Origin of the sequence: Roseobacter sp. OBYS 0001 (assembly GCF_019654895.1) — a bacterium.
GTDB classification, from domain to species: Bacteria; Pseudomonadota; Alphaproteobacteria; order Rhodobacterales; family Rhodobacteraceae; genus Roseobacter; species Roseobacter litoralis.
Genome location: NZ_BPES01000001.1, coordinates 229,863 through 345,205, shown reverse-complemented (window position 1 = coordinate 345,205; position 115,343 = coordinate 229,863). Strand labels below are relative to the sequence as shown.

Below are 115,343 nucleotides of genomic sequence, written 5' to 3'. Positions count from 1 at the left end.
ATCAGCTGGTTACAGTAGGGCACCGTACGGTGCCGTTAACCATTTATCCGCGCATTCGCTTTTACAGCCTGCGTTTCAGCACACGCAATGTTGGTTTTCAGAACTCTTGAAAGACCCAACGCGTTGCCTCAATTGCCGGAGCTTTGCTCCGCCTGTTCAGCTTCAATCCGACGCCACTGTGCAACGTTGCGGTTATGCTCTGCCAGCGTCTCCGCAAAGGCATGACCGCCCGTCCCATCTGCTACGAAAAAGATATAGGGCGTCTCCAGCGGCGCCGCTGCAGCCTCAAGACTGGCAAGACCCGGATTGGCAATCGGCGTGGGCGGCAGCCCCTCGATCACATAGGTATTCCACGGTGTGGCGGCGCGCAGCTCACTGCGCCGCAACCCGCGTCCCAGCACGCCCTTACCTTCGGTCACGCCATAAATAACGGTCGGGTCCGTCTGCAGCCGCATACCACGGTTTAAACGGTTGACGAATACGCTCGCAACCTGACCACGCTCGTCTGCAATCGCAGTTTCTTTTTCAATGATCGACGCGAGGATTAGCAATTCCTCCGGCGTCTCAATGGGCAAATCTGGCTGACGGTTTTCCCAGACTTCAGCAACACGCCTCTCCTGCGCAGACCGCATCCGCTGCAAGACATCCTCGCGCTGATCCCCCGGACGCACCTCATAGCTGTCGGGTGCCAGCGCGCCCTCGGCAGGCAGCGTCTCAACACTCCCCTCCAACACATCCATCGCCTTCAGCCCTTCGACAATTTGCCAGGACGTAACACCCTCCGCGAGGGCCACACGAAACCGGGTCCCTGCCGCGGCTTTGCGGTCCGTGTAAATCTCCGGCACGTCATCCGTGGCAGGATTGAAATTGGCCATCTCCTCGAACTGGTTCGTTTGCGGGTTCAATTCGCGCAACTGTACGCCGACGCGGTTTACACCGATGCGGTACACAACCTCTGTTCCGCAGGTGCTGGCCCCCCCTCGCGTCACGGTATCGATGATCTGCGCCATCGACGCACCGGGCGGCACCAGATAGCTGCCCGCCTTCAGCTGGTTGGCTTTTTCGGCGTATTCCGCGCCCATCCGGAAAATTGCACCCGAGGTCACAGCCCCGCTCTCTTCGAGTGTTTCGCTGATGCGGCGCATCGTTGATCCACTGGGCACTTCTACACACATCGCCTCGCTCAGAGGGCCCGCGCCATCATATTGGGTCTTGCCCCATAAAATGACACCGCCCACCATGAACAGCAGAACAATCAGCATCGTTACAGCGTTAGAAGCGATATGCCGCCACATCAGCCGGTTTTCCCGAAAAGAACGCTCGCGTTTGTGCCCCCAAACCCAAAGGAGTTGCTGAGCGCCACATTGATTTCGCGCGGTCGCTTGGCATTGGGTGCCAAGTCAATCACCGTCTCGACTGCCGGATTGTCCAAATTGATCGTTGGCGGTGCCACCTGATCCCGAATGGCCAAAATCGAAAAGATCGCCTCAATAGCGCCTGCAGCCCCCAACAGGTGGCCCGTCGCAGATTTGGTTGACGACATTGTCACCTCACTGGCATGCGCGCCCATCATCCGCTCAACCGCGCCCAACTCTATCGAATCAGCCATCGTCGATGTGCCATGCGCATTGATGTAATCAATGTCCTCAGGCGCGAGACCTGCGTTGCGCAGCGCGTTGCGCATGGAACGTTCGGCCCCCTCGCCATCCTCTGACGGGGCCGTGATGTGATACGCATCACCGGACAATCCATACCCCAAAACCTCTGCGTAGATCTTGGCACCGCGCGCCTTGGCGTGTTCATACTCTTCCAACACGACAATCCCGGCCCCCTCGCCCATGACGAAACCGTCGCGGTCTTTGTCATAAGGGCGGCTCGCCTTTTGAGGATCATCTCCGCGTTTGGTGCTCAGCGCTTTGCAGGCGTTAAACCCGGCGATGCCAATCTCGCAGATCGCCGCTTCAGCCCCGCCTGCGATCATCACATCCGCATCCCCATGCTGGATCAGACGGCTCGCATCCCCAATGGCATGGGCACCGGTCGAACAGGCTGTCACGACCGAATGGTTTGGTCCTCTGAATCCATATTTGATGCTCACCTGACCGGAAATCAGATTGATCAGCGCTCCCGGCACAAAGAATGGCGATACGCGGCGCGGGCCTCGTTCCGCCATCATCACGGCCGTGTTTGCGATGGAATTCAACCCACCAATCCCCGAGCCGATCAGCACGCCTGTGCGCTCAAGGCTCTCGCGATCTTCTGGCGTCCAACCGGCATCTTTTACCGCCTGTTCAGCAGCCGCCAACCCAAACAGGATAAAGGTATCGACCTTGCGCTGCTCTTTCGCGGACAGATAGGCATCAGCGTTGAATGTCCCGTCCGAACCGTCACCCAAGGGCACTTCGCAGGCGTATTGTGTGACAAGCCGACTGGCATCAAAGCCCGTGATCGGACCCGCCCCGGATTTCCCCGCAAGAATTCTTGACCAGCTCGCCTCAACACCATCAGCTAATGGTGTGACCAAACCCAAGCCCGTGACAACTACTCTGCGCATGGTATTACCCCCGTGTAATTCTGCTCCCCCTTACCTTGAGCAGTTGTTTCTGTGCAAGAGCCCTTGGAACCTTGCACCTCAGGAACACCCGTTACTGCGGCGGCCCTTTGCGCTCAAAAAGGCGTACCGGACTGCCCTGATACGATACCTCCCGCATCAGCGCATAGCCCATTTGCTCTGCCAAGGTGAGTGACCCGGTGTTGCGCGGATCGATCATGCAGACAAGACGTCCGGTGATCACCCGGTCGAACCAATCATGTGCCGCACTTACCGCTTCGGTTGCATAGCCTTGCCCATGGGCGTCCGGTGCCAACACCCATCCCGCCTCCGCTGCATCGTCAAAATCAGCGCCGAGACCGCGTTTTCCGTAGAAAAAGCCGACCTGCCCTGACATCTCCGGGGCACGATGGCGCAGGATCGCCCATTGACCAAAACCCGTAATCTGCCAATGACCTGCATGCTTAAGGAACGCATCCCACGCCTTGCCGCGTGGCCAGGGCTCTTTGTCGATATACTTCACGACTTCCGGCATCGCCCATATCTCGGCGAAGCGGTTGAAATCTTCAGCCCGCATACCGCGCAGCGTTAAGCGGTGCGTATTTATCGTCGGGATCGTGCGCGACATGGTAATCTGCCTCTGTTCGCGGTGCGGAGCTTTGCGCCCTCTGCCTTACAACAGAAACATTTATGTGGAGAAATTCAACCCTTTGGCGAATCTGATTAAAAAAAAAGCGCCTCTCCGCAAGGGAGAGGCGCTTTTTGAAGCTGTTACGCCAGAAAACGTCCGATAATTAACTCAGGACGCTTCGGTGATGAACTTAACCGCATCGCCGAAGGTTTGGATCGTTTCAGCCGCATCATCCGGAATCTCGATGCCGAACTCTTCTTCGAAGGCCATTACCAGCTCGACGGTATCAAGGCTGTCTGCGCCCAAATCGTCAATAAAAGACGCACTTTCGACCACCTTGTCTTCTTCGACACCAAGGTGCTCCACAACGATTTTCTTCACGCGATCTGCGATGTCGCTCATAATAGTCCCTCATTCATTCGGGCCAGCACTGGCCCCTTTCGGTTGCTCACTTACCGAATTTACCCGGTTATGCAAGCGCATGCCCCAAAGGGCGGCTCGATCCCCGTTCCTGCATCGAGATGCCTGTCTGGAACGGGTCTTTACGCGGTAACAAATGCTACCATCACGTTAAATTCTGCGCCCCCTTTATCACAAGCTGCAACGATGGCAAACGCATTGTGCATCCTGTTCTGGTTGCGCGCCTGCGCGTGCTACAACATGGCCATGCCGCCGTTCACGTGCAAGGTCGTTCCCGTGACATAGCCCGCTTCGGGGCTGGCGAGATATAAAACACCGGCCGCAATCTCGCCTGCGGACCCCATCCGACCAGCGGGGATCTGCCCCATGATCGCAGCTTTTTGCTCATCCGTCAGCTTGTCCGTCATCGCCGTTTCAATGAAACCCGGTGCCACGGCATTCACCGTAATGCCACGGCTCGCGACCTCATAGGCGAGGCTTTTGGACATGCCGACCATGCCCGCCTTGGACGCCGCATAATTCGCCTGTCCGGGATTTCCCGTCGCCCCCACGATGCTTGAGATGTTGATGATGCGGCCCCAGCGCGCCTTCATCATGCCCCGCATTACACCTTTGCACAGCTTGAACGTGGCCGTCAGATTGACATCAATGACGGAATTCCATTCCTCATCCGACATCCGCATGAACAGATTGTCGCGCGTGATGCCCGCGTTATTGATCAGAATATCCACCGATCCCATCGCCGCCGCCGCTTCTTTCGGCAAGGCCTCAACCGCAGCCATATCGCTCAGGTTGCAGGGCAGCACATGCGCCCGCTCGCCCAACTCCGCCGCAAGCGCCTCAAGGGGTGCCACGCGCGTGCCAGACAACCCCACCGTTGCCCCCGCACCATGAAGCGCGCGCGCGATATCCGCGCCGATTCCACCTGATGCCCCGGTGATCAGGGCCGTCTTTCCTGTCAGATCAAACATCTATTCTTCTCCCTTCAGGCATTCACTGCCGCTTTGATATCATCGGGGGTGCCGATCGCACGTGACACACTGTCTTTTGCGATGCGCCGGATCATCCCGCTGAGGGCTTTGCCCGCGCCGATCTCCCAGAATTCTGTCACGCCCTGCGCGGCCATCCATTCGACCGAGGTTTTCCAGCGCACCTGCCCTGTCACCTGATCAATCAGCAGTTCCTTGATCCGGGCAGGATCCCCCACGGCCGTTCCCAGCACATTCGCCACCAAAGGCACCTGTGGCGCTGACATCTCGACCTCTTCCAGTGCCTGCGCCATTTCTTTCGCCGCCGGTGCCATCAAGGCACAATGGAACGGTGCCGAGACCGGCAGCAATAGCGCGCGTTTCGCGCCTGCCTCCTTGGCCAGCACGATGGCGCGTTCAACGGCGCCCCTTTCCCCCGATACCACGTTTTGCGCCGGATCGTTCTCATTTGCGATCTGGCAAACCTGCCCTTGTGCAGCGCGTGCGGCGACGTCCGTCGCCGTGTCGAAATCCAATCCTAGCACAGCCGCCATCGCCCCTTGCCCCACGGGCACCGCACGCTGCATCGCTAGCCCGCGCGTGCGCAACAGCCGCGCCGCATCGGCAATCGAGAACGTCCCTGCAGCGGCCAAAGCAGAATATTCCCCAAGGCTGTGGCCCGCCACAAAAGACAGTTTATCAACGCCGATACCCTCAGACGCCAAGGCTCGGATCGCGGCAATTGACGTGGCCATCAACGCAGGTTGTGCGTTCTGCGTCAGCGTCAGGGTTTCGATATCGCCCGCCCAGATCAACGCACTCAGCTTTTCGCCCAAGGCATCATCCACCTCATCAAACACAGCCTGCGCGGCCGGATATGCTTCGGCCAGCGCGCGCCCCATGCCAATCGTCTGCGCGCCCTGACCGGGGAAAACAAATGCAATGCTCATGAAATCTGCCCTTCGGTTTTCTATACTGCCTCCCGATTAGCCTGCCCGCACCCCGAGAGCAACGGCCAGTCGCACCGCGCTGGCAGTGCCTGCGCTACATCTTTGCGCAAACCCTGTGCACCACAACAGATTGCCCTGCCCGCTCAAGCGCCTACACTACTCATAATTGCACACCGACCGGAGAAGCAGGATGACCCTTTCCAACACGACACAGCATTATGGAAGCGTGGCCAAGACATTTCACTGGCTCACTGCCTTGCTGATCCTGACGCTGATACCGCTTGGCATCTTTGCCAATGACCTGCCCTATGAGACTTCGGAACAACTCACGCGCAAGGCATGGTACTTTTCGCTGCACAAAACGCTCGGCGTGACAGTGTTCTTTGTGGCGCTCGCGCGCATCATCTGGGCCATCAGCCAGCCCAAACCCGCCCTGCTGCACGCCGATCGCAAAGTGGAAAGTCTTGCGGCGCAATCGGTGCATTGGCTGCTTTATGGTTCACTGCTGCTGGTTCCGATGTCGGGCTGGGTGCACCACGCCGCGACCTCCGGGTTTGCACCGATCTGGTGGCCCTTGGGCCAGAACCTGCCGCTGATCCCGAAATCAGAGGCGCTCGCCGGGTTTACGGCAGGCTTGCACATCGTCTTCGAACGCGTGCTGGTCGTGTCGATCTTTCTGCACGCCGCCGGCGCGCTGAAACACCACTTCATCGACCGTGATAGCACTTTGCGACGGATGCTGCCCGGCACCCCGCAGGTGCCCGCTGTCAACGCGGGCCACGCCACGGTGCTGCCGCTGGCCGTTGCCCTGGTCATCTGGGGCGGTGCGGTGGCGACCGGGGCTGGCTTGGGTCTTTATGAAAAACACGACGGCAGTGTTCAGGCCGCCGCCCTCGAAGCGGTGCAGTCGGATTGGGTCGTACAGGACGGCACCCTTGAAATCACCGTGCAGCAGCTCGGCTCGGCTGTGACCGGCAGCTTTGCCGACTGGACAGCGGCGATCAGCTTTGACGAAACCGTGCAAAGCGGCCCTGCGGGATCGGTGGATGTGGTCGTCTCCATCGGCTCGCTGACGCTGGGGTCGGTCACATCCGATGCCATGGGCAGCGATTTCTTCAACGTCGAAGGTTTCCCGACCGCCAGTTTCAATGCCACAATCGAGCGGGGCGAACAGGGCTATGCGGCAATCGGCACGCTGACCATCAAGGGCACCACGCTTCCCGCCACCCTGCCCTTCACGCTCGATGTGTCCGACGGTGTCGCAACAATGCAGGGCGGTTTGCAGATCGACCGCCGGGATTTCAACGTCGGCGAATCACAAAAGGATGAAAGTGCTGTGGGCTTTGGGGTGAATATTGCCGTCAGCCTCACCGCCAGCGAAAGCGACTGAACGAAAAAGGCCGCGCTGTCATGGCGCGGCCTTTTCAATCGTGTCGGTATATGGGTCGATTATTCCGCCTGAAGCGCTTCAATCGAGATTTGCACCGTGACCTCATCACTCACCGCAGGCGCGAAAGCGCCAAGCTCGAAATCAGACCGCAGCAGCGTGGTTGTGGCATCAAAGCCCAGCGTGGGCGTCCCTTGCTTGGGGCCAAACGGGTATGGGCCGGACTTGTTCAGCACCGCGTCCAGCACCACGGGTTTGGTCACGTCGTTCATGGTGAGATCGCCTGTGATCTTCGCAGTGTTCTCTCCGGTGACTTCGATGGATGACGACGTGAAAGAAATCATGTCTTCGTCAGTTGCACCGAAAAAGTCTTCCGACATGAAATGTGTCTCGCGGTCTTCCCAACCGGTAAACATGCTCATTGTTGGCATGGAGACTGCAACGCTGGACCCGGCTGGGTTTTCTGCGTCAAACATGATTTCCCCTTCGAAACCAGAGAACATGCCAAAGGTTGTTGAAAACCCGAGGTGGTTATAACTGAACAGAACCTGGCTGTGGCTGGCATCCAGAACATATTTGTCTGCTGCAGAAGCAAAAGAAGCTGTTGCAGCAAGTGCTGCCGCTAGAACGAGAGTTTTCATCGCCGATATCTCCGTGTTGTTGTGAGATTAAAACATGGGGCAGATGGTGCCAAAAACAAATGCCGTTCACGAACAGGTTATGCGCAGATACGAACACAACAGGTCGGTTTGGTGCTTTTTGTGCGAAAATAGCCACTCGGGCCAATGCAAATGCAGATCGCCAGCACCCCTTATCTCATGTGCGCGCGCAGCCTTGCGTCATGACAGAAACCGTGTATACGCAGCACTTCCTTTTGCAAGAATTTTGAACCGCGCAGTCTCTCGTGGTGGGGCCGCAAAAGGGGAAAGCCCTGCCTTTGAAATGCGCCCTGATATAAATAAGGAAGACACATGCCTTTATACGAGCATGTTATGATCGCACGTCAGGACCTGTCGAACACACAGGCCGAAGGGTTGATCGAACATTTTGGAACCGTCCTGTCCGACAACGGTGGCGCACTCGTGGATCACGAGTACTGGGGCGTCAAAACGATGGCGTACAAGATCAACAAGAACCGCAAGGGTCACTATGCATTCCTGCGCTCTGATGCGCCTGCACCGGCCGTCCATGAGATGGAACGCCTGATGCGTCTGCATGATGATGTGATGCGCGTTTTGACGATCAAGGTTGATGAACACGCGGAACTGCCATCGGTTCAGATGCAGAAGCGCGAAGAGCGTGGCGACCGCCGCGAACGTCGTTGATCGACATTAGGATAAGGACATAAACCATGGCTACCAAACCATTTTTCCGCCGTCGTAAGGTCTGCCCCTTCTCAGGCGACAACGCACCAAAGATCGACTACAAAGACACCCGTCTTTTGCAGCGCTATATCTCTGAGCGTGGCAAGATCGTACCGTCCCGCATCACCGCAGTTTCCGCCAAAAAGCAACGTGAGCTGGCCCGTGCCATCAAACGTGCCCGCTTTCTGGCCCTTCTGCCCTACGCAGTGAAGTAAGGAGAACATCATGCAAGTTATCCTTCTGGAACGTGTCGCAAAATTGGGCCAAATGGGCGAAGTTGTCGACGTCAAACCCGGTTACGCACGCAATTTCCTTTTGCCGCAGGGCAAGGCCCTGTCGGCCTCAAAATCCAACATCGAAGCTTTTGAGCAGCAGAAAACGCAACTTGAGGCACGCAACCTTGAAACGCGCAAAGAAGCTGAAGCACTCGCAGCCAAACTTGATGGACAACAGTTCATCGTGATTCGCTCGGCCTCTGATTCTGGCGCACTTTATGGTTCGGTCACGACCCGTGACGCCTCCGAGGCGGCAACCGAAGCAGGCTTTTCTGTCGACCGGAAACAGGTTGTGCTGGCCCCGATCAAAGAGCTCGGACTGCACGACGTCCAAGTGGTTCTGCACCCCGAAGTGGACGCGACAATTCAGTTGAATGTCGCGCGTTCCGTTGAAGAAGCTGAACTGCAAGCCTCTGGTAAGTCCATTCAGGAACTGGCCGCCGAAGAAGAAGCAGCCGCTGAATTCGAAATTCAGGAGCTGTTTGACGATATCGGTGCCGCAGCCTCGGAAGACGAAGATCTGGCGGACGCTGCTGGTGTTGCACCCGCAGATGAAAGCGAAGACGAAGATACCGCGAAAGCGTAACTTTACGTATTATCGATACTGAAAGGCCGGGATGTCAGTCCCGGCCTTTTTTATGGGGCCACACAATTCGCGCCACCACCGCCATTAGCCGGATAGAATGTTTGCACGATCAAGGTTCTTTTTGTTTACGCCGCTGTTCTGACAGCCCAAACGTACAAACGATATGAAACACCAGATACTTGCGCAAAATGACGCAATACCTTGTTTCGCGCGCTGGTCACATCATATTTCCTGACAGAAACAGGAGGAATTGATGTTCGACAAATCAACGGCCAAAGACCCAGACGCCTTGATCCACCATACACCACCCAAAGACGTCCGCGATCGCTTTGCATTGCGGTTGGTCAAATTCATGCGCGTCTTTGCAGACAAGTTCTTTGCAAAGCGTTACGGGCACCGCGCCGTTGTGCTGGAAACAGTCGCGGCGGTTCCGGGCATGGTCGGTGGCATGTTGCAGCATCTTAAAGCCCTGCGCAGGTTGCGCGATGACGAAGGATGGGTGCGCGAACTTCTTGATGAAGCCGAAAACGAACGCATGCATTTGATGACATTCATCAAAGTAGCCGAACCCAGTCGGCTGGAACGCTACCTTATTATCGCAGGGCAAGGCGTGTTCTTTAATCTGTATTTTGTGCTCTACCTGTTTGCGCCGCGCACCGCGCATCGCGTCGTCGCCTATCTGGAGGAAGAAGCCGTCATCAGCTACACGCAGTATCTGGAAGAAGTTGATGCGGGCCGTGTTCAGAACATAGCGGCACCGCAAATCGCCATCGATTATTGGAAGTTACCGCCGGACGCTCGGCTCCGTGAGGTCATCATTGCCGTACGCGCTGACGAAGCCGGCCACAGGGATCGCAATCACGAAATGGCAAACGAGCTGGCGTCCTCCGCCTAGTGATCGCATCGCCCCCCATTCACGAGGGAGGCGATGGACGGCCTTGTGCCGCGCCGTCAATCGTCGGTGGTCATCATCTTCCAGATCGCCGCGCCGATGGCAGCACCGATCAGGGGGGCAACCCAAAAGAGCCAGAGTTGGCCCACCGCAGGGCCCTCTGCAAATAGCGCAACACCGGTTGAGCGCGCCGGATTGACCGAAGTGTTGGACACTGGAATCGAAATGAGGTGGATCAACGTCAGCCCCAGACCGATTGCGATGGGCGCAAATCCCGCCGGGGCACCTGAAGACGTGGACCCCAGAATGATGATCAGAAAGAACGCGGTCAGCACCACCTCGATGACCAGTACAGACATCATCGAATACCCCTGCGGCGAGGCTTCGGCGTAGCCATTGGATGCAAATCCGCCAACGCCCTCAAATCCGACGCCGCCCGATACCACCACAAACAGAACAGCCGCCGCCACGACCGCACCCGCGACCTGAGCCGCCCAATATGGCAAGAGGTCCTTGGCATCAAACCGGCCGCCAATCATGAGACCCAGAGACACCGCAGGGTTGAAATGCCCGCCTGAAATATGGCCCACCGTGTAGGCCATCGTCATCACCGTCAGGCCAAATGCAAGGCTCACACCAAGCCAGCCAATGCCTACATCAGCAACGCCAGCGGCCAAAACAGCGCTGCCGCAACCTCCGAATACCAGCCAAAACGTGCCGAAAAATTCGGCCAAAAGTCTCTTTGTCATCGCGCACCTCTTTGCAATTCAAGTGTATGGTGCGTTCAACCTTAAACTGAATGAATTTCAAATCGCGACGGGAAAAATAAAAAACCGGCATCATTTCTGACACCGGTTCTGATAATCGACTGAAGGAGAGTGGTTTACTCTTCTTCGAGCGCCTCAACAGCTTTCTGAAGATCGTCCTTGGAGACTTCTTTTTCCGCTACCTTTGCGCCCTCGAATACATGGTCAACGACCTTGTCTTCGAAAATCGGCGCGCGCATTTGTTGCTGCATCTGCTGGTTTTGCTGCACGAACTCAAAGAACTGACGCTCCTGACCAGGGTATTGACGCGCCTGATTCATGATCGCCTGACTCATTTCTGCGTCCGTTACCTCGACCTCTGCCTTCTGACCAATATCGGCCAGCAGCAGGCCAAGACGCACGCGGCGTTCAGCCAGTTTTGTGTGTTCATCCGTCGGCGTGATTTCCGGATGGTCATGCCCTTCGACGTCCGGGTTTTCCTCGTGCCAGAGTTGGTGTGCGATTTGACCCGCTTCGGCACTGACCAGTGATGGCGGCAAATCAAAGTCGACGATATCATCCAAGGCATCGAGCAACGAACGTTTCATGATAGCGCGTGCCGCACCCGCATATTCTGCTTCAAGACGCTCTGCAATCTGACCTTTGAGGGCCGCGAGATCTTCGGCGCCGAACTTCTTTGCCAATTCGTCATCAATTTCCGCTGCGACAGGCTTTTTGACCTCTTTGACGGTGCATTCAAAAACTGCTTCCTTGCCGGCAAGGTTTTCGGCTTGGTAGTTTTCCGGGAATGTAACGGTAACCGAGGTTTCGTCCCCCGCCTTGGCGCCAACCAGCTGCTCTTCAAATCCCGGGATGAACGAGTTTGATCCAAGCACAAGAGGATAATCTTCAGCCGCACCGCCGTCAAACGCCACATCGTCGACTTTACCCAAGAAATCCATGACGATCTGATCGCCGTCCTTCGCCTTCGAACCCTTTTTGCGGCTTTCGAAATTCTGCGCCGTTTCCGCCAGATTGCCCAAGGCTTCGTCAATCGCTGCGTCATCCGCTTTGACGGTCATTTTTTCAAGTTCGATCGTGGAAAAATCAACGTCAGGAATGTCCGGAAGCGCCTCGTACGACATCGACACTTCGATATCGTCGCCTTCTTTCCAGTCCTCATTGGTCATCTTGACCTCAGGCTGCATCGCCGGGCGATCGCCACAGGCTGTGAAATGGTCGCTCATCGCGCCGTCAATACTTTCCTGCATCGCTTCGCCCATGACCTTCTGACCGAACTGCTTTTTCAGCAGCGCCATGGGCACCTTGCCCTTGCGAAAGCCTTTCATTTCAACTTCGGGCTGGGCTTCTGCCAGCTTTTCGTTGACTTTGGCATCCAGTTCCGCCGCGGTTACTTTGATGGCATAGCCGCGTTTCAAACCTTCGTTCAGCGTCTCGGTAACCTGCATATGTGCTCCATAGGGTAAGGCGCGCCAGACAGACGCGGATATCAAATTTCCGCTCTTCTATGTGCGTCGCAGCCAAGGTGCAAGAGGCTGCGAACCGATAAACCCCAAAGGCCGTGCTGCTTGTGAATACATCTCAATGTTCTCGCCTCATTCACATGGCTCACGATCACACGGATTGAGCAATCGCAAGCCTACCCGGCACCTGAGACGACACGGAACCTACCAGCGCATCACAGGCTTAATTACCTGCGTATCCCGCAACCACCTGCAAGAGCTTGAACGCGGTTGCAGCATCGTTTTCCACGACTGCCAGAAATTCCTCTGCGCCAATACGCAACGCCATCACGTCAGATTTTGCTCGCATCGTGAGCGCACGCGGTTCGTTGCGGATGAGACCCAATTCCCCGACCAGCTTGCCCGGCTCGACCGTCGCAATCAGCGTCTCATGCCCCTCATCCGAGGGTTTCAGCAGGTTTGCTTCACCAGACAGGATCATATATGCGCCGTCCGTTGGATCATCGCCCTTGGAAAAAATCGTATCCCCTGCTTCGGCCTCAAACCACTTCGCCCCGAAGGCAAGCAAACGCAGTTGACGACGGTTCAAGCCCGAGAACAGATCGGTGGCCTCAAGCGCTCGTAACTTGCGCTGCAAATCCGCACGCGCCACCGAGTCTTCTGGGGTGTTTTCAATGGGTTCTGCTGCTTGCATGCGCCCTTGCACGATTTCAAGATGAACATCGAACCTCTCGACATCCTCGAAACGGTCCGAAATATAGATCATCGTGGCATCGGGTAACAGTTTTCGGATATTTTTATGCGCTGTGACGCGTAGATCCATGTCATAACTGGTGAGTGTCTGCTCCATGATAAGTATATCAGGGCGCTTGATCGTAGCGCGCATCACCGCGAGCGCCTCGGCAAATACGGCAGGTAGGTTCGATCCGTTCAATTCAAGTGGAACATCATAAATCAGATCAATGACCTGCGATTTCAGCCCCTCTTCCTCCAGCACTTCCGACACGCGCCGTCGCACATCATCCGCCCGCGCGCCTGCACTGTCAGACAACTTGCCAAAAAGTGCATTCTCAAGAACGGATACACCTTCTGCCACGCGTGAGGGGTCAAGGGGCGCATATATGTCACCCAGCGAGTCCATGAGTTTCTCGCGGTTTTGAACGCGTTGCGTCACGATTTGCTGTTTCATTGTTTCGGTAAAGGCAGGGCCGATCTGCTCGGCGGTTATTTGTGCCGGGATGGTCATCAAAACAGCTTTATCTGCTTCCGACAGACGCTCCAGCGGCTTGTCTTTTGCCGAAGCTATGACCTGTAAAGACTTCTCAAAAAACGCAGGTTCAAGACCAAGCTTACGGAACAATGGGTGTTCGGTTCCGTCTTGGCCAAAAGTCTGGGCCAGCAATTCGATGACGTCTTTGGCAAGCGACAAAAGACTGCTTTCCAGATTGAGCCGCCGCAGAAGTGCGAAAAATTCGGTCTGTTGCGCCAATTGATCCTGTGTCATCGCCTGCCTGAGCGTGGCAAAAATCAAATTGCTGGTCACGGGCAATGCCGGGTTGTAGGCCTGAGGATCAAATCGGTGTACGTATTTTTCCAGCGCCGCCTCTTTCAGAGCGGCCCAGACTATGGGACGACATTCGACCAACTTTTGCTGCAAATCCGTTGACACTTCACCTGTTACGATCTGATCCAGGGATTTGCGGTAGATGGGCCCGTCCGATCCGATTGCATCAATAAGTGTTAACCACCAGCGGCGCAGCGCTTCTTTGTCTGCTTCTCCCGCCCGATCAGGATCAATCCAATCTGTGTCAGCCAGGTCCGGGCTGTTGCCTGATGCCAATGCTTCTGTGATCGTATGTTGCTGATCTTCCGTTGGCTTTTGTGGCAAAGCCTGAAACATCGACATCATCACGTTATCGCCAAATGAACCGCGAAAAAGCGCGGGATGCGATGTGGCGTGACCAATCCGGTGCGCGAGCGTTGTCTGGTGTAGACTGCGCAACGCATGACCGTTGATATGGATTGTACCGCTGAGGGGCATGACCTCTCTGGTCAGCACATCGGCGAGGGCTTGCCGGTCTTCCTCGCTTTGCGCCTCAATCGCGACCAAGGCGCCGGGTGGCGCATTCAGTGTGATCCCTTCCAGCACCATGTTACCATCCGCATCCATCACATTGACGTCTTTCATGGCCAGATCGCCATTCAAGCGCACGTCAGTGGGGGACTGATCATGTATCAGGGTCTCATCAATGACACCTGTGGGCGAGAATTTATCAACGACGGTTTCCCATCGCAGACTCATATCCTGCGCCTGATTGTAATAGGCCAAAAGCTCTTTCCAGGGTGAGCTCAGGTCTTTGTAAGCCGCCAAGGCTGCAACCAGAGCACCAAGCGATACAGCGCCTTGAATAACGAGATACCCCCCCACTGCAAAAAAGAAAAACGGCGTCAGTTGCGTGATGAAGTTATTGATAAACTTCATAAAGAACTTCTTTTGGTAGATACGAAACCGGATCGCGTAGACGATCCCCAACCGCTGCGTGACCAGAGCGAGACGGTAACGCCATCCACCGTTTTGGCGCAAATCGCCGACACCATTCGCCGTCTCGCCAATCAAAGCCGCAAGCGCGCGTACCTCTTTGATCCGGGCCTTGTTCATGATGTTGATCTGGCGCTGTAATTTTGGGATCAGCCAGGCCTGCAGCGGGATCAAAGCAATAGCAGCCAACCCAAACCAAACGCTTTGCAAGAATAAAAACATGAGGATCGTCAACATTTGTCCGGCTTGCAAGACAGGCTGCGCCAATGCATCCCCCATCATCCCACCCATAGGTTCTGTCTCACCGGTAATCATTGCGACGAGCTCGCCTTGCGATGTGCGCCGAAAATACGGTTTGGGGAAGCGCAGCATCCGCTCTATCAGACCATACCTCAGCCGGCGCAGCATTCGTTCAGACAACACACCCTTCATTGTGTTGATTCGCATTTTCAGCAGGCCATGCACCAGTACCGACAGCAAGAAAGCCATGCATAAGAGCCAAAGGAACTGGACCTGAGTAAACTCAAAACCCGCAACCGAAATGACTGCCATCTGAGAGCCAATTGCATCGTTGATGATCCGCTTGGGTAACTCGAGGGTCAAATACAAGAACGGGAACAGTGTTAATGTCACTGCCAAAAGAATGAACTGGTCGCGCTTTGAGTGGCGCCAAATGAACTTGAACAATGTCTTTTCGATAGAACGCACCCCCATGCGCGCGTCTGCCAATCATGAATAGCATCAGCTTAACGGGGTAAGGCGCGATACAGCAAACCTTTTACGTCGGTTTTTAGAATCTTGTCGCGGCCAGACACGGGCGAAACGACACCGGTCTATGCGGACAACTTTGGCCTGTTGTCAGTAATTCCTAGCGTCGATGCGGGCTCGAACTAGCACGCTCAGGGCGTCAGATGTTCGGTTTCACGCTGCTGAGCGTCGCCCGGCAATAAAAGACAAGGCACTAAAGGTGGCATCCATCAAGACGCGTTCTGTTATGATCGATTGTTCAAATAGCGAAAGCCGACCGATCAAAGCCCACCGATCCGCTAAAGCCATGGCGCAGTTCAAAACCATGGCGGTGCAGACCCACGTTTGACAGCGGGCCCACACTTCTCGGATCATTCAAAAGAATGCTTCTGCATTCAGACCGATCGTCATCGCGCCAATGGGTTGACCGGTTGCCGGATCGGACAGCGTAATGGAAATCTGACCTTGATAGCTTTGCGTGCTCTCGTCGAATTCAATGGCATCCACGAACACTGCACCGGCGCCTGCGCCGTAGGTTTCGGTGAATTTCGCTTCATCACCCTGCCAATAGTCAGAGGTGACATCGCTTGCCGCAACATTCAGACCCAAGGCATCCATGACAAATATTTCAGTGATCCGTCCGCCCGACGCCTCAACCTGCTCACCCAGAAAGGTGGAAAGATCGCGCCCCATAACGTCGCTGATCAAAGGCTGATCCGATTGTCCGACCTGTGCACGCCAGGATGTGTCCCATTCGATGACCTGTGCCTCCGAACTTCCGGCGGTTTCAGCGTTTTGAGAATTGATTGCATCAACAACCTGCGCAGATTGCGCCCAACTCATAACGTCAGCCTCGACAAATGCGCGCATTGCAGGCGGTGCATCCACCGCTTGAGCAAGACTAGCTGCAAAAACCAAAGGTGCGGACAGCAAAATAGTGCGAAACATATTCAGGTTCCCTCATTAATTAAATGGCCGGCCAACATGGCTTGGCTACTGCCGCAAAATAGGCAGGTTGAGTTTAATACGAGGTAAAAGGGTTCAGATTTCGGCGCGAAATCCGGTTGCGACAACAAATTTCTCTGAACTGTCCTGCCGCGAGGCGGGCGGTTTTATATTCGAAACTTTTGTAAATCGTTGTTTCAACAGCTTTTGCAGCTCGCCCTCTGCGCCACCAGCAAGCACTTTTGCCACAAAGGTGCCGCCCTCTTCCAAAACATCAAATGCAAAATAAGCCGCAGCTTCACACAGGGCAATAATGCGCAAATGATCCGTTTGCTTATGCCCGGAGCTTGAGGCAGCCATATCAGACATCACCACAGCGGCCTTGCCGCCCATCCACGCCCGCACTTGCTGATCCGCGTCATCAGCCATGAAATCCAACTGGTAAAGGTCGGCACCCGCGATCGGCTCCATCTCCTGCAAATCGACACCCAGAACACTGCCCTGCGCCTTGCTTGTCCGCTCCCCCAGCGCATTCACGCGTTTAACGGCAACCTGACACCAGCCACCGGGCGCACAACCCAGATCAACCACACGCGCGCCGGGCACCAGAAAGCGGAACCTGTCGTCCAGTTCCAGAATCTTATAGGCCGCACGACCGCGATACCCCTCAGTGCGCGCGCGTTTGACGTAAGGATCGTTCAATTGTCGTTGAAGCCAGCGTGTTGAGCTGAGCTTGCGCCCACGCGCGGTTTTGACCTTAACTTTCAGATCGCGCTGCCCACGCCCGGATGTATTTTGACTGCCCGGTTTTTTCACCATCAGAACGCTCCGTCCTCCAACACACCCTGCGCGCTCATCTGAGCATAAAGCAGCCCTTCGCGTAGGCCGCGATCCGCCACAGATAACCGGTCCGTCGGCCAACAGCGCATCAGCGCCTGCAAGATCGCAGCACCCGACATGATCAGCGCGTGACGGTCCGCCCCGATGCGCGGATCCGCACGCCGCCCATCCGGCCCCAAGGCGAGGTATGAGCGTATTACACGGTCAATCTGATCTGTCGTCATATGAAGACCATCCACCTTTTTACGGTCGTACCGTTTCAGTCCCAAGTGGCTTGCCGCAACCGTCGTGACAGTGCCAGAGGTGCCGACAATCTGAAATTTTTCCTGCGGTTGCGTATTATGATAGGGTGCAAAGTCTGACAGGTTTTCCTCAAAAAACCAACTCATCAACGCAAAGCGCGCCGCATCATCATCCACGTCATTGAACTGATCCCGCAACGTCGCAACGCCCAAAGGAACCGAAATCCAGTCGACAACACGCGCCGCGGGCACATCACTCAACCCTTGGGCAAACCCAGCGTTGAGATGCATGATAGAGCGTGTCCGATCATTCTTGGGGACATCCTTGAGGTCAATCCAGACCAGTTCGGTGGACCCACCGCCAATATCGACCACCAGAAGGTTCTCGGTACAGCGACTGACCAGCGGCGCGCAGGAGATCACGGCCAGTTGGGCTTCTTCCTGCGCCTTGATGATATCCAGACGCAGCCCCGTTTCGCGTTGCACACGACGAATGAACTCATCCGCGTTCTGCGCACGGCGACAGGCCTCGGTCGCGACCAGACGCATGTATCGCACCTTGTTGCGCTTCAGTTTCTGCTGGCACACGCGCAATGCCTGAATGGTACGAGTCATGGATCCGCGCGACAAACGCCCGGTTTTTTCCAGACCAGCGCCCAGTTGCACCGATTTGGAAAAGCTGTCGACGACATGAAACCCGCTGCCTTCTGGCTGCGCGATTAACATGCGGCAACTATTTGTACCCAGATCAAGGGCTGCAAAAAGCTCACCTGATCGGGGCGGAACTGGCGCGGGGCTCAGAGCCGTCTTACTTTTGAGCGCGCCCGCACCTTTGTGACGCTGTGGCGCCATGGGTTGCGCCTTTCATTTCGAGTTAGGTTTACGCTAACGGCTGTGTGTCTGCTGCGCAAGCGCGGGCGCACCCTTTCCTTTGGTTTTCGCAGTCAGTCCATTGTCAAAAGTACCGTGCATGGAGGGGCGCGCATGCCTCTCGCTGGGCATTTTCCGATCTGTTGCAAACCGCCACGTCGCGGACAGGGCCTATTTTGTCGAAATTCACCCGTATCCGACAAAGTCGGATCGTTAGACAGGATAAACAACAGGTAGGAATCACGATGCCCGAAGTCACGATTGTATATTGGCGCGATATCCCCGCTCAGGTGATTGTGGGAAAAGGGCGTCGCGGATCAAAACGACCGCTGCCAGAGCGGTTCGAGCAGGCGATCGACCGTGCGGCCATGAAGGTTGGCGCAGGCGATACGGATGCCTATCTTGCAGAATGGCGCAAGGCAGCACCTGTGGAAATGCCGGGAACGCCGGATGAGATTGCAGATGCCGAGGCCGCCCGATTGGACGCTGAATTTGACCGCGCGCGCCTCAAGGCGCTGATTGATAACGATGGTTGGGCCTGAATCTGGCCAATCTGATAGATACACTCCTGTCTCGAAAGGAACGCCTTGTGGCATTGTTGAATTTCAAGCGCAGAGATGCGTCCGCCTCCCCCTCCGTGAACCCAGCGGTTGAGGCCTTTCTGCGCGACTACTCTATCGAGGTGATGCCGCGCACCGCCGAGAAAGTGGAAGATTTCCGCAGTTTGCTGCCCGAGGGCACGCGGGTTTACATCGCCCACATCGAAGGGACACCCATTCAAGAGATGGTGGCAACGGCAAAGCGCCTCAACGAAGACGGTTTTGCGGTGATGCCCCATTTTCCTGCCCGGATCATCAAAGACCGCGACATGCTGAAAGACTGGATCGCAAGGTATCAGGGCGAGGCGAATGTTTCACAGGCGTTGTTGCTGGCAGGTGGCGTAGACTCCCCGCACGGTGATTTTGACAGCTCCATGCAACTGATGGAAACGGGTCTCTTTGATGAAGCCGGCTTCAAACGCCTGCATGTTGCGGGCCACCCCGAAGGCAACAGGGATATTGACGCAGATGGGTCGATGAAAAATGTCAGCGCTGCATTGCGGTGGAAAAACGATTTCCAATCCAGAACAGATGCACAACTGGCCATCGCCACGCAATTTGCCTTTGATGCCAAGCCAATTATCAAATGGGCAGACGGTATTGCTGCCGAAGGGATCACCCTGCCCGTTCACATCGGCATCGCCGGTCCGGCCAAGCTGCAAACGCTGATCAAGTTCGCGATTGCCTGTGGCGTTGGCCCATCGCTCAAGGTGCTGCAGAAACGCGCGATGGATGTCACGAAACTGCTTCTGCCCTACGAACCGATGGACGTCGTTTCGCAATTGGCAGACCACAAGGCAGCCAACCCCGATTTTAACGTCACGCATGTTCATTTCTTCCCACTCGGCGGGATCAAGACAAACGCCAACTGGGCCATCGAAAACGGCGGATCCTCCGCAACACCGGCAAACGCCTGATCCAAGGACTTATCCCTGATGACAAAGACAATCGTCGAATCAAAAACCAAGACTGCGATCATCGGGTTTGATCAGCCCTTTTGCGTGATTGGGGAACGCATTAACCCGACAGGGCGCAAAAAACTGGCGCTTGAACTGGAAGCGGGCGACTTTTCCACCGTCGAGGCGGATGCAATTGCGCAGGTCGCTGCGGGGGCAACCGTGCTGGACATTAATTCGGGCGCTGTGTTCTCAAATAAAATGGCCGAAGACGCGCGCTATGCAGATAACAACTTCGTCGAACCTCCTTTGATGCGCGAGTTGATATTGCGGGTGCAGGCCATTGTTGACGCGCCTCTGTGTATCGACAGCTCGGTGCCTGGCGCGCTGGAATCGGGCCTTGAGGCCGCCGAAGGTCGCCCCTTGCTGAACTCCGTCACCGGGGAAGAAGAACGGCTGGAAGTCGTTTTGCCATTGGTCAAGAAATACAACGTCCCCGTAGTGGCCATTTCAAACGATGATACAGGGATATCGGAAGATCCGGATGTGCGCTTTGCAGTCGCAAAGAAGATTGTAGAGCGTGCCGCTGATTTCGGCATCCCGGCGCATGATATCGTTGTTGACCCGCTCGTGATGCCCATCGGTGCAATGGCAACAGCTGGCCATCAGGTTTTCACGCTTGTGCGGCGTTTGCGCGAAGAATTAGGCGTTAACACCACGTGCGGCGCCTCCAACATAAGCTTTGGCCTGCCCAATCGCCATGGCATCAACAATGCGTTTTTGCCAATGGCCATGGGGGCAGGCATGACGTCCGCGATTATGAACCCGGTGGCCCTGCCCGTTCCGGCGGCTAAAATCGAAGCCAAAAAACTGGAGCTCGCCGCAGCAGGCGTGGTGTTTCCTGACGACATGGAGCTGGAGGTCTTTTGCCAGTTGACGGGTTTGGGATCGACCCAACCGCGCCCCGGAAAAGAGATGGAAGCCATTCGCGCTGCCAATTTCCTGACCAACAACGACCCGCATGGTGGCGCCTGGATCGAGTTCAACAAGGAAGCCCCCAAGCCCGGTCAGGAAGGGCGCGGACGTGCAGGTCGCACCGGTGGTCGCCGTCGTCGCGCCTGATCCGCTTTTTGAACTGACGCCTTACCGACCCCCGGCAATCACAACGCCGGGGGTTTTTTTATTTGGAATCAAGGATTTCACAAGTATTCAATCCCTAGGAGGTTTTTTTCGCACTAAATTTTTCTGCTAGTAACGCCGTTTTAACGGACTGCCCCCTAAAACGAGGAACAGATCAGAACTGCGCTAATTTGGAGACCGGTATGTACATTTCGAAAACCAGCACGTTTGCGGTGATAGAATGAGCGAACCAATAGTTTTAGACACCAAATTGGATCTGGCAGCGGCATCCGGTTTGACGACGACCTTGCGAGACTGCAAGGACAAGGAAATCGTTTTGGACCTCACAGAGGTAAAACATTTTGGAGCCTTGTGCATGCAGGTGGTGATATCCGCTGCCGCCACAGCACAATCTGAGAATCGCAAAATTTCGATCACAAACGTCTCCGATCGCGTCCTCGATCAGATGCGCGTGATGGGAATGACACCAGAATCCATGACAAGGGGGCGTCCATGACACTCGAAATTCTCGCGGTAGATGACAGCCGCACGATGCGTGATATGATCCGCTTGGCCCTCGTACCCGCGGGCTTTACAGTCCATACCGCTGACGACGGCATTCACGGCATTGAAGTGCTTGAGGGGCTTGAGCCTGATGCCATTATTACAGACATCAACATGCCTCGCATGGATGGTTTTGGGTTCATCGACGCCGTCCGCGAACAAGACAAACATCGTGCCACGCCAATCCTTGTGCTTACAACCGAAGCCGCACCCGAGTTGAAGGCGCGCGCACGGGGTGCTGGCGCCACTGGGTGGATCGTCAAGCCGTTTGATCCCAACAAACTCGTCAAAGCGCTCCAAATGGTCGCTGGGTAAGAGGCTGCAAATGACTGATTCAAACGATCCAATGGCGGAAATCCGCGCTTCTTTCTTTATTGAATGCGAGGAATTGCTGGAAGCGCTCCAGGATGGCCTCGAAGCTCTTGATGATGGCGCGGGTGATCCCGAGACAATCAACGTTGTTTTTAGAGCAGTTCACTCCATCAAAGGCGGTGCCGGGGCATTTGGTTTGGAGGCGCTTGTCAGGTTCGCACATCGCTTCGAAACAGTTCTTGACGAAATCCGTGCTGGGCGCATGGTCGCGGATGCAGATGCGCTTAAACTGTTCTTTCAGTGCTCAGATCACCTTTCAGATTTGGTGCGCACCAGCCGTGACGCGGGCACGCTGCCAGAGGAGGAAACGGCCAAGCTCCTTTCGCAACTGGATGAACTACTAGGTGAAAACGGCGCGCTTCCTAATGAGGAAGAAGTCGAAGAGGAAATTGATTTTCAACCGGCTGTTTTGTCTTTCGATCTCGATTTGGGCGACGGTGATGACGAGGAAACCATCAACCTGCTTCCCCCTTTGAGTTTCGACGAAGAAGAGAGCTCGTCGCACTCTAAGTATGAAATTACGTTCAAACCTGAAAACGAGCTCTACGAAACAGGAAACGAACCTTTCCAAATTCTGCGTGCCTTGAATGAAATGGGCGAGTGCAAAGTCACTTGTAAAACGGATCAGGTACCTGATCTTGCCAGCCTCGCCCCTGAGAACGCCTATTTATCTTGGTTCATTGAGTTATCAACGGAAGTTGAGGAGGCTGAAATTGCCGCAGCTTTTGAGTTTGTCGAAGGCTTATGTGTTTTGGAAATCAAAAAAGCCGCCGAAAACAAAGCAGAAGAAGAGGATATCGCCGAAACGGGAGCGGTCGCATCAAACCCGACTGACGAATTGGCGGCCCCTGCCCTGACGGAAACACCAGCGCCAGAAGAAGTTCCGCTGGCGGCCGCCCCCCAGCCAGAGCCCGACACCGCAAAAGAGGTCGCCGCGCCAAAGAAGGCAGAACAGAAAACGCCACCCCCTGCCGCGCCGGCTAAATCAGTTGTTCGCGTTGATCTGGACAGGATTGAACGTCTGGTGAACCTTGTTGGTGAATTGGTCATCAACCAAGCGATGCTCTCTCAAAGCTTGGAAAGCTCAGGACTGTCTCCCCACTCCGACGCTATGAATGGACTTGAAGAATTTCAGCGACTGACCCGGGACATCCAAGACAGCGTGATGATGATCCGCGCGCAGCCTGTTAAGTCTCTTTTCCAACGCATGTCTAGAATCGTTCGTGAATCTTCGGCTGCTGTCGAAAAAGATGTGCGCCTTGTCACCAACGGCGAGGGAACCGAAGTCGATAAGACAGTAATTGAGCGGTTGGCTGATCCACTGACCCATATGATCAGAAATGCTGTCGATCATGGTTTGGAGACAACAGAAGCGAGGTTGGCGGCTGGAAAGCCAGCACAAGGCCAAGTCAAGCTTACTGCTGCACACAGATCGGGGCGGGTGGTCATCGAAGTCGCGGATGATGGGGCCGGTATCAACCGACCGAAGGTTCTGCAGATTGCCATCGACAAGGGGTTGATCCCAAAGGACGCATCGCTGTCAGAAAGCGAAATTGACAACTTACTATTCTTACCCGGCTTCTCGACCGCGGCAGTTGTATCCGACTTATCCGGTCGCGGCGTGGGGATGGACGTTGTGCGGACGGCGATACAAGCCTTAGGTGGGCGCATTACAATCTCGTCAACACCAGGGTCAGGGACAACCTTTTCAATCTCGTTGCCACTCACACTGGCGGTACTGGACGGAATGGTCGTTCAGGTTGCCGACGAAACACTGGTTCTTCCGCTGAACGTAGTAATCGAAACACTGACACTCAGCAACGATGACGTTGAGATGGTCCGGCCCGGCGCAAACGTTGTGAGGGTAAGAAGCGGCTTTGTGCCTCTTTTCGATTTAGGAGAGGAATTAGGGTACAGGGGTCCAATCAATGATTATGAAGGTTCCGTCGTTTTACTGATAGCCCATGAAGACGAAAGTCGCGCGGCGCTCGTAATCGACAGTATCCAAGATCAGCGGCAAGTCGTAATCAAAGGTCTGGACGATAGTTTTTATCGCGCCCCAGGAATTGCCGCAGCCACTATTTTAGGCGACGGCCAGATCGCTTTGATCTTGGACACGTCAGACATCATCACAAACGCCATCGGATCTAACATACCTGGGCATGGTTCTACTCTATCAGGAGCGACAACATGAGTGACAAAGATACGCCGGAGACCTTGGAACTCCTGACTTTTCAGCTCGCTGATCAAGAATACTCTTTAGATATTATGTCGGTAAGAGAAATTCGCGGATGGACCAGAACAACACCGTTGCCCCACGCCCCGAGCTACATGAAGGGGGTAATCAATCTCCGTGGAACAGTATTACCTGTTATGGACTTAGCGCAACGATTGGGTCTAAGCCCGAGAGAGCACACTGACCGCAATGTTATAATCGTTGTGAACCACGAAGAAAGCATGACTGGACTTCTTGTCGACGCCGTGTCCGACATAATTGCATTAACTGTCGATGATCTACAGCCACCGCCAGAGATGCAGCCAAGTGCAAGCCAGAACGTGGTCAGCGCACTTACTTTGATCAACGAACGAATGATTCGCGTCTTGGATCTTTCTACAATTGTTTCCAAAGAACAGAGTAGCGCAGCATAATGATCGATAAACTGGAAACCGCTGGTTTAGATGAGACCAGTTTCAAATCTATTGCAGAACTAGCCTACAAGGAAAGTGGTCTGCAACTAGTCGCAGAAAAGATGTCAATGATACAATCGAGGCTGCGGCATCGCCTTAAAGCAGTTGGCATCGACAGTTTCCCGAAGTACGCGCAATTCGTATGCTCGGACAATGGTATTTCCGAACGACGCGAAATGATTTCTGCATTAACGACGAACGTATCACACTTTTTCCGGGAACAGCACCACTTCGACATCCTGCAAACGAAAGTGTTACCAGCGAAGATAGATGTACTACGGAAGGGTGGTCGTTTTAGAGTTTGGTCAGCCGGATGTTCCAACGGCCAAGAAGCATATTCGATCGCAATGGCTTCTTTGGGCAGTTATCCTGAACTATCTCAACTCGATTTTAAAATATTGGCTTCAGACATTGACCAAAAAGTGGTGGACTTCGCATCTGAAGGCACATATCCGCAACGACTTTTGTCTGGAGTGAACCAAGATCGGCTAAAAAAGTACTTTTCTGAATGTCGCGACGGAAATGAGTCGTCGTTTCAGGCCAAAAACTTGATAAAGTCAACAATAACTTTCAAAGAGCTGAACTTGTTGTCCGACTGGCCAATGAAACAGCAGATGGATGTAATTTTCTGTCGCAACGTCATCATTTACTTTGATGCGGTCACGCAAAATTCGCTATGGCCACGCTTTAGAAAGCAGCTGAAACCCGATGGCTTTCTATTTCTTGGACATTCAGAGCGGATTTCAGACCCCGATTTGTCGGGTTTCGCGAACCAGGGCCCGACGACCTACCGACACAAGAACGCACATGAAGAATTAGCTTGTAAGGAAAGAAAATGTCTCTGAGAGATCAAATACGCATTTTGGTTGTAGATGATATGTCGACTAGCCGCGGGCTGATTACACAAGCTTTGGACGCATTCGGGGTCCGAAACGTTACCACAGCCGAAAACGGTATTGATGCACTGAAGTCCATCGCGACGCATCCCGTGCACTTGGTAATTTCCGATTACAATATGCCCGAAATGGACGGACTTCAGTTGCTACATCATTTGCGCAGTTCTCCAAAAACAAAAGGTGTGGGTTTCATTCTAATTACCGGACGAGCTGAGCAACAAATCGTTGATCACGGTAAAAAACTGGGGATGAATAATTACCTGAAAAAACCATTTGAACCAGCCGGCCTCAGAAATTGCATCGAGGTCGTGGTCGGGAGATTATAAATGGGAAAAACCTCACAACCAGTTGAAATACAGTCAGTTTTGCAAAAGCTGTCTATTCACCTGGATTTCTTAGCAGGCCGAGTTTTTGAGGTCGAAGAAGAACTTGGGAAACTGATACTAGGGGGGAAAAGCAGTGAGGAGGTGTCGATCACGAAAATTCAGTCTTTGGATTTCACCCGGCAGTCATTGGAGGATTGTGCTATTCTTCTCCAAGTATTGAAGCGTCACGTCTCTGACACTTCCTTTCCGGTGTCTTGCGAAGTTATTTCATCAAATAAATTGAAGTTGAACTCTACCAAATCGATACTCGGATCTTCTCTTACAAATGCCGAAATCGATGCTAGCGGCCAAGTTGATATTTTCTGACGAGTTGACCGAATGTACTTACGTGTCAGAGCGTTCTGAATTGAAATGTATCTCTGTTTCCATCGTCTTTTGACGTGCCCTTATGACGAGAAGCTTTTCTTGGCCATTGGTGCGATATTTGAAGCGCCAAGACTTAGACCCGCTTGTTTTCACCAAGATTAACAGCCTTTCAAAGTCGCTAACTTTGTAAGGCTTTTCGCCTACTTTAAGATTTTTGATCTTGATGTCGCTCAAAGGCATCGAGGGGGTACGCTCATTTCTCAAATTTCACCGTACCCCAAATAATACCCCCTATCTGGGGGTACGAAGCTGGATATCATAATACAGAGTTGGACGAACGGTCTCAATAATATCCATGTAAAACAGGGTTTATCGGATGTCTTTGGGCTTCGATGTACGTTGAAATGGTGCCCCCACACGGACTCGAACCGCGGACCTATTGATTACAAATCAATTGCTCTACCAGCTGAGCTATAGGGGCAGACCGAAAACAGCCAAGCTTTCAGGTCATGGCGTAATTTAGAAATCCTAAAATGCAATTACTTTGTAACCGCCCTCAGAATTCTCAATATTCGCGACGCATCGTTTAGGCGAGGATGTTCTGTTATGCAATACCGATTAGACGGAAAAATTGCCTTCTTTGCGATCAAATTATCATGACACACCTTTGCGACCCGGCAATAAAAACCTTCCAGATGAACAGCCACCCCAACCGTCTGTTACCAAAGCACGCCCTTTCGTCACCGGCACTGGACGACGTCAGCTGGTCCAGTGATGTGCGACGCCTCGGCAAAGCGTGCACCGGCCTGCCGTCAGAGACGGCTCATCGCGCCTGAAACCGGTGCGACACATGCTGCAAAACCGTTTGGCATACCATTCACGTTGCATGGCGCCGACGAATACAGAAGAATACGCACGGATGGCCCGACCCGGTCCAGCGGCCCAAGCCATTGGCGGGTAGCCAATGAGCACAGGTTTTGCGAATGGTGAATTTGGGTCGTGAAATCCGGTCAGGCTCTTGCCATTGGCAGAAAATAGCCCAAGGTTGCAGCGTAAAAATAACAAACACGGGGATTCTGAATGAAACCGACAATAGCAACCATGATCGGCGCGCTGCTGCTGACAACCGCAGCACCACTCAGCGCAGAGACACTGCGGTGGGCGCGCTCCGGCGATGCGCTGACGCTTGATCCGCACGCCCAGAACGAAGGGCCGACCCACACGATCCGCCATCAGATGTATGAACCGCTGATCATCCGCGACGTCACCGGCGCGTTTGAGCCTGCATTGGCCACGAACTGGGCGCCCAAGGCCGATGACCCGAATGTATGGGTGTTCAACCTGCGCGAGGGCGTGAGTTTTCACGATGGTGCGGCCTTTACCGCCGAAGACGTGGTATTCAGCTTTGAACGGGCAAAGCAACCCAATTCCGACATGAAGGAACTGATCGGTTCGATTACCGAAGTGCGCGCCGTTGACGATTTCACCGTCGAGATCGTGACCGACGGGCCGAACCCGATTTTGCCGTCGAACCTGACCAACCTGTTCATCATGGACAAGGACTGGACCGAGGCAAACAACACCGTCAACGTGCAGGATTTCGAGGGTGGCGAGATCACTTTTGCGACCACCAACGTCAACGGCACCGGGCCCTACGTGCTGACCAGCCGCGAGCCGGACGTGAAAACCGTGATGACACGCAATGACGCCTATTGGGGCATCGATCAGTTCCCGATGGAAGTAACGGAAATCGTCTATACGCCGATCCAGAACGCGGCAACCCGCGTGGCTGCGATGCTTTCGGGTGAAATTGATTTCCTGCAGGACATGCCGGTGCAGGACCTCGTGCGCGTGAATGACGTGGATGGGCTGGTGGTCAAACAAGCACCGCAAAACCGAGTCATCTTCTTTGGGATGAACCAAGGTGCGGATGACATCGAGGCGGATAGCATCGACGGCGCGAACCCTCTGGCCGATGTGCGGGTGCGCAAGGCCATGTCGATGGCGATCAACCGCGATGCAATCCGTCAGGTCGTGATGCGCGGGCAAAGCGCGCCGGCTGGCATGATTGCGCCACCCTTCGTCAATGGCTGGACGGCGGACATGGACGCGGAATCCACAACGGATATTGAAGGCGCTAAGGCATTGATGGCCGAGGCCGGATATGCCGATGGCTTCTCGATCCGGCTGGATTGCCCGAATGACCGCTATGTCAACGACGAAGGCATCTGTCAGGCGGCGGTCGGGATGCTGGGTCAGATCGGCGTCACGGTAAACCTTGATGCCAAACCAAAGGCGCAGCATTTCCCGCTGATCACCGATGGCAAGACCGACTTTTACATGTTGGGCTGGGGCGTGCCGACATATGATTCCGAGTATGTATTTAATTTCCTTGTGCACTCCCGCGAATCTGAAATCGGCACATGGAACGGAACGGGTTTCGCCAATGCGGAACTGGATACCATGATCAAGTCGCTGGCCTCCAACACCGATCTGGAAGCTCGCAATGAGGATATCGCCAAAATCTGGCGGGTCGTTCAGGATGAGCAGCTTTATATCCCGATCCATCACCAGGTTCTGAACTGGGGTATGGCAGAAAACGTCGGCATTGAGGTTGATCCTGAAGATCAGCCGAAGGTGAAATACTTCACCATGAACTAAGCGAAACGCGGCGCGCCCTGCCCTTGGGCGCGCCGCTGTTTGTTTGCTTCAGCGCAGGCCACCGCTTTGGCCCGCTTTAGGGATAGAATGTTACGCAGTTTAAGCTTTGCCGCCCTCTTCGCTGTTCTGGCACCTGTTGCGCAGGCAGCTGAATTTACGTGGGCCAGCACGACAGACCCGCAAACCATGGACCCGCATGCGGTCAATTCCGCGCCGGTTCTGGGGTTTCTCAACAACGTCTACGAAGGTCTTGTACGGCGCGGTCAGGACATGGCCATCGAACCCGCACTCGCCATAAGCTGGGAAGCGATTGGCGATGGTGAGGGCTGGCGTTTCAACCTGCGCCGCGATGTTACCTTTCAGGATGGGGCTGAATTCACCGCACAGGACGTGCTGTTTTCCTATGAGCGCGCCGCCAGCGATGCGGCGGATACCAGCAGTTGGTTCGCGCCGGTCTCGGATGTGATCCTTGTCGATGATTTCACGGTTGATTTCATGACCACCGCGCCCAATCCGATCTTTCCCGACAGCATCGCAAACTGGATGATCATGGATAGCGACTGGGCTATGGCAAACGATGCCAACCGCCCGGACAAGGAACGCGGCAACCATGCCACGCTGCACGCCAATGGCACCGGGGCCTTTGCGATCACGAGCCGTGAACCGGGCCTGCGCACCGTGCTTGAACCGCACGCAGGCTGGTGGGGTGCGGCGACCCATAACATCACCCGGGCAGAGTTTACGCCCATCCAGAACCCCGCCACCGCCATCGCGGCATTGCTGTCGGGGGATGTCGATTTCATCAACCCGGTGCCGGTGCAGGATGTCGCGCGCTTGCAGCAGGACACCAATATCAAGGTGATCCAGGGCATCGAGGCGCGTGTGATCATGTTAGGCTTTCCGCATGAGGCAGAAACGTTGAAATATTCTGCTGAGACAACGGACGCCAATCCCTTCACCGACCCGCGCGTGCGCCGCGCCGTGGCCCATGCCATCAACGTGCCCGCGATCCTGCAAACAACGATGCGCAGCAACGCCGAAGCGGTGAACCAATTGGTCAGCCCCGCCATGCGCGGCTATTCTGATGCGCTGGCCGCGCAGCCCCCCTATGACCCCGATGCCGCGCGTGCCCTGTTGGCCGAAGCCGGATATCCGGATGGGTTTTCATTCGGGTTCAAATGCCCCAATGACCGCTATCTGAATGACGAAGCGGTCTGTCAGGCGATCACGGCCATGCTGGCACAGGTCGGCATGCGCGCCACGCTCGATGCGATGCCCGTGCAGAACTATTGGCCCGAATTGCGCGCGGACAATTACGACATGTATCTGTTGGGCTGGTCGCCCGGCACCTTTGATGCTGAACACCCGATCCGCTTTCTGACCGCGACCCCGAATGAGGAAAAGCGTCTGGGCAGTTGGAATTTCGGCGGCTATTCCAACGCGCGCGTCGATGAATTGCTGCCAATGATCCAGTCGGAAATTGACGAGCCTGCGCGTCAGGCGATGCTGGATGAGGTGGCGCAGATCCTGCAGCGGGACACGGCCTATGTGCCACTTTATGTGCAGCCGCTCGTTTGGGGGGCCCGTGCGCATATCGATCTGGTGCAACGGCCTGACAACTTCTTTATTCTGCGCTGGGTCAGCGTTAACTAGGAACATCTGCGGGGCGATCAGGCCCGGCGGCAATTGGGATAGTCACCATCATGCTTGCCTTTATCATCCGGCGTGTCCTGCAATCCGCGCTTGTCTTGCTGATCGTGGGGCTGACGGCTTTTTCGATGTTTCGCTTTATCGGCGATCCGATTGACAACATGCTGGGTCAGGAACGCACGGCGATGGATATCGAACGGCTGCGTGAACAACTGGGCCTCGATCAGTCGTTTCCCGTTCAATATTACAGGTTCCTGCAGGAGGCGGCGCAGGGCAACTTTGGTGTCAGCTATCGTCAGGGACGGCCCGTGGCGGAAATCCTGCTCGAACGCGCGCCCGCCACGCTTGAGCTTGCCGCCGTGTCCGGCATCCTTGCCATCGCTTTCGGCATCGCCTTCGGGGTGTTCACGGCGATCCGGCGCAAGGGGTTCACGGCCAATTTCATCATGTCCGCCTCGCTGATCGGTGTCTCCCTGCCGACGTTTCTGATCGGTATCCTGCTGATCTATATCTTTTCTGTTGAACTAGGATGGCTGCCCAGTTTCGGGCGCGGGGAGGTCGTGCAGATCGGCAATTGGTCCACGGGGCTGCTCACGAGTTCCGGCCTCAAGGCGCTGATCCTGCCCTCCATCACGCTGGGTCTTTATCAGATGACGCTGATCATGCGACTGGTGCGATCCGAGATGCTGGAGGTGCTGCGCCAGGACTACATCCGCTTTGCCCGCGCGCGGGGCCTGCGCGAACGGGCGATCAATTTCCGCCATGCGCTGAAAAATACGATGGTGCCCGTAATCACCGTGATCGGTCTGCAGCTCGGCGCGATCATCGCATTCGCCATCATCACGGAAACGGTGTTCCAATGGCCGGGCGTCGGTCTGTTGTTCATCAACGCTGTGCAATTTGTCGATATCCCCGTTATGGCCGCATACCTCATGCTGATTTCAGTCATGTTTGTCGCGATCAACCTGATCGTGGATATCCTTTATTTCTTTATCGACCCGCGCCTGCGGGTTGACCGTGCGGGAGGGCACTGATGACTGATTTGCCAATAAAGGCGGCAGAGCAATCGCGCCTGCGGGTTTTCCTCGACAGCGACGTTTTCTACATGTTCAAGAAATCGCCTGTTGCCGTGGTCTCTTCAATCGTATTCGGCCTCCTTGTGCTCTCAGCTGTTTTTGCCCCGCTGATTGCCCCGACCAACCCGTTCGATCCTTCGTCCCTCAACCTGATGAATGGTTTCACCGGGCCGATGACCCCGAATGCCTTTACCGGAGAGAGCTTTTTGCTGGGCACCGATGATCAGGGGCGGGATGTGTTTTCGACCATTCTTTACGGGATGCGTGTGTCTTTGTTCGTAGGTGTCGCCGCGGTGTTGCTGGCGATGGTGCTGGGCATCACGCTGGGGTTGATTTCCGGCTATGTGGGCGGCTGGACGGAAACCATCATCATGCGCACGGCTGATGTGCAGCTGACCTTTCCCTCGATCCTCGTGGCCATGCTGATTTTCGGCGTCGCCAAGGGGATCACACCGGTTGAATATCGCGACCAGATGGCCATCTGGGTGCTGATCCTCGCCATCGGGCTGGGGGAGTGGGTGCAGTTTGCGCGCGTCGTGCGCGGTGCCACGATGGTGGAAAAGCGCAAGGAATACGTCGAAGCAGCCCGTCTTATTGGCCGCACGCCTTTTGCCATCATGCTGCGGCACATCCTGCCCAATGTCCTGTCGCCCGTTCTGGTGATCGCCACAATCACGCTGGCGCTTGCGATTATCGCCGAGGCCACGCTGAGTTTTCTGGGCGTGGGCGCACCCGCCACACAACCCTCGCTGGGGACGCTGATCCGCATTGGTCAGGGGTTCCTGTTCTCGGGTGAGTGGTGGATTTTGCTCTTCCCTGCGGTGACGCTTCTGGCACTCGCGCTCAGTGTCAACCTGCTGGGCGACTGGCTGCGCGATGCGCTGAACCCGAGGTTACGCTGATGTCGGATGCTGTCTTGTCGATCCGGGGATTGTCGGTCGAAATCCCCAACCGCAGCGGAACGGTCAAACCGGTGGACGGTGTCAGCTATGACATCCATGCTGGCGAAATCCTCGGCGTTGTGGGTGAAAGTGGTGCTGGAAAATCCATGGCGGGGAATGCCGTGATTGGTCTGCTGACGCCGCCTGCGCATGTGGCAGCCGGTGAGATCTGGCTGAATGGCACCCGCATTGATGGTCTTGAAGGCGAAGAGATGCGCCGGTTGCGCGGCAAGCAGATCGGCATGGTGTTTCAGGACCCCCTCACCTCTTTGAACCCCCTGCTCAGCATCGGCGATCAGCTGACCGAAACCATATTGACCCACCTCGATGTGAGCCGCAGCGAGGCACACAAGCGCGCGGTTGCGGCATTGGAAGAGGTCGGCATCCCCGGGGCCGCCGAACGCATCGACAGCTATCCGCATGAATTCAGCGGTGGTATGCGCCAGCGCGTGGTGATCGCCTTGGCTCTATGTGCCGAGCCGTCCCTGATCATCGCGGATGAGCCCACGACCGCGCTCGATGTCTCCGTGCAGGCGCAAATCATCGCCCTTCTCAAGCGGCTCTGTCGTGAACGTGGCACGGCCGTGATGCTGATCACCCATGATATGGGCGTGATTGCCGAAGCCGCCGACCGTGTGGCCGTCATGTACGCGGGTCGGCTTGCGGAACTGGGCAGCGTGCGCGATGTCCTCACTGCCCCCCGCCATCCTTATACCTTTGGCCTGATGGCCTCGACCCCGCTTGCCTCACAGGGCAAGGCCCGATTGCACCAGATCGAAGGCGCGATGCCCCGGCTGAACAAAGTCCCCGAGGGCTGTGCGTTTCATCCCCGTTGCGCCTATGCGCAAGCCAAATGCAGCGCCGCCCCAAGGCCGCAGATCACGGATGGTGCTGCGGCGTGCTGGTTCCCGATGGCCGCACAAAAGGTATCCTGATGTCCCTGATTTCCGTCAAATCCCTCACCCGCGTCTTTGACGTCTCAAAGCCTTGGTTGAACCGCGTGCTGGAACGGCGTCCCAAATCCCTGCTGACGGCCGTCTCGGAGGTGGATTTCGAAGTCGCAGCACGCAGCACCTACGCGCTGGTCGGCGAAAGCGGGTCCGGCAAGTCCACCATCGGGCGCATGCTGGTCGGGCTTTTGACCCCCACCGCCGGCACGGTCGAGATCAACGGCGTCAACCTTGCCAGTGAAACGGACGCGGGCAAGATCGATGTGATCCGCTCTGACATTCAGATGATTTTCCAGGACCCATTCGCCTCGCTCAACCCGCGCTGGCGCGTGCGCGACATCATTGTGGAACCTGTGGTGGCACGGGGGGGTAACGCGGACGGTCTGGCGGAAAAACTGCTCGAACAAGTGGGCCTGTCCGCTCTGGATGCGGGCAAATTCCCCCATGAGTTCTCAGGTGGTCAACGCCAGCGGATATGCATCGCACGGGCCTTGTCATCCGAACCCAAACTGATCGTCTGCGATGAGCCGACATCCGCACTTGATGTCTCCGTTCAGGCGCAGGTTCTGAACCTGATGAGCGATCTCAAGGATAATTTCGGCCTGACTTACGTGCTGATCAGCCATGATCTGACGGTTGTGCAGCATATGGCGGATCGCATCGGTGTGCTCTACCTCGGCCGCCTCGTCGAAGAAGCCAGCCCGGAGGATCTGTTTGCCAACCCGAAACATCCCTATACGCAAATGCTGCTCGCAGCCGCGCCAAGCATGACCGCCTTTGGTCGCGAGGCCGCCCTGCCCGAGGGCGAAATACCGGACCCCATCAACCCACCGGCCGGATGTGCCTTTCACCCGCGGTGCCCGATTGCCACCGACATCTGCAAAACGCAACGCCCTGCCATGCGGACACTGAACAATACCCGTGTGGCCTGCCATCTGGCGGAATAGCCTGACACAGGGTTCATATCGATACACGGCGTGATGGCCCGTGGCCCCGCCGCCGAAACGTTCGATGCCCTCTCAAGCAGACCCGTAAGGGATGCGGGCAGTTCACAAACTGCCAGTAGGCTGGCGAAAAGAGAGCACGCTTGCCTATTGCTACACATAGATCGGTGCGTTAACTGGCACGGTGTTTGGAGTGCCAATGCGGCTGGCAACGCCGACACCCCCTTGAACCACACCAATGTGAGCTGAGAAAATATGAAAAACTCCAATCGCGATCGCTTTGACGGACGCTTGAAAAATGCATCCGAAGCAAAAAAGGACCTGCTTAAACGGTTCAAGGCTGCTGCAAGCGACCCGGAGAGGCTGGCAAAGCTGGCTGAGAGAGACGAATTGGCTGTGGCGCGCGAGGCAGAACGCAAGGCCGATGCAGAAAAGCTGCGTCAGGAACAAGAGGCTCTCGCGCTGCAACAAGCCGCGGATGCCGAGCGGGAGGCCGCGCAATCGGTAGAGCGCGAAGCGGCGCTTGCGGCGGAGCGTGCCAAGGCCGCAGAAAAAGAACTTGAGGAATTTGCAGCGCTCGAGGCCGAGCGTAAGGCAGAGCGCGACCGTCGCTACGCTGCAAGACGCGCCCGCAAACGCTGATTTGACGGGCCCGCCTGCCCGTCTGAGGCTGAAGATGACAAACCCAAACATGATCAATGCGGGGACAGGGGCCTGTGAAAGCCGGCAACGAAACACCGGCCAACTACGGTGATTTCTTTCAAACGCTGCATATGTCGGGCGGGGAATTTCACCTGACCGCTTTGATAATTTCAGACGGCGAAGCACAGCGTGACACCTCCAGTCAGTTGACTCCGATTTGATGTAAAAGCACGCGATCAAATGCCTTTTCACTACGGGAATTTCAGAGAAAATTAGAGCTTTGATGGGAAATCTTCTGGCCGGAGCAGAGGGGAAACTCATGAGTTCACAGATCAGCACGACGTATATCGTATCATCCCTTGAATGGGGTCCAGTGTGGAATGCGTCCTGTGGTCTGTCGACACGAGGCCAGTGCATATGACACCTGAGAACAATGTCCCGATCCACCTTGATCCCAACCGCGCATTTCATCTTGAAAATGTATCGGCGCTACAGCGGTTCAAGATCCTCGATAGCGCCCCCGAAGCTGCCTTCGATCATATAGTTGAAATCGCCTCACGTGTGTTTTCGGTCCCTATTGTTCTTGTTTCCTTAATCGACCTGAACCGACAGTGGTTCAAGGCAAAGGTCGGATTGGATTTGTGTGAGACGAACCTTGATGTTTCGTTCTGCACGTACGCCGTGCGCCAGAACGATGTGATGGTCATCCCTGATGCAACCAAAGATATTCGGTTCGCGAATAACGAACTTGTAAAAGCGCCCGACGGCATTCGCTTTTATGCAGGCGCGCCGTTGCGCACGACGGATGGTTTCGTCGTAGGGACGTTATGTCTGGTTGATGGGGTTCCGCATCTCGATTTTGGACAGGAAGACCGCGCACTCCTTGCGAAACTGGCGGTTCTTGTTGTGGACCTGATGGAAGGCCGTGCGAGCCACCAGGCGAGTTTGGAGGCAAAAAGCAAGATGGAGGATTTCACGACCGCATCGCTGGATATTTTCTGGGAAACGGATGTCGAGCATCGATTTACCCGGTTGTCCTCCGAAACAATGCTTGGCGTGTCCGCGAGCGCCAATCCTTGGGATGCTGGGCTTGAAAGCATGGTGGGGCACAAAAGATGGGACATCCTGAACGTGGATACGACCCGCGAACCATGGCGATCTCACCTGCAACTGCTGGACGCCCGAAAGCCCTTTCGCGACTTGCGTTATGCCAAGGAATTTGACGGAAAGCTCATGCATTTTTCCGTGAGCGGCCGCCCTGTTTTCGACAAGGACGGCACGTTTCTGGGCTATCGGGGTGCAACACAGAATGTCACGGAGCAGGAGCAGTCCCGACTTGAGGCGGAGCGGTTGGCCAATTCGGACCCGCTTACAGGCCTTGCCAACCGCCGCTGTTGGAACACCGCGCTGCGCGATCGACTGAACGCGGACAAGGTGCCACCCACTGGCATTTTGCTGTTTGATGTAGACCGCTTCAAGGACATAAACGACGCGCTCGGACATGCGGTCGGTGATCGTCTGCTAATCGATATCGCAAAACGAATTGTGAACTGTTCGGTGAAAACATCGCTGGCAGCGCGTTTGGGAGGAGACGAGTTTGCGCTCTTAATCGAGGGCACGAACGAGGAAACAGTGCGCTCGGCCGATTGCATCTTGCAGGCCATGACACGGCCGTTCGAGATTGATGGGCATAACCTGCACGTTGAGCTGTCGATTGGCATAAAGCTTGTGGGCCCTCAGGAACACGAATGCGATCGGATCATGGTCGATGCGGATTTGGCGCTGCGCACGGCCAAGCTCCAAGGACGGCGTCGGCACGTCGTTTATGACCCAAGCATGCGCAAGGAAAACGACAGTCGCATAACTCTCACGGCGCAGTTTGAACGGGCATTGCAGAATAACGAGTTCGAGCTGCATTTTCAGCCTCAAATGCGGCTTTCAAACGATACTATTGTCGGCGTCGAGAGTCTGCTTCGTTGGAATCACCCTGAACGAGGGTTGCTGTATCCCAACCAGTTCCTGAATGCGCTTGAAACATCCGCTTTTGACATTCCAGCCGGTCAGCAGGTGATCGATCTTGCCTGCAAACAAGCGCGGATATGGCAGGATCTCGGCACACCGGTACGCGTCGGGATCAATGTGTCTGCCAGCCAGCTTTACGGGGATAACCTGCCCAAGGTTCTAGACGATGCGATGACCCGGCATGGAACCGCTGCCACGATGATCGAAGTGGAGGTGACCGAGCGTGTCGCCTTGGGGAACGTGGAGAAAATCACCTCTGTCCTGGAGGCCATTCGCGAATTGGGCATAACAATTGCGTTTGACGATTTTGGGACTGGATTTGCATCCCTCAGTTCTTTGATGCAATTTCCATTGGACAGGGTCAAAGTCGATCAACGGTTTATAACAGATTTGCATAAAAACCCGGCCAATACGCGATTGACAAGCGGCTTGATACGCCTTTGTCACAGCCTCGGTTTTGAAGTCATAGCTGAGGGCGTAGAAAAGCACGCACATGAGACGTTCCTGCGCAAGCAGAACTGCGATGAAGTTCAAGGCTATCTTTACAGCAAACCTGTAGACGCACGGCAAACAACAGACTTCCTGATTAAAGGTAAACGGGCGCAAGAAAAGAGGAAGCAGACAGGCTAACAGCCTACCCTGTTGATACGCATGCGCAGCAAGACATGCCGAAAAGATCACTGCGTTTGCCAAGGCCGTTCGTGCTCGCATCAGAATACACGCCTGCCCGGCTTTTGACGTCGTTTACTATTGTGGGAGGCATGCGTCAATGACGTCGCTTTTTGCCAAAAGGAATTCCGGATCAGCTTCGGTAAACACCGTCGGCGCCCGCGATCCGTGGGGCAATACTCTGAAAGGCAATGACCGGGTCTGGACGCATCAAATACCGTTTCTTGCGGTGGCTTCAGGCCCAACTTTCGCCAGTATACACCGCGTAGTTATGTATGGGCTCGTTTGCGCAACAGCCTACATCTCATCAACTCTGCACATTTGTCCGGTAAGGGCTGCGGATCAGTGTTCTCAGCGTGCGGTTCATGTAAATACTGCGATCAATTTATTCGCAGCCGCGCGCCGAACCCACCCGCATCACTGCCGTGTGTCTCCTCTTTGTTGCGGTACATGATACCAAGATAGCAGCATCAAACACGACAGGCCCGATGGGGCCAGTCAGGACGATGCCTTGACCCTAACCTTTAGAGCCGTGCCAACTGATCGCAGCCCGATAGGCTAAGCGCGCTCGAGGAACCGCACCGCAACAAATGATGTGTAGATCATTGATTCAAGGTCAGCGACTCACTGAAAGTTGACGTTTGTTTCCGTTTTGAAAACAATTGGTAAATTTTTCATTAGTTAACGCCCTTTAAACGAACAATTAATCAAAATGCTTCAAAATCGTCGAAATTAGGAGGGTTGTGGTGTTATGAAAGGGGGGCTAAGTGAGTCGAGTTGTAAATAGTTTAAAAGAGTTAAATATGGTACGTTATGTAATGTTTGCCGCTTGTGCAGCGGCTCTATGCGCGACGTCGTCCGTCGCAAGCACAATTTCCGGAGACTTCAGCGGTACGATATCGGACCCACGCGGGACCCATACGACACCGATAAGAGTAGAGGGTCAGAACACTGACACCTTGTATTGGGGCACTCCAAACAGCACCGCGAAAAAAGTAAATAAGTCAGATTCCAGTGTGCTGTCTGTGCATGGGCAATCATTCGACCATAAGGTTTCTGAGTCAGGCGAAATCCTGCTGGGATCGATTTCATGGGTAAACCATTCCAATTGGTTCGCTGGACGGAGATGGAGCAGCGTGTTGTCACTGGACTTGGACTTCGACACAATCGGTGGCGGTGAATCTCGCTCCGTGCAGGTTGGTTTCAACACATACAATTCTATCGACGGTTCGGTAAATACCAGCAAGAACGAAAGAACCGGCAACAGCCCTGATGAGATCAGCGGCTTTTATATAGATACGTCAAATCTCAATCTTCCCATTGCGCTGGATGGCGGGATTAAGGTCATGGACATATTTTTCCGTCTGGACGATGCAGGCACGCCCGGCACCCAAACGGGTTTCCTCCACAATGGACAGGCATCTGGCAGCACCTACGATCAGTCCACAGGTTTGTGGGTAAACCGTGAAGGTGGCAGTTCGACGATAGGCGTTTACGCCTCTGTTGCAGCCGTTCCGTTGCCTGCAGGGCTATGGCTGATGTTGTCGGGTTTTGGCAGCTTTTTGCTGGCACGGCGCTTCAAACAAAAAACCGCATAAAACGCGAGGCGGTTGCTCATGTAACTGTCCGAAACCAAGCGTTTTCACCGTGAGAACGCAGACACATTCAGATCGCCCACACACACTTGATGGGGCATGGTTCCAACTGACGCATCGTCAATACCACGCCCCCCACCCACAAATACGACCCGAAAGGTAATTAAAATGAGAATCTCTGTTTACTCAAAAGCCGCCGTTTTGTCCTCAGCCCTCCTGCTTGCCTCTATGGCTTCGGCAAGCGCAGAGCAGACCAACAGATGGGATATGTGCAACTGGGAGAAAATTCCTGCAAATGTAGTCCAACGGATTACCAATCGCGCAGACTATGATGACATTTTGCGGCGCATGTTTGAGTCCTGCCCTGACAGCGCATTGTCGCTCACAGATCGGCCAACCGCTACGATCTCAACCAGCCCAGGCACGCCCGGAGATCGTGGAGATTCTTCCGATGGTCAAAACGGTGGACAGACCGGAAACCCGGGTAATGGTCCGAGTGGTGGTGACGGCAGCGGACTTCCTGGGTAACTCAGATTTACGCCGGCGCGCTTATCGCTGGAAATAAAAAGGGGCACACAAATACAAACATTTGTGTGCCCCTTTTTTTGCATCACGGAACGTGAACTCTTACCTTTAACGAGAGGCGGTCGGCCGGTCCGAAATAACGCCGCCCGCGAGAACTGCATCCCAGCGGCTTAGCGACTTGGGGTTCTGGAGTTTCAGAAACGTATAGCCGGTTTCTTTCCAAGGCTTGACCTTATTGGTCAGATTATCGAGCACCAGATCACCGCTCTTTGTTCGCAATACCAAAACTGCATGGCTGTTCAACTTACGGTCAAGAACGGTCGCGATCAAAAGCAATTTGGATGGAACGCCTCGTTCGACCAGCATTTTCTTTTTCAGTAGCACCAGATCTTCGCAATCTCCGCCACGATATGAAGGCAATGCCCAATACTCTTCCTTGCCGTATTGGCGCAGGTCTTCGATCTCTCGAACCTCCTTGTTTACGGCTCGATTTACAGATTTTGCGAGCTCCAACTGCTTGGATGTGAGTGTAGAGCCCGTTCCTGACGTAGAACAAACCCAATCATACCTCGCGCACAATCCGTTAAACCCGGACGGCGCTTTCACCGGCTTCTGAGCAACGAGAAACGCGCTGCCTCCATTCCCAGCCGCAGCGACCGGTATAGTGCTCAGTGCGAGCGCAACCCCAACTGCTAAACCCAGCAACAACCCTTTCGCGTTATCTCGTCCTAGGGCAACACTGCGCGCCATCGATCGGTTCTCGGTCGCGCCGAGGCGTTCAATCGTTTTTGCTGATCGGTTCTGCTGAAACGGCACAAAAGTTCCCCTTACCAGTGATCTTAACGTTTATTAATATGCTAGTCTAATCGGGTGGGAAAGTGTTAAGAATGTGCCCAATCTGCGGATGAATTGTTAAAATACGCAATGAATTGCCTGCTTTCTCACGTTCAGTACCGCGATAGGTTAACCGTGACGTGCGACACAATCAAAAGTGGCCGTTCGACACCATGGGTTTTGAAACCAGAAAATACTGAGAGAACACTGGGACGCATGCAGCACCGATGCCGCGCGCCTCGCTACCGACCTGCCCCGCAAGTATGTTCGGAAGAATAAGACCTCGGCTATCTTCTTTGCCGACATAGGCCGCGACAGCCTCAACCAACGCGCTGCGCACCCAGTCCGGAAAATAACCGTCGATCAACACAGATTCAAAATCGATAACCGAACAGGCTGAAATGCAGGCCTGCGCGATGCCATGTGCGGTCTCATCTATCCAGGGAGCGACGTGCGCGCTGAATTTATCCCAGTCCTGAGGCTGCGACCAGAGCTGTTTAGGATCGTGGCCCGTTTGTGTCAGGCGTGTTTCAAGGACATGAAGGGAGGCCACATCCAGCAGCTGCCGCGTCTGCCCGGCCTTATTACCAACCCGAAGTGGCCCAAACGCCCCCGCATTTCCCAGCTTGCCTTCATAGACCGAATTTCCAAGCACGATGCCACCACCGATGAAAGTCGACACGAAAAAGTAGGCGAAATTGTCCATGGCCTTGCCACGACCATAGATTTGTTCGGCCCAGCAAGCGCTGGTCGCGTCATTCACCATGTAAAGCGGCAAATCGGTGAATTGCGCCACTTCGCTTTCAAAAGATACGTCTTTCCACGACAGAAACTCCTCGGGCGTATTGCCGTCCGAAGCGCCCCATTTCCAGATTTCAAACGGGGCGGCGATCCCAATACCACAGAGTTTGCCGGCAAGTTCCGGGCCGATGTGTTCCACCCCATCAAAAAATGCATCCCGGAAGAACGCGAACACCTCATGCGGCAAGGCCAGATCATACTGGATGTGTTTTCTGAACAAGATCTGCCCGTTCAGGTCGGTCAGCAACACATCACTGCCGCGTCGACCCAATTTACATCCAACTGAAATTGCACCCTTTGGATTCAACGCCATCGGAACAGATGGTTTACCCACGCGCCCCTTGGAGGGACGTCCCTTGGTGACCAAACCGTCACCCTCAAGTTTGCGCAGAATAACGGAGACTGTTTGCGCCGAGAGCTTTGTCTTTCGGGCAATCTCGCTGCCTGGCAAATCCCCGTGGCGATGCAATACCGACAGTATCAATCGCTCGTTGTAATCGCGCAGCCCCTTTTGATTGGCCCCGTGATTCAACGCCCTGATGACAGGTGACTGGGTCATCCCGCTCCCTCGCATTACCCGAAGTAAGCTGCAGGAGTGGAGTTAATAAATCAAGTTTACTTATTAATTGACACGCGCTGCGAATTAGAGCACCGTCCGGCGTCAAGCACGTCACACAACGTGTTCACACAATGGTTTGGGAGGATCACATGAAAAGATTTATTGCTGGCACCGCACTCGCTCTGATTGCATCTGCAAGTACTGCCGCCGCGGACGGACATTCGGTTTCCGCCTGCCTGATTACCAAAACAGATACGAACCCTTTCTTCGTTAAAATGCGCGAAGGTGCCGCCGCCAAGGCGGAAGAACTGGGGATCACGCTGAATTCTTATGCCGGTAAAGTGGATGGCGACCATGAAACGCAGGTCGCAGCCATCGAAACCTGCATTGCCAACGGCGCGAACGGTATCCTGCTCACAGCGTCCGATACATCCTCGATTGTCCCTGCGGTACAGCAGGCGCGGGATGCGGGCTTGCTGGTTATCGCACTGGACACACCACTCGAGCCAATCGATTCTGCGGATATGACATTCGCCACGGATAACTTTCTCGCGGGTGAGTTGATCGGCAAATGGGCGGCTGCGTCCCTCGGTGATGCCGCTGCAACGGCGAAAATCGGCATGCTGGACCTGGCTGTGAGCCAACCATCCGTAGGTGTTCTGCGCGATCAGGGCTTCATGACCGGTTTCGGAATCGACGTCAAAGACCCGAACCGCTGGGGCGATGAAGAAGACCCACGGATCGTTGGCCATGATGTGACGGCCGGGAACGAAGAAGGCGGACGTCGCGCCATGGAAAATCTGCTCGCCAAGGACCCGATGATCAACGTGGTTTACACGATCAATGAACCTGCGGCAGCGGGGGCCTATGAAGCCTTGAAATCAATTGGCCGGGAAAATGACGTCCTGATCGTCTCCGTCGATGGTGGCTGCCCCGGCGTGCAGAACGTGGCGGACGGGGTGATCGGTGCAACGTCTCAGCAATATCCGCTGCTGATGGCTTCAAAAGGCATCGAAGCGATTGCCAACTGGGCCAAGGATGGCAGCAAGCCAGAGGCGACAGAAGGCAAAGGGTTCTTTGACACCGGCGTCGCACTTGTCACGGACCAGCCTGTAGATGGTGTGGAGAGCATCGATACCAAAGAAGGCATGGACCTTTGCTGGGGTTGATCCTGCAGCCGCAATAATCTCAATTCACGTTAGAGGGGGGCGCGTTTTAACCCGCCCCCCTTGGTTGTTTTAAACCAGATGTCACGGCATCTCAAAAGGAGAGCCAACAATGTCCGGACCCGACAATTACGAAGCCGCCAGCGCAGATGCTGCGAATGAGATTGCCTCGTTCGATACGGGCAGCAAGGGCTTTGTCAGCCGTTTTCATCATGCGCTGCACACGACCCCTGCCCTCGTGCCCCTGATTGTCTTGCTTGCGTCAATTGCCATCTTTGGCGTTCTGCTGGGCACAAAGTTCTTTTCCCCCTTCGCGCTGACACTGATCCTGCAACAGGTCCAGATCGTCGGGATCGTTGCCGCCGCGCAAAGCCTCGTGATCCTGACCGCCGGTATTGACCTGAGCGTCGGGGCCATCGCGGTGATTTCATCCGTGGTCATGGGACAATTCAGTTTTCGCTATGGACTGCCCGTCGAAGTCGCGATTGTGTGCGGTCTGGCCTTTGGCACGATGATTGGTGCTGTGAATGGCTGGCTGATTGCCGTTATGAAACTGCCCCCCTTCATTGTGACGCTGGGTATGTGGCAAATCGTGCTGGCGGCCAACTTCCTTTATTCCGCAAATGAAACGATCCGAAGTCAGGACATCGCGGAACAAGCCCCTTTGCTGCAATTGATGGGCACGAAATTCAACATTGGCGGTGCCATCTTTACCTTCGGGGTTGTGTTTATGCTCCTCCTCGTTCTCGTGCTGGCCTATGTTTTGAAACACACCGCCTGGGGCCGCCACGTCTATGCGGTGGGCGATGATCCCGAAGCCGCCGCCCTGTCTGGTGTGAACGTCAAGAAGACGCTGATTTCAGTCTATGCGCTGGCCGGTTTGATCTGTGCCTTTGCCGGATGGGCGCTGATCGGGCGGATCGGCTCGGTCTCGCCCACATCGGGACAGCTTTTGAACATCGAAAGCATCACCGCCGTGGTGATCGGGGGTATTTCACTCTTTGGCGGGCGTGGGTCGATCCTCGGCACGTTCTTTGGGGCGCTGATTGTTGGGGTGTTCACCCTTGGGTTACGTTTGCTCGGCGCCGATGCGCAATGGACGTTCCTGCTGATTGGCGCGCTGATTATCGCCGCTGTTGCGGTAGACCAATGGATCAGAAAGGTGGCCGCGTAATGGAACCGATTTTAAAGGGCCGCGGGCTGGTCAAACGCTACGGCAAGGTCACAGCCCTTGATCACTGCGATTTTGACCTGATGCCGGGCGAGATATTGGCCGTCATCGGGGACAATGGCGCGGGCAAAAGCACGTTGATCAAAGCGGTCTCAGGTGCCGTAACACCGGATGAAGGCGTCGTGGAACTGGAAGGCGCGCAGGTCCGGTTCAACTCGCCCATCGACGCACGCAATGCAGGGATTGAGACGGTATATCAAACACTTGCCATGTCACCTGCCCTGTCGATCGCCGATAATATGTTCATGGGACGCGAGCTGCGCAAACCGGGATTTCGCGGCAGCGTGCTACGCCAGCTTGACCGCAAAAAGATGGAAGAGATCGCGCGCGAAAAGCTGACCGAACTGGGGTTGATGACGATCCAGAACATCAATCAGGCGGTCGAGACGCTCTCGGGTGGACAACGTCAGGGTGTGGCGGTTGCACGCGCTGCGGCGTTCGGTTCCAAGGTCATCATTCTGGACGAGCCGACCGCCGCCCTTGGCGTCAAGGAAAGCCGCCGCGTGCTGGAGCTTATTCAGGACGTCAAAAGCCGGGGCATCCCGATCATCCTGATCAGTCACAACATGCCGCATGTCTTTGAGGTGGCAGACCGCATTCACGTGCACCGTCTGGGCAAACGCCTCTGTGTTGTTGACCCCAAAGATCACTCCATGTCGGATGCCGTGGCCTATATGACCGGGGCCACCGTGCCGGACGGAGCCCATGCAGCTTGACTGGGATGTAGAGGCGCTCGCCACGCGGATCACGGCGCTGCCCTTTCGCAACAAAAGGCGGCTGATTGCTTTAGCGGGTCCGCCTGCAAGTGGGAAATCAACGCTGGCGCATGCATTGGCAGATCACCTGCCCAACAGCTGCGCGCTGCCGATGGACGGGTTTCATCTCGACAATAGAATACTGCGGGAACGCGGGTTGATCGCGCGCAAAGGCGCGCCCGAGACCTTTGATGTTGCAGGACTGCAGCACTTGTTGCAGCGCTTACAAAACGAAGACGACGTCGTTTACCCACTCTTCGACCGCCATCTTGATTGCGCCGTGGCAGGCGCTGGCATCGCTGAGGTCAGCGCGACCACCGTCATTGTCGAAGGCAACTACCTGCTTCTGGACGCCCCCTATTGGCGCGATTTACGCGCCCTATGGGATTTCGCCGTCTATGTGTCCGTCTCACCCGATGCTTTGCGCAACCGCCTTCTAACCCGTTGGCACGATCATGGGTTTTCACGTGAGGATGCGCAGGCAAAGGTCGAACAAAACGATATGCCGAACGCTGAAACCACACGTAACGCGTTACTGGCCCCTGATTGCATTATACACGAGAAACCGGCCCCTTAGACCGTGCCCCATGCACGACGGGCTATTTGTACGTGGTGTCGGCAATTTTCAACAGGTCATCGAAGACAGCATTCCCACCAGCGATCACGCGGCCACCCTGTGCAATCATCTGGTTAGCACTTTGATCTTCGATCTGCCCACCGGCTTCGGCAATCAACAACTGGCCGGCCAAACAATCCCATGCGTTCATGTGCTCTTCGATGTAGCCAAGCAACCGACCCGACGCCACATAGGCAAGCGACAGCGCGCCGGACGCATTGCGGTGAAAAACGCCACCCTTTTCCAGAATGGCAAGCACCACATCGGCAGAGGCCTGCGCGGAAATCCGGCTTGAATAGCCGGTGCCAACGGTCCCACGGGTAATCGGCGCGTCGCTCGCACAGGCCATAGGCGCACCATTCAGAGTGGCCCCCGCGCCGCGATTGGCCACAAACATCTCGTTATGCACCGGATCAAAAATCACACCGATCTGCGTTTTGTCTTCGAACACGACAGCCAAGACGACTGTCCAGGCGGGAATGCCGGAGATGAAATTTGTGGTCCCGTCAATCGGGTCAATGACCCATGTATAGCCCGTCGATGATGGTTTTGGCGCGTCTTCTTCGCCGACAATGCCGTCGTCCGGGAAAGCGGCAATAATCATGTTGCGGATGTGCGTTTCGACCGCCTTGTCAGCCTCGGACACAAAATCCTGCGGGCCTTTGTCTTCGATGACGAGGGACCCGAGACGCCGATAATACTCCAGCGCCAGTTCGCCCCCGATCCGCGCAATTTCAACGGCTGCCTGACTTCGGTTGTTCACGGTCACTCTCCTTAAATTCGTTTGGCGCGACACTTACAGTGAATAAGCCTGCAGTCCACCGTTTATCCGCTGAAATCAAAGAGGTTTTACCACTCGGCGGGGTCTTGCCGATCCGCACTGCATGTACCGATGTCACCCCATCGTCGAGGTCACGACACGCCGGGCGATATCCTCAAGGAGAGGCTCCAGATCCACAGTCACTCTTTTTTCGGTCAGCTTGCCGTCAATTGTTAAAAAAGATAGGCCATGCACGAAGCTCCACAACAGAAAGGCCTGATGCTCGTCCTGCGGGGACACCTCGTCCGCCCCACGGCACCGCGCCACTTCTTTTTTGACGACCAAAAACGTGTCATCACCCATCTCGACGAGATCACTGTGATCCCCGTGGTCTTCGGACAGGCCAAACATCAGGCGAAAAACACCCGGTTCGGCCACAGCGAAATTGACATAGACCCGGCCCATACCAACGATGCGTCCCAAAGTGCCGGGCTCGTATTTCTGCAATTCAGCGAGAAGCTGTTCGCGCTGGCGCACCATTCCTTCCATGGCGACCGCGCGCAGCATACCGCTTTTATCAGCGAAATGCTTGTAGGGAGCCGCCGTGGACACACCGGCACGACGACACGCCTCGGACACCGAAAAATGATCCGGTCCTTTTTCCTCGACAAGGGCGCGTGTGGCTTCAATCAGCTGAGACCTGAGATCCCCGTGATGATAACTATCTCGTTTTCCGGCATTTTTACTCTGTTCCATGATCCATTCTTTTTCAGAATACGTAACCCTTGTCAAAGTAAGAGACTCTAACATATGTTAGAGGTGCTAACTTAGGTGAGATTTCATATGGCCCGTACAACAAAACAAACGTGGACGATGAAGGTGCTGAGTATAATGGCGCGCATGATCCTGACCGTCAGTGTCATTGGTATTGCAGGCATTGCCGTCGTTATGGGCGTCGGCCTGTTGAGCGACCGAGCGGGCGCTGTGCCGGAACCGGACGCCGCGCTCCCCCTGCCCGTTCAGGTTCAAACAATCGACATGAAACAGGGCTATACCACGCCACGCCGCTTTACGGGGCAGATCGAAGCGCGCGCAGATGTGTCCCTGTCCTTTGAGCTTGGCGGACGCATCGTCAGCCTGTCGGTCGATGAGGGCGACAGTATCGCAGCGGGGCAGGAAATTGCCCGCCTTGATACGGATCTGCTTGATGCTGAGGCGACGCGGCTCAGCGCGTCCCGTGGGGCGGTTGCCGCGCAATTGAGTTCGGCAGAGGCCCGTTTGACACGCGCCATTGAACTGCAAAGACAGGGTTTCACCAGTCAGGCCGGGCTCGATGATGCATTGGCCGCGCGCGATGAGTTGACCAGCCGCATCGCCGAGATTGATGCCGCACTGAAATCGGTGCAGATCAATCTTGAGAAATCAGTGATCTATGCGCCCTTCGATGGGCAGGTCGGGGCACAAAACGTTGACGCTGCCGAGACGATTCAGGCCGGTCAACCTATTGTTCGATTGATGGAAACCTCCGCCCCCGAACTGCGGGTCGGCCTGCCGCTCGACATCGCCGCGGATGAGCTCAACTCAGTGGAAGTATCCTTTGGAGAGCAGATTCTGCCCGCATATTTATCGCGTATCCGGCCTGACATTGATCCTGTAACGAGGACACGCACCGCGTTGTTTGCGCTGGAGGGGCCGGGCAATATGCTGTTCGGGCAAAGCGCGTCGCTGGTTTTGCGATCAGAGATCTCGGCGCAAGGCGCATGGGTGCCTGTCGATGCGCTGCAATCCGGTGAAGGCAGCGTCTGGACACTGATGCTGGTGGTCGAGGACAAGCTGGCACCGGCTGCCGTGGAAATCCTTCATATTGAAGACCAGCGCGCCTTTGTGCGCGGCACATTCGAGCAGGGCAGCGTTTTCGTAACCACAGGCGCGCACCGCGTGGTGCCCGGCCAGACCGTCAGCATTCTGGCGCAGGAGGGTTAACGCGTGGAAACGCTGACCTTTCGCCACCCCCGGCTTGTCGCACTGATCATTCTAGTCCTCGTCTCGGCTGGATTGTCTTCGTTCCTGTCGCTGGGCCGTCAGGAAGACCCGACCATCACCAACCTCTTTGCGACGATCACGACCCCCTTTCCCGGCGCCGACCCCGCGCGCGTTGAAACATTGGTCACGGCGGAAATCGAAGAAGAGCTACGTGAGATTGCCGAAGTGGACGTGATCGAATCCGTGTCACGATCCGGTGTTTCGGTTGTCTCTGTTGAGTTGTTGCAAACGCTTGATGAGGCCACGATCGAACAGGTCTGGTCCGAGGCGCGGGATGCGGTTGAGGACGCCCGCCGCACCTTTCCCGCCGGTGTCGAAGCCTCAGAATTCAACGCCGAAGGCATCTCCGCCTATTCCGCCGTTGTCGCAGTTACGTCGGATCATGATGGCGTGCCCGCCTCGATCCTGCACGATCATGCAGAGGCGCTCGCGGACCGGCTGCGCACGATCCCCTCGACGCGCGCCGTCGATCTATTTGGCGAACCGGAGGACGAAATCCGCGTTGAGGTTGACCCCCAGCAGGCCGTTGCACTGGGTCTGACCGCATCGGATATCTCAGCACGTATCGCCGCCGCCGATGGCAAGGTGCAGGCGGGGCGGTTGCAGAACAGGGACGTTGATCTGACCATCAACATTTCGGGCGAGATCGAAACGCTGGACCGGCTCGGCTCCGTCGTTCTGCGCGAAAACGAGGGTGGTGCCAGTGTGGTGCTCTCCGATATCGCGCTGATCAAACGCACCGTGGCCGACCCGCCGGAAGAACTCGCGCTGGCCTTGGGGCGACCGGCGGTGCTGGTGGGCGTTTTGGCGCAGGATGGCGTGCAGATTGACCGCTGGATGTCTTTCGTGCGCAAAGAATTGCAAAGCGGTCAAAACGCCCTGCCCCATGGCATCACCGAAACACTGATGTTTGACCAAAGCACCTATACCGCGGATCGGCTGGCCGAGGTCGGCATGAATATGGCCATCGGCGTCTCCCTCGTTGTGGCCGTGTTGTTTGTGACGCTGGGTGTGCGGGCGGCGGCAATTGTGGCCGTGGTCTTGCCCGTTGTCTCTCTGGCGACGCTGGCCAGCATGAACTTTCTCGGCCTGCCGATCCACCAGATGTCCGTCACCGGGTTGATCGTGGCACTTGGTCTTTTGGTGGACGCCGCAATCGTGATGGTCGACGAAGTGCGCCAGCGCCTCGCCCGCGGGATGGAACGCATAGATGCGGTCGGTGACGCCACGCGCCGGTTGGCGGCACCGCTGCTGGCATCGACCGTCACGACCGCGCTGTCCTTCACGCCGATGATCCTGCTGCCGGGTCCTGCGGGTGATTTCGTCGGCGCCATCGCGATTGCCGTGGTGTTGATGTTGATCTGGTCGCTGTTCGTCGCCGTGACCGTCACGCCCGCCCTCGCCGGACGTTTCATGAAACGTGGGACAGGCAGCGGCCTGTCCATCCCCGTGCTGGGCCGCGCGTTTCAAAAGACCATTCAATGGTCCGTCACCCACCCGATAAAATCCATTGCGCTGGCCCTGGTCCTGCCAGCCATGGGCTTCGGCGCTTTCCCGACGCTGACCGCGCAATTCTTTCCCGGCGTTCAGAGGGATCAGTTTTACATCGAAGTGGAAATGCCCCCCGGCACGGCCATCTCTGAAACAGCCAAAGTGGCCGGGGCGATTGACGCGCGTCTTGCGGCGGAACAAGACATCGATCGCGTCTACTGGTCGATCGGAAAATCCGGCCCGGCATTTTACTATAACATCACCAGTGGCCGCTCATCAGAGCCCGGATATGCGCAGGCCATGGTCAAAACCACAGACGCCTACGCCGCTGAACGGTTGGTGCCAGCGTTGCAACAGGCCCTGAACCGCGCACACCCCAAGGCGCGCATCATTGTGCGCGATCTGGTTCAAGGCCCCCCCGTTGCCGCCCCGGTTGAAATCCGGCTGGTCGGCCCGGATCTTGATGTGTTGCGCGCTTTGGGCGATCAGGCCCGCGCTCTGATGGTGGATCTGCCCCTTGTGACACAGGTCCGCTCCGGCGTGACGGGCGGTGCGCCGCAACTGCGCTTTGAGATTGATGAGACCGCTGCGCGGCTGCTGGGGCTGAATATCACCGATATTGCAGCACAACTTCAGGCCGCTTTGGTTGGTGTGACGGGCGGAAGCATGGTCGAAGGCACCGACCAAATGCCGATCCGCGTCCGTCTCACTGACTCGGTGCAGGGCGAAATATCCGCCATGGCGGACCTGCCGATCCTGATGCCGAATGCGGCTGAGCTTTCCGCGCAGGGGCTGTATCCGGCGGTGCCGCTGTCAGAACTGGCCCGCCCTGTCGTTGAGGCGGCAGAAAGCGTCATAACCCGGCGCAACGGGGAACGCGTCAACACCGTGCAAGCCTATATCGTGCCCGGCGTCTTGCCCGAAGAGGCGCTGCAATCCGTGCTCGCCTCGCTTGAGGCTGCGGGGTTCGAAACCCCCGCCGGCTACCGCATCGAACTGGGCGGCGATTCCGATGCGCGGTCAGATACGATCGGCAACTTGCTCGCCTCTGTCGGGCTGATTGTGACGCTGACCATTGCCACGATTGCGCTGACGTTCAATTCGTTCCGCCTGACCGCAGTGGCCCTGATCGTGTGCGTCTTGTCTGCCGGGTTGTCGATGCTGGCCCTTGCCGTGATGCAATTTCCCTTTGGCATCAATGCGATCATCGGCGTGATCGGATCTATTGGTGTGTCGATCAATGCCGCGATCATTATTCTCACGGGCCTTAAGGGAAATGCACGCGCCGCGATGGGCGATACCGACGCCATGGCGCAGGTCGTCACCGGGTCCAGTCGGCACATCATCTCGACGACCATCACGACCTTTGGCGGGTTTTTACCGCTGATCCTTGCGGGCGGCGGGTTCTGGCCACCTTTTGCCGTGGCGATTGCAGGGGGCGTATTGCTGTCAGCCGTTGTTTCGTTCTACTTCGTGCCACCGATGTTTGCCTTGATCTACGCACCCCGCCGAAAAACGCAGGACGCCAGCCGCAACAGCGCGCCAACAGGTGCATCAATGAGGGTTGCAGCCGAGTAACCCTGAGGGCGCCCTGCCGCCTCAGGCAGAAAACAGGCGTCACCAATGCGATCAGATCGACACAATTGCTCAATTGTATACCATGGGGTGCGGCTTATCCGCTCTGTTACGACAAGACGCTGTGGACCTGCGCAGAACGGTCGGTTAATCAACGCCAACTGACATGAAAGGCTTGGAATCTATGTCCGATACAACGACTCCCGACATCATCTACACCAAAGTTGACGAGGCACCGCAGCTCGCATCCGCGTCGCTTTTGCCGATCATCCGCAAGTTTGCAGCCGCCGCCGGCGTTTCGGTGGGGGTCAAGGACATCTCGCTCGCCGGGCGCATCCTCGCCGCTTTCCCCGCGCATCTGTCAGCCGATCAACGCCAAAGCGATGATCTGGCAGAACTGGGCCAATTGGTCAAAACCCCCGGTGCAAATGTCATCAAGCTGCCGAACGTTTCCGCCTCAGTTCCGCAACTGGTGGCCGCCGTAGAGGAACTTCAGTCGCAAGGATATCCAGTGCCGGATTATCCGGAAAACCCGCAAACTGACGCCGAAAAAGAAGCCCGCGCCCGTTACGACGCCATCAAGGGCTCGGCCGTCAATCCGGTGCTACGCGAAGGAAACTCTGACCGGCGCGCCGCGGTCGCCGTCAAAAATTACGCCCAATCCAACCCGCATTCCATGGGCGATTGGTCCAAGGACAGCAAAACCCGCGTCAGCACCATGAGCGCGAATGACTTTCGGTCCAATGAAACCTCGGTGACCCTGAGCGCCGCGCAGGCAGGCCCGGCCAAAATCGAACTGATCGGCGCGGATGGTTCTGTGACAGTTCTGAAAGACGGCATTGATTTTCCGGCAGGCACCGTTGTCGATGCCACCTTCATGTCCGCTAAGGCGCTCTCGGCTTTCCTTGAGGCGCAGATTGAGGCCACCAAGGCAGAGGGTACGTTGTTCTCGATCCACCTCAAAGCCACGATGATGAAGGTGTCCGACCCGATCATCTTTGGCCACGCGGTCAAAGCCTATCTGAAACCGGTCTTTGCCGAATATGGCGATGCTTTTGCAGCCGCAGGTATTAATGCAAATTCCGGCATGGGCGAGGTGCTGGATCGCATCAAGGACTTGCCGCAAGGTGCTGAAATCCTGTCGAAAGTGGATGCGCTGATGCAGCAGCAGCCCCCGATGTACATGGTGAATTCCGACAAGGGCATCACCAATTTGCACGTCCCCTCCGATGTGATCATCGACGCTTCCATGCCCGCGTTGATCCGTGCAGGCGGCAAAGGCTGGGGCCCGGATGGGGCCGAAGCGGATGCAAATTGTGTCATTCCTGACAGCTCCTACGCCGCAGTCTACGAAGAGGCGGTGAATTTCTGCAAAACCAATGGTGCGATCAACCCCGCAACCGTCGGCACCGTGCAAAACGTTGGCCTGATGGCGCAAAAGGCCGAAGAATACGGCTCGCACCCGACCACATTCGAAATTCCCCATGACGGGACTGTGCGCATGAGTGCCGCCAACGGCGATGTTCTGCACGAACATGCGGTTGAGGCTGGTGACATCTGGCGCTCCGCCTCGACGCGCAAAGCGCCGATTGAAGACTGGGTGCAACTGGCCATCGATCGTCAAAAGGCCGAAGGGTGTCAGGCGATCTTTTGGCTTGATGAAGACCGCGCGCACGATGCTGAGTTGATCGCCTATGTGAAACCTCTGCTCGCCGCCGCAGACGTAACCGATAAATTCCAGATCCTCACCCCCCGCGACGCCACGCGCCTGTCCTTCGAGACCATTGACAAAGGCGAAAACAGCATTGCGGTAACGGGCAACGTGCTGCGGGATTATCTGACGGACCTGTTCCCGATCCTTGAGCTGGGCACATCGGCCAAGATGCTGTCGATCGTTAAACTGATGCAAGGCGGCGGTCTCTTTGAGACCGGCGCGGGTGGCTCGGCGCCCAAACATGTGCAGCAACTGGTTGAGGAAAACCACCTGCGCTGGGATAGTCTTGGCGAGTTCTGCGCATTGGGCGAAAGCCTGAAGTTTCTGGCAGATGTCAAAGGCAACGAAAAGGCCCGCGTGCTTGGCAAGGCTGTAGACGTGGCGACCCAAGGCATTCTGGATCACAACAAATCACCCGGCCGCCGGGTCGGTCAGCCTGACAACCGCGACAGCCACTTCTATTTTGCGCTTTATTGGGCGCAGGCGTTGGCCGCGCAGTCCGATGATGCGGAGCTTGCCGCCAGTTTTGCGCCGATCGCGGCGGCACTGGCCGAGAATGAGGCAGCGATTGTGGCTGATTTTGCGCAAGCGCAAGGCGCGCCCGCAGACATCGGTGGCTATTATCACACCGATGACACCAAGACCGCTGCCGTGATGCAGCCGTCACCGGTTCTGAACAAAATCATTGCCTGAGCCACGAATTGACCGCTGAAAAAGCCCCGGCGCGCGACACCGCCGGGGCTTTTTTGTGCCCACCCCGGTGCAGTTAGCTTTCATAGCGGGTGGAGCCGCGCCGGTTGGCATCCACCGGCAGATTGATGTGAAGCGGCTCATGTGCGCGTTCCGAGCAAGCCTGCCGCGGACAAATGTGGCAATTGATGCCGATTTTAGCGATGTTCGTACGATCTTCGATGTTCAGCGGTGCTGCATATCCGATCTGACCCACATGCGCGCGCTCGCAGCCCAAGGTGACCACCCGCCGCCGGTCCGGGGTGTGGCGGCTGACCACGGGTCTGTCCGACGTTCGGCTGATGGTGAAAAACTGACCCGCATCCGGCAATTCCACCAGTTGCGCCACGATACGACCGGGCGAAATAAACGCGCTGTGAATATTCCACACGGGGCATGCGCCCCCTTGCTCTGCGAGGGTAAAGGCCGTCGCGTTGAACCGTTTCGTCACATTGCCGGACGTGTCCGTGCGCAGAAAGAAAAACGGCACGCCCTGCGCTCCCTTGCGCTGCAGCGTGGTAAGCCGCTGGCAGGCTTGTTCGAATGACACACCAAAGGTTGTGGCAATACGGTCGATGTCATAATCCGTCGTCTGAGCGACACGCAGCACTTCATCATAGGGCATCAGGAAGGCGGCGGCGAAGTAATTTGCGAGTTCAACCCGGCAGCGCGCCTGACCCATTTCGGTCGGTATCTGCGCACTGGCAGACAACTGATCCAACAGGCCCGCGCAACTGACCAGCGCCAGAACGTGGGCCAGCTGAAAGTTGCGGTTGATCTGGTCCAGCGCTTCGGACAGTTCAACGCGTCGCTGGTCTTCGGCAAAGATGCGCAGTGCCTCGGGCATTTTGTCCACACTCATGATTTCAACATCTATGCGAAAAGCGTTTTTGAGGTGTCGTTTGAGAGTGCTGTAAAGATCGTCCTGACGCCCGCCAACGGCACTACGCGCAGAATCCGCTGCCAGTTCAAGATCACTGAAGTAATTGGAATGGTTGCGAAAGAAGTCATAAATCGCCGTTTCCGGCGAGGTCATCATCATCTCCGTCACCCCACCTGCCGCCGCCACATTGCGCATATTCTCGCGTAGTTTCGCGTGATTGCGGTAAAGCTGCAAAAACAGATCAACCAATTTGGGCGCATGATCGAGGGCCGCGCGCATTTCCTGCAAATCCGGCGTATCCCCTTCAAAAATGGGATCACGGACCGCCGTGCGCAAATCGGCCAAATGCGTGATTTCGCTATCATTGACGAGGGCACGCCAGTCAATGCCATAGCTTTCAGTCAATTCCATCAACATTTTGACGGAAAGGCTGCGTTGATTGTTTTCAAGCAGATTTATGTAAGCGGCCGAGACGCCCAACTGGCGCGCCATTTCAGCCTGTGTGTGGTTAAACGACCGCCTGAGTTGTCGTAACTGCGGGCCAACAAGTGTTTTTCTCATATTAACAACTTTACATTTTTTAATTTCGTTAATGCAATAATTAACATGGGAACACGTATTTTCGTGAAATATTATTTCGCTCACCTATCTGTTTGCATCAGGAAAGGTCGGGAACTGCCTTTCGTCACGTTCATAAGGGGTGAATACCCCACTGCGGTCTTAGGGAGGACACTACATGACTAACAGCTTTACACGGCGCATCGCACTCGCCATGGCAACCACGGCGGCGCTGATGACGGCAGCACCCGCCATTGCCAGTGACTGGAAACCACAAAAACCGGTCGAGATGGTCATTATGGCCGGCCAAGGTGGTGGTGCGGACCGTCTGGCGCGCCTGTTCCAGTCGATCATTCAAAAGGAAAATCTTGCCTCCATGCCGATCCTGCCGGTGAACAAAGGTGGCGGGTCCGGCGCGGAAGCACTGCGCTATCTCAAGGATAAAGAAGGCGACAACCATGTCATTATGGCGACGCTCAACAGCTATTACACCACGCCACTGCGCACAGACATCGGCGTTAATATCGAAGAGTTCACGCCCGTTGCGCGCATGGCGCTCGACACGTTTGTTCTTTGGGTGAATGCAGACAGCGACATCAAAACGCTGGATGACTACGTTGCGGCCGTGAAAGATGCGGGCGGCACATGGAAAATGGGCGGCACAGGCACAGGTCAGGAAGACAGCCTTGTCACGGCCATGCTTGAGAACGAGTTTGGCATCGAAGTGACCTACGTGCCCTTCAAAGGCGGCGGCGACGTTGCAAAGAACCTTGTTGGCGGACACATCGACAGTTCCGTGAACAATCCGTCCGAAGCGCTCGGCTTTTACAATGCGGGCAAAGTACGCCCGATCGCAGCCTTCACGCCTGAGCGGATTTCGGTCTTCCCCGACACCCCGACGATGGGCGAACTCGGTCATGATCTGGTCTATTGGATGCAGCGTTCGTTCGTAGCCCCAAAGGGCATGGACCCGGCTGCCATCGCTTACTACACAACGATGTTTGAAAAGCTTTCCGCCTCGCAAGAGTGGCAGACATATACGCAGGAAAAGGCCCTGATGGCTGACTTCCTGACGGGCGATGACCTGCAGGCCTATTTCATCGAAGAACGCTCCAAGCACGCTGACCTTCTGAATTCGATGAGCGAAGGGTCGTAACCCTTTTTATCCTCCGAAAAACGAACCAAAAAGGGGGCGCGCAAGTGTCCCCTTTTCTAACCCTCCTAAAATTCAAAGAGATACCTCATGTTGATGGCTGACAGAGTGATCGCCGGGGCCATAATGGCTCTTTCCCTTTACTTCATGTGGCACGCATCAGAGCTGTCCATTGGCTGGAACGGAATGACCGGTGGCCCGGGCGGCGGCGCCTTCCCTTTCTGGCTGTCAGCGATCATGTTTGTCTGTGCGGGTGGCATTCTGATGCGCAGCCTGCGTGGCAGGACCAACTACTCCGGCAATTTCTTTGACCCCGAAACACTCTCCTGGGTCGTGAGCGTCGCGATCGCACTCGCCGTTACGATCGCCCTTATGCCGATAGCCGGTTCCTACATCGCGCTGCCGCTGTTCATGTTCTGGTATCTCAAGATCTTTGGCAAACACAGCTGGACGCTGACTGGTGCTTTGTGCATCTGCACGCCGATCTTTCTGTTCTTCTTTTTCGAGGTCACGCTGAAGATCCTGCTGCCCAAGGGTCTGACCGAACCTCTCTTTTTTCCGCTTTACGCGATGTTCTTCTAGGAAAGCAGACCCATGGAACTTCTTGGTCATCTTTCGGACGGCTTTGCCACGTCCCTGTCACCGCTCAATCTCTTCATCGTCATCATCGGTGTAACGGCGGGTCTGTTCATCGGGGCGATGCCCGGCCTCGGTTCAGTCAATGGCGTGGCCATCGTGCTGCCGATGACCTTTATCGTGCCGCCCTCCTCGGCGATTATCCTGCTCTGTGCGATCTATTACGGGGCCATGTACGGCGGCGCGATAAGTTCGATCCTGCTGGGCATCCCCGGCGCGTCCACCGCTGTGGCCACCACGTTCGACGGTCGGCCCATGGCGCAGCAGGGCCGTGCGGGTCTGGCGTTGATTGCGGCGGCTGTTGCCTCCTTTGTCGGTGGCACAATCTCGGTGGTCCTGTTCACACTGTTTGCCGCCCCACTAGCCGATGTCGCACTTGCCTTTGGCCCGGCCGAAGAATTCGCGCTGGTCCTGCTGGCCTTCACGACTTTCGTGGGGTTAGGCGGCGATGATATCCTCAAGACCATCATCATGATCTGTCTTGGTCTTGCGCTCTCAACCGTTGGGCTAGACCTGATTTCCGGTGATCCGCGCCTGATTTTCTTTGACCAACCCGGCTTTTATTCAGGCATCAGTTTTCTGGTGTTGGCCATTGGCATCTACGGCGTGGGAGAGATCCTGTATACTATAGAGACGTCAAAATCCGCTCCTTCCGTCACCCCCGCGCGTCTGACCTTTCGCGACCTCTGGTTTGGCATCAAAGAGGTGAGCAAACTGTGGAAGACCCTCTGTTTTGGCTCTTCCATGGGGTTTTTCGTAGGCATGCTCCCCGCAGCCGGGGCCACGCCTGCCGCGCTGATGTCCTATGGCTTGTCCAAGCTGATGTCCAAACAACCCGAGACCTTTGGCAAAGGCAACATCGAGGGCGTCGCCTCCCCCGAAACGGCCAATAACGCCGCCTCGACCGGCTCCCTGCTGCCGATGCTGACGCTGGGCATTCCCGGCTCCCCGACCACGGCCTTGTTGCTGGGCGGGATGGTGATGTGGGGTCTGGTGCCCGGTCCGATGCTGTTCATCGAACAACCCGATTTTGTCTGGGGACTGATTTCATCGCTCTATACGGCCAACCTTGCTGCGGTGCTGGTGAACCTCGCGTTGATCCCGGTGTTTGTCTGGGCACTGCGGATGCCTTTCACAGTGTTGTGCACGCTTGTTCTGGTGCTCTGCATTGTCGGGGGCTACGCGCCGAGCCAGAAAATGCATGACGTCTGGCTGATCATCGGGTTCGGCGTGGCGGGTTACCTTTTGCGCAAGGCGGACTACCCGATGGCGCCTCTGGTCTTGGCACTTGTGCTTGGCCCACTGATGGAAAAGAGCTTCCGTCAAACCCTCATCTCCGAACAAGGCAACATGATGGCCTTTATCGAGCGGCCTCTTTCTGGCACCTTTATCGCGATCAGTGTCGTCTTCTTCTTGCTGCCCTTGCTCAAGTACGTCAAAAAGTCGAACCGTTCGCAGAAGGCTTGATCAGAGCCGGAAGTCTAATAAACCAAGGATTATAGCGATGCATACAACAGTGTCTGGTTTCATTTCAGGTCATGCGGATACCGCGCCTGCCTTCGGCTCCCCCACAGCAGAGTGGCTGAGCTATGGAGGCTTGCGCAAGCTGAGCACGAGTGTGCGCGACGCGTTGCACGGTTTTGGCATTGGCCGGGGCGACCGCGTTGCCATCGTGCTGCCAAATGGCCCCGAAATGGCCGCCGCTTTCATCACTGTGGCGCAGGTGGCGGTTACGGCCCCTCTGAACCCCGCCTATCGCGAGGATGAATATGTCTTCTACCTTGAGGATTTGAAGGCCAAAGCACTGATGGTCATGGCAGGCGACGAAGGTCCTGCTGTTAAGGCGGCACGCCGGTTGGACATCGCCATTCTGCGCGTCAGCGTCCCTGACGGTGCTGCTGCCGGCACTTTTGAGTTGTCCTCCGACGCGACCGGTCAGGCCGATACAGCAGCACCCGGCCCGGATGATGTAGCGTTGATTTTACACACCTCCGGTACGACATCGCGGCCGAAAATTGTACCACTCTTGCAATCCAATGTTGCCGCCTCGGCAGAACATATTCGCGCATCACTTGATCTGACGCCAAATGATCGCTGCATGAACGTCATGCCGCTGTTTCACATTCACGGGCTGCTTGCCGCTGTTTCTGCCACGCTGGCGGCGGGCGCGTCGGTCTGGTGCACCCCCGGTTTTGACGCTCTCAAGTTTTTTGGCTGGATGCGCGATGCCAAACCGACCTGGTACACCGCCGTTCCCACGATGCATCAGGCAATCCTGACGCGCGCGGGGCGCAACGCAGAGATCATCGAAACTGTGCCCCTGCGGTTCCTGCGGTCGTCCTCCGCCTCACTGCCTGCGCAGGTCATGCACGCACTGACCGATACCTTTGGCGCGCCGGTGATCGAAGGCTACGGCATGACAGAGGCCGCGCATCAGATGGCATCAAACCCCCTGCCCCCGCGCGCACAAAAGCCGGGAGCCGTGGGGGTTGAGGCAGGCCCCAAGGTCCGTGTCGCCCATGAGATCGAGGATCGCTTGACCGAAGGGACCGGTGAAGTTGTGATTTCCGGCCCCAACGTCACGCCCGGATATGAGGGCAACCCCGAGGCCAACGCCAAGAGCTTTTTTGAGGCCGACGGCGACCGTTGGTTCCGCACCGGCGATCAGGGTGCTTTTGACGAGGATGGATACCTGCATCTGACCGGACGCCTCAAAGAGATCATCAACCGGGGCGGTGAAAAGATCAGCCCGCTCGAAGTGGACGGCGTTCTGCTGGATCATCCGGCAATTGCACAGGTGGTCACCTTTGCCTTGCCCCATCCGAAACTTGGCGAAGAGGTCGCAGCCGCCGTTGTGTTGAAAGAAGAAGCAACCGAGCGTGACATCCGCAACTTTGCCGCAGAGCGGATGGCCGATTTCAAAGTGCCGCGCAAAGTCATCATTCTGGATGAAATTCCCAAAGGGGCCACCGGCAAAATGCAACGGATCGGGATGGCGGAAAAGCTCGGTCTCGTCGAAAGTGCCTGATCGGTCACTTTGCAAGACGTGTTGGTCAGGTTTGCAAACCTGATTGACACAGACAAACCCTTGGCAGTGCGGTGGTATGATCTGAGCGCTGCAAGGGATCTGAAGGAAGAACACCATGAAGATTTGCATATTCGGAGCGGGCGCCATCGGCGGCTATATGGGCGTAAAACTCGCACAGGCTGGCGCGGACGTCAGCCTTGTCGCGCGGGGCCCGCACCTTGCAGCCATGCAGGACAAAGGCCTGACGCTGATCGAGGAAAGCGGCGAAAGCACCGTCAAGGTAACCGCCTCTGACAACCCGTCGAACCTTGGACCGCAGGATTACGTGATCGTCACCCTCAAGGCGCATTCTGTGCCCCCGGTGGTGGATAAAATGCAGCCGCTTATCGGTGAGAACACGACCATCGTCAGCGGCGTGAATGGCGTGCCGTGGTGGTATTTTCACAAGATCGACAGCCCGCTGGAAGGCACACGCCTCAGCAGCGTGGATCCGGGCAATGCGCAATGGGACGGGTTCGGTCCGGACCGCGTGCTCGGCTGCGTGGTCTATCCAGCCGCCGAGGTTTCTGAGCCCGGCACGATCAAGCACATCGAAGGCAATCGCTTTTCCCTCGGCGAACCGGACGGGTCAAAATCTGACCGCGCCATGGCCTTGTCAAAGGCGCTCGCATCCGCAGGGCTGAAAGCCCCCGTGCGCCCCCGACTGCGCGACGAAATCTGGGTCAAGCTATGGGGCAATCTGTCGTTCAACCCGATTTCGGCGCTCACCCATGCAACGTTGGACGTGTTGTGCACCGATCCCGGCACCCGTGCCGTTGCGCGCGGCATGATGGTCGAAGCGCAGGAAATCGCAGAGAAACTTGGCGTCAAATTCCCGATTGACGTGGATCGCCGCATCGACGGGGGGGCGGCCGTGGGCGCGCATCGCACATCCATGCTGCAAGACCTCGATGCCGGTCGCCCGATGGAAATCGATGCCTTGCTCGGCTCGGTGCACGAATTGGGCAAGGTGACGCAGACGCCTACGCCCACAATTGACACGGTGCTTGCGCTGACCAAATTGCGCGCGAAAACGGCCGGGCTTTACGCCTGAGGGAGGGTCGCTATGTCCATCAAGAATGTTCTTGTCGCCTATAACGGGCTGCCCGGTTCCGGTGCGGCCCTTCACGGCGCGGTCACGATGCAAAAGTTTTTCAATGCGCATTTGACCGGCCTTTTTGCGCACGGTGGCTCTCAACTCTCGAGCCAGATCAAACCCTGGATGCCCAAGCGGGTCAAAGAGGCGATCATGGAGGTCGAGAACCAGTCGAATGAAGAAATAGAGAATAGTTTCAGAGAGATATGCGCCGATGTTCCAGCAGATAAACTGCATTGGATTGACAGCGACGGGCCGGTTCAGCAGACGGTCGCAAGCTATGCCCGTCTGTTCGATATTACCGTGATCGGCATGCATGAGACGTCCGATAAGCCCGGCCAGTCGCATATCGAAATTTACCCCGACCGGGTCACATTCGACAGTGGGCGGCCGGTGATGATCTTTCCTGCCGGGTATCGCGGCTCGGTTTTCAACAACAAGGCTGTGGTCGCATGGGATGGCGGACGGGCGGCGGCGCGCGCATTGGCGGATGCCATGCAAATCCTTGAGACCGAAGTGTCGGTGGAAATCGTATCCGTGGGCCGCTCGCCGCTCGCAGGCAGCCTGCCCGGTCTGAACGTGGAAATGGTGCTGGATCGCCACGACGTGAATGTGTCCATCAAGCAGCTCGATCGCACCCGCAAAACCATCGCGGACACGCTGGTGGACTATTGTGACACGTCAGGGGCGGGATTGCTGATCATGGGGGCCTATGAACACTCGCCTCTACGCGAGGGCCTGATCGGCGGTGTGACGCATGACATCGCATTACACGCCAAGATTCCGGTTCTGATGAGCCACTGATTTATCGTAGATAGAAATGGCACCGGGCACGCATCACGCGCCCGGTGCCGTTGGTTTTAGGCCGACAGATCGAAGCGGTCCGCGTTCATCACCTTGGTCCAGGCTGCAACGAAATCACGCGCGAATTTTTCGGCGTTGTCATCCTGTGCATAGACCTCGGCGTAGGCGCGCAGAACCGAGTTAGAACCGAACACCAGATCTGCGCTTGTCGCTGTCCACTTCACCGCACCCGTGGCCCGGTCGCGGATTTCGTAGGTGTTCTCCCCGTCCACCGGATGCCAGCTATAGGCCATATCTGTCAGGTTGGTGAAAAAGTCAGGCGTCAGCTGCCCCTCACGGTCGGTAAAGACACCATGTTTCGCGTTGCCGTGATTGACGCCCAGCACACGCATGCCACCCACCAGGACGGTCATTTCCGCAGCTGTCAACCCCAGCAATTGCGCCTTGTCCAGCGTCATTTCCTCGGCACTGACTGCGTAGTCCACCTTTTGCCAATTGCGGAAACCATCGCACAGCGGCTCCAGCACATCAAAGGATGCAGCGTCGGTTTGATCTGCCGTTGCATCGCCGCGTCCTTGGGCAAAAGGTACGTCAACATCAAACCCTGCGGCTTTGATGGATTGCTCAAGCCCCACATTACCGGCAAGAACGATCACATCCGCAACAGAGGCACCGCTTTCCGCAGCGATCGGCTCAAGAATGCCGAGCACTTTCGCCAGACGCTCAGGCTCGTTGCCGGCCCAGTCCTTTTGCGGCGCAAGACGAATGCGTGCGCCATTGGCACCGCCCCGCTTGTCAGAACCGCGGAAGGTGCGCGCGCTGTCCCACGCGGTGGCTATCATATCAGCCGCAGACAGACCGGAGTCGGCAATGCGCGCCTTGACGGCAGCGACGTCATAGTCCGTGCTGCCTGCAGGGATGGGGTCTTGCCAGATCAGGTCTTCTGCAGGCACATCCGGCCCGATGTAGTTCGCCTTTGGTCCCATATCGCGGTGCGTCAGCTTGAACCATGCGCGTCCGAAGACGTCAGCGAAATACTCCGGATCGGCCATGAACTTCTGGCAGATTTCGTTGTAGATCGGGTCGACTTTCATCGCCATATCCGCATCGGTCATCATGGGCTGGTGACGTTTTGAAGGGTCGGTCGGATCGACCGGCATGTCTTCTTCCTTGATGTCGATCGGCTCCCACTGCCATGCACCGGCGGGGGATTTGGTCAACTGCCACTCATACCCGAAGAGCAGTTTGAAATAGCCCATGTCCCATTGCGTCGGGTGCGTGGTCCACGCCCCTTCGATACCGGAGGTGAAGGCGTTTGTCGCCTTGCCCGAATGCCCGGGGTTTGACCAGCCAAAGCCCTGCGCTTCAAGCCCGGCCGCTTCGGGCTCAACGCCGATGCCATCGACAGCACCGCGCCCGTGTGCCTTGCCCACGGTATGCCCGCCACATGTCAGGGCTGCGGTTTCCTCGTCATCCATCGCCATGCGCGCAAAGGTCTCACGCACATGCTGTGCGGTGCGTGCCGGATCAGGTTGTCCGTTCACGCCCTCAGGGTTCACATAAATCAGACCCATGTGAACCGCCGCCAGGGGGTTTTCCAGGGTGGACGCATCGTCCAGATCACCATAGCGGTTTTCGCTTGGCGCCAGCCATTCGTTTTCAGCACCCCAATAAACGTCCGTCTCCGGACCCCAGATGTCCGCGCGGCCAAAGCCAAAGCCAAAGGTCTTCAGGCCCATGGATTCATAGGCCATGTTACCGGACAGGATAATCAGATCGGCCCAGCTGAGAGCGTTGCCGTATTTCTTTTTGACGGGCCACAACAGGCGGCGCGCCTTGTCGAGGCTGGCGTTGTCAGGCCATGAATTCAGGGGCGCAAAGCGGATGTTGCCCGATCCCGCACCGCCACGGCCATCCTGCATGCGGTATGTGCCCGCCGAGTGCCATGCCAACCGGATCATCAAACCACCGTAGTGTCCCCAGTCTGCAGGCCACCAATCCTGATCCTGCGTCATCAGCGCTTTGACATCCGCCTTGACCGCTTCGAAATCAAGCGCCTTGACCGCCGCGCGATGGTCGTAGTCCGGGTCCATCGGGTTGGTGCGCGCACCATGCTGGTGCAGAATGTCGAGGTTCAGCGCATTGGGCCACCATTTGGTCACGGGCTTGTCCATCGCCGTGTTACCGCCATGCATCACAGGGCATCCGCCGGTTGGATCTACGTTATTTCCGTCCATCACAGTCTCTCCAAAGTTGGTTGGGGTTTCAGTTTGGAACGGTTCTAACAACTGCGCAGCAAAGACACTAATTGATTATTCTGACCATAGTGATAAGTTTTTCTTATGATTGGCCTCACCCTGAAACAGCTCAGATATTTCGACGCCCTCGCCCGCCACAAACATTTTGGGCGGGCGGCTGACTCCTGTGCCATCACACAGCCAGCCCTGTCCTTACAGATCAAGGAGCTCGAAGCATTGGTGGGCGCGCCGCTGGTTGAACGGGCGACGCGCGAAATTCGCCTGACGGCCTTGGGGTCGGATTTCATCACAAGGACCCGCAAAATTCTGCTGAGTATCGATGAGCTGGACGAACTCGCCCGCGCGGCCCAAGGCCCGCTTGCGGGTCGGCTCAGGCTCGGGGTCATTCCAACTGTCGCCCCCTATCTTTTACCTGCGATCATGACGTCATTTGCAGAGCGGTTTGCGGACCTTGATGTCGAATTACGCGAATCCGTGACGCAAGCCCTGATTCAGGACCTTTTGGAGGCCCGGTTGGATCTGGCAATTGTGGCGCTGCCGATTTCGGAACCGGCGCTGCAGGAATTTGCGCTCTTTGAAGAGGATTTCGTGCTGGTCCGCCCGCCGCAGGATGCAGGAAAACCCGTCCCAAGCCCGGAAATGCTGCAGGAGATGCGCCTATTGCTGCTTGAAGAGGGTCATTGTTTTCGCGATCAGGCCCTGTCCTTTTGCAAATCGGTCGACGCGCACCCCCGCCAGATGATGGAGGGCAGTTCGCTCTCGACACTTGTGCAGATGGTCGGGGCGGGCATCGGTGTCACCTTGATCCCCGAAATGGCTCTGTCGCTGGAAACGCGGTCTGCGGATGTGGCGGTTGCGCGCTTTCCCAAACCCGGCCCGTCGCGCACCATTGGCATGGTCTGGCGCAAAACCAACCCCCTGTCCGACCAGCTGATGCAGATTGGGGCCATCGTGCGCGGGGTTGGGCAGAAGGCGCGTGATACGCACCCCCTGCCCCCGGCCAGCGGCGCAAAACGAACGCCCTGATGCAACACAGCGGCAAGAGGTGGCACAGATTAATGAATAATGTCAGACCTCTAGGACGTCAAGCACACGTCAACGTATGTGCGTCGGCCAAATGGCACATCCGCAAGGCAATAGACAACAATACCCATGTTAGTTAACGTTTAAAACCAAACATCCGACCGCCAGAACAACATCACTGGCGCAGCGGACCAATGGGAGGGCACCTTATGTGCGACGTTTTTGCCGGACAGGATCCGGAACGATATAGCTGCACCACACGCCGGTTGCGGCTGAATGGGCAAAGCACCAGCATCAGGCTGGAGAATGCCTTCTGGGAAGTGATTGACGAAATCGCGCAGAGCGAGGGCACAACCGCCCCCTGTTTCATTTCAAAGCTACACACCGAAGTGCTGGAAAAACGCGGGGAACCAAAGAATTTCACCTCACTGCTGCGCTGCGCCTGCCTGAAGTTCACCGAGATGAACCCGGACCGCAAAAGCCTGACGCTGGCTGCTGAATAGCGGCTGCCAGACAGGCCAAAGAAAAAATACGGGGTAGTACGGGAATACTACCCAAGCTCTGCGGCCCTCCTGCACGATGTTTATAGTGAACAACGGGAGGGACCACTTTGGCCAAAGCCATTCATTCCATGATCCGGGTGCGTGACGAAGCTGCATCCGTTCGCTTTTACGATACCGCATTCGGGTTGAAAGTCGCAGACCGGCTGGATTTCACCAATTTCACACTGCTTTACCTCAGCAATCCGGAAACCAGTTTCGAACTTGAACTGACCGTCAACAAAGACCGCACAGAACCTTACGACCTTGGCGATGGCTATGGCCATTTGGCGGTGTCGGTCACGGATATCGAAAGCGAACACGCCCGATTTGAGGCGGCAGGCCTGTCACCGCGAAAGATCGTGGAATTTGCGCCCGATGGGGAAGTCATCGCGCGCTTTTTCTTTGTGGCCGATCCGGATGGCTACGAGATCGAAGTGCTTGAGCGCGGTGGGCGCTATCTGTAATTCAAAGGGAGGATAACATGACAACCACAACCGGCCCGAAAGGGCTTACCCGACGCCAGCTATTGTCGCGTGCGACATCTGCGGGTGCTTCATTTGTTGTCGGCGCGGGGTTTCTTGCCGCACCCGATGGGGCATGGGCGATGGAAACGACCGAGCTGCAACCGGAAACTTTTGCGACACTGGTGCAAATGGCGCGCGATATCTATCCGCATGACAAGGTGGGAGATGCCTTTTACGTGGTGGCCGTGAAAGGCTATGACACCGCCGAGGCCGCACAGGCGGTTGAAGACGGCATTGCCGCGCTGAATGCGGCGGCGGCAGGCAAAGGGCATGCCAGTTACCTCGACATTGGCTGGGAACGCGACCGGGTCGATATCCTGCGCGGCATGGAGGACAGCGCGTTCTTTCAGCAGGTCCGCGGCGGCCTTGTGACCGGGCTTTATAATCAGAAAGCGGTCTGGCCGATCTTTGGCTACGAGGGCTCTTCTTATGAATTCGGCGGCTATATCGACCGCGGATTCAATGACATCAACTGGCTATAAAGGAGATTAGGCACCATGACGGCACCTTTTGATCTCACCGACGACAGCGTTATTGTCGTCATCGGAACAGGCGCGGGCGGCGGCGTTCTGGCAAATGAACTGGCGCAAAAAGGCATCAGCGTTGTCGCGCTGGAAGCTGGCGGGCGCTACCTGCCCGAGGACTATGTCAACGACGAATGGGAAAGCTTTGGGCAACTGGCCTGGCTGGACCCGCGCACGACATCGGGCGACTGGCGCGTGGCCAAGGATTTTTCCGGCCTGCCTGCATGGATCGTCAAAGCGGTGGGCGGCGCGACGACCCATTGGGCGGGGGCAAGCCTGCGCTTTCAGGAACACGAATGGAAGGCTGCGACCACCTATGGCAACGTGCAGGGCGCAAGCCTGCTGGATTGGCCGATTGATGCGGCGGAAATGGCGCCATGGTATGCGCTGGCCGAGGAAAAGCTGGGCGTGACACGCACCGGCGACCGACCGGGCCTGCCGGGCAACAACAACTACCTTGTGTTCGAAAAGGGCGCCAAGGCGCTGGGATACACCGAAGTGAGTACAGGGCGCATGGCGATCCAGTCGACAGATGGTGGCGAACGCAGCGCGTGTCAGCAAACCGGGTTTTGCTTTCAAGGCTGCAAATGGGGGGCCAAATGGTCAACGGCCTATACCGATATCCCGCAAGGTGAAGCGACCGGCAACCTCGAAGTCCGCGAACGGGCCCATGTGGCGCGCATCCTGCACGATGACGCAGGCAAAGTCTCGGGCGTTGAATACTTCGACGCGGACGGCAACCTGCAAATGCAAAAGGCGCGCGCCGTCTGTGTTGCAGGCAACTCGTTCGAAAGCCCGCGCATGTTGTTGAACTCGGCGACGTCGATGTTCCCGGATGGGCTGGCCAATTCCTCCGGTCAGGTGGGGCGCAATTACATGCGTCACATGACAGGGTCGGTCTATGCAACCTTTGATCAGCCGGTCAAGATGTGGCGCGGCACGACCATGGCAGGCATTATTCAGGACGAAGCCCGCCATGACCCCAGCCGCGGTTTCGTCGGCGGCTACGAGCTTGAGACGCTCGCGCTCGGCCTGCCGTTCATGGCCGCCTTCCTTGATCCCGGCGCATGGGGCCGCGAGTTTACCTCCGCGCTTGATGCCTATGAGAATATGGCAGGCATGTGGATTGTCGGCGAAGACATGCCGCAGGAAACCAACCGCGTGACACTGAACCACGACGTCACGGATCAATACGGGCTGCCGGTAGCGAATGTGCACTTTGATGACCACCCCAATGACATCGCGATGCGCAATCACGCCTATCAGCAGGGTCAGGCCGTCTATGATGCGGTCGGGGCCACGCGCACCTTCCCGACGCCGCCATATCCGTCAACGCATAACCTTGGCACCAACCGGATGTCGGAAAATGCCCGCGACGGGGTGGTGAACAAATGGGGTCAGACCCATGACATCCCGAACCTGTTCATCTCTGATGGCTCGCAGTTCACGACGGGGGCGGCCGAAAACCCCACGCTGACCATCGTGGCACTGGCCATCCGGCAGGCCGATCACATGGCGCGCGAGATGTCCGCCGGAAACCTGTAACACCACATCGCCGCATCTAATGGGTGCGGCGATACACCCGCTGATCTGATCCCCCGTTATCCAGCGTTTTTGATCTGGCCAAGCCTCTAGATATGCGGCTTACTGCGCGTTGAAACGTCGCCATGATGTGACGCAACAGGACAGGTGGAGCGTGCAGCCGATGTCAAAAGATCCGTTGATGCAACCCTTTCAACTCAAACATCTGACGTTGAAGAACCGCATCATGACCACCAGCCATGAACCTGCCTATCCCGAAGACGGCATGCCCAAGGAACGCTACCGCGCCTATCACGAAGAGCGCGCCAAGGCCGGGCTTGCCCTTGCGATGACTGCAGGTTCGGCGGCGGTGTCCAAAGATAGCCCGCCGGTGTTCAACAACGTTCTGGCCTATAAGGATGAGGTGGTGCCATGGATCACCGATCTGACCGATGCCTGCCATGCGCATGGCTGTGCTGTGATGATCCAGCTAACCCATCTTGGACGGCGCACGACGTGGAACAAAGGCGACTGGTTGCCCTCCCTTTCATCCTCGCGCCACCGCGAACCTGCGCATCGTGCCTTTCCCAAACTGATCGAAGACTGGGATATTGACCGGGTGATCACCGATTTCGCCGACGCAGCCGAGCGGATGCAGGCCGGTGGCATGGATGGGATCGAATTGCAGGTCTATGGCCATCTGATGGACCAGTTTTGGTCACCGCTCACGAACGATCTGTCCGGTCCCTACGGTGCCGACACGTTGGAAAACCGGATGCGGTTTCCGCTGGATGTCTTGGGGGCCATTCGAAAACGCGTGGGTGAAGATTTCATCATTGGCTTTCGTTTTACCGCCGATGAGGTGCAAAAAGATGGAATTACCCCCGAAGAGGGCCTGCGCATTTCAAAAATCCTCGCCGATGATGGGCGTCTCGATTTCCTGAATGTGATCCGGGGGCGCATACACACGGACCCTGCGATGGTCGACGTGATCCCGGTGCAGGGCATGAGCAATGCGCCACATCTTGATTTCGCCGGGGCGGTCAAAAAGGCGACCGGCCTGCCCACATTCCACGCCGCCAAAATCCCCGATGTGGCGACTGCGCGACATGCGGTGGCAAACGGGCTGCTGGATATGGTCGGGATGACGCGGGCGCATATGGCTGACCCGCATATTGTGCAGAAAATCCGCGAGGGGCGCGAGGACGACATACGCCCTTGCGTCGGGGCCACCTTTTGTCTGGATCGGATTTATCAGGGCGGCGAGGCGCTGTGCATTCACAACGCAGCCACCGGGCGCGAACTGTCCATGCCACACGTCATAGCCCCGGCCCCTGCCCCACGCCATATTGTGATTGTCGGCGCAGGTCCGGCGGGGCTTGAGGCCGCGCGCGTCGCCGCCGAGCGCGGGCACGTTGTCACGGTCTTTGAGGCGCAAGCCGATCCCGGTGGGCAAATCCGGCTGACCATCCAGAACCCGCGCCGCCGCGATATGATTTCAATCATCGACTGGCGCATGGCCCAATGTGCCGCGCGCGATGTGCGTTTTCATTTCAACACATGGGCCGAACCTCAAACCATCACCGACCTGAATCCGGATGTGGTGATCGTGGCGACGGGCGGCCTGCCAAACACCGAACTTTTCGAGGCTGGCCGCGACACACCCCATGTGATCAGCAGTTGGGAGATGATCGCAGGCGATGTGAAACCGGCCGATCACGTTTTGATCTATGATGAAAGCGGCGACCATCCGGGGCTGCAAGCCGCCGAAACAGCCGCCTTAGCGGGCGCAAAAGTCGAGGTGATGACGCCTGATCGCGTGTTTGCACCCGACATCATGGCGATGAACCTCACGCCTTATATGCGCGCGCTGCAGGACAAGGACGTCACCTTTACCGTGACGCGCCGCCTGCTGGATGTGGCGCGCAATGGCAACAAGTTACGTGCCACAATCGGGACGGATTACAGCGATCACAGCTATCAGACCGATTATGACCAGATCGTTGTGAACTACGGGACCTTCCCGCTGGATGAGCTTTACCACGCGCTGAAACCAAACAGCAGCAACCTTGGCGCGGTGGATTATGACGCGCTGATCGCGGGCAATGTGCAGAATGTGAACACCAACCCCGATGGCGCGTTTCAGCTTTTCCGGATCGGGGATGCGGTTTCGGCCCGCAACACACATGCGGCGATTTACGACGCCCTGAGGCTGGTCAAGGACTTGTGAGCACGCATCCGGCGACCCCGACGCACACTCAGTCGCGCTTTGAGGACGCATAGGCTTGCGACGCTGCATAGTAATCGTCAAACCCGATCCGGCTGCGCAGCTCGCCAAAGTCCATCAATCCGGGCCGCTGATCCGCGCGCATTGCGCGCAACGATGTGACCATCGCCTGCATCGCCGCCGCCATCAGCGACAGCGGATAGGCCGCGATGGAATAGCCGATGTCATGCAGGGCCGCATTTGGCAAATCCGGTGTTTCCCCACCTTCGACGATATTCGCCATCTTGGGACCGGGCAGGTTTGAGCAGATATCCTGCATCTCTGTGGTGGATTTAGGGGCCTCCACGAACAGGATATCCGCGCCGAGTTCGGCAAAGACCGCCGCCCGTTCGATCGCCTCGGACAGCCCGTGTTCATGACGCGCATCCGTGCGCGCAAGGATCAGTATGTCGCCGCCGTCTTCGCGCAGGGCATCGCGCGCATCCACCGCCGCCTTGATCCTGTCATATGCCTCTTGTCGTGGCACAACCGCCTTACCCGGCGTGTGCCCGCATCTTTTCGGGGCAAGCTGGTCTTCGATCATCACCGACGCGCAACCGGCTTGTGCAAACCCCGTCACCGTGCGGCGCACGTTCATCGCATTGCCATAGCCCGTATCGCCATCCCCGATCAGCGGAATGTCGATGGCAGTGGCGATATTGCGGGCCTGATCCACGACTTCGCCATAGCTCATCAAGCCCAGATCCGGCGCGCCGATCCGGCTGGCGGAGGCGGCAAAGCCGGACATGAAGGTCAGATCATACCCCTCTTGCGCGATCAGCTTGGCCGAGAGCGCGTCAAAACAACACGGCATCACATGGCATTTATCCTGCGCCAGCAAGGTACGGAGCGTTTTCGCAGCATTCATGACTTCACCATTTGAAAGGGATATAAAGCGCCAGATCCGGCACCACATAAAGGATGCCAACCGTGAACAACATCAGCATCAGGAACGGCCAGACCCCGCGTGCAACATCCGCCAAGGTGGCGCGCGCAACCGATTGTATGACATAGAGGTTTAGGCCCACCGGCGGCGTGATCAGGGCGCATTCCACCATGATCACCATGTAGATGCCGAACCAGATCGGATCGAATCCCAGACCCATCGCCGCGGGCAGCAGCACCGGCGTCATGATCAGGATCATCGACAGGGCCTCAAACACCAGCCCCATCAACAACAGCACGACCGAGACGACCAGAATGAACATGATCGGCCCGTCTATGGTCTGGGCAAGGAATGCCGAAATATCCTGCGGGATGCGATACAGGGCGATGGCCTTGCCAAAGATTTTCGCCCCCGCCACGATCAACAGGATCGCCGCCGTGGTGATCGCGGATTCGCGCACCGCTTCCCAGAATTTGGCCAGCGTCATGGTGCGCAACCAGAATACGGTGATCAACAGGGCCGCAGCAAAGCCAATCGCAGCCGCTTCTGTGGGGGTGAACGCCCCGGAATAGAGACCCACGATGACAAGAGCCGCAAGCGCCACAGACGGCAGGGCGCGCTTTGAGGCTGTCGCGCGTTCGCGCATCGACGCCTTGGGCACCGGCGTGTACCCGCCCCACAGGCGCGCATGCAACATGGCAAAAAGGACAAAGAGTGTGACCAGCACGGCCCCCGGTCCTATGCCCGCCAGAAACAGCGCAATCACCGATTGCTCGGTCACAAACCCATAGACGATCATCGGAATGGAGGGCGGTATGAGAATGCCCAGCGTGCCGCCCGCCGCCAGCAAACCGTAGACAAAGCGTTTTTCATATCCGCGGTTTATCATTTCCGGAATGGCCACCGTGCCAATCGTGGCAGCCGTCGCAACTGAAGAACCGGAAATGGCGGCAAAGAGCGCGCAGCTTAGGATCGTGGCGACCGCAAGGCCACCGGGCCAGTGCCCGACCCAGGCCTGCACGGCGGCGAAAAGATCCCGCCCGACGCCGCCCTTGAGCAGCAGGTTCGACATCAGCAGAAACAGCGGCACCGCCAGAAGGATGAAGCCATCCAAGGTCGAGAGCAGCGATTGCGGCGCCATGAGCGGTGAAAAGCCGCCCAGCAGCAACATGCCAAGCCCCATGCCACCCAGCGCAAAGGCCACCGGCACCCCGACCAGCAAGAGCCCGAAAAGGCACCCCAGAATAAGCAGGATCGTCATTCGTGCGTCGCTCCAAGGCTTGTGGTGCCAGCACCGGGCAGACGGATCAACTCAACAAGGCCTTGCAAGGCGAGCATGCCGAACCCGACGGGTACGGACAGCTCGGCAATCCAGACCGGCAAGTTCAGCAGCGACCCTGTCGTGCGCCCACGTGAAAAGCTCTCGTAGAAGATATGCCAGCCGTAAATCGCGACGATCGAGGAAAACACAATAACCGCCACCAGCGCGAAAGCGGCGCAGAGCTTCTGCGCGCCCTCGGGCAAGAGGTTGGTGACAGCGTTCACCGTGATATGGCGACGCAAAACCAACAGATGCGGCAGCGCCAGAAAACACCCCCAGATCAGGCAAAGCTGACTGAGTTCAGCGGCCCAGATCGTCGGTTTGACAAAGAAGTATCTGGCGATCACCTCATAGGTGAGCATGGCACCCGTGGCAGCCATCAAAATGGCCCCAATGGCACAAAACGCCCATGATATTTTATTTATGACTGACATTTTTTTGCAGAGACGGATGGCCGGTAAGCCATCCGCTTTTCCCTTATATTACAGAGACGTCAGGAGCCACCTGCACCTAAAGCATCAAGGATCTTCTGACCTGCTTCACCCGTTGCCTCAAGGTAGGAATCATAAACAGGCTGTGCGACCTCCTGCCATGCGGCCAGTTCAGCATCTGACAGGTCCACAATGGTCATCCCGTTCTCCTCAGCGGCTTTATAGGCTGCCGCTTCGATGCCGCTCATGCGGTCGCGTACATCGTCTTGCGCCACTTGTGCCGCTGCCTTGATATGGCCCTGCAACTCGGGTGACAGACCGTCCCACCAGTCGTTGTTCACGACAACCACAAATTCGATGTTTGCGTGGTTGGTTTTGGTAATTGTATCCATCACCTCCCAAAGCTTGCGGGATTTGACACCGGATATGCCGGTCATACCAACATCAACCGTCCCACGCTGGTAGGCCAGATATTGCTCCGAGCCGGAAATCAATGTGGGCGCCCCGCCCGCTGCGGTAACAAAGTCACCAAGCGTTTTGCCAAACACCCGCGCTTTTTTGCCCTTCATGTCTTCGGGAGTGCGGATCGGGCCACCTTGTGACAGCAAGATCGCACCACCATAGGCCTGCCAATAGAGAACCTGACCGCCGGTTTTGGCGATTTCCTCTTCAAGCACAGCCCGCACGGGCGACCCTTCGGCCACGGCGGCACGCACCTTGTCCTCAGTGTTGAAGAGGAACGGCATGTAGAACACGTCAACAACAGGCGCATCACCCACATAGCGCGTCAGGGACGCAACCCCGGCTTCAATAGCACCCGAACCGACAGCGGCTGGAACTTCCTTGTCTTTGTAGAGTGTCGCGCTGTCGTAGATTTCCACGTCAATCGCGCCGCCGGTTCTTTCCTCAACCTCTTTTTCGAACAGAACGAGGTTCTCACCCAGGTGGCTGGTCAGTGGCAGCTGCAGCGAGATGCGCATTTTCTCCTGCGCAATGGCCGCACCGCTCACGGCGCTCAACGCAACAGCGCCCAATATTGCATTTCTGAACATTTGTTTCCTCCCTTGAAATCTTCTTTTTGGAGTTGCGACGTTAACGGCGCTTCCGGAACTTGCAACCGTTTATTCGGCCGAACCTCTGCACGGCAGCGCAAAGGGTTATCGCAGCACTGCTTTCAGAAAGGCTTGGGTCCGTGGTTTTTGCGGTGCCGTGAATATCTGCTCCGGTTTCCCCTGCTCAAGGATACGTCCGCCATCCATAAAGCAGATGCGATCCGCCACCTCGCGGGCAAAGCCCATTTCATGGGTCGCAAGCAACATCGTCATACCCTCGGCGCGCAGATGGCGCAAAACGCTGAGCACCTCGCCCACGAGTTCAGGATCAAGGGCCGCCGTAATTTCATCAAACAGCATGATTTCGGGTTCCATGGCCAGCGCACGGATCACGGCGACACGCTGCTGCTGCCCCCCTGACAGCTGATCGGGATACTTATGCAAATGCTGAGCGAGGCCAAAGCGGTTAAACAACGCCTCGGCCTTGTCGGTTCGGGCATCCGCCGATTGTTTAAGCACCCGGCGCGGCGCCAGTTGCACATTCTCAAGCGCGCTCATATGCGGGAACAGGTTGTATGATTGAAAGACGATGCCAATGCGCCGCCGGATCGGGGCCAGAGCAATCCCCGGTTCCGAGATATCCACACCGTCAAGCCAGATTGACCCTTCATCAATCGCTTCAAGCTGGTTGATGCAGCGCAGGAGCGTCGATTTTCCCGACCCCGACGCGCCAATCAGGCAGATCATTTCGCCCGCATGCACATCCAGATCAATACCGGACAGAACCTGATTGTCCGCAAAGGATTTCTGCACGCCGCGCAGCGACAGTTTAGCTTCGGGCATTGCGGTCTCGGTTCAACAGATAGTCGGCGTAGCGCGTGGCGGGCACGGTCACCATCAAAAAGATCACTGCAGCCACCAGATAAGGCGTGAAATTGGCCAGCAGGCTTTTGTAGATGCCCGCCTGACGCAATATTTCGACCGGGCCGATAAAGCTGAGCAGTGCCACATCCTTCTGAAGGGCCACGAGCATGTTCATGTTGGCAGGCACCACGCGGCGGATGGCCTGCGGCAGCACGACATAGCGCATGGTGTCCCGCTCCGACAGGCCCAGACAGATGGCGGCGTTGCGCTGACTGGCATGCACGCTCTCGATGCCTGAGCGCAGCACCTCGGCCACATAGGCCGAGTAGGTCAGCACCAGCGCCACCGTTCCCCAGATGTAGGGTGAATTCCAAGGGCGCGGCAGACCAAGCCCCGGAATACCAAACCCGATCAGATAGATGGTCAGGATCACCGGCACGCCGCGAAACACATCCACATAGACGGCCCCGAATATCCGCAGCGGGAAAAGGGCCGGCGCGCGTGCGCCGCGGGCCAGCGCAATGGCAAGCCCCAGTCCGAGGATCAGCGGCACCGACCATGCGAAAATCATCACGTCAATCATGAAGGCCTGCAAAAGGGTCGGAAAGGTATCGACAAAAACCGACGCATCAAAAAAGCTGGCCTTGACGGCTTGCCAGCCCGGCGCAAGCGGCACAAGCAGGATCATTGCAACCAGCACAAGCGCCGTACTCACGCCCGCAATGCTCAGCGACCGACGCCGCTGGTGGGCCTCGTATGCCTGTCTGCGGTTCACCACCGGCTCACTGGATCAGTGGCACACCGGCTGCTTCCTGCAACCATTGCGCCTCGATAGCGGAAAGGCTGCCATCGGCTTTCATCTCCGTAAGTGCCGCATCAACACATTCCTTCAGCGGGTTGCCTTCGGTCATAAGTGCGCCGAAATGATCAGGGTTCTTGGTTTCATCGGCGGTAAACTGGCCAAGCACCTGCCCACCCTCCAACACAACCGCCCCCAGATAAAGCGCGGTGGGCAGATCAAAGAGTGCTGCATCTATCTGACCCGCTTTCATGGCCTCAACCACATTGACATTGTCGTCATAAATCAGCGTAGGGCTTTCAGGCGCGATCTTTTCCATGACCACCGGCAGCGCGGTCGTGGTCGCGACGACACCCCATTTCAACCGTTTCAATGTTGCCATATCAGCGGTCAGCCCGTCCGCGCCACGCACCAGCACTGCCATCGGTGCGGTGTAGTAAGGCAGTGAAAAATCCACGACTTTATCGCGCTGTTCCGTGATGGAAAACTGCTGCATGTTCAGATCGAAGTCTTTTGCCCCCGGCTGGATCGCCTGATCAAAGGACGTGCGGGTCCAGATCACGTCGCCCTGCATGAACCCCATCTTGCCCGCCAGCGCATAGGCCACTGCCGCCTCGAACCCCTGCCCGCTTTCCGGTGCATCATCCAGCACCCAAGGGTAATAGGCCGGGTTGCCGGTGGCGATGGTCAGCTTGCCCGCGCTGATGGTCTTGCCCTCGTGGCAGCTTTGCGCCTGCGCGCCGCCCACGGCAATCATTGACGCAATGATGGAAATGGCCAGGACCTTATGCATTTCGACTTCTCCCCACTTGGTTTTGATGCTTGGTACTTTTATTGCGGCCCTCATGGTGTCGCGCAAGGGGCAAGACATGACGGAGGGGCCGACATCGGAATTATCCCGCCCGGTGCTGCGAATTCGATCCGGTGGTGGTTGACGCTGCTCAGCGGGAATGCACTAACTGCGCCAACACCAGCACGGGGAATTTCAGCATGTCTGAAGAAAACGAACGTCACAACGCCAAGATGCGCAAGATCAAAGCGGCACGCGACAAGATGATGGAGCAAAAGACCGAACAAAAGGGTCTCATCATGGTGCATACCGGGAAGGGCAAAGGGAAATCATCGTCTGGTTTCGGGATGATCATGCGCTGTATTTCGCACAAGATTCCATGCGCCGTGGTCCAGTTCATCAAGGGCAACTGGGACACGGGCGAGAAGTCGTTCCTGCGTGACAATTATGCGGATGAATGCCGGTTTTTCGTTTCCGGCGAAGGCTTTACATGGGAAACGCAGGACCGGGCGCGCGATATTGCTGCGGCGGAAAATGGCTGGCGGATCGCGAAAGAACAAATCCTCGATCCCGACATTCAATTCGTGCTGCTGGATGAGATAAACATCGCGCTGCGCTATGACTATCTGAACATCGACGAGGTGGTCGATTTCCTGCTGACGCAAAAGCCACACATGACCCACGTCTGCCTGACCGGGCGCAATGCCAAGCCTGAACTGATTGAGGCCGCAGATCTCGTGACCGAGATGACTTTGGTGAAACATCCTTTCAAAGATGGTGTCGTTGCCCAAAAAGGCATCGAGTTCTAGGGTAACGCGCATGGGTCGCGCGATCATGCTGCAGGGCACAGGCTCTGATGTAGGCAAGTCGCTTTTGGTGGCAGGGCTTTGCCGCGCTGCCAAGCGTCGCGGAATATCTGTCGCGCCGTTCAAGCCGCAAAACATGTCAAACAACGCAGCAGCCACGACGGACGGGGGCGAGATCGGCCGCGCGCAGGCTTTGCAGGCTTTTGCCTGCGGGCTTGACCCGACGGTGGACATGAACCCGATCCTGCTCAAGCCTGAAACCGAAACCGGCTCGCAGGTGATTGTTCAGGGCCAGCGCATGACCTCCGTTGCGGCGGGCGATTATGCAAAGCTGAAACCGAAATTGCTCGGCCCTGTGCTCGACAGCTTCAACCGGCTCAAGGCGCAATATGATCTGATCATCGTCGAAGGCGCGGGCAGCCCGGCAGAGGTGAATCTGCGCAGCAATGATATCGCCAATATGGGCTTTTCTGAGGCGGCGCAGGTTCCCGTGCTGCTTTGTGGAGACATCAACCGAGGCGGTGTGATCGCGCAGGTGGTAGGTACGCAAGCAGTGATATCGCGCGCTGACGCAGGAATGATAAAAGGGTTTTTTATCAACAAGTTTCGCGGCGATCCGAAACTTTTTGATGAAGGCTATGAGATCATAAAAAACCATACTGGCTGGCCCGGCTTTGGCGTGCTGCCGTGGTTTGCTGATGCCTGGAAGCTCCCGGCTGAAGACGCCTATGATATCAAAACGCCAACTCGCAAAGACGGCCTACACATCGTGTGTCTGCACCTGTCTCGCATCGCAAATTTCGATGACTTGGACCCGCTGAGCCATGAACCGGACGTACAGATGACCATGCTGCGCGCCGGTGAGGTTTTGCCTGCGGATGCGGATATCGTGATCTTGCCGGGCAGCAAATCAACGCGGGGTGATCTGGCCTTCCTGCGTGCGCAAGGATGGGACATTGATCTGGCCGCGCATCTGCGCCGTGGCGGCCATGTGCTGGGCTTGTGCGGCGGGTATCAGATGCTGGGGCAGTCCATTGTCGACCCTGATGGCATAGAAGGCCCCCCCGGCACGACGGAGGGTTTGGGGTTTCTGGACATCACCACGGTCATGACGCCGCAAAAACGGGTCGCCCGGATCACAGCGAAACACGCGCAGAGCGGCGCGATGTTCCCCGCCTATGAAATTCACGTTGGCCGCACAGAAGGGCCCGACTGCGCCCGCCCCTTTGCTTATGTTGACGGGAAACCCGATGGTGCGATCAGTCAGAACGCGCGGGTCATGGGCACCTATCTGCACGGTATGTTCACGGATGATGCGTTCAGGGCGCAATGGCTTGCACAGTTCGATGTCACGCAGAACGCATCCTACACGGCGACGGTTGAAACCACCCTTGATGCTCTGGCGACGCATCTTGAAGCTCATGCGGATGTTGACGGTATACTGGCGCTGGCGCGTTAGACAGGGCCATTCAAGACCAGCACGGCATCACTGAAAACACAACCGCCCCGATTGACTCCGCGCGCGTCAGGCCACAGACCTTGGTACAATGACCAACACGCAGGACAGACCACCGCATGGAACTCAGCGCTCATCACCCCTATCCCTCGCGACGCTCTGCTGTTGCGGCAGATAACATCGTGTCATCCTCGCATCCGCTGGCCACGCAAGCCGGGGTGTCCATGATGGCGCAGGGCGGAAATGCGGTGGATGCCGCCCTTGCCACGGCGATCACGCTGACCGTCGTTGAGCCGACAGGCAATGGCATCGGCTCAGATGCCTTTGCCATTTTGTGGGACGGGCAGGACTTGCATGGGTTGAACGCATCCGGCCGTGCGCCGGCCGATTATACACCTGAGCGGTTTGCCGGGCTTGATCAGATACCGATGCACGGCTGGGGCTCTGTCACTGTACCGGGGGCGGTGTCGGCCTGGGTGGCGCTGTCGGACCGCTTTGGCAAATTGCCCTTTGCGGCCTTGTTTGAACCAGCGATCCACTATGCGGAACACGGATTTCCTGTCTCGCCCGTCATTGCAAAATTATGGCAGCGCGCGGCAGAGCAACTGGCCGCTCAGCCCGGCTTTGCGGATGCTTTCCTTCCCGGTGGTCGCGCCCAGCGCGCAGGCGAATATTTCCAAAGTGCCGGTCACGCCCGTTCATTGCGACTGATCGCCGAAACCAAAGGGAAAGCGTTCTATGAAGGTGTGCTGGCCGAGGAAATCGCAGCGCATGCGCAGGCTCATGGCGGCGCGCTGACGGCGGCGGATCTGGCGGCGCACAAGGCGGATTGGTGCGGTACGATCGCGCGCGATTTTGACGCGGTAACGCTGCATGAAATCCCGCCAAACGGTCAGGGCATCGCGGCGCTTATGGGCTTGGGTATCCTGTCCCAGACCAACATCCGCGACCTTGACCCTGACAGCGCGCAAGCTTTCCATTTACAGGTTGAGGCCATGAAACTTGCCCTGCGCGACGCCGAAGGCTTCGTGGCGGATGCGGATCACATGACATCCGTCACCGCACAGGACTTGCTGGACGATGCGTATCTCGCAACGCGGGCGGCGGAAATCAATGTGAACACCGCAAGCGACTTTAAATCAGGCGCGCCGAAACGCGGCGGCACCGTGTATCTGAGCGCAGCAGATGCAAGTGGGATGATGGTTTCATTCATTCAATCTAATTATATGGGTTTTGGGTCCGGCGTGGTTGTGCCGAATACCGGAATATCAATGCAAAACAGGGGTTTCGGGTTTTCTCTTGACCCATCACATCAAAATCACATCGCCCCCGGCAAACGCCCGTTTCATACGATTATCCCCGGCTTCCTCATGCGCGACGGCGCGCCCCTGATGAGCTTTGGGGTCATGGGGGGCCCCATGCAGGCGCAAGGGCATGTTCAGATGGTGTTGCGTACGCAACTCTGGGGTCAGGACCCACAGATGGCGGTGGATGCCCCCCGCTGGCGCGTGACGCAAGGTCTCGGCGTCGCATGCGAAACGACCATGGCCCCCGATACGATTTCGACCCTGCGCGCGATGGGGCATGACATCACGCTGGAAACCCCGGACAATGCCTTTGGTTTTGGCGGCGCGCAGCTCATTCACCGCCAGCCGGGGCGCGGGTATGTCGCCGGCTCCGACCCACGCAAAGACGGCTGCGCCATTGGCTTTTAATCCCGCAGCGTCAGGTAAATTTTCGGAACAGCTTGGTGCTGTCAAAGATGTCTTCCAACTCCTGCATGCGCTCTTTGGTCTCGTCCCAATGCAGCCCCTGCACGGCGGCAATCATCGTTTCGACCAACAGCAATGTTGTGGCGGCTGAATCCCACGCCGAGGGCACAACGATACGACTGCTGAGCGTGATATCGGCCAGCGGATGCACCGGCGATCGCCACTGATCGGTAAAGAGCACGATCCGCGCGCCGCGCGCATGGGCGAGTTCCGCCAGCTTCAGCGTGTTGTTTTCATAGCGCCGCACGTCAAAAATCACAAAGACATCCCCCTTGCCCGCATTCAACAAATAGTGCGGCCAGCTGTTTGATGTGGACTGCACATGCGTCAGGTTCGGGCGGATCACCTGCATGTGCAGAAAAAGATATTCCGCCATGGTATGCGTGATCCGCCCCCCCACGATATAGAGATGCCGCGCGGGATCGGCGACCAGCGCACAGGCCTCATCAAAGCCTGCCGGATCAATATGGCCCAGCGTGTGGCGGATGTTGTCGATCACCGCATCGGTAAAACGGTTGAGGATATGACCCGAGGGCGCAGCCTCCGCCCATGTTTCATGCTTGGCGATGGGGCTTTTGACCTTGGCGCGCAATTCCTCGCGCAGTTCGGCCTGAAAGTCGGGGTAGCCTTTGTACCCCAGCTTTTGCACCATCCGCGCCACCGTCGGCACCGACACATTGGCATCCTTGGCCAGCGCGGTCAAAGGACCAAGACCAGAGGCCGGGTAATTTTCGAGAATTGAGAGGGCCAACTGCCGCTCGGCACGCGTGAGGTCTTCCAGCTTTTGCTGGATACGATCCGATATGGTCTGCTCGGCTTCTGCCATACGCCCCTCCAAATTGTTCACAAAATTACCAGCAGCGGCACGACTGTGATATTTTTTTCACAATTTTGTTGACATATCTTCGCTGTGGCAAGCACTTTATCGAACAGGGGTGTAGATGAATCAGACGCAACAGATGAACAATGACGCGGTGGTCGAGGTGCTGAATGCCTCGGGCGCTTCGGATATTGTGTTGGTTTGCGAACACGCCAGTGCGTTCATTCCAACTGCGCTCAATGATCTTGGCCTGTCCGCCGAGGCGCGGCACAGCCATGCGGCCTGGGACCCCGGTGCCAAGGCCGTGGCCTGTGAAATGGCCCGGCAATTAGACGCACCATTGGTGGCGTCAAAGGTGTCGCGGCTGGTCTATGACTGCAACCGCCCGCCCGATGCGCCCAGCGCCATGCCGGAGCGTAGCGAAGTTTTCGACATCCCCGGCAACAAAAACCTGACACGAAATGACCGCGAAACCCGGGTGGCCAGATACTACACCCCCTTTTTCGACCGGCTGAAGCAGGTTTTGTCCACAAAGCCTGATCCCGTTGTGGTGACGATCCACAGTTTCACCCCGATCTACCAAGGCATCCAAAGAGAGGTTGAGGTCGGCATCCTGCATGATCAGGATACACGGCTTGCCGACGCGATGTTGGAGGCCGAAACCGGCACGTTTGTGACCCGGCGCAATGATCCTTACGGGCCTGCCGATGGAGTCACACATACCTTGAAAGAACACGCGCTGCCGCAGGGCCGCCGCAATGTGATGATCGAAATTCGCAACGATCTGATCGAAACAGCGGACGCGCAGACCTCTATGGCGATACAGATGTCACGTTGGGTCGCGGACGCAGTCACGCAAAGCAAGGACATCTCATGCAGGGTCTGATGCGGGGATATATTCGCGGCGTTGATGCGGTCAACTATCGCCTTGGGCGCGTGGCGATGTACGGGATATTCGTGTTGATGGCGATCCTGCTGTGGTCTTCGGTCAGCAAGACGTTCTTTCTGCCCATGCTCTGGACGCTGGAAATGGCGCAGTTCGTGATGGTCGGCTATTATATCCTAGGCGGGCCCTATTCGATCCAACTGGGGGCGAATGTGCGGATGGACCTGCTTTATGGTGAATGGTCGATCCGGCGCAAAGCGTGGTTTGACCTGATAACCGTGTGTTTCCTGATCTTTTACCTCAGCGTGTTGCTTTATGGCGCGGTCAGTTCCACGGCCTATTCACTGGGCTATTGGAAAGACGCGCCGTTTTCCTATCTATTTGGCGTCTTGATCGGCACCGAGGAAGTCGGCCGGATGGAACGATCATCGTCGGCCTGGCGACCCTATATGTGGCCGATCAAGGCCGTGATGATCGTAGGGTTTTTCCTGATGCTGCTGCAATGCGTCTCTGAGCTGTTCAAGGACGTGCTGCGCCTGAAAGGTCAGACCATCTGATGCCCTATGAATTGATCGCCACGCTGATGTTTTCGACCATGATGCTGATGCTGCTGACGGGTCAGCGGGTCTTTGGCGCGATTGGGTTTGTTGCGGTGATTGCCGCCTTGCTCCTCTGGGGGGATCGGGGCGGGTATGATCTTGGTTTTGCTGCCGCGATGAAACTGATGAAATGGTATCCGCTGCTGACCCTGCCGATGTTCATTTTCATGGGCTACGTGCTGTCTGAGAGCAAAATCGCGGATGACCTCTATCGCATGTTCCACGTCTGGATGGGCGGCGTGCGGGGCGGGCTAGCCATCGGGACAATCGGGTTGATGGTGCTGATTTCCGCCATGAACGGGCTGTCGGTTGCGGGAATGGCGATTGGCGCGACCATTGCGCTGCCGGAACTGCTGAAACGTGGCTATGACAAACGGATGGTCACGGGTGTTATTCAGGCCGGATCGTCCTTGGGCATCCTCGTGCCGCCCTCGGTGGTGCTGGTGCTCTATGCGATGATCGCGCGGCAACCTGTGGGGCAATTGTGGCTTGCGGGTGTCATTCCGGGGCTGATGATGGCCGCCCTGTTCATCCTCTACATCGCGCTGCGTTGCCGGATAAATCCCGCCCTTGGCCCAGCGCTGGCTGCGGAGGAGCGCGACATCCCCCGCGCTGAAAAGATGCGCCTCTTGCGCGCGGGTCTGCTGCCACTGACGATCTTTGCCGTGATGATGGTGCCTTTTGTCAACGGCTGGACATCGCTGGTCGAAAGCTCTGCCATCGGGGCGCTGGCCGCCTTCTTTGCCGCCGTCTTCAAGGGCCGCATGACGCGCGAAGTCTTCGAGAATTCGGTGCGCAACACGCTGGGCATCACCTGCATGTTCATGTGGATCATCCTCGCCGCGCTCGCCTTTGGCGCGGTCTTTGACGGGCTGGGCGCGGTGAAGGCCATTGAGAGCCTGTTCACCGAACGCTTGAATCTGAACCCATGGATGATCCTGATCCTGATGCAACTCAGCTTTATCCTGATGGGTACCTTTCTGGATGACACCGCGATGCTGGTTATCGTTGCCCCGCTTTATGTGCCGCTTGTGGGCGCGCTGGGGTTCGATCTGATCTGGTACGGCATCCTCTACACGATCACCACGCAGATCGCCTATATGACCCCGCCCTTCGGCTACAATCTGTTCCTGATGCGCGCCATGGCCCCGCCCGAAATATCCCTGCGCGACATCTATGCCTCCATCACGCCGTTTGTGATGATCATGGTGGGCGCGCTGGCGCTGGTAATGCTCTTTCCCGGCCTTGCGCTTTGGCTGCCGGAATATGTTTATGGAAATTAACCAACCAAGATCAGGCCAACCTGACATAACCCAATAAGGAGAACCACTATGACAACCAGACGTAAGTTTATCCAAGGGGCCGCCGTGGCCGCCCCCGCCGCCTTCGCGGCCCCCGCAATTGCGCAGGGCACGATCACATGGCGCATGCAGACCTATGCCGGGGCTGCCCTGGCCGAACATGTGATCGACCCGGCCATCGAGATGTTCAATAAGATCGCGGGCGACCGAATGCAGATCGAGCTGTTCTATGCCGACCAACTCGTACCTACGGGCGAATTGTTCCAAGCCCTGCAGCGCGGCACCATCGACGCCGTCCAATCGGATGACGACAGCATGGCCTCCCCCACCGAAGTCACGGTGTTCGGCGGCTATTTTCCGTTCGGATCGCGCTATAGCCTCGATGTGCCGGTGCTGTTCAACCAATACGGCCTGAACGAGATCTGGGACGAGGAATATTCCGCCGTTGGCGTCAAACACATCTCTGCGGGCGCATGGGATCCGTGCCACTTTGCCACCAAGGACCCGATCCGCAGCCTCGAAGACCTCAAGGGCAAGCGCGTCTTTACCTTCCCTACGGCGGGCCGCTTCATGTCGCAGTTCGGCGTGGTCCCTGTGAACCTGCCGTGGGAAGACATCGAGGTCGCCATGCAAACGGGCGAGCTGGATGGCATCGCATGGTCCGGCATCACCGAGGATTACACCGTCGGCTGGGCGGATGTGACCAACTACTTCCTGACCAACAACATCTCCGGTGCCTGGGCCGGGTCGTTCTTTGCAAATATGGACCGCTGGAACGAGTTGCCCGAAGACCTGCAAACGCTGTTCCGGGTGTGCTGCGACCAATCACATTACTATCGCCAGTGGTGGTACTGGGGCGGCGAGGCGAACCTGCGCGTCAACGGCAGCAAGCTGGAACTGACCACGATCCCGGACGAAGAATGGTCCACCGTCGAAAACGCAGCACTGGAATTCTGGGAAGAGATCGCCGCGGAATCCGACGTCAAACGCCGCGTCGTTGATATCTTCAAACAGTATAATTCCGACATGTTGAAAGCCGGTCGTCCCTACCGCTATACCTGATTTCGTGCGGGGCGGCTTTGCGGTCGCCCCCACCTCCCCCTGATGACGAAAGAACACACACATGCCCGGCACCCTCAGCTTTGATGATCTGAAATCGCGCGTTACCGACGGCAGCATCGACACGGTGCTGGCCTGTTTTCCCGACATGCAGGGCCGCCTGATGGGCAAGCGCTTTCACGCGGTCAACTTCGTGGAGACGTCTTTTAAGGAAACCCATTGCTGCAACTACCTGCTGGCCACGGACCTTGAGATGGCAACGCCCGAAGGCTATGCTGCCAGCAGCTGGCAGGGCGGCTATGGCGATTATGTCATGCAGCCCGATCTGGACACGATCCGGCCCGTGCCATGGCTGGAGGGCACCGCGATGGTGCTCTGTGATATCCTTGATCACCACACCCACGCCGAGGTGCCCCATTCGCCGCGCGCGATGCTGAAAAAGCAGATCGCCCGGCTGAAAGCGCTCGGATTTGACGCGATGATGGCCACCGAGCTTGAATTTTTCCTGTTTGAGAAATCCTTTGACGATATTCGAAAGAGCGGTTTTCGCGATTTGGCGCCAATCAGCGGCTATAACGAGGATTACCACATCTTCCAGACCACCAAGGAAGAAGGGGTCATGCGGCCCATCCGCAACCATCTATACGCGGCTGGCCTGCCGATCGAGAACTCCAAGGGCGAGGCCGAGGCAGGACAGGAAGAGCTGAACATCCGCTATTCAGAGGCGCTGCTGTGTGCCGATCACCACACCATCGCCAAAAACGCCATCAAGGAAATCGCATGGGCGCAGGGTCATGCCGCGACCTTCCTGCCCAAGTGGCACCACGACCGGGTCGGCAGTTCCAGCCATGTGCATCAATCGCTGTGGCAGGATGGCACGCCGGTCTTTGTTGACGACGCCGACCCGCTGGGCATGTCGGAGCTGATGAAAAACTATATGGCCGGGCTGATTGCCTATGCACCCGATTACACGTTCTTTCTGGCCCCCTACATCAACAGCTACAAACGCTTTGCCAAAGGGACGTTTGCGCCCACGAAAACCGTCTGGTCCGTGGACAACCGGACCGCCGGGTTCCGCCTGTGCGGCGAGGGCACCAAAGGCGTGCGGGTGGAATGTCGCATCGGTGGCTCGGATCTGAACCCTTACCTTGCGCAGGCCGCGATGCTGGCCGCAGGGATCAAGGGGATTGAAGACCGGATGCCCCTGCCCGCCCCCACTACTGGCGACGTCTATGAAGACGCCAAAGCCGCCGATATCCCGCAGACCCTGCGCGCGGCAACCGAAACCCTGCGTGGCTCAGATTTCCTGCGCGAGGCTTTCGGGGATGCGGTGGTCGACCACTACACCCGCTGCGCGGCGTGGGAACAAGAAGAATTTGACCGCATCGTGACCGACTGGGAAGTCGCACGCGGATTTGAAAGGGCCTGAAGCATGATCACCTGTATCTCCCCCATTGATGGCAGCGTCTATGCCCAGCGCCCGACCCTGAGCACGGAGGACGCACAAACCGCAGTGGCCCGCGCACGAGAGGCACAACGCGACTGGGCCGCGCGCCCGCTCAGCGAGCGCATCGCACTTGTCCAAAAGGCCGTGGCGAACGTCGGTGCCATGAATGACGAGATCGTGCCCGAACTGGCGCATCAAATGGGCCGCCCCATCCGCTACGGCGGTGAATTCGGCGGTTTCAACGAACGCGCCACCTACATGGCCGAAATCGCAAAGGACGCGCTGGCCGATATCGTGATCGAAGACAGCGCCGCCTTTCGCCGGGTCATCAAACGCGTCCCCCACGGCGTTGTTCTGGTCGTGGCCCCGTGGAATTATCCCTATATGACCGCAATCAATACCGTGGCCCCTGCCCTGATCGCGGGCAATGCGGTGATGCTCAAACACGCGAGCCAGACCCCGCTGGTGGGCGAACGCCTCGCGCAGGCCTTTCATGCGGCAGGCATCCCCGGGGATGTGTTCCAAAACGTGTTTCTCGATCATCAGACGACGTCTGACCTGATCGCGGCGAAATCCTTTGGCTTTGTGAACTTCACAGGCTCGGTCGGCGGTGGGCAGGCGATTGAACGCGCGGCGGCGGGCACCTTTACCGGAGTCGGGCTGGAACTGGGCGGCAAGGATCCCGGGTACGTCTGTGATGATGCCGATATCGACGCGGCGGTGGATACGCTGATCGATGGGGCGATGTTCAACTCTGGGCAATGCTGCTGCGGGATCGAACGGATTTATGTCGCCGAGCAGCATTTTGATGCCTTTGTCGAAAAGGCGGTGGCCATCGTCAGCGGCTACACGCTGGGCAATCCGCTGGACCCGGAAACGACGCTTGGCCCCATGGCGCATGCACGTTTTGCCGAGGAGGTCCGCGCCCAGACCCGCGAGGCGATCGCCGCCGGTGCCAAGGCGCATATCGACCCCGCGCTGTTCCCGCAGGACGCGGGCGCATATCTCATGCCGCAAATCCTCACCAATGTGAGGCACGACATGCGCGTGATGCGCGACGAAAGCTTTGGCCCCGTCGTAGGCATCATGCCCGTCAAGGACGACGCCGAAGCGGTCCGCCTGATGAATGACAGCAATTTCGGCCTCACCGCGTCCATCTGGACCCGCGATGCAACCCGCGCCGAGGAAATCGCCGACCAGATCGAAACCGGCACGGCATTCATGAACCGGGCCGATTACCTCGACCCCGGCCTGTGCTGGACCGGCTGCAAAGACACCGGGCGCGGCGGTGGTCTGTCGCTGATCGGCTATCATAATCTGACGCGCCCCAAATCCTACCACTTCAAGAAAGCCTGAGCCCATGAGCCTTACTGCAAACTGGTCCTATCCCACCGCCATCCGCTTCGGTGCAGGCCGTATTTCAGAGATCGGGGAGGCCTGTGCGGCCGCCGGGATCAAAAAACCCCTACTCATCACGGACCGTGGCCTTGCAGAAATGGACATCACCACCCGCACGCTTGACCTGATGGAGGCGGCGGGCCTTGGTCGCGCGATCTTTGCCGATGTGGACCCGAACCCCAACGAAAAGAACGCCGCCGCTGGTGTTCAGGCTTTCAAAGAGGGCGGCTATGACGGTGTGATTGCTTTCGGCGGTGGCTCCGGCCTTGATCTGGGCAAGCTGGTCGCTTTTCTGGCAGGCCAAACCCGACCGCTGTGGGATTTTGAGGACATCGGCGATTACTGGACGCGCGCGGATGCCGATGCCATCGCACCGATCATCGCCGTGCCCACCACCGCCGGGACCGGTTCAGAGGTGGGCCGTGCCTCCGTGATCACCAATTCTGAAACCGAAGAGAAAAAGATCATATTCCATCCGAAATTCCTGCCCAGCGTTGTGATCTGCGATCCGGAACTGACGGTTGGCATGCCGAAATTCATCACGGCAGGCACCGGACTTGATGCCTTTGCCCATTGTGTGGAGGCGTTCTGCTCACCGCATTACCACCCCATGTCACAGGGCATCGCGCTTGAGGGCATGCGGCTGGTCAAGGACTACCTGCCACGCGCCTATGCCGACGGCAGCGATCTGGAGGCGCGCGCGCAGATGATGTCAGCCGCAGCCATGGGGGCCACCGCGTTTCAAAAGGGGCTTGGAGCCATTCATGCCTTGTCCCACCCGATTGGCGCCATCCATCATACGCACCACGGAACCACCAATGCCGTCTGCATGCCAGCGGTGTTGCAGTTCAACAAATCAGCGATTGCCACCCCACTTGCCGGTGCTGCCGCCTATCTGGATATAGAGGGTGGTTTCGTTGGTTTCTGTGATTTCGTGAATGAGTTGAATGCGGCACTCGGCATTCCCAAGTCTCTCGCTGAGCTTGGTGTGACGTCCCCCGATGTCGAACGGATCGTTGATGGCGCGCTCAATGACCCCAGCACAGGCGGCAATCCGGTTGAGATGACAAAGGCTAACACGACCACTTTGCTCGAAAGCATCCTTTAAGCCGCAACTCTATACAGGTTTTCAGGCAACTGCGGCGCGCGATCCAACAGCCGCGCTGCACTGTCTGCTTTGCGCACAAACGATGTGGTAAGACTGTATTATTGGGTTTGCGTTATGCTTGACGGACGCAAACCAAACAGTGGTGCTTAAAATATGGGCAGTTTAAGAACTTGTTTACTGATCGCCTTGGTCGCGCTACCTCTCGCGCGGCCGAGTGCTGCCGATGACGCGCTGTTTCGGGTATTTGCGGAATGCGCCGGGCGGTTTTCGGCTGAGCGAGAACACGCTTGGCTGGTCGGTGACCCTGACGCTGACCTTTATGATGACCAACGCCTCGTGTTTTTGTCACTGCTCGATGCAACCCTGCCGAGGGCACGGGCGCGTGATGCCCTGGCCCACCGGGTCGATGTAAAAATGGCCCACGCCTCATTGCTGAGACGGGCCACCTTTTCTCAGCATCCTGAACACGTCACCAGAGCCAGACACCTCGCCGCCGCATACAGAAAAACCTGTCTGGAGCTGCTTTTGGACAGCTAACGCCGCGCGGTTTACCGCTCGCCTTATTTTTGTGCACTTTTTGACTCAGCGGTCAAAAAACAGGCAGTCGGTCACAGTGTCTTTGCATTATCGCACGCGACGACTCCATCCCACCCCCGTTATCGACATAGCTTCTGGACTGACTGAACAAGTCATTCAAAACCGTGCGACGGCAATGGCCTAGGAACCAATACTGCCGCCGCACGCCGCAATAAATTGCGTGTGTAGGATATGGGGAAGGTCAACAGACTTCACAAGCCTGCCGCGCATCGTAAGAGAGGAATTTACGATGTCACGAAAAATGCTTGGCGCGACAACCGCCCTTGTGATGGCAGGAACGCTGCCCGCTCTGGCCGATTGCCCCATCAAGGTTGGTGTGCTGCACTCCCTGTCCGGAACCATGGCGATTTCCGAGACGACCCTCAAAGACACGATGGAAATGCTGGTGGAGCAACAAAACGACAAAGGCGGTCTGCTGGGGTGCCAGATTGAAGCGGTCGTTGTGGATCCCGCGTCCGATTGGCCGCTGTTTGCCGAGAAGGCGCGCGAGTTGTTGACGGTGCAGAACGTCGATGTGATTTTCGGATCATGGACATCGGTGTCGCGCAAATCCGCCCTGCCTGTTCTTGAAGAACTGAACGGCCTGATGTTCTATCCCGTGCAATATGAGGGCGAAGAAAGCTCAAAGAATGTCTTTTACACGGGTGCCGCGCCAAACCAACAGGCGATCCCGGCAACCGACTACTTTCTTGAGGAACTGGGCGTCGAGAAATTTGCGCTGCTGGGAACCGACTACGTCTACCCGCGCACAACCAACAACATCCTCGAAGCTTATCTGCAAGACAAGGGCATCGCGGCTGAGGACATCTTTGTGAATTACACGCCCTTTGGCCACTCTGACTGGTCCAAGATCGTGGCAGATGTTGTGGCACTGGGCGCGGACGGCAAAAAGGTCGGTGTAATTTCGACCATTAATGGCGATGCAAACGTGGGCTTTTACAAGGAGTTGGCAGCGGCTGGCATCTCAGCGGATGACATCCCCGTGGTTGCCTTTTCTGTTGGAGAAGAAGAGCTTGCGGGTCTCGACACCTCGAACCTTGTGGGTCATCTGGCGGCGTGGAATTACTTCCAATCGGCAGAATCCGATGCCAATGATGCATGGGTCACCGCCTGGAAAGCCCGCATGGGCGAAGAGCGCGTGACAAACGATCCGATGGAAGCGCATTACATCGGCTTCAATATGTGGGTGAACGCAGTGACAGCGGCCAGTTCTACGGATGTTGATGCGGTACGCGCGGCGATGTACGGGCAGGAATTTCCGAACCTGACCGGTGGGACAGCCGTGATGTTGCCCAACCATCACCTCGCAAAACCAGTTCTGATTGGCGAAATTCAGGCGGATGGTCAATTTGATATCATCTCGCAGACCGAAGAAGTACCCGGCGATGCCTGGACGGATTTCCTGCCTGAATCCGCAGTGTTGAAATCCGACTGGCAGGAACTTGGCTGCGGTATGTACAACACCGAAACCAGTTCCTGTGTACAGATCAAATCCAATTACTGATCTGTCCTGAACGTTGAAACAGACGCGTGCCACACGGCGCGCGTCACCTTCCAAATCCGAAGGATTTCCCCCCATGATTTCTGTTGTTCTGCGGTGCTGTGCGAGCATCCTTCTGTGCGCTTCACTCATGGGTCCTGTTCAGGCGCAGGACACCGAAGCACCGATCCAGCAAATGCTGCAGACCCACGCTGAGGTCATCCAGAAGTCGTCGCGTCGCACCATCGGCCCGGCAATTGATGCGCTCGCAAACAGCGGTATGGCGGATGCCAAGAGCATACTGGAACGCTGGCAAAACAAGGAAATGTGGTACAACGAAACGACGGGCATCTTTGTCTTCGCACAACCGGGTGGCGGCGATGTGCTGTTGCGGTTTGACGTGGCGGGCGGTGCGGCTTTGGCGGACGGCAACGAGGACAATTATAAGCAACTCAAGCCAAATTCCGGCATCCGTGGAATGATTGGCGCAGCACTTGTGCAGTTTCAACTGAACAGCCCTGATCCTGCGGAACGTGCTGTTGCCGTAAGCGCGATCGAACGCGATGCGGACCCGTCTCATCTGGCCGCCTTGCGCGGCGCTGCGGGTACGGAAACCGACCCGGCCCTCAAACAGCGCAAAGAACGTCTGGAACGCCTCCTGACCATCCGGTTCGAAACAGACGATGCAACACGGATCGCAGCGATCCAAAGCTTTTCCGGCGATCTGGGTGTGGATCTGCGCGCCGCCCTGAACCCGTTGGTCGCCACCCGCATCGAGGTCGCAGAGACACTGCCCGACGGTGCGATGCTGCTCGAAATTGGTCCCGATGCGCTGCCCCGTGACAGCGCTTATGACATCCTGATCGCTCAAGACCTCGCACCACCGCGCGTGTCACATGCAAACATCCGCGACGCCTTGATCGCGAATATTGACGATGGCCGCGTCGCCGGGGTGCGGATCGCGTCCCTCGACACGGATGACGCGCGCGCATCGGCCTATGCAATGCTCGCTGCAAGCGGGATGGCGCAACCGCTTGTGACACAGGCCGATATCGATGCGGCGCTGGAGACATTCACGTTTTTCGAGGTGTTCACCGGCGCGCCATTGCCGGTGGCGCAGGCCGCGCAGATCGCACTTGAGAAGATTGAGACGCGCGTCGCCGTCAACCAGACCGCTGATCTGGCGCTGGATGCTCTGTCACTCGCGTCGATCTACTTTCTGGCCGCCATAGGTCTGGCCATCACCTTTGGCGTGATGGGCGTGATCAACATGGCGCATGGGGAATTCATCATGATGGGGGCCTATACAGGCTATGTGGTGCAGCTGTTCATCCCCGACTATACGCTGTCGATCCTGCTGGCCATTCCGCTCGCCTTCATGGTGACCTTTGGTGCTGGTGTCGCGATGGAGCGTTTGGTGATCCGCTGGCTCTACCATCGCCCGCTGGAGACGCTGCTGGCGACTTTCGGGGTCTCGATTGCGCTGCAACAACTGGCCAAGAACATCTTTGGCACCCAAGCACGCCCCCTGACCGCCCCCGGCTGGCTGGATGGGTCATGGGTGATCAACGATATCGTGTCGATCAGCTATATCCGCATCGCTATCTTTTTCCTCGCTTTGCTATTTCTGGCTCTGTTTCTCTTTGTGATGAAACGCACTCGATTGGGGCTTGAGGTGCGCGCGGTCACGCAAAACCCACGCATGGCGGCCTCAATGGGCATCAACCCGGACAAGATCAACATGCTGACCTTTGGCTTTGGCTCAGGCATCGCGGGCATCGCGGGTGTGGCCATCGGGCTTTATTCCAAGGTCACCTCCGAGATGGGCAGCGAATATATCGTGCAAAGCTTTATGACTGTGGTCGTCGGCGGTGTCGGTAACATCTGGGGCACGCTGCTCGGGGCCACGATGGTGGGCACGCTGCAAAAGGGCATTGAGTGGCTGAACCCCTCGAACACCCTTGCAGCGCAGACCTATATGATCCTGTTTATCATCCTCTTTATTCAGTTCCGGCCCCGCGGCATCATCGCGCTCAAAGGCCGGGCGGCGGAGGCCTGAATCATGGCAGACATCGCCCTCGCCCCCCCGCGCAAACCCTTTGTAGCGCGCCATCCTTCGGTCCTGATTTTCCTCGGGCTTCTGGCGCTCTTTACTCTCGGCGTGACCATATTGGCCGAAGGCTTTGGCATCGGGGTGATCAGCACCAGTTTTGTCAAAACCCTCGGCAAGACACTGTGCCTGTGCCTTGTGGCGCTGGCGATGGATCTCGTCTGGGGCTATTGCGGTATCCTCTCACTCGGTCATATGGCATTTTTCGGCATCGGCGGCTACGCCATCGGGATGTGGCTGATGTATGCGCGCACCGAAATTATCGTGCGCGAAAGCCTCGCGAACGCGCCCCTGCCACCCACCCCGCAAGAAGTTTCAGACGGGATCGCGACCCAGATTTTCGGTGTAGTGGGCGCATCCGAATTTCCGCCCATCTGGGCCGTGGCGCATTCCTTGCCGCTGCAACTGGCCGCAGTGGTTGTCGTGCCGGGTCTGATCGCTCTGATCTTTGGCTGGCTGGCATTCCGCAGCCGCGTCACGGGCGTCTACCTGTCCATCCTGACACAGGCGATGACATTGGCCCTCGCGCTCTATCTCTTTCAGAACGACAGCGGGTTGCGCGGCAATAACGGCCTGTCTGGTCTGCAAAACCTGCCCGGGCTCAGCAATGTGCCGCAATCGACTGTTTCTATGTGGTTTTTCTGGGCCTCGGCCCTCGCGCTTGGACTTGGCTATCTGCTTTGCGCGGCGGTCGTATCGGGTAAATTCGGATCCGTCATCCGGGCCATCCGCGACGACGAGGCGCGCGTTCGGTTTTTGGGCTATTCGGTAGAGGCCTACAAACTCTTTATCTTTACATTTACCGCTATTCTGGCCGCGATCGCGGGCGCGCTGTATTACCCACAGGCGGGCATCATCAACCCGGCGGAAATTGCCCCGATCGCTTCGATCTATCTGGCCGTCTGGGTGGCAATCGGCGGGCGTGGCAGGCTCTATGGTGCTGTGATTGGCGCCGCTTTCGTGTCACTGCTCTCGACCTGGTTCACCGGCGGACAAGCGCCCGACATCAATCTCGGGTTCTATACCATCCAATGGGTGAATTGGTGGACGATACTGCTCGGACTTTCCTTTGTGGCGGTCACGCTGTTTGCACCGCGCGGGATTGGCGGCCTGATCGATCTGATCTCAGACCGGCGCAGCCCCAAACGGCATGGGGCAGACCTTGGCCCGGATGCGGGTGCCCTGCAGGAAAGGGAGGCGGACAAATGAGTACATTGCTTGAGGTTTCCGGCGTCTCCGTCTCATTTGACGGGTTCAGGGCGATCAACAATCTGACGTTCAAGATCGCGGAGGCCGAAATGCGCGCAGTCATCGGGCCGAATGGCGCGGGCAAGACCACTTTCATGGACATCATTACCGGCAAAACGAAACCCGACAGTGGCCACGTGCTCTGGGGCGAGAAATCCGTCTCATTGCTGGCCATGTCGGAAAGCAAAATCGCGCAGGCGGGGATCGGGCGCAAATTTCAGCGCCCAACCGTTTTTGAGGATCAGTCCGTCGCCGACAATCTGATGATGGCGTTGAAAAAACCCCGCAGCCCTTTCGCTGTTTTGCGGTTCAAACCAACGTCGCAAGACCATGAAAAAGTTGCGGATCTCGCCGATCAGATCGGACTGTCCGCGGCGCTTCACCGCAAATCGGGCGAGCTGTCGCACGGTCAGAAACAATGGCTTGAGATTGGCATGTTGCTCGCACAAGACCCGCGCCTGCTGCTGGTGGATGAGCCCGCCGCCGGCATGACCCCTGCCGAGCGGGAGCACACCACGGAACTTCTGGTGCAGGCCGCGAAAACCCGCGCCGTCGTTGTTGTCGAGCATGACATGGAGTTTGTGCGCCGGTTGAATTGCAAGGTCACGGTGCTCCACGAAGGGTCCGTTCTGGCCGAAGGGACGCTGGATCATGTGACGTCGGATGAAAAAGTAATTGAGGTGTATCTTGGCCGCTGATCTGCTGGAAATCAAAGACCTGACGCTGCATTACGGCGGCAGCCAGATCCTCAACGGTATCTCCATGTCAGCCGCGAAGGGCGAGGTTACCTGCGTGATGGGCACCAATGGTGTCGGCAAAACCAGCCTCCTCAAGGCAATTTCCGGCACCCATCCACGCAGTACCGGCACATATACGCTTGAGGGGCAGGACATCGGCAAAACCAACGCCCAGATGCTTGCCCAGATGGGTGTCGCCTATGTGCCGCAGGGACGCGAGATCTTTCCCTTCCTCACCGTGCGGGAAAATCTTGAAACAGGCTTTGCCTGCCTGCCCAAGCAGCATCATAAGATCCCGGACGAGGTTTTCGACCTTTTCCCGATCCTTAAGGATTTTCTGTCCCGGCGTGGCGGAGACCTGTCCGGCGGACAACAACAGCAGTTGGCCATCGCCCGTGCCTTGATAACGCAACCCAAGCTGTTGCTGCTGGATGAGCCGACCGAAGGCATTCAGCCCAATATCATCAAACAAATCGGCGAAGTCATCAAACTGCTGCGCACCAGAGGCGACATGGCAATTATTCTTGTGGAGCAGTTTTTTGACTTTGCCTTTGAGCTTGGGGACAAGTTCATCGTGCTCGAACGCGGGCAGGTCAAGCTGAGCGAAACCGCAGGTCAGATTGACCGTGACATTTTACACGCAGCCGTCTCTGTCTAGACGTCTCTGCGAGTTCACCGCCCAACTTTTGGCCAATCCCCACCGTTAAACGACGATTGACGTGCCATGTTTTAGTGCAGCCTTGGGCTACGCAAATGTTCTGAGCAGACATTTACGATCTGCAAAGACCTTCCTGATAATGACTGGTCAAATTAGAACTTTCGACGGCCGTACGTCAAAACCCTTTGTGTCGGGCTTTCGAAAAAACACAGTGCGCATCATAGCGGGTAAATCAATATGACAATGTCTCTTCGAAATGTGAAAATTGGCGTGAAACTTCCAGTTGTAATGGGATTGCTCGTCGCATTCACCATTGCAATCATGTCTTTAGTCAACGCCGTCTTTACATCAAATTTGATATTGGACTCTGCAACAAACAAGCTGGAGAGTATAACTGCCCTGAAGGCAAAGCGCGTTGAACACTTCCTGAATGATATAGAACGAGACATTCGTTTACGCTCAGCCTCACCAGAGACAGCGACTGCCCTGATTGCCCTCGCTGATGGCTACAATTCACTGGAAAATGCACCAGAAGTGCTGCGCAGGGTTTACATCGAAGACAACGAGCATCCCTTAGGTGAAAAAGATCAATTGGTAAAAGCCGATACCGGATCAAGCTATGGTTTTATTCACGCTGTCTATCACCCCGGGTTTGATGCCCTTCAGGACCAAATGGGGTACTATGATGTCTTTCTCTTCGATAACGAAGGCAATCTTGTCTATAGCGTCTTCAAAGAGAACGATTATGCCACCAACATGATTGACGGCCCATGGGCTTCGTCAGGATTGGCGGAAGCTTACCGCCAGGCTGCACTGCGCGATGCAGATTCTCAATCCGTTTTTGTCGACTTTGAACCATACGGACCAAGTGCAGACGCACCAGCGGCCTTCATCGCAAGACCAATTTTCAACGATCAGGGTACGCGACTTGGCGTCTTGGCTTACCAGATGCCAATCGATGAGTTGAGCCATGTTGCCAGCACCCTTGGCGGACTTGGCGAAACTGCAGACGGATTTCTGATTGGGACGGATGGGCTGATGCGGTCGGATTCAGTCCAGTCAGAGATCGACGATGTTCTTACAACAAAAGTCGAATCTAAAGAGATACAGGAAGGTCTGCTGGCAAACGCGACAAGCAGCTTTGAAACAACGGGCCAAAGAGGGCAAGACGTCATTGGCTCCATGATGCCCATCAACATTCTTGGCACGCAATGGGCGACGGTCATTCTACTGGACAAAGCAGAAGTATACGCTGGGCTGTTCTCGGCAGTGCTTCGCGCGCTCGCCATTGCAGGTATGGTACTCGCTGGTGTGCTTGTCGTTGCAGCTATGTTTTCGCGCAGCATTTCCCAACCGGTGCAACACCTGACAAAAGCCGTCAAAGAAGTCGCGGAAGGTTCTTTGGACACGGTGGTTCCCGGCACCGACAGAACGGACGAAATTGGCGAGTTAGCTCAAAAGACAGAGGTCTTTCGGCAAAATGCGCTGAAAATGGAAGAGATGAGTAAGGAACAGAAAAAAGCCGCCGAAAAGATGGCAGAACTCAGTGATGAGCGGGAAAAATCGGCGCAGCGCGAAATCGAACTGGCAAAAGAGAAAGAACAATCCGACCTCGAAGCAAAGGAAATGCGCGAAGAGATGATGCGCAACCTTGGCGCGTCCTTCGGAGAGGTTGTACACGCGGCACGCAACGGGAACTTTAAGAACAGAATCAACGCACAGTTTGACGATCAGATTCTCATGGAACTGTCAGAAAACATTAACCAGTTGATGTCAGCGGTCGACGACGGGCTTTCACAAACAGGTGCCGTGTTGAGCCGCGTCGCGGAGGGTGACTTGACCCATCGGATGGAGGGGGAATTCAAAGGATCCTTTCAGGAGTTGCAAACAAATGTGAACGACATGTTGGGCGCGCTAACAGGGCTGATCACGGAGATTTCGGAAAGTGGTCAAACGCTGTCCGGCTCAGCCTCGGAATTGCGTCAGACCGCCGATGTTCTGTCACGTCAAGCCGAACAAAACGCTGCGTCCGTAGAAGAAACCTCCGCAGCATTGGAAGAATTGAGCGCCAGCATTTCTCAGGTCAACGACAGCATTTCCGACGTGAGCAACAATGCGCATGAAGCGAAAGAAACCGCGACATCCAGTGAAAAAGTTGCACAAACAGCAACAGAATCAATGGATAAGATCGCAAATGGCTCAAAAGAAATAATGCGGGTCACTGAGGTCATAAATGACATCTCGTTCCAGATTAATCTGCTTGCTTTGAACGCAGGCGTCGAGGCGGCCCGCGCGGGAGACGCCGGTCGCGGCTTCTCTGTCGTTGCCTCCGAAGTAAGGCAGTTGGCCCAACGCGCCAGTGAAGCGTCCAAGGAAATCTCGGTCGTTTTGGTTCAAAGCGATGCAGCTGTCACAGAAGGCGTCGCAAACGTATCAAACGCCAAGGCCTCGTTGGACGATATCGCAAGGACTGTGATCAAGATCTCGCAGAGCGTCGATGATGTTACACGCGCCGTGTCCGAACAGGCAGCCGGCATCAAGGAAATTTCAACGGCCGTATCACAAGTCGATGGCAACACCCAAAAGCAAGCCGCAGCATTCGAAGAGGTCACTGCGTCCAGTCATGTCTTGGCCAAGGAAGCAAACGATCTGTTAGCTTCCACAGCCAGGTTTCGTGTGTCGCAGAACACACATCAATCCACACCCCGCGATTCCGGTAAAACCGAAACGAATGACAGAAACCTCAATACGCCTGCGACAGCGGTTGGCGCCGAAAACTTCAGTGACTGGGATGCATTTTAACGCACGTTCAAAATAGCATGCGGTGCCAGACGCGCTGGACAGATTGAGCTGATTTCTCAATCTGCTGCTGCAACATCACGGCAAGAAGGCTGGAAACAACAGATTTGCAACATTTCGCTCAAATGGTGGCACCAAATGCGGAAACACAACTCCACCTGTACAAATGACCCGGCAAGCTTTCTATGTGCTTTATCAGACGAAACGGTAAGGGCGAGCGCGGTGGGCTGGAGTTGAAGAGACCCACCTGTTTTGGACATGAAATGAGCGGAATATGAGCGGCGAGACTGACCTAAAGACTTTGATGCAAACGATGACGGCTCGCTTGGATGCTTCTGTTTACGTATTCGCAACACTTGTCTCTGACACAATCCCGGCAGACATTACGCCGCGCATGATGTTTAAGGAAGACGAAGGTACCACTTACATTCTGAAACAGAGTGACGCGAAACGTCACAATCTGCCACATCAGTTTCCGTGCAAGATGATCACGCTTGACGTCCATTCATCTCTTGAAGCAGTGGGGTTCATCGCGCAGATTTCCGCCGCTTTGGCCGAAGAGGGCATGGGCGTCAATCCCGTTTCAGGGTTTTATCACGATCACTTATTTGTACCTCTGGGCAAAGAAGCCGATGCAATGCGCATACTTGCGCAGCTGTCCGAGCCTCAAATCTAGTCGGTTTTCACCTCCGCGAAGAGGCGCGCAAAAAGTGGTGCGCCGATGATAATCACAACGATCCGGAACACATGGTGTGCAATGACAAAAGCCATGTCAGCACCTACGATCAGCGCGAGAACCGCCATTTCAGCCTGCCCCCCCGGCGCAAAGGCCAACAGCGCTTCGCGACCTGGTGCGAGACCTGTGACATATACAATCTCTACAAAGACAAAGGTCATAAGCAATAGAATAACGCAGTAGCCCAAACCCGCAGCAAGATCACGCCGCACCTCGTTGACTGTAATACCGCTGTATTTGACGCCAACTGTCATGCCGATAAAAAACTGTGCAGCCCAGATTGCCTCAGCCGGTGGGCGCACGACCAGAATTCCCATCACTGCCGCAAGCCCCGCACATATCATCGGGCCAAGGATTGACGCACCAAGCAGTCCAACAAGGTTTGCCAGATACCACCCCAACGCCGCACAAATGACCATTACCAGCAACTGCCCCGGGTCAATGGCCGTCAGCGGCGCGCCGGGTGGCGTTGACAAATCTGCCGACCAAAAAGACTGTAAAAGAAAAGGTAACGCGGTAATGATCACCAGAATGCGCGTCGCGTGTATCAACGACAATGTTCTGGGGTTACCACCCGCCTCCTCTCCAAAGACGAGCATATCTTGCAGCCCACCGGGCATAGCTGAGTAATAGCTGGTCGGAAAATCATACCCCCAGACCTTCTGGAAATACGGCACACCTATCGCTGCGACACAACATATCATCACCGGAACCAACAGTAGTGTGAGCCACATACCTGCCATTGAAGACAAGATAGCAGGCGTGAAAGTTGCGCCGACGGCGACGCCTAAAATGGTGCGCATCGCAGCATTGACCGGCGCGATCGCGCGCATTCGGAAACCAAGCAGGGCCGCCGCCAGGCAGGCTGCGATCGGCCCAATCAGCCAGGGCAAAGGCAATTCGAAAACATGGAAGACCCAAACACCGCTCAAGGCAAAGGCAAAGGGGGTTATATACCGCAGCACGCCATCGCCCAGAAAACCCACCTTGTCTTACCGCCTCTTGTAGCTTCGCCAGTGGCTTACTTTTCCGCTCGTTCCGTGCAAACCTTCCAATAGATCAACCCTGTCCGCGCAACCATTCCATGACCGCGGGTCGCACCGACATCTCACCACGATGACGCGAGTCTGCGATTACCTTACGCACCTCACCAAGATCACAGCGCCTCAAAAGGTTTTTCACAGGACCGATGGAGGCAGGCCTCATAGACAGGCTACGCAAGCCCATGGCCGCAAAGCACAAAGCCTCAACCGGGCGCCCCGCATCCTCTCCACAAAAAGAGACAGGAGTTCCCGTCGCATCGCAGCGTTCCACGATCCGCTCCACAAAGGTCAAAAACGAGATGTTCAATGTGTCATAGCGCCGGCGGACACGCTCGTTTTCACGATCCGCTGCAAAGAAAAACTGTTTGAGATCATTCCCCCCGATCGACAGGAAATCCACGTCTTCAAAGAACTTGTTGGGGGCAAACGCAAGGCTCGGGGTTTCAAGCATTGCGCCGATTTCAATCGTTTCTGGCAATACGTGACCCAAACGCGCTTCGGCTGCCACTGTTTTATCCATCAGGCGACGCGCTTCGGTGTATTCCTCCATCTGCGCGACAAAGGGAAACATCACAGTGAGCGGGCGTCCATTTGCAGCCCGAATAAGCGCTTGCAACTGCATACGCATGATACCCGGTTTGTCCAGACCGACACGTATGGCCCGCCATCCGAGCGCCGGGTTCGGCTCATCGTTCGGTTTCATATAGGGCAGCACTTTGTCTGAGCCGATATCGAGTGTCCGAAAGACGACGCGTTTGCCTTGTGCGGCATCGAGAACGCGGTCGTAAAGGGCAACAAGTTCGGATCGTCGTGGCATCTGATTTCGCACGAGGAACTGCAGTTCGGTCCGGAAAAGCCCGACGCCTTCTGCCCCCGAGGACACCAAGGAGGGCAAATCAGCCATCAACCCAGCATTCATGTGGAGCGTCACGGTGCACCCGTCCTGCGTGATCGCGGATTTATCCCGAATTGACGCATACCGCTCCTGCGCCGCCGCGAGCATCGCAATTTTATCCCTAAACGCAGAGACAACGGATTCGTCCGGCCGCAGGTGTGCGATGCCCTGCTCACCATCGACCATGATATGATCGCCGTTCAGGGCTTCGGTAGTGATCCGTTGGGCATGTACGATCAGCGGGATGGCAAGCGCACGCGCGACCACCGCCGCATGGCTGCCGACAGAGCCTTCTTCAAGAACGATTCCCTTGAGCTTGCGCCCATATTCCAAAAGTTCAGCCGGTCCGATGTTGCGTGCAATCAGGATCGGGTCAGCTGGCATCTCGGCTCCCGTGTCGGCCCCCTGCCCGGTCAGTATGCGCAACAGCCGGTTGGACAGATCATCAAGGTCACTCAAGCGTTCACGCAAATATCCATCCGTGATCTGTGACATACGCGCCCGTGCGGTCGATTGCTCTTTTTCGACCGCCGCCTCTGCGGACAGCCCGTTGGAGATGTCCTCCTGCATGCGCCGCATCCACCCTTTGGAATTGGCAAACATGCGGTAGGCTTCCAACACCTGACGCTGGTCCTTGTCCTGCCCTCCGGCAATCTGCATCATCTTGTCCACGCCAACACGCAGCTCTTCGACAGCTTCGCCAAGACGCTCCGCCTCGCGCACAGGATCATCCGCGATCGGGTTTGTCACCACAACACGGGGTTCATGCAGCCAGACATGGCCCTCAGCGGCGCCTTCCTGCCCAACGGTTCCGGGAAACATCGCAGGCTGCGAATGCCGCGCCGACATTGCAGCCCCCTCGCCCACGAAAGCGCCCAGTTCGGTCATTTCGGCCAGCACCATCGCGACAACTTCAAGCGCATAGACTTCGTCCGCAGAAAACTCCCGTGCCGCGCGCGACTGAACCACAAGCACACCGAGCGCTTCGCCAAGGCGCTGAATTGGAATGCCGAGGAAACTGGAAAACACCTCTTCGCCCGTTTCCGGCATATAGCGGAAACCCTTCGCCTGTGGCGCATCCGGCGTGTTCACAATGGCGCGTCGTTTTGCGACACGCCCCACGAGGCCCTCACCGAGCTTCATGCGGGTTTTATGCACAGCCTCTTTGTTGAGGCCTTTGGTTGCGCATAGTTCCAGCGTTTCAGCATCCCGGAACAGATAGATTGAGCAGACTTCACAGTCCATGCTGTCTGCGATCAGCGATGTGATCTCGTCGAGCCGTTCCTGCCCGGCAGCAAGACCGGCCATCGCATCGCGCAATCGCCCCAGTAATTTGCGCGACTCACTTTCGAGACGTTCAGCCACGTATGCTTCCTTCCCATATGCGCGACGCCATTTTGCGTGTGACGGTCAGGCGGCCTTTTCCAATTCGAAGGCATCATGCAGGGCTTGCACGGCAAGTTCCATGTATTTCCGGTCAATCAGCACAGAAATCTTGATTTCCGAGGTGGTGATAACCTTGATGTTGATACCTTCAGCACTCAGTACCTGAAACATCTTGGCGGCAACACCCGTATGGCTGCGCATGCCAATGCCAACCACAGAAACCTTGGCAACATCAAGGTCCGCGATGGCCTCGTGATAGTTAATAACGCCTTCAGACTTTGCATTTTCCACGGCTTTTTGGGCGCGCGCCACATGATCGGTGGGGCAGGACCATGTCATATCGGTGCGCCCCTCTTCGGCGATATTCTGCACAATCATGTCGACGTTGACACCTGCATCGCTCAGCGCGCTGAAAATATTCGCCGCGATACCGGGGCGGTCCGCCACGCTGACTAGGGTCATTTTGGCCTCATCGCGGCTGAAGGCGACACCGGCGACTACATTGCTTTCCATGATTTCCTCCTCATCACAAACCAGCGTTCCCGCTGTGTCAGATTGTTCCTCAAAACTGCTCAGCACGCGCAGTTTCACTTTGTAGCGCATTGCCAGTTCAACCGAACGGGTTTGCAGGACTTTCGCCCCCAAGGACGCCAGTTCGAGCATCTCTTCAAAGGCGATCTTATCGAGTTTTCGCGCTTTGGCGCTGACCCGCGGATCCGTCGTATATACCCCATCCACATCCGTGTAGATATCGCAACGCTCGGCCTCAAAGGCGGCGGCAAAGGCCACAGCCGTGGTGTCCGAACCACCCCGACCGAGCGTGGTGATGCGCCCCTCCGGGCTAATCCCCTGAAAACCTGCGACAACGGCGACCCGCATACCTTCAGCGAATTTTGCACGTATGTTTTCGGTCGGGATCTCTTCGATGCGGGCGGAGGAATGCGCGTTGGTGGTCTTGACCGGCACCTGCCAGCCTTGCCAACTGCGCGCGGGCACGTCCATTTCCTGCAGGGTCAACGCCATGAGGCCTGCTGTCACATTCTCGCCCGAGGACACAACAGCATCAAACTCGCGAGCATCACAGAGCGGCGAGATTTCATTGACCCACCCGACCAGTTCATTGGTTTTCCCCGACATGGCCGAGACGATCACGATGACATCATAGCCATTTGCAACCTCGACTCCGACCCGTTTGGCCACGCGCCGGATACGGTCCAGCGTCGCGACCGAAGTCCCCCCGAATTTCATTACCAGAACAGGCATTTGTGTGTCCCTCGCGTCAGTCGCGGCGGGTTTACGCGCAACGCCCATAACACACAAGCACTTTGCCTCTTCCGCAGTCGCCACCGATGGGATGCAAGTTAGCAATTTTGCGCTTAATAGGCGTGCGGACGACCGTCCCAGGTTTCAAAAACGCCCGTCTTGTTGACGTTCAAATCATCAAACCGCGCGACAAGACCCGATACAGCCTCGTCAATGGAGATATCCGCAGCCGCCCCGCCCATGTCCGTCACCACCCAGCCGGGGTGATAAATACCAACGGCGATACCCTGACCTGCAAGGTCAGTTGCAAGGTTGCGCCCGAGGTTCAGTACCGCCGCCTTGGACGCCCGGTAGATGTAACTGCCGCCGGGCGCACGTTCACTTGACGCCATCGTCGAGGAAATAATTGCAATCCGCGCGGCATTTGCGGATTTAAGGTTCGGCAACAGGCTTTGAATGGTTAGAAAAACGCCCGTGACATTGGCAGCAAAGGTATCCGCCCAAAGCTCAGCGGCAAAGCCACCGTCAAGCGTTTCAGCCTTGTCCAGATAAACCCCTGCATTGCACACCAGCAAATCAATCGGTCGGCCATTTAACTGCTGTGCCAGTGCCGCATGGCTGGCGGGATTTGTGACATCCAGCGGCCAGTCACCCTCGCGCGTTGTGCCCACAACCTCATCCCCGCGCGCCCTGTAGGCCGCCGCCAATCCTGCGCCAATCCCACGGTTGGTGCCGGTAATCAAAACTGTCATTTTTCAGTTCGCCTTTCGATTAGGCAAAAAAGGAAGCGGCGCAACGGGTACCCCATCTTCAATCAGTGCTTTTGCTTCTGCACCATTCGCCTCGCCGTAGATCGCACGCTCTGGTGTTGCGCCCAGATACATGGAACGCGCTTCTTCGGCAAAATTACCACCGACATAATCTGCGTTTTCCTCGACATGCTTGCGCAGTGCTGTGAGCGCTTTTTCGTTGTCCGTCTCAGGCTTGCTCAAGCTCGGCGTTTTCGGTGCCTGCGCATTGCTGGACACACGCGGCGACATAATCGCCTTGGCCACGTCGGTGCTGCCGCACTGCACGCAGGACAAATGCCCGGACCCGACAAGCGCATCAAAGGCCGATGCCGATTGAAACCAGCTTTCGAACTGATGACCGTTATCACATTTCAAAGCGTATTGAATCATGCTGCGCAGGGTACTCCGCATTCCATTGTTGCATAGAAAGTGGCGACTGCAGACGCGAAGGTCAAGCCGCGCTAGCGATACATGCGCGGATCAAAATCAAGGAGAATGCGCGCCAATTCCGGCTCTTCGACCATTTTCGCAGCCTTCTTGCGCGACACCCAGGTTCTTTTGCGTTGAGAGACTTCGGGAAACACATCAGCCAGCGACGTGACCTCTACGGCGAAAACCATTGCAAGACAGGGCAGTTCGCCTTGGGTATCGGTTTCCTTACTATAAGAAAAAATACCGATGCAGCGCCCATCGCTCTGTCCGCGCACGCCAGCCTCTTCCCATGCTTCGATTGCCGCCGATTCCGCAGGCGTCTTGCCGTCCATGGGCCAACCCTTGGGCACAATCCAGCGTTTGGTATTGCGCGATGTAATCAGCAAAACCTGCACTTTATCCTTGCGTATCCGATAGCAAAGCGCGGCAAACTGCGATCTCACATCTGATTTTCTACCATCTGGCAGAGAAATAGGGAGTTGCTTTATCATATTTCGCTGATGTGTGCTCATAAACCCGAAAAAACCAAACGGTTAATATACATATGCCACAACATAAGGCCTGTTTCTAACAATTTCATACAGCCTACCACTAGGTGAGCTTGGTTAAAAGCGCGTTAATACCACATTTTGAGAGAACAGGCGCATCTACACCAAGGCCCTCTTCTCCAGCCGAAGGCGCAAACGTTCCACCAGATCCTCAACGGGAACGTCGGCGTCAATGGCCAGTCTGCGCAACCCAAAATGGACATGCGCCATTTCCTGATAATAACTGGTGTAGGCGTAATTGGTCGCAGCCCCGGCCACAGCCCCCAAGATGGGCACAGTCTGTGCGGCAAGTTTTTGACCCAAAACAGTCGCCAGCCGTGGCGACACCCGGCCAATAAGCCCTTGCACCGCGGCCCCCGTCAGGGTCACGCGCGCGGAAATGAACGCAAGATCAGCCCCGTCGTCCGCCTCCAGAGGACCAGCCGATGAGAAGACACGGATGCAATCAAACTGAACGCTTTCTGAAGCGGCATCGAAACCCTGCTCTTGTGCGGCACCCTGAATGACGCGCAACAAAAGCGTCGTGGTCACCGGCAGTTCTGCCAGGGCAGTCGGCAATCCACCCATCCCGCCAACAGCCCCCATCGCCGCACCAACAGCGGAGTTCAGCCATCCCTTTTGATCCGGCACAACGCCGCGACTGCCATGTGCTGCTTTCATGGCCTGCTCCAGCGCGCGGGTCGTGGCCTGTTCCAAACCACTCCGCACGGGCGATGGCAACCGGTCGAGCAACCCTTCGGCACGCCCGCCAATCAGGTTCAGGACTTCAACCCCAAAGCCGCCAGCGCGCCGATAGCGTTCCGCCAGAGCGTCCAGTCGTGCCTCAGTATCCGGCAAATCGTTGACGTTAATCAGGTCCATATGCCCTCCTACGTCCCAAGATGGGATCTGCGCGGTGCGATTTCAATCCGCGCGCCAGCGCGTCACTTCACCGACCACCCCGTCCCAGGCACCCGGCACAAGCGCACGCCCCAGCACACGATCAGGGTTTGTCGGTGGGGGCATGTTCACATCGCTCAGGCGCGTAAATTGATACCGCTGATAATAGGGCGCGTCCCCAACCAGCATGACCCGCTGCCATCCCGCCTCTGCGGCCAAATCAAGTGTGCTGCGGATCAACAGCGATGCCAGCCCTTCGCCCTGTCGGGTGGGGTGTACCGCAACCGGCCCCAAAAGCAGCGCACTCGCCTCGCCAATCCGCACCGGCCAATAGCGGATGGCCCCACCGAGGATCCCGTCCCGGTCGCGCGCAACATGGCTGAGGTTTTCAACCGGCGGCACATCATCGCGCAACCGATAAGACGACAATGCTTCACGGCCCGGCGCAAAGCAAAGATCATAAAGCGCTTCGACCTCGTGATGGTCCTGCTCGGTTTCATGGGTCAGGGTATACACAGGAATAAAGCGCCGTTTGAGGGATGCGTCGTGTTTCAGGTGGTCCGGCCCTATCACATGGGATATGCCGCCTGCAAACCATCAGGAGTGACTATGTTCTACCGTCCGCAAGAAGGCCACAGCCTGCCGCATAACCCCTTCAACGCAATCGTGTCGCCGCGCCCCATCGGATGGATTTCAACGCGCGATGCGGCAGGGGCGAACAACCTTGCGCCCTATTCCTTTTTTAACGCGGTGGCCTATGTGCCCCCCCAGGTGATGTTCGCCTCCACTTCGGCCAAGCCAGATCGCGGCGACACCAAAGACTCCGTCGCCAATATTCGCGAAACCGGTGTCTTCTGCGTCAATATCGTCGAATATGAAATGCGCAACGTGATGAATGCCTCATCAGAGGGCCTCGCGCGCGAGGTTGATGAATTCGAACACGCCGGTATCGCACCAACGCCCTGCCACGAAATCGACTGCGCGCGGGTCACCGGCGCACCGGCAGCGCTGGAATGCCGCATGACGCAGATCGTCAAGATCGAAGGCGCGCATAATTTCGTGGTGTTCGGTGAGGTCGTCGGCGTCCACATGCGCGATGATACGCTGATTAACGGCCGGTTCGATGTGACAACCTTCAATCCGCTCAGCAGGATGGGCTACCGGGATTACACCAAAGTAAGTGAGGTTTTCGAACTTTCGCGGCCTGACGACTAAGCATCATCGCCATGGGATTCACGCACATTCCCGCGCTCCGCGGCAATGGGACGGTGGGTGGGGCGCATTGGCCAAAGGCCAACAGCGCCGCCAAACCGTCAGTGCCCGCCCAAAACCCCCGTGCGAACACTGTAATTTACCGCCAGCGCATAGTCCGGATCGTCATCGCTATCCACCATGAGATGCCCCGCTTTATTCAGCAGTTTGTGGCAGTCATGGCTCAGGTGACGCAGTTGGATACGCTTCCCTTGCGCTTCATATTTCCCGGCAATCGCCTCAATGGCCTGCAGCGCGGATTGATCCACCACACGGCTGTCCGCAAAATCAACGATTACTTCCGATGGGTCGCCCTCAACATCAAACAGCTCAGTAAAACCATCTGAGGACCCGAAAAACAAAGGTCCCTGTACCTGATAAACCCGGGCACCTTCAGGGGTGCTGTAGACCTTGGCATGAATCCGGCGCGCATTATTCCACGCATAGGCCAGCGCACTCACGATCACGCCGACCACCACGGCAACCGCCAGATCTTCCATCACGGTCACCACCGTCACCAGCAATATGACAAAGGCATCGGTCAGCGGTACTTTGCGCAGGATGGTCAGGGAGTTCCAAGCGAATGTGCCGATCACCACCATGAACATCACACCCACCAAGGCGGCGAGCGGGATAAGCTCAATAATCGAACTGCCAACAAGAATAAACAACAGCAAAAACACTGCAGCAGCAATGCCCGCGACGCGCGTACGACCACCGGATTTCACGTTGATCATCGACTGACCAATCATCGCACAGCCGCCCATGCCACCAAAGAAACCGGTGACCGTATTGGCGAGCCCCTGAGCGATACACTCCTGCGAAGCCCCGCCGCGCTTACCCGTCATATCACCCACAAGGTTCAGCGTCAGCAGGCTTTCGATCAATCCAATCGCCGCCAGAATGATCGCATAGGGCAGAATAATTTCCAGCGTCTCCAGATTCAAAGGCACCATGGGAATATGGAAACTCGGGAAACCGCCCTGAATGGATGCAAGATCGCCGACACGCGGCACATCCAACCCGAAAAAGATCACAACCGCGGCAACAACACCGATGCCCGCCAAAGGCGCCGGGATTGCGCGCGTGATGCGGGGCATCACCCAGATGATCGCCATGGTCGCCGCCACAAGCAGCAACATCAGCGCGAGCGGCTGTCCCGACAACCACTCTCCTCCACCCATACCATGCCCTGTATTCTCAAGAGTTCCCGGCACTTTGAACTGGCTGAGTTGCGCCAGAAAAATCACGATTGCCAACCCGTTGACAAAGCCCAGCATCACGGGATGCGGCACCAGCCGGATGAACTTGCCCCATTGCATGACACCGGCAAACACCTGCAAAAACCCCATCAGAACGACCGTTGCGAACAGATATTCCACACCATGTTCGGCCACCAAAGCCACCATCACAACCGCCAGCGCACCTGTCGCACCGGAAATCATGCCCGGACGGCCCCCGATCAAAGCTGTAATCAAACCGACAATAAACGCCGCATAAAGCCCGACAAGCGGATGCACACCGGCGACAAAGGCAAAGGCCACAGCCTCGGGCACCAAAGCCAGCGCAACCGTCAGGCCTGACAACAGCTCGATGCGCAATCGCCCCAGTGAAAAACCTTCATCAGGCATCCACCGCAGATCTGTCACATCCAAATTCTTTGCAAAGGTGCGAAACGATGCGCGCGCCATAATGTCATTTTCCTGAGTTTGAGTCGTCTCAACCCGCGTCCTGCGCGCGCTAACATGGTGGCTCCCTAGACCTATTCGGTACAAATGAAAAGCCCGCCCTTTGTCGTTGATCATGGTAAATCAATGATGAACAGCACCTGCCCGCCCTGACATCAAGGCGCACGCACCCTTCACAGCCCCTTAATCAAAGACGGCGAATTGTGCCTTTTCAACCTGCGTCTCAGCGGGCAGACTGCCAGCAACGCACAAAAGGACAGCTTCAATGACCCAAACGAAAATAGCCGTGATTGGTGGATCTGGTCTTTATGATATTGATGGGCTGAAAGAAGCAAAATGGACGCGTGTTGCAACGCCTTGGGGCGCGCCATCCGATGACATTCTGACCGGGGAACTTGATGGTGTCCCGATGGCCTTTTTACCGCGCCACGGACGCGGCCATGTGCATAGCCCCACCACCGTGCCCTACCGCGCAAATATCGACGCGCTCAAGCGGCTTGGCGTGACAGATGTCATTTCGGTGTCGGCCTGCGGTTCCTTTCGCGAAGAGATGGCACCGGGTGATTTCGTCATCGTCGATCAGTTCATAGACCGCACCTTCGCGCGGGAAAAATCGTTTTTCGGCACGGGCTGCGTGGCACACGTCAGCGTCGCCCATCCGACCTGCCCCCGTCTGTCCAAAGCCTGTCATACGGCGGCTACCGATGCGGGTATCACGGTGCATGACGGGGGGACTTATCTGGCGATGGAAGGCCCGCAGTTTTCGACCCTTGCGGAGTCCAAAATGTACCGCACGAGCTGGGGCGCGGATGTGATCGGCATGACCAACATGCCCGAAGCGAAACTCGCCCGCGAAGCCGAACTGTGTTACGCCTCGGTCGCGATGATCACCGATTACGACAGCTGGCACCCCGACCACGGTGAGGTGGATGTCACGCAGATCATCAAGACGTTGATGGGCAACGCAGACAACGGCCGCGATCTGGTGCGCCGCCTGCCTGCCATGCTCGGGCCCGAGCGTGCACCCTGCCCCCACGGCTGCGACCGCGCGCTGGAATATGCCATCCTGACCCAACCCGACGCACGCGATCCGGCGGTCATGGCCAAGTTGGATGCCGTGGCCGGGCGCGTACTCTGATCTAAGGAACACATAAAATGCCTCTCGACCTCTGGCTGACCTTTGTTGCAGCCTCTACCGCGCTCCTGCTGATCCCCGGCCCGACTGTGCTTTTGGTACTCAGCTATGCGCTGTCCAAAGGGCGGTCGGTCGCGGTGGCCTCGGCAGCAGGCGTTGCTTTCGGCGACCTCATTGCGATGACTGCTTCTCTGCTGGGCCTTGGCGCGCTCGTGCTGGCCTCTGCGACGGCCTTTACGGTTCTTAAATGGGTCGGTGCCGCCTATCTGGTCTGGCTGGGTATCAAGCTGATCCGCTCTGCCCCCACAGACGGATTGACCCCCGCACGCGATGTGACGGCGAATGGTGTGTTTGGGCACACGGCCATGGTCACGGCGCTCAACCCGAAATCCATCGCCTTTTTCATCGCCTTCGTGCCACAGTTCATCCGACCTGAAGCAGCACTCTTGCCGCAATTCGCGATCCTGATCGCAACTTTCGTCACCCTTGCTGCCCTCAACGCGCTGGCCTACGCGCTTTTGGCGGATCGATTGCGCCGTGTCATCGCCAGACCCTCCGTTCTGACATGGATCACCCGCGCAGCCGGGGCCACCTTGATTGGCATGGGCGTGCTGACCGCAACCCTGCGCCGCGCATAAACCAGAGAGACATTATGAAAACCGTACAAGATTACATCCGCACCATCGTCGATTTTCCCCATGAGGGCATCATGTTCCGCGATGTGACCACGCTTTTCGCGGATCCGCGCGGGTTTCGCATCGCGATTGATCAGATGTTGCACCCCTATGCCGGTTTGCAGATTGATAAGGTTGTGGGGCTGGAGGCACGCGGGTTTATTCTCGGTGGCGCCATCGCGCATCAACTTTCCAAGGGGTTCGTCCCGATCCGCAAGAAAGGTAAGTTGCCGGGGAAAACCATCAGCGAAGCCTATACGCTGGAATATGGCGAGGCGATTGTCGAAATCCACGATGATGCCATTCAACCGGGGGAAAAGGTGCTGGTGGTCGATGATCTGCTGGCCACGGGCGGCACCGCCGAAGCGGGCATCAAGCTGATCGAGCGGTTGGGAGGGGAGATCATCTCAACCTCCTTCATCATTGACCTGCCCGATCTTGGCGGGCGCGCGCGGCTTGAGGCCATGGGCGTGGAAGTCAACGCGCTCTGCGCCTATGAGGGGTTGTGATCAGCCAACAAGCGTCGGCCAGTTCGCATCCCCTGCGGCGATGTTACCGGCCACGTCACGTTCCCATTTGCGTTGAATGCGGCGTGAATAGTTAAGGTATAACTTGCCATCCACAATCTTCCACGCCTCCGGTACGGTTGAGGCGGTGTAGCCTTTGCTGACGGCATAGGCGCAAAAGCCGCCGTATTGCGGGGCATAAGCGACCGGATCGGCGGCAAAAGCAATCCGGTTTTCCTCACTGGCAAAGCGCCATGTGACGCCCATCCAGTTATGGGTGATGTCCGCACGGCCCTTGGTTGGCGCGCCATCGGTAAAATAGGCAACCACATCGCTGCCATCCACAGCAACACCGCCCTCGGAATAGATGTTGCCTTCACCTGCGCCAACCCGGTGACCGCTGATCGCCAGCGCTGCGATGGGCAGTGCTGCACCGCCAAGTAAAACCTGTCTGCGTGTGAATGACATATCTGAACCCCGCTTTCATCCTGTTTGTGGTGTTTAAGACATCAGCGTTGCACAGCGGATAAACAACCACGCCCACAGATAAGTTATGTCTGTTTCACTGCCATCTGCGCTGTATTCAAGACAGCGCCCGGATTCATGATGCCCAAAGGGTCGAGCGCTGTTTTAATCGCACGCATCGCCGCCAGTTTGGCCGGGTCGCTGTAGCGTTCCAGATCATCGACCTTCAGCCGCCCAATCCCGTGTTCCGCGCTGACCGAACCACCCATGTCGTGCACCAGATCATGGACCCTGCGCTGCACCTCTGCGCGCTGGTTTTGGTGGTTTGATACGCGACCCCCCTGCGCCGGGAACACATTATAATGCAGGTTTCCGTCCCCCACATGTCCAAAGCAATTGATGCGGAAATCGCCCAAACCCTCCACAAGGGCTCTGCCCCGGTCAATAAACGCGGGCAGCGCCCCCAGAGGCAGCGACACATCATGCGATGAGATTGAACCTATGCGCTTGTTCGCTTCGGGAATACGCTCGCGCACGGCCCAGAAATCAGCAGCCTGCTGATGGCTTTGTGCCACGATGCCGTCCTCAACGAGACCTTCGGAGAGAGCTGAGGTAAAGAGCTCCTCCAGCGCGCCCTGCGGGTCCAGACCCTGCACAAGGCCAACGTCAATCAGGACAGACCATGCAGGGGCGACATCGAAGGGCTGGCGCACATCAGGCAGTGTTTCGCTCAAAAAAGCCAAGCCCTGCCCGCTGATCAGTTCGAACGCGCTGACCATTTCCCCCAGCCGCGCGCGCGCAAGCGCCAGAAGCGACAATGCAGCCTGCGGCGAGGGCACAACGAATAGTGCCGTCCCCATATGGGCCGGTTGCGGGCTCAATTTCAAAGACGCCGCCGTGATAATCCCAAGCGTGCCTTCGGAGCCGATCAGCAGGTGCCGCAGGTCATAGCCGGTGTTATCCTTGCGCAGCCGTTTCAACCCGTGCCAGATTTGGCCATCAGGCAAAACGGCCTCAAGCCCAAGGCACAGATCCCGCGCATTTCCATAGCGCAAAACGCCCGTGCCACCGGCATTTGTCGCAAGGTTACCCCCAATCCGCGCTGTTCCCTGCGCCGCCAGGGAGAGTGGAAAAAGCCGCCCCGCCGCTGCTGCGGCCTGCTGCACCTGCGCAAGGATGGCGCCCGCGTCACAGATCAGAACATTTTCCTCCGGATAGACCGCGCGAATGCTGTTCATCCGCTCCAGCGAGATCACCAGCGGCGCGGGACCCTCAGGCATGATCTGCCCCCCCACCAACCCCGTGCCGCCGCCGTAAGGCACAACGGGCACACGCGCGTCAGCCGCAAGCGCCACCAGCTGCGCCACCTGATCAGTTGAACGCGGCGCCGCAACCAAACCTATCGCGCCTTGCCAGCGGCCACGCGGCTCCTCACTGTAGCGTGGTTCAGCATCGCGCAGCACATCGTCTGGCAAATGATCTAACAAGGTCTGGCGAAACGCGGAATCGGCTGAATTATGCATCATGCACCTTGATCCCTTGCCGGGGTGCCAGATGCAAGAGCGCGCTAGTTTTCGCTCAGGAAGGCCGGGCGCAGCACCATCACCGTGGGACGTGATGGCAGGCGGTCCAATGACATTTCCAGCGATGGGCCGCCCACCTCAACGATCTGGAATTCATCGGACATGCCTTGCAGAAAATCATCCAGTGCAAACAGCGAAAACCAATGCATCGGGATCACAACAGAGGACCTGAGCCGTTTCAACACGCGGGTCATCGTCGCCAGATCAAGGGTGTAGCCCCCGTCGACAGGGGCCATCACAATATCGACACGCCCCAGTGCCGCATATTGTTCGGAATCCGGTTCGTGGTGCAGATGCCCCAGATGTCCAACGCATAAACCCGCCAGTTCAAAGACAAAGATCGAATTGCCTTTGGTTTCGATCCCCGCAAAGGACGAGCGTATATCGGTCGAGACATTGCGCACGAGCACCTCCCCAAGGTCGAGGTTATGCACGATGCCCTCGCCAAACGGCCCCCAGCCGGGCAAGACATGAGGGATCGCGGGATCTGGGTTCGCGGTCCAATGTGTGGCATGCGCATGGTTCATTGTTACCACGTCGGGGATCAACGGCAGCGTACCGGTGTAGCCTGTGTAAT

At 56.9% G+C, this 115,343-nt stretch carries 105 protein-coding genes and 1 tRNA gene (1 of these 106 only partly in view); 65 read left to right on the top strand and 41 right to left on the bottom strand.

Annotated elements, in window-relative coordinates:
* Positions 1 to 128: 128 nt before the first annotated feature.
* The 6 genes from mltG to fabD form a co-directional block, all read right to left on the bottom strand.
* A complete protein-coding gene (mltG, locus tag K5Q35_RS01630) occupies positions 129 to 1,295 on the bottom strand; it encodes an endolytic transglycosylase MltG (RefSeq protein ID WP_013961334.1) in 1,167 nt (388 codons plus the stop codon).
* The gene (gene fabF, locus K5Q35_RS01625; protein WP_013961333.1) at positions 1,295 to 2,554 is read right to left on the bottom strand and encodes a beta-ketoacyl-ACP synthase II; all 1,260 of its coding nucleotides are present in this window, start codon (positions 2,552 to 2,554) and stop codon (positions 1,295 to 1,297) included. Before fabF ends, mltG begins: the two co-directional genes overlap by 1 nt.
* A gap of 91 nt (positions 2,555 to 2,645) precedes the next feature.
* Positions 2,646 to 3,179 (bottom strand): GNAT family N-acetyltransferase, encoded by a 534-nt coding sequence (locus K5Q35_RS01620; RefSeq protein WP_013961332.1) that lies wholly within the window; start codon positions 3,177 to 3,179, stop codon positions 2,646 to 2,648.
* Between the two features lie 171 nt (positions 3,180 to 3,350).
* Entirely contained in the window at positions 3,351 to 3,584 is a 234-nt protein-coding gene (locus K5Q35_RS01615) for an acyl carrier protein (protein WP_013961331.1), read from the bottom strand.
* A 251-nt stretch (positions 3,585 to 3,835) separates the two neighbouring features.
* Entirely contained in the window at positions 3,836 to 4,573 is a 738-nt protein-coding gene (gene fabG, locus K5Q35_RS01610; protein WP_013961330.1) for a 3-oxoacyl-[acyl-carrier-protein] reductase, read from the bottom strand.
* Between the two features lie 14 nt (positions 4,574 to 4,587).
* Positions 4,588 to 5,520: an ACP S-malonyltransferase gene (gene fabD, locus K5Q35_RS01605; RefSeq protein ID WP_220798185.1), complete on the bottom strand. Its 933-nt coding sequence runs from the start codon at positions 5,518 to 5,520 to the stop codon at positions 4,588 to 4,590.
* A gap of 190 nt (positions 5,521 to 5,710) precedes the next feature.
* Between fabD and K5Q35_RS01600 the strand changes: the two genes are divergently transcribed.
* Complete coding sequence (locus K5Q35_RS01600; protein WP_220798184.1) at positions 5,711 to 6,910, top strand: cytochrome b/b6 domain-containing protein; 1,200 nt, start codon at positions 5,711 to 5,713, stop codon at positions 6,908 to 6,910.
* A 59-nt stretch (positions 6,911 to 6,969) separates the two neighbouring features.
* Here the strand turns inward: K5Q35_RS01600 and K5Q35_RS01595 are convergent, their stop codons facing one another.
* Positions 6,970 to 7,548 (bottom strand): YceI family protein, encoded by a 579-nt coding sequence (locus K5Q35_RS01595; protein WP_013961327.1) that lies wholly within the window; start codon positions 7,546 to 7,548, stop codon positions 6,970 to 6,972.
* A 330-nt stretch (positions 7,549 to 7,878) separates the two neighbouring features.
* Here K5Q35_RS01595 and rpsF point away from each other — a divergent pair, with 330 nt between their 5' ends.
* The 4 genes from rpsF to K5Q35_RS01575 all read left to right on the top strand — a co-directional run bounded on the left by rpsF (position 7,879) and on the right by K5Q35_RS01575 (position 10,027).
* Positions 7,879 to 8,232, top strand: a complete 354-nt coding sequence (gene rpsF / locus K5Q35_RS01590; RefSeq protein ID WP_013961326.1) for a 30S ribosomal protein S6 — start codon at positions 7,879 to 7,881, stop codon at positions 8,230 to 8,232.
* Between the two features lie 26 nt (positions 8,233 to 8,258).
* Entirely contained in the window at positions 8,259 to 8,486 is a 228-nt protein-coding gene (gene rpsR / locus K5Q35_RS01585; protein WP_013961325.1) for a 30S ribosomal protein S18, read from the top strand.
* Positions 8,487 to 8,496: 10 nt separating this feature from the next.
* On the top strand, positions 8,497 to 9,132 hold the full coding sequence (gene rplI, locus K5Q35_RS01580) for a 50S ribosomal protein L9 (RefSeq protein ID WP_013961324.1): 636 nt from the start codon (positions 8,497 to 8,499) through the stop codon (positions 9,130 to 9,132).
* Between the two features lie 253 nt (positions 9,133 to 9,385).
* The gene (locus K5Q35_RS01575; protein WP_013961323.1) at positions 9,386 to 10,027 is read left to right on the top strand and encodes an alternative oxidase; all 642 of its coding nucleotides are present in this window, start codon (positions 9,386 to 9,388) and stop codon (positions 10,025 to 10,027) included.
* Between the two features lie 56 nt (positions 10,028 to 10,083).
* Here K5Q35_RS01575 and aqpZ read toward each other — a convergent pair whose 3' ends face one another.
* From aqpZ to K5Q35_RS01545, 6 genes are all read right to left on the bottom strand, one after another.
* Positions 10,084 to 10,773 (bottom strand): aquaporin Z, encoded by a 690-nt coding sequence (aqpZ, locus tag K5Q35_RS01570; protein WP_220798183.1) that lies wholly within the window; start codon positions 10,771 to 10,773, stop codon positions 10,084 to 10,086.
* 134 nt (positions 10,774 to 10,907) lie between these two features.
* Positions 10,908 to 12,239, bottom strand: a complete 1,332-nt coding sequence (gene tig, locus K5Q35_RS01565; RefSeq protein ID WP_013961321.1) for a trigger factor — start codon at positions 12,237 to 12,239, stop codon at positions 10,908 to 10,910.
* Between the two features lie 238 nt (positions 12,240 to 12,477).
* On the bottom strand, positions 12,478 to 15,507 hold the full coding sequence (locus tag K5Q35_RS01560; protein ID WP_220798182.1) for a cyclic nucleotide-binding domain-containing protein: 3,030 nt from the start codon (positions 15,505 to 15,507) through the stop codon (positions 12,478 to 12,480).
* A gap of 408 nt (positions 15,508 to 15,915) precedes the next feature.
* Entirely contained in the window at positions 15,916 to 16,488 is a 573-nt protein-coding gene (locus K5Q35_RS01555) for a hypothetical protein (protein ID WP_220798181.1), read from the bottom strand.
* Positions 16,489 to 16,581: 93 nt separating this feature from the next.
* The gene (locus K5Q35_RS01550) at positions 16,582 to 17,304 is read right to left on the bottom strand and encodes an RlmE family RNA methyltransferase (protein WP_220798180.1); all 723 of its coding nucleotides are present in this window, start codon (positions 17,302 to 17,304) and stop codon (positions 16,582 to 16,584) included.
* Positions 17,304 to 18,419 (bottom strand): Ppx/GppA phosphatase family protein, encoded by a 1,116-nt coding sequence (locus K5Q35_RS01545; protein WP_220798179.1) that lies wholly within the window; start codon positions 18,417 to 18,419, stop codon positions 17,304 to 17,306. The genes K5Q35_RS01550 and K5Q35_RS01545 overlap by 1 nt, the downstream gene beginning before the upstream one ends.
* A gap of 263 nt (positions 18,420 to 18,682) precedes the next feature.
* On the opposite strand from K5Q35_RS01545, the gene K5Q35_RS01540 reads away from it, so the two are divergent.
* The 10 genes from K5Q35_RS01540 to K5Q35_RS01495 all read left to right on the top strand — a co-directional run bounded on the left by K5Q35_RS01540 (position 18,683) and on the right by K5Q35_RS01495 (position 26,263).
* The gene (locus tag K5Q35_RS01540) at positions 18,683 to 18,979 is read left to right on the top strand and encodes a virulence factor (protein WP_013961315.1); all 297 of its coding nucleotides are present in this window, start codon (positions 18,683 to 18,685) and stop codon (positions 18,977 to 18,979) included.
* A gap of 47 nt (positions 18,980 to 19,026) precedes the next feature.
* Positions 19,027 to 19,953 carry a methylenetetrahydrofolate reductase gene (locus K5Q35_RS01535; RefSeq protein ID WP_220798178.1) on the top strand — a complete coding sequence of 309 codons (927 nt, stop codon included), beginning with the start codon at positions 19,027 to 19,029 and terminating at the stop codon, positions 19,951 to 19,953.
* Between the two features lie 18 nt (positions 19,954 to 19,971).
* Positions 19,972 to 21,054 (top strand): methyltetrahydrofolate cobalamin methyltransferase, encoded by a 1,083-nt coding sequence (locus tag K5Q35_RS01530; protein WP_220798177.1) that lies wholly within the window; start codon positions 19,972 to 19,974, stop codon positions 21,052 to 21,054.
* Between the two features lie 238 nt (positions 21,055 to 21,292).
* Positions 21,293 to 21,568 carry an STAS domain-containing protein gene (locus tag K5Q35_RS22875; protein ID WP_013961312.1) on the top strand — a complete coding sequence of 92 codons (276 nt, stop codon included), beginning with the start codon at positions 21,293 to 21,295 and terminating at the stop codon, positions 21,566 to 21,568.
* Positions 21,565 to 21,930, top strand: coding sequence for a response regulator (locus tag K5Q35_RS01520; protein WP_011569186.1), 366 nt, complete (start codon positions 21,565 to 21,567; stop codon positions 21,928 to 21,930). Before K5Q35_RS22875 ends, K5Q35_RS01520 begins: the two co-directional genes overlap by 4 nt.
* Before the next feature lie 10 nt (positions 21,931 to 21,940).
* Positions 21,941 to 24,181 (top strand): chemotaxis protein CheA, encoded by a 2,241-nt coding sequence (locus K5Q35_RS01515; RefSeq protein ID WP_220798176.1) that lies wholly within the window; start codon positions 21,941 to 21,943, stop codon positions 24,179 to 24,181.
* Positions 24,178 to 24,636, top strand: a complete 459-nt coding sequence (locus tag K5Q35_RS01510; RefSeq protein ID WP_013961310.1) for a chemotaxis protein CheW — start codon at positions 24,178 to 24,180, stop codon at positions 24,634 to 24,636. The genes K5Q35_RS01515 and K5Q35_RS01510 overlap by 4 nt, the downstream gene beginning before the upstream one ends.
* Positions 24,636 to 25,520 (top strand): protein-glutamate O-methyltransferase CheR, encoded by an 885-nt coding sequence (locus tag K5Q35_RS01505; RefSeq protein ID WP_220798175.1) that lies wholly within the window; start codon positions 24,636 to 24,638, stop codon positions 25,518 to 25,520. Before K5Q35_RS01510 ends, K5Q35_RS01505 begins: the two co-directional genes overlap by 1 nt.
* The gene (locus K5Q35_RS01500; protein WP_013961308.1) at positions 25,511 to 25,897 is read left to right on the top strand and encodes a response regulator; all 387 of its coding nucleotides are present in this window, start codon (positions 25,511 to 25,513) and stop codon (positions 25,895 to 25,897) included. Before K5Q35_RS01505 ends, K5Q35_RS01500 begins: the two co-directional genes overlap by 10 nt.
* A complete protein-coding gene (locus tag K5Q35_RS01495; protein WP_013961307.1) occupies positions 25,898 to 26,263 on the top strand; it encodes a hypothetical protein in 366 nt (121 codons plus the stop codon).
* Between the two features lie 18 nt (positions 26,264 to 26,281).
* Here the strand turns inward: K5Q35_RS01495 and K5Q35_RS22870 are convergent, their stop codons facing one another.
* On the bottom strand, positions 26,282 to 26,503 hold the full coding sequence (locus K5Q35_RS22870; RefSeq protein ID WP_374758566.1) for an Arm DNA-binding domain-containing protein: 222 nt from the start codon (positions 26,501 to 26,503) through the stop codon (positions 26,282 to 26,284).
* 165 nt (positions 26,504 to 26,668) lie between these two features.
* Positions 26,669 to 26,744, bottom strand: a tRNA-Thr gene (locus K5Q35_RS01490).
* A gap of 599 nt (positions 26,745 to 27,343) precedes the next feature.
* Here K5Q35_RS01490 and K5Q35_RS01485 point away from each other — a divergent pair.
* From K5Q35_RS01485 to K5Q35_RS01440, 10 genes are all read left to right on the top strand, one after another.
* Positions 27,344 to 28,924: an ABC transporter substrate-binding protein gene (locus tag K5Q35_RS01485; protein ID WP_220798174.1), complete on the top strand. Its 1,581-nt coding sequence runs from the start codon at positions 27,344 to 27,346 to the stop codon at positions 28,922 to 28,924.
* A gap of 87 nt (positions 28,925 to 29,011) precedes the next feature.
* On the top strand, positions 29,012 to 30,577 hold the full coding sequence (locus K5Q35_RS01480; RefSeq protein WP_220798173.1) for an ABC transporter substrate-binding protein: 1,566 nt from the start codon (positions 29,012 to 29,014) through the stop codon (positions 30,575 to 30,577).
* Positions 30,578 to 30,627: 50 nt separating this feature from the next.
* A complete protein-coding gene (locus K5Q35_RS01475) occupies positions 30,628 to 31,608 on the top strand; it encodes an ABC transporter permease (protein WP_013961296.1) in 981 nt (326 codons plus the stop codon).
* Positions 31,608 to 32,552 carry an ABC transporter permease gene (locus tag K5Q35_RS01470; protein WP_013961295.1) on the top strand — a complete coding sequence of 315 codons (945 nt, stop codon included), beginning with the start codon at positions 31,608 to 31,610 and terminating at the stop codon, positions 32,550 to 32,552. The genes K5Q35_RS01475 and K5Q35_RS01470 overlap by 1 nt, the downstream gene beginning before the upstream one ends.
* On the top strand, positions 32,552 to 33,526 hold the full coding sequence (locus K5Q35_RS01465; protein ID WP_220798172.1) for an ABC transporter ATP-binding protein: 975 nt from the start codon (positions 32,552 to 32,554) through the stop codon (positions 33,524 to 33,526). Before K5Q35_RS01470 ends, K5Q35_RS01465 begins: the two co-directional genes overlap by 1 nt.
* Positions 33,526 to 34,488 (top strand): ABC transporter ATP-binding protein, encoded by a 963-nt coding sequence (locus K5Q35_RS01460; protein ID WP_013961293.1) that lies wholly within the window; start codon positions 33,526 to 33,528, stop codon positions 34,486 to 34,488. Before K5Q35_RS01465 ends, K5Q35_RS01460 begins: the two co-directional genes overlap by 1 nt.
* 252 nt (positions 34,489 to 34,740) lie before the next feature.
* Positions 34,741 to 35,127, top strand: a complete 387-nt coding sequence (locus K5Q35_RS01455) for a DUF6481 family protein (RefSeq protein WP_220798171.1) — start codon at positions 34,741 to 34,743, stop codon at positions 35,125 to 35,127.
* 74 nt (positions 35,128 to 35,201) lie between these two features.
* Complete coding sequence (locus K5Q35_RS01450; protein WP_220798170.1) at positions 35,202 to 35,348, top strand: hypothetical protein; 147 nt, start codon at positions 35,202 to 35,204, stop codon at positions 35,346 to 35,348.
* 196 nt (positions 35,349 to 35,544) lie between these two features.
* Positions 35,545 to 37,779 carry a bifunctional diguanylate cyclase/phosphodiesterase gene (locus K5Q35_RS01445; RefSeq protein WP_220798169.1) on the top strand — a complete coding sequence of 745 codons (2,235 nt, stop codon included), beginning with the start codon at positions 35,545 to 35,547 and terminating at the stop codon, positions 37,777 to 37,779.
* Positions 37,780 to 38,621: 842 nt separating this feature from the next.
* Positions 38,622 to 39,416: a choice-of-anchor K domain-containing protein gene (locus tag K5Q35_RS01440; protein WP_220798168.1), complete on the top strand. Its 795-nt coding sequence runs from the start codon at positions 38,622 to 38,624 to the stop codon at positions 39,414 to 39,416.
* Between the two features lie 630 nt (positions 39,417 to 40,046).
* On the opposite strand, the gene K5Q35_RS01435 is transcribed toward K5Q35_RS01440, so the two are convergent.
* Both K5Q35_RS01435 and K5Q35_RS01430 read right to left on the bottom strand, forming a co-directional pair.
* Positions 40,047 to 40,754 (bottom strand): transglutaminase-like cysteine peptidase, encoded by a 708-nt coding sequence (locus K5Q35_RS01435; protein ID WP_259650430.1) that lies wholly within the window; start codon positions 40,752 to 40,754, stop codon positions 40,047 to 40,049.
* Positions 40,755 to 40,923: 169 nt separating this feature from the next.
* The gene (locus K5Q35_RS01430) at positions 40,924 to 42,132 is read right to left on the bottom strand and encodes an ROK family transcriptional regulator (protein ID WP_220798167.1); all 1,209 of its coding nucleotides are present in this window, start codon (positions 42,130 to 42,132) and stop codon (positions 40,924 to 40,926) included.
* A gap of 149 nt (positions 42,133 to 42,281) precedes the next feature.
* Between K5Q35_RS01430 and K5Q35_RS01425 the strand changes: the two genes are divergently transcribed.
* The 4 genes from K5Q35_RS01425 to K5Q35_RS01410 all read left to right on the top strand — a co-directional run bounded on the left by K5Q35_RS01425 (position 42,282) and on the right by K5Q35_RS01410 (position 45,861).
* Entirely contained in the window at positions 42,282 to 43,301 is a 1,020-nt protein-coding gene (locus K5Q35_RS01425) for a sugar ABC transporter substrate-binding protein (protein ID WP_013961285.1), read from the top strand.
* Between the two features lie 109 nt (positions 43,302 to 43,410).
* Entirely contained in the window at positions 43,411 to 44,472 is a 1,062-nt protein-coding gene (locus K5Q35_RS01420) for an ABC transporter permease (protein ID WP_013961284.1), read from the top strand.
* A complete protein-coding gene (locus K5Q35_RS01415; protein WP_013961283.1) occupies positions 44,472 to 45,245 on the top strand; it encodes an ATP-binding cassette domain-containing protein in 774 nt (257 codons plus the stop codon). The genes K5Q35_RS01420 and K5Q35_RS01415 overlap by 1 nt, the downstream gene beginning before the upstream one ends.
* Positions 45,235 to 45,861: an AAA family ATPase gene (locus K5Q35_RS01410; RefSeq protein WP_220798166.1), complete on the top strand. Its 627-nt coding sequence runs from the start codon at positions 45,235 to 45,237 to the stop codon at positions 45,859 to 45,861. The genes K5Q35_RS01415 and K5Q35_RS01410 overlap by 11 nt, the downstream gene beginning before the upstream one ends.
* A gap of 22 nt (positions 45,862 to 45,883) precedes the next feature.
* Here the strand turns inward: K5Q35_RS01410 and K5Q35_RS01405 are convergent, their stop codons facing one another.
* Both K5Q35_RS01405 and K5Q35_RS01400 read right to left on the bottom strand, forming a co-directional pair.
* A complete protein-coding gene (locus K5Q35_RS01405) occupies positions 45,884 to 46,663 on the bottom strand; it encodes an inositol monophosphatase (protein WP_013961281.1) in 780 nt (259 codons plus the stop codon).
* A gap of 132 nt (positions 46,664 to 46,795) precedes the next feature.
* Positions 46,796 to 47,416, bottom strand: coding sequence for a TetR/AcrR family transcriptional regulator (locus tag K5Q35_RS01400; protein ID WP_013961280.1), 621 nt, complete (start codon positions 47,414 to 47,416; stop codon positions 46,796 to 46,798).
* A gap of 87 nt (positions 47,417 to 47,503) precedes the next feature.
* Here K5Q35_RS01400 and K5Q35_RS01395 point away from each other — a divergent pair, with 87 nt between their 5' ends.
* From K5Q35_RS01395 to K5Q35_RS01385, 3 genes are all read left to right on the top strand, one after another.
* Positions 47,504 to 48,643, top strand: a complete 1,140-nt coding sequence (locus K5Q35_RS01395) for an efflux RND transporter periplasmic adaptor subunit (protein WP_220798165.1) — start codon at positions 47,504 to 47,506, stop codon at positions 48,641 to 48,643.
* A 3-nt stretch (positions 48,644 to 48,646) separates the two neighbouring features.
* Positions 48,647 to 51,772, top strand: coding sequence for an efflux RND transporter permease subunit (locus tag K5Q35_RS01390; protein WP_220798164.1), 3,126 nt, complete (start codon positions 48,647 to 48,649; stop codon positions 51,770 to 51,772).
* Positions 51,773 to 51,953: 181 nt separating this feature from the next.
* Positions 51,954 to 54,176: an NADP-dependent isocitrate dehydrogenase gene (locus K5Q35_RS01385; protein WP_220798163.1), complete on the top strand. Its 2,223-nt coding sequence runs from the start codon at positions 51,954 to 51,956 to the stop codon at positions 54,174 to 54,176.
* A 73-nt stretch (positions 54,177 to 54,249) separates the two neighbouring features.
* Here K5Q35_RS01385 and K5Q35_RS01380 read toward each other — a convergent pair whose 3' ends face one another.
* Positions 54,250 to 55,656, bottom strand: coding sequence for a short-chain fatty acyl-CoA regulator family protein (locus tag K5Q35_RS01380; protein ID WP_013961276.1), 1,407 nt, complete (start codon positions 55,654 to 55,656; stop codon positions 54,250 to 54,252).
* Positions 55,657 to 55,831: 175 nt separating this feature from the next.
* Between K5Q35_RS01380 and K5Q35_RS01375 the strand changes: the two genes are divergently transcribed.
* The 6 genes from K5Q35_RS01375 (at position 55,832) to K5Q35_RS01350 (ending at position 62,409) form a co-directional block, all read left to right on the top strand.
* Positions 55,832 to 56,809: a tripartite tricarboxylate transporter substrate binding protein gene (locus K5Q35_RS01375; protein WP_013961275.1), complete on the top strand. Its 978-nt coding sequence runs from the start codon at positions 55,832 to 55,834 to the stop codon at positions 56,807 to 56,809.
* 87 nt (positions 56,810 to 56,896) lie between these two features.
* Complete coding sequence (locus tag K5Q35_RS01370; RefSeq protein ID WP_220798162.1) at positions 56,897 to 57,388, top strand: tripartite tricarboxylate transporter TctB family protein; 492 nt, start codon at positions 56,897 to 56,899, stop codon at positions 57,386 to 57,388.
* Between the two features lie 12 nt (positions 57,389 to 57,400).
* The gene (locus tag K5Q35_RS01365; RefSeq protein ID WP_013961273.1) at positions 57,401 to 58,909 is read left to right on the top strand and encodes a tripartite tricarboxylate transporter permease; all 1,509 of its coding nucleotides are present in this window, start codon (positions 57,401 to 57,403) and stop codon (positions 58,907 to 58,909) included.
* 37 nt (positions 58,910 to 58,946) lie between these two features.
* Complete coding sequence (locus K5Q35_RS01360; protein ID WP_220798161.1) at positions 58,947 to 60,470, top strand: acyl--CoA ligase; 1,524 nt, start codon at positions 58,947 to 58,949, stop codon at positions 60,468 to 60,470.
* Between the two features lie 115 nt (positions 60,471 to 60,585).
* Positions 60,586 to 61,563 carry a 2-dehydropantoate 2-reductase gene (locus K5Q35_RS01355; protein WP_220798160.1) on the top strand — a complete coding sequence of 326 codons (978 nt, stop codon included), beginning with the start codon at positions 60,586 to 60,588 and terminating at the stop codon, positions 61,561 to 61,563.
* Between the two features lie 12 nt (positions 61,564 to 61,575).
* Positions 61,576 to 62,409 (top strand): universal stress protein, encoded by an 834-nt coding sequence (locus K5Q35_RS01350; RefSeq protein WP_013961270.1) that lies wholly within the window; start codon positions 61,576 to 61,578, stop codon positions 62,407 to 62,409.
* A 56-nt stretch (positions 62,410 to 62,465) separates the two neighbouring features.
* Here K5Q35_RS01350 and katG read toward each other — a convergent pair whose 3' ends face one another.
* Entirely contained in the window at positions 62,466 to 64,646 is a 2,181-nt protein-coding gene (gene katG / locus K5Q35_RS01345) for a catalase/peroxidase HPI (protein WP_220798159.1), read from the bottom strand.
* Between the two features lie 105 nt (positions 64,647 to 64,751).
* Here katG and K5Q35_RS01340 point away from each other — a divergent pair, with 105 nt between their 5' ends.
* The 6 genes from K5Q35_RS01340 to K5Q35_RS01315 all read left to right on the top strand — a co-directional run bounded on the left by K5Q35_RS01340 (position 64,752) and on the right by K5Q35_RS01315 (position 71,031).
* Positions 64,752 to 65,693, top strand: a complete 942-nt coding sequence (locus K5Q35_RS01340) for a hydrogen peroxide-inducible genes activator (RefSeq protein ID WP_220798158.1) — start codon at positions 64,752 to 64,754, stop codon at positions 65,691 to 65,693.
* Positions 65,694 to 65,899: 206 nt separating this feature from the next.
* Entirely contained in the window at positions 65,900 to 66,193 is a 294-nt protein-coding gene (locus K5Q35_RS01335; protein WP_013961267.1) for a ribbon-helix-helix domain-containing protein, read from the top strand.
* A 107-nt stretch (positions 66,194 to 66,300) separates the two neighbouring features.
* Positions 66,301 to 66,696: a VOC family protein gene (locus K5Q35_RS01330; RefSeq protein WP_220798157.1), complete on the top strand. Its 396-nt coding sequence runs from the start codon at positions 66,301 to 66,303 to the stop codon at positions 66,694 to 66,696.
* Positions 66,697 to 66,713: 17 nt separating this feature from the next.
* Positions 66,714 to 67,238, top strand: coding sequence for a Twin-arginine translocation pathway signal (locus K5Q35_RS01325; RefSeq protein WP_220798156.1), 525 nt, complete (start codon positions 66,714 to 66,716; stop codon positions 67,236 to 67,238).
* A 15-nt stretch (positions 67,239 to 67,253) separates the two neighbouring features.
* Positions 67,254 to 68,825 carry a GMC family oxidoreductase gene (locus K5Q35_RS01320; RefSeq protein ID WP_220798155.1) on the top strand — a complete coding sequence of 524 codons (1,572 nt, stop codon included), beginning with the start codon at positions 67,254 to 67,256 and terminating at the stop codon, positions 68,823 to 68,825.
* Positions 68,826 to 68,985: 160 nt separating this feature from the next.
* Entirely contained in the window at positions 68,986 to 71,031 is a 2,046-nt protein-coding gene (locus K5Q35_RS01315; RefSeq protein ID WP_220798154.1) for an NADH:flavin oxidoreductase, read from the top strand.
* A 28-nt stretch (positions 71,032 to 71,059) separates the two neighbouring features.
* Here K5Q35_RS01315 and K5Q35_RS01310 read toward each other — a convergent pair whose 3' ends face one another.
* From K5Q35_RS01310 to K5Q35_RS01280, 7 genes are all read right to left on the bottom strand, one after another.
* Positions 71,060 to 71,935: an oxaloacetate decarboxylase gene (locus K5Q35_RS01310; protein ID WP_220798153.1), complete on the bottom strand. Its 876-nt coding sequence runs from the start codon at positions 71,933 to 71,935 to the stop codon at positions 71,060 to 71,062.
* 4 nt (positions 71,936 to 71,939) lie between these two features.
* On the bottom strand, positions 71,940 to 73,214 hold the full coding sequence (locus K5Q35_RS01305; protein WP_013961261.1) for a TRAP transporter large permease: 1,275 nt from the start codon (positions 73,212 to 73,214) through the stop codon (positions 71,940 to 71,942).
* Entirely contained in the window at positions 73,211 to 73,654 is a 444-nt protein-coding gene (locus tag K5Q35_RS01300; RefSeq protein WP_013961260.1) for a TRAP transporter small permease, read from the bottom strand. The genes K5Q35_RS01305 and K5Q35_RS01300 overlap by 4 nt, the downstream gene beginning before the upstream one ends.
* Before the next feature lie 113 nt (positions 73,655 to 73,767).
* Positions 73,768 to 74,757 (bottom strand): TRAP transporter substrate-binding protein DctP, encoded by a 990-nt coding sequence (dctP, locus tag K5Q35_RS01295; RefSeq protein ID WP_220798152.1) that lies wholly within the window; start codon positions 74,755 to 74,757, stop codon positions 73,768 to 73,770.
* A gap of 105 nt (positions 74,758 to 74,862) precedes the next feature.
* Positions 74,863 to 75,600: an amino acid ABC transporter ATP-binding protein gene (locus K5Q35_RS01290; protein WP_220798151.1), complete on the bottom strand. Its 738-nt coding sequence runs from the start codon at positions 75,598 to 75,600 to the stop codon at positions 74,863 to 74,865.
* On the bottom strand, positions 75,587 to 76,399 hold the full coding sequence (locus K5Q35_RS01285) for an amino acid ABC transporter permease (protein ID WP_220798150.1): 813 nt from the start codon (positions 76,397 to 76,399) through the stop codon (positions 75,587 to 75,589). Before K5Q35_RS01285 ends, K5Q35_RS01290 begins: the two co-directional genes overlap by 14 nt.
* Before the next feature lie 4 nt (positions 76,400 to 76,403).
* Positions 76,404 to 77,213 carry an ABC transporter substrate-binding protein gene (locus K5Q35_RS01280; RefSeq protein WP_220798149.1) on the bottom strand — a complete coding sequence of 270 codons (810 nt, stop codon included), beginning with the start codon at positions 77,211 to 77,213 and terminating at the stop codon, positions 76,404 to 76,406.
* A 197-nt stretch (positions 77,214 to 77,410) separates the two neighbouring features.
* Here K5Q35_RS01280 and cobO point away from each other — a divergent pair, with 197 nt between their 5' ends.
* The 3 genes from cobO (at position 77,411) to K5Q35_RS01265 (ending at position 81,187) form a co-directional block, all read left to right on the top strand.
* Positions 77,411 to 78,019: a cob(I)yrinic acid a,c-diamide adenosyltransferase gene (gene cobO, locus K5Q35_RS01275; protein ID WP_013961255.1), complete on the top strand. Its 609-nt coding sequence runs from the start codon at positions 77,411 to 77,413 to the stop codon at positions 78,017 to 78,019.
* Positions 78,020 to 78,029: 10 nt separating this feature from the next.
* Positions 78,030 to 79,475 (top strand): cobyric acid synthase, encoded by a 1,446-nt coding sequence (locus tag K5Q35_RS01270; RefSeq protein WP_220798148.1) that lies wholly within the window; start codon positions 78,030 to 78,032, stop codon positions 79,473 to 79,475.
* A 116-nt stretch (positions 79,476 to 79,591) separates the two neighbouring features.
* Positions 79,592 to 81,187 (top strand): gamma-glutamyltransferase family protein, encoded by a 1,596-nt coding sequence (locus K5Q35_RS01265; RefSeq protein WP_220798147.1) that lies wholly within the window; start codon positions 79,592 to 79,594, stop codon positions 81,185 to 81,187.
* Positions 81,188 to 81,197: 10 nt separating this feature from the next.
* On the opposite strand, the gene K5Q35_RS01260 is transcribed toward K5Q35_RS01265, so the two are convergent.
* Complete coding sequence (locus K5Q35_RS01260; protein ID WP_220798146.1) at positions 81,198 to 82,070, bottom strand: MurR/RpiR family transcriptional regulator; 873 nt, start codon at positions 82,068 to 82,070, stop codon at positions 81,198 to 81,200.
* Between the two features lie 115 nt (positions 82,071 to 82,185).
* Between K5Q35_RS01260 and K5Q35_RS01255 the strand changes: the two genes are divergently transcribed.
* The 14 genes from K5Q35_RS01255 to K5Q35_RS01190 all read left to right on the top strand — a co-directional run bounded on the left by K5Q35_RS01255 (position 82,186) and on the right by K5Q35_RS01190 (position 100,167).
* Complete coding sequence (locus tag K5Q35_RS01255) at positions 82,186 to 82,950, top strand: N-formylglutamate amidohydrolase (protein WP_220798145.1); 765 nt, start codon at positions 82,186 to 82,188, stop codon at positions 82,948 to 82,950.
* A complete protein-coding gene (locus K5Q35_RS01250; RefSeq protein ID WP_220798144.1) occupies positions 82,938 to 83,507 on the top strand; it encodes a TRAP transporter small permease subunit in 570 nt (189 codons plus the stop codon). The genes K5Q35_RS01255 and K5Q35_RS01250 overlap by 13 nt, the downstream gene beginning before the upstream one ends.
* Entirely contained in the window at positions 83,507 to 84,832 is a 1,326-nt protein-coding gene (locus K5Q35_RS01245) for a TRAP transporter large permease subunit (RefSeq protein ID WP_220798143.1), read from the top strand. The genes K5Q35_RS01250 and K5Q35_RS01245 overlap by 1 nt, the downstream gene beginning before the upstream one ends.
* A 48-nt stretch (positions 84,833 to 84,880) precedes the next feature.
* Positions 84,881 to 85,912, top strand: coding sequence for a TRAP transporter substrate-binding protein (locus K5Q35_RS01240; protein WP_220798142.1), 1,032 nt, complete (start codon positions 84,881 to 84,883; stop codon positions 85,910 to 85,912).
* A 61-nt stretch (positions 85,913 to 85,973) separates the two neighbouring features.
* A complete protein-coding gene (locus tag K5Q35_RS01235; protein WP_220798141.1) occupies positions 85,974 to 87,338 on the top strand; it encodes a glutamine synthetase family protein in 1,365 nt (454 codons plus the stop codon).
* Positions 87,339 to 87,341: 3 nt separating this feature from the next.
* Complete coding sequence (locus K5Q35_RS01230; protein WP_220798140.1) at positions 87,342 to 88,712, top strand: aldehyde dehydrogenase family protein; 1,371 nt, start codon at positions 87,342 to 87,344, stop codon at positions 88,710 to 88,712.
* Between the two features lie 4 nt (positions 88,713 to 88,716).
* On the top strand, positions 88,717 to 89,862 hold the full coding sequence (locus K5Q35_RS01225) for an iron-containing alcohol dehydrogenase (RefSeq protein ID WP_220798139.1): 1,146 nt from the start codon (positions 88,717 to 88,719) through the stop codon (positions 89,860 to 89,862).
* An 826-nt stretch (positions 89,863 to 90,688) separates the two neighbouring features.
* Positions 90,689 to 91,963 carry an urea ABC transporter substrate-binding protein gene (gene urtA, locus K5Q35_RS01220; RefSeq protein ID WP_220798138.1) on the top strand — a complete coding sequence of 425 codons (1,275 nt, stop codon included), beginning with the start codon at positions 90,689 to 90,691 and terminating at the stop codon, positions 91,961 to 91,963.
* 73 nt (positions 91,964 to 92,036) lie between these two features.
* Positions 92,037 to 93,998: an urea ABC transporter permease subunit UrtB gene (gene urtB / locus K5Q35_RS01215; protein ID WP_220798137.1), complete on the top strand. Its 1,962-nt coding sequence runs from the start codon at positions 92,037 to 92,039 to the stop codon at positions 93,996 to 93,998.
* 3 nt (positions 93,999 to 94,001) lie between these two features.
* Positions 94,002 to 95,258, top strand: a complete 1,257-nt coding sequence (gene urtC, locus K5Q35_RS01210; protein WP_220798136.1) for an urea ABC transporter permease subunit UrtC — start codon at positions 94,002 to 94,004, stop codon at positions 95,256 to 95,258.
* Positions 95,255 to 95,995 (top strand): urea ABC transporter ATP-binding protein UrtD, encoded by a 741-nt coding sequence (gene urtD / locus K5Q35_RS01205; RefSeq protein ID WP_220798135.1) that lies wholly within the window; start codon positions 95,255 to 95,257, stop codon positions 95,993 to 95,995. The genes urtC and urtD overlap by 4 nt, the downstream gene beginning before the upstream one ends.
* Positions 95,985 to 96,692: an urea ABC transporter ATP-binding subunit UrtE gene (gene urtE, locus K5Q35_RS01200; protein ID WP_259650428.1), complete on the top strand. Its 708-nt coding sequence runs from the start codon at positions 95,985 to 95,987 to the stop codon at positions 96,690 to 96,692. The genes urtD and urtE overlap by 11 nt, the downstream gene beginning before the upstream one ends.
* A gap of 258 nt (positions 96,693 to 96,950) precedes the next feature.
* Positions 96,951 to 99,494: a methyl-accepting chemotaxis protein gene (locus tag K5Q35_RS01195; RefSeq protein ID WP_259650427.1), complete on the top strand. Its 2,544-nt coding sequence runs from the start codon at positions 96,951 to 96,953 to the stop codon at positions 99,492 to 99,494.
* Positions 99,495 to 99,765: 271 nt separating this feature from the next.
* Positions 99,766 to 100,167 (top strand): ACT domain-containing protein, encoded by a 402-nt coding sequence (locus tag K5Q35_RS01190; protein WP_220798133.1) that lies wholly within the window; start codon positions 99,766 to 99,768, stop codon positions 100,165 to 100,167.
* Here K5Q35_RS01190 and K5Q35_RS01185 read toward each other — a convergent pair.
* The 8 genes from K5Q35_RS01185 to K5Q35_RS01150 all read right to left on the bottom strand — a co-directional run bounded on the left by K5Q35_RS01185 (position 100,164) and on the right by K5Q35_RS01150 (position 107,980).
* Positions 100,164 to 101,213: an AbrB family transcriptional regulator gene (locus tag K5Q35_RS01185; protein WP_220798132.1), complete on the bottom strand. Its 1,050-nt coding sequence runs from the start codon at positions 101,211 to 101,213 to the stop codon at positions 100,164 to 100,166. The genes K5Q35_RS01190 and K5Q35_RS01185 overlap by 4 nt on opposite strands.
* A gap of 73 nt (positions 101,214 to 101,286) precedes the next feature.
* Positions 101,287 to 103,530 carry a phosphoenolpyruvate--protein phosphotransferase gene (gene ptsP / locus K5Q35_RS01180; protein WP_013961235.1) on the bottom strand — a complete coding sequence of 748 codons (2,244 nt, stop codon included), beginning with the start codon at positions 103,528 to 103,530 and terminating at the stop codon, positions 101,287 to 101,289.
* A 45-nt stretch (positions 103,531 to 103,575) separates the two neighbouring features.
* A complete protein-coding gene (locus K5Q35_RS01175; protein WP_013961234.1) occupies positions 103,576 to 104,814 on the bottom strand; it encodes an aspartate kinase in 1,239 nt (412 codons plus the stop codon).
* A gap of 113 nt (positions 104,815 to 104,927) precedes the next feature.
* On the bottom strand, positions 104,928 to 105,566 hold the full coding sequence (locus K5Q35_RS01170) for an SDR family NAD(P)-dependent oxidoreductase (RefSeq protein WP_220798131.1): 639 nt from the start codon (positions 105,564 to 105,566) through the stop codon (positions 104,928 to 104,930).
* A 3-nt stretch (positions 105,567 to 105,569) separates the two neighbouring features.
* Positions 105,570 to 105,995, bottom strand: coding sequence for a DUF1178 family protein (locus tag K5Q35_RS01165; protein WP_220798130.1), 426 nt, complete (start codon positions 105,993 to 105,995; stop codon positions 105,570 to 105,572).
* 71 nt (positions 105,996 to 106,066) lie between these two features.
* Positions 106,067 to 106,528, bottom strand: coding sequence for an NUDIX hydrolase (locus K5Q35_RS01160; protein WP_044025237.1), 462 nt, complete (start codon positions 106,526 to 106,528; stop codon positions 106,067 to 106,069).
* A gap of 156 nt (positions 106,529 to 106,684) precedes the next feature.
* Complete coding sequence (locus K5Q35_RS01155) at positions 106,685 to 107,446, bottom strand: EcsC family protein (RefSeq protein WP_220798129.1); 762 nt, start codon at positions 107,444 to 107,446, stop codon at positions 106,685 to 106,687.
* Positions 107,447 to 107,488: 42 nt separating this feature from the next.
* Entirely contained in the window at positions 107,489 to 107,980 is a 492-nt protein-coding gene (locus K5Q35_RS01150) for a GNAT family N-acetyltransferase (protein ID WP_220798128.1), read from the bottom strand.
* A gap of 93 nt (positions 107,981 to 108,073) precedes the next feature.
* On the opposite strand from K5Q35_RS01150, the gene K5Q35_RS01145 reads away from it, so the two are divergent.
* Entirely contained in the window at positions 108,074 to 108,679 is a 606-nt protein-coding gene (locus K5Q35_RS01145; protein ID WP_220798127.1) for a flavin reductase family protein, read from the top strand.
* A 98-nt stretch (positions 108,680 to 108,777) separates the two neighbouring features.
* Here the strand turns inward: K5Q35_RS01145 and K5Q35_RS01140 are convergent, their stop codons facing one another.
* Positions 108,778 to 110,406 carry a SulP family inorganic anion transporter gene (locus K5Q35_RS01140; protein ID WP_220798126.1) on the bottom strand — a complete coding sequence of 543 codons (1,629 nt, stop codon included), beginning with the start codon at positions 110,404 to 110,406 and terminating at the stop codon, positions 108,778 to 108,780.
* A 262-nt stretch (positions 110,407 to 110,668) separates the two neighbouring features.
* Here K5Q35_RS01140 and K5Q35_RS01135 point away from each other — a divergent pair, with 262 nt between their 5' ends.
* The 3 genes from K5Q35_RS01135 to K5Q35_RS01125 are packed head-to-tail and all read left to right on the top strand — an operon-like array spanning position 110,669 to position 112,721.
* Positions 110,669 to 111,541 carry an S-methyl-5'-thioadenosine phosphorylase gene (locus tag K5Q35_RS01135; protein ID WP_220798125.1) on the top strand — a complete coding sequence of 291 codons (873 nt, stop codon included), beginning with the start codon at positions 110,669 to 110,671 and terminating at the stop codon, positions 111,539 to 111,541.
* Positions 111,542 to 111,558: 17 nt separating this feature from the next.
* Positions 111,559 to 112,176 carry a LysE family translocator gene (locus K5Q35_RS01130; protein WP_220798124.1) on the top strand — a complete coding sequence of 206 codons (618 nt, stop codon included), beginning with the start codon at positions 111,559 to 111,561 and terminating at the stop codon, positions 112,174 to 112,176.
* A gap of 14 nt (positions 112,177 to 112,190) precedes the next feature.
* On the top strand, positions 112,191 to 112,721 hold the full coding sequence (locus tag K5Q35_RS01125) for an adenine phosphoribosyltransferase (RefSeq protein ID WP_011568360.1): 531 nt from the start codon (positions 112,191 to 112,193) through the stop codon (positions 112,719 to 112,721).
* On the opposite strand, the gene K5Q35_RS01120 is transcribed toward K5Q35_RS01125, so the two are convergent.
* The 3 genes from K5Q35_RS01120 to K5Q35_RS01110 form a co-directional block, all read right to left on the bottom strand.
* Positions 112,722 to 113,186, bottom strand: a complete 465-nt coding sequence (locus K5Q35_RS01120) for a YHS domain-containing (seleno)protein (RefSeq protein WP_220798123.1) — start codon at positions 113,184 to 113,186, stop codon at positions 112,722 to 112,724.
* A gap of 83 nt (positions 113,187 to 113,269) precedes the next feature.
* Positions 113,270 to 114,709 carry an FAD-binding oxidoreductase gene (locus tag K5Q35_RS01115; protein WP_220798122.1) on the bottom strand — a complete coding sequence of 480 codons (1,440 nt, stop codon included), beginning with the start codon at positions 114,707 to 114,709 and terminating at the stop codon, positions 113,270 to 113,272.
* 41 nt (positions 114,710 to 114,750) lie between these two features.
* Positions 114,751 to 115,343, bottom strand: the 3' portion of a protein-coding gene (locus K5Q35_RS01110) for an MBL fold metallo-hydrolase (protein ID WP_220798121.1). 229 nt of this gene lie beyond the right edge of the window; 593 of the gene's 822 nt are visible here — the last part of the coding sequence; the start codon falls outside the window, past its right edge; its stop codon occupies positions 114,751 to 114,753.

Coding starts and splice junctions, on each gene's coding strand:
- urtC (WP_220798136.1), top strand. CDS start 94,002: ATGGCAGACATCGCCCTCGCCCCCCCGCGCAAACCCTTTGTAGCGCGC.
- K5Q35_RS01170 (WP_220798131.1), bottom strand. CDS start 105,566: ATGACAGTTTTGATTACCGGCACCAACCGTGGGATTGGCGCAGGATTG.
- aqpZ (WP_220798183.1), bottom strand. CDS start 10,773: ATGACAAAGAGACTTTTGGCCGAATTTTTCGGCACGTTTTGGCTGGTA.
- K5Q35_RS01240 (WP_220798142.1), top strand. CDS start 84,881: ATGACAACCAGACGTAAGTTTATCCAAGGGGCCGCCGTGGCCGCCCCC.
- urtA (WP_220798138.1), top strand. CDS start 90,689: ATGTCACGAAAAATGCTTGGCGCGACAACCGCCCTTGTGATGGCAGGA.
- K5Q35_RS01385 (WP_220798163.1), top strand. CDS start 51,954: ATGTCCGATACAACGACTCCCGACATCATCTACACCAAAGTTGACGAG.
- K5Q35_RS22870 (WP_374758566.1), bottom strand. CDS start 26,503: ATGCCTTTGAGCGACATCAAGATCAAAAATCTTAAAGTAGGCGAAAAG.
- K5Q35_RS01255 (WP_220798145.1), top strand. CDS start 82,186: ATGAATCAGACGCAACAGATGAACAATGACGCGGTGGTCGAGGTGCTG.
- K5Q35_RS01475 (WP_013961296.1), top strand. CDS start 30,628: ATGCTTGCCTTTATCATCCGGCGTGTCCTGCAATCCGCGCTTGTCTTG.
- dctP (WP_220798152.1), bottom strand. CDS start 74,757: ATGTTCAGAAATGCAATATTGGGCGCTGTTGCGTTGAGCGCCGTGAGC.
- rplI (WP_013961324.1), top strand. CDS start 8,497: ATGCAAGTTATCCTTCTGGAACGTGTCGCAAAATTGGGCCAAATGGGC.
- K5Q35_RS01355 (WP_220798160.1), top strand. CDS start 60,586: ATGAAGATTTGCATATTCGGAGCGGGCGCCATCGGCGGCTATATGGGC.
- K5Q35_RS01520 (WP_011569186.1), top strand. CDS start 21,565: ATGACACTCGAAATTCTCGCGGTAGATGACAGCCGCACGATGCGTGAT.
- K5Q35_RS01120 (WP_220798123.1), bottom strand. CDS start 113,186: ATGTCATTCACACGCAGACAGGTTTTACTTGGCGGTGCAGCACTGCCC.
- urtB (WP_220798137.1), top strand. CDS start 92,037: ATGATTTCTGTTGTTCTGCGGTGCTGTGCGAGCATCCTTCTGTGCGCT.
- K5Q35_RS01165 (WP_220798130.1), bottom strand. CDS start 105,995: ATGATTCAATACGCTTTGAAATGTGATAACGGTCATCAGTTCGAAAGC.
- K5Q35_RS01190 (WP_220798133.1), top strand. CDS start 99,766: ATGAGCGGCGAGACTGACCTAAAGACTTTGATGCAAACGATGACGGCT.
- K5Q35_RS01425 (WP_013961285.1), top strand. CDS start 42,282: ATGAAAAGATTTATTGCTGGCACCGCACTCGCTCTGATTGCATCTGCA.
- K5Q35_RS01440 (WP_220798168.1), top strand. CDS start 38,622: ATGGTACGTTATGTAATGTTTGCCGCTTGTGCAGCGGCTCTATGCGCG.
- K5Q35_RS01155 (WP_220798129.1), bottom strand. CDS start 107,446: ATGGACCTGATTAACGTCAACGATTTGCCGGATACTGAGGCACGACTG.
- K5Q35_RS01370 (WP_220798162.1), top strand. CDS start 56,897: ATGTTGATGGCTGACAGAGTGATCGCCGGGGCCATAATGGCTCTTTCC.
- K5Q35_RS01465 (WP_220798172.1), top strand. CDS start 32,552: ATGTCGGATGCTGTCTTGTCGATCCGGGGATTGTCGGTCGAAATCCCC.
- katG (WP_220798159.1), bottom strand. CDS start 64,646: ATGGACGGAAATAACGTAGATCCAACCGGCGGATGCCCTGTGATGCAT.
- K5Q35_RS01380 (WP_013961276.1), bottom strand. CDS start 55,656: ATGAGAAAAACACTTGTTGGCCCGCAGTTACGACAACTCAGGCGGTCG.
- K5Q35_RS22875 (WP_013961312.1), top strand. CDS start 21,293: ATGAGCGAACCAATAGTTTTAGACACCAAATTGGATCTGGCAGCGGCA.
- K5Q35_RS01125 (WP_011568360.1), top strand. CDS start 112,191: ATGAAAACCGTACAAGATTACATCCGCACCATCGTCGATTTTCCCCAT.
- K5Q35_RS01510 (WP_013961310.1), top strand. CDS start 24,178: ATGAGTGACAAAGATACGCCGGAGACCTTGGAACTCCTGACTTTTCAG.
- K5Q35_RS01505 (WP_220798175.1), top strand. CDS start 24,636: ATGATCGATAAACTGGAAACCGCTGGTTTAGATGAGACCAGTTTCAAA.
- K5Q35_RS01540 (WP_013961315.1), top strand. CDS start 18,683: ATGCCCGAAGTCACGATTGTATATTGGCGCGATATCCCCGCTCAGGTG.
- K5Q35_RS01455 (WP_220798171.1), top strand. CDS start 34,741: ATGAAAAACTCCAATCGCGATCGCTTTGACGGACGCTTGAAAAATGCA.
- K5Q35_RS01245 (WP_220798143.1), top strand. CDS start 83,507: ATGCCCTATGAATTGATCGCCACGCTGATGTTTTCGACCATGATGCTG.
- rpsR (WP_013961325.1), top strand. CDS start 8,259: ATGGCTACCAAACCATTTTTCCGCCGTCGTAAGGTCTGCCCCTTCTCA.
- K5Q35_RS01550 (WP_220798180.1), bottom strand. CDS start 17,304: ATGGTGAAAAAACCGGGCAGTCAAAATACATCCGGGCGTGGGCAGCGC.
- K5Q35_RS01160 (WP_044025237.1), bottom strand. CDS start 106,528: ATGATAAAGCAACTCCCTATTTCTCTGCCAGATGGTAGAAAATCAGAT.
- K5Q35_RS01265 (WP_220798147.1), top strand. CDS start 79,592: ATGGAACTCAGCGCTCATCACCCCTATCCCTCGCGACGCTCTGCTGTT.
- K5Q35_RS01305 (WP_013961261.1), bottom strand. CDS start 73,214: ATGACGATCCTGCTTATTCTGGGGTGCCTTTTCGGGCTCTTGCTGGTC.
- K5Q35_RS01470 (WP_013961295.1), top strand. CDS start 31,608: ATGACTGATTTGCCAATAAAGGCGGCAGAGCAATCGCGCCTGCGGGTT.
- K5Q35_RS01325 (WP_220798156.1), top strand. CDS start 66,714: ATGACAACCACAACCGGCCCGAAAGGGCTTACCCGACGCCAGCTATTG.
- K5Q35_RS01430 (WP_220798167.1), bottom strand. CDS start 42,132: ATGACCCAGTCACCTGTCATCAGGGCGTTGAATCACGGGGCCAATCAA.
- K5Q35_RS01485 (WP_220798174.1), top strand. CDS start 27,344: ATGAAACCGACAATAGCAACCATGATCGGCGCGCTGCTGCTGACAACC.
- K5Q35_RS01140 (WP_220798126.1), bottom strand. CDS start 110,406: ATGGCGCGCGCATCGTTTCGCACCTTTGCAAAGAATTTGGATGTGACA.
- K5Q35_RS01595 (WP_013961327.1), bottom strand. CDS start 7,548: ATGAAAACTCTCGTTCTAGCGGCAGCACTTGCTGCAACAGCTTCTTTT.
- K5Q35_RS01260 (WP_220798146.1), bottom strand. CDS start 82,070: ATGGCAGAAGCCGAGCAGACCATATCGGATCGTATCCAGCAAAAGCTG.
- K5Q35_RS01235 (WP_220798141.1), top strand. CDS start 85,974: ATGCCCGGCACCCTCAGCTTTGATGATCTGAAATCGCGCGTTACCGAC.
- K5Q35_RS01340 (WP_220798158.1), top strand. CDS start 64,752: ATGATTGGCCTCACCCTGAAACAGCTCAGATATTTCGACGCCCTCGCC.
- K5Q35_RS01250 (WP_220798144.1), top strand. CDS start 82,938: ATGCAGGGTCTGATGCGGGGATATATTCGCGGCGTTGATGCGGTCAAC.
- K5Q35_RS01515 (WP_220798176.1), top strand. CDS start 21,941: ATGACTGATTCAAACGATCCAATGGCGGAAATCCGCGCTTCTTTCTTT.
- K5Q35_RS01495 (WP_013961307.1), top strand. CDS start 25,898: ATGGGAAAAACCTCACAACCAGTTGAAATACAGTCAGTTTTGCAAAAG.
- cobO (WP_013961255.1), top strand. CDS start 77,411: ATGTCTGAAGAAAACGAACGTCACAACGCCAAGATGCGCAAGATCAAA.
- K5Q35_RS01115 (WP_220798122.1), bottom strand. CDS start 114,709: ATGATGCATAATTCAGCCGATTCCGCGTTTCGCCAGACCTTGTTAGAT.
- K5Q35_RS01420 (WP_013961284.1), top strand. CDS start 43,411: ATGTCCGGACCCGACAATTACGAAGCCGCCAGCGCAGATGCTGCGAAT.
- K5Q35_RS01175 (WP_013961234.1), bottom strand. CDS start 104,814: ATGCCTGTTCTGGTAATGAAATTCGGGGGGACTTCGGTCGCGACGCTG.
- K5Q35_RS01480 (WP_220798173.1), top strand. CDS start 29,012: ATGTTACGCAGTTTAAGCTTTGCCGCCCTCTTCGCTGTTCTGGCACCT.
- K5Q35_RS01500 (WP_013961308.1), top strand. CDS start 25,511: ATGTCTCTGAGAGATCAAATACGCATTTTGGTTGTAGATGATATGTCG.
- K5Q35_RS01360 (WP_220798161.1), top strand. CDS start 58,947: ATGCATACAACAGTGTCTGGTTTCATTTCAGGTCATGCGGATACCGCG.
- K5Q35_RS01545 (WP_220798179.1), bottom strand. CDS start 18,419: ATGGCGCCACAGCGTCACAAAGGTGCGGGCGCGCTCAAAAGTAAGACG.
- K5Q35_RS01375 (WP_013961275.1), top strand. CDS start 55,832: ATGACTAACAGCTTTACACGGCGCATCGCACTCGCCATGGCAACCACG.
- K5Q35_RS01135 (WP_220798125.1), top strand. CDS start 110,669: ATGACCCAAACGAAAATAGCCGTGATTGGTGGATCTGGTCTTTATGAT.
- K5Q35_RS01320 (WP_220798155.1), top strand. CDS start 67,254: ATGACGGCACCTTTTGATCTCACCGACGACAGCGTTATTGTCGTCATC.
- K5Q35_RS01225 (WP_220798139.1), top strand. CDS start 88,717: ATGAGCCTTACTGCAAACTGGTCCTATCCCACCGCCATCCGCTTCGGT.
- K5Q35_RS01280 (WP_220798149.1), bottom strand. CDS start 77,213: ATGCATAAGGTCCTGGCCATTTCCATCATTGCGTCAATGATTGCCGTG.
- K5Q35_RS01560 (WP_220798182.1), bottom strand. CDS start 15,507: ATGGGGGTGCGTTCTATCGAAAAGACATTGTTCAAGTTCATTTGGCGC.
- K5Q35_RS01460 (WP_013961293.1), top strand. CDS start 33,526: ATGTCCCTGATTTCCGTCAAATCCCTCACCCGCGTCTTTGACGTCTCA.
- K5Q35_RS01575 (WP_013961323.1), top strand. CDS start 9,386: ATGTTCGACAAATCAACGGCCAAAGACCCAGACGCCTTGATCCACCAT.
- fabD (WP_220798185.1), bottom strand. CDS start 5,520: ATGAGCATTGCATTTGTTTTCCCCGGTCAGGGCGCGCAGACGATTGGC.
- K5Q35_RS01600 (WP_220798184.1), top strand. CDS start 5,711: ATGACCCTTTCCAACACGACACAGCATTATGGAAGCGTGGCCAAGACA.
- K5Q35_RS01530 (WP_220798177.1), top strand. CDS start 19,972: ATGACAAAGACAATCGTCGAATCAAAAACCAAGACTGCGATCATCGGG.
- K5Q35_RS01395 (WP_220798165.1), top strand. CDS start 47,504: ATGGCCCGTACAACAAAACAAACGTGGACGATGAAGGTGCTGAGTATA.
- fabF (WP_013961333.1), bottom strand. CDS start 2,554: ATGCGCAGAGTAGTTGTCACGGGCTTGGGTTTGGTCACACCATTAGCT.
- K5Q35_RS01270 (WP_220798148.1), top strand. CDS start 78,030: ATGGGTCGCGCGATCATGCTGCAGGGCACAGGCTCTGATGTAGGCAAG.
- K5Q35_RS01290 (WP_220798151.1), bottom strand. CDS start 75,600: ATGCCCGAAGCTAAACTGTCGCTGCGCGGCGTGCAGAAATCCTTTGCG.
- K5Q35_RS01615 (WP_013961331.1), bottom strand. CDS start 3,584: ATGAGCGACATCGCAGATCGCGTGAAGAAAATCGTTGTGGAGCACCTT.
- tig (WP_013961321.1), bottom strand. CDS start 12,239: ATGCAGGTTACCGAGACGCTGAACGAAGGTTTGAAACGCGGCTATGCC.
- K5Q35_RS01445 (WP_220798169.1), top strand. CDS start 35,545: ATGACACCTGAGAACAATGTCCCGATCCACCTTGATCCCAACCGCGCA.
- K5Q35_RS01415 (WP_013961283.1), top strand. CDS start 44,472: ATGGAACCGATTTTAAAGGGCCGCGGGCTGGTCAAACGCTACGGCAAG.
- fabG (WP_013961330.1), bottom strand. CDS start 4,573: ATGTTTGATCTGACAGGAAAGACGGCCCTGATCACCGGGGCATCAGGT.
- K5Q35_RS01555 (WP_220798181.1), bottom strand. CDS start 16,488: ATGTTTCGCACTATTTTGCTGTCCGCACCTTTGGTTTTTGCAGCTAGT.
- K5Q35_RS01620 (WP_013961332.1), bottom strand. CDS start 3,179: ATGTCGCGCACGATCCCGACGATAAATACGCACCGCTTAACGCTGCGC.
- K5Q35_RS01230 (WP_220798140.1), top strand. CDS start 87,342: ATGATCACCTGTATCTCCCCCATTGATGGCAGCGTCTATGCCCAGCGC.
- K5Q35_RS01410 (WP_220798166.1), top strand. CDS start 45,235: ATGCAGCTTGACTGGGATGTAGAGGCGCTCGCCACGCGGATCACGGCG.
- K5Q35_RS01315 (WP_220798154.1), top strand. CDS start 68,986: ATGTCAAAAGATCCGTTGATGCAACCCTTTCAACTCAAACATCTGACG.
- K5Q35_RS01400 (WP_013961280.1), bottom strand. CDS start 47,416: ATGGAACAGAGTAAAAATGCCGGAAAACGAGATAGTTATCATCACGGG.
- urtD (WP_220798135.1), top strand. CDS start 95,255: ATGAGTACATTGCTTGAGGTTTCCGGCGTCTCCGTCTCATTTGACGGG.
- K5Q35_RS01335 (WP_013961267.1), top strand. CDS start 65,900: ATGTGCGACGTTTTTGCCGGACAGGATCCGGAACGATATAGCTGCACC.
- K5Q35_RS01350 (WP_013961270.1), top strand. CDS start 61,576: ATGTCCATCAAGAATGTTCTTGTCGCCTATAACGGGCTGCCCGGTTCC.
- K5Q35_RS01130 (WP_220798124.1), top strand. CDS start 111,559: ATGCCTCTCGACCTCTGGCTGACCTTTGTTGCAGCCTCTACCGCGCTC.
- rpsF (WP_013961326.1), top strand. CDS start 7,879: ATGCCTTTATACGAGCATGTTATGATCGCACGTCAGGACCTGTCGAAC.
- K5Q35_RS01310 (WP_220798153.1), bottom strand. CDS start 71,935: ATGAATGCTGCGAAAACGCTCCGTACCTTGCTGGCGCAGGATAAATGC.
- mltG (WP_013961334.1), bottom strand. CDS start 1,295: ATGTGGCGGCATATCGCTTCTAACGCTGTAACGATGCTGATTGTTCTG.
- K5Q35_RS01145 (WP_220798127.1), top strand. CDS start 108,074: ATGTTCTACCGTCCGCAAGAAGGCCACAGCCTGCCGCATAACCCCTTC.
- K5Q35_RS01300 (WP_013961260.1), bottom strand. CDS start 73,654: ATGGCTGCCACGGGTGCCATGCTCACCTATGAGGTGATCGCCAGATAC.
- K5Q35_RS01365 (WP_013961273.1), top strand. CDS start 57,401: ATGGAACTTCTTGGTCATCTTTCGGACGGCTTTGCCACGTCCCTGTCA.